103 protein-coding genes, 3 tRNA genes and 1 pseudogene (1 of these 107 running past the window's edge) are annotated in these 113,954 nt (G+C 72.9%); 42 read left to right on the top strand and 65 right to left on the bottom strand.

The window, feature by feature from the left end; translation table 11 throughout:
* Positions 1–85 precede the first annotated feature (85 nt).
* The 7 genes from pknB to O7600_RS18935 form a co-directional block, all read right to left on the bottom strand.
* Positions 86–1,912 (bottom strand): Stk1 family PASTA domain-containing Ser/Thr kinase, encoded by a 1,827-nt coding sequence (gene pknB, locus O7600_RS18965; protein ID WP_281589177.1) that lies wholly within the window; start codon positions 1,910–1,912, stop codon positions 86–88.
* Entirely contained in the window at positions 1,909–3,270 is a 1,362-nt protein-coding gene (locus O7600_RS18960; RefSeq protein WP_281589175.1) for a serine/threonine-protein kinase, read from the bottom strand. The genes pknB and O7600_RS18960 overlap by 4 nt, the downstream gene beginning before the upstream one ends.
* Position 3,271: 1 nt before the next feature.
* Positions 3,272–4,777: a penicillin-binding transpeptidase domain-containing protein gene (locus tag O7600_RS18955; protein ID WP_281589173.1), complete on the bottom strand. Its 1,506-nt coding sequence runs from the start codon at positions 4,775–4,777 to the stop codon at positions 3,272–3,274.
* Positions 4,774–6,153: an FtsW/RodA/SpoVE family cell cycle protein gene (locus O7600_RS18950; RefSeq protein WP_281594198.1), complete on the bottom strand. Its 1,380-nt coding sequence runs from the start codon at positions 6,151–6,153 to the stop codon at positions 4,774–4,776. Before O7600_RS18950 ends, O7600_RS18955 begins: the two co-directional genes overlap by 4 nt.
* A gap of 139 nt (positions 6,154–6,292) precedes the next feature.
* Positions 6,293–7,726, bottom strand: coding sequence for a PP2C family serine/threonine-protein phosphatase (locus tag O7600_RS18945; protein ID WP_281589171.1), 1,434 nt, complete (start codon positions 7,724–7,726; stop codon positions 6,293–6,295).
* Positions 7,723–8,214 (bottom strand): FHA domain-containing protein, encoded by a 492-nt coding sequence (locus O7600_RS18940; protein WP_281589170.1) that lies wholly within the window; start codon positions 8,212–8,214, stop codon positions 7,723–7,725. Before O7600_RS18940 ends, O7600_RS18945 begins: the two co-directional genes overlap by 4 nt.
* A gap of 6 nt (positions 8,215–8,220) precedes the next feature.
* Positions 8,221–9,009, bottom strand: a complete 789-nt coding sequence (locus O7600_RS18935) for a DUF3662 and FHA domain-containing protein (protein WP_026267912.1) — start codon at positions 9,007–9,009, stop codon at positions 8,221–8,223.
* 209 nt (positions 9,010–9,218) lie between these two features.
* Between O7600_RS18935 and O7600_RS18930 the strand changes: the two genes are divergently transcribed.
* The 4 genes from O7600_RS18930 to O7600_RS18915 all read left to right on the top strand — a co-directional run bounded on the left by O7600_RS18930 (position 9,219) and on the right by O7600_RS18915 (position 12,151).
* Positions 9,219–9,304, top strand: a tRNA-Leu gene (locus tag O7600_RS18930).
* A gap of 71 nt (positions 9,305–9,375) precedes the next feature.
* Positions 9,376–10,485 carry an NAD-dependent epimerase/dehydratase family protein gene (locus O7600_RS18925; RefSeq protein ID WP_172967882.1) on the top strand — a complete coding sequence of 370 codons (1,110 nt, stop codon included), beginning with the start codon at positions 9,376–9,378 and terminating at the stop codon, positions 10,483–10,485.
* Positions 10,467–11,288: a WecB/TagA/CpsF family glycosyltransferase gene (locus tag O7600_RS18920; RefSeq protein WP_281589166.1), complete on the top strand. Its 822-nt coding sequence runs from the start codon at positions 10,467–10,469 to the stop codon at positions 11,286–11,288. Before O7600_RS18925 ends, O7600_RS18920 begins: the two co-directional genes overlap by 19 nt.
* A 254-nt stretch (positions 11,289–11,542) precedes the next feature.
* Positions 11,543–12,151, top strand: coding sequence for a hypothetical protein (locus O7600_RS18915; protein WP_281589164.1), 609 nt, complete (start codon positions 11,543–11,545; stop codon positions 12,149–12,151).
* Here the strand turns inward: O7600_RS18915 and O7600_RS18910 are convergent.
* The 3 genes from O7600_RS18910 to O7600_RS18900 form a co-directional block, all read right to left on the bottom strand.
* Positions 12,119–12,511, bottom strand: a complete 393-nt coding sequence (locus tag O7600_RS18910) for a hypothetical protein (RefSeq protein WP_281589162.1) — start codon at positions 12,509–12,511, stop codon at positions 12,119–12,121. The two genes, O7600_RS18915 and O7600_RS18910, sit on opposite strands and share 33 nt — an antisense overlap.
* 148 nt (positions 12,512–12,659) lie before the next feature.
* Positions 12,660–12,881 (bottom strand): DUF397 domain-containing protein, encoded by a 222-nt coding sequence (locus O7600_RS18905; protein ID WP_099163142.1) that lies wholly within the window; start codon positions 12,879–12,881, stop codon positions 12,660–12,662.
* On the bottom strand, positions 12,851–13,732 hold the full coding sequence (locus O7600_RS18900; RefSeq protein WP_281589159.1) for a helix-turn-helix transcriptional regulator: 882 nt from the start codon (positions 13,730–13,732) through the stop codon (positions 12,851–12,853). The genes O7600_RS18905 and O7600_RS18900 overlap by 31 nt, the downstream gene beginning before the upstream one ends.
* A 620-nt stretch (positions 13,733–14,352) precedes the next feature.
* Between O7600_RS18900 and O7600_RS18895 the strand changes: the two genes are divergently transcribed.
* Together O7600_RS18895 and O7600_RS18890 are read left to right on the top strand one after the other, a co-directional pair.
* Positions 14,353–14,640, top strand: a complete 288-nt coding sequence (locus O7600_RS18895; protein WP_091566115.1) for a hypothetical protein — start codon at positions 14,353–14,355, stop codon at positions 14,638–14,640.
* Positions 14,641–14,739: 99 nt separating this feature from the next.
* A complete protein-coding gene (locus O7600_RS18890; RefSeq protein WP_281589156.1) occupies positions 14,740–15,189 on the top strand; it encodes a hypothetical protein in 450 nt (149 codons plus the stop codon).
* Positions 15,190–15,192: 3 nt separating this feature from the next.
* Here O7600_RS18890 and O7600_RS18885 read toward each other — a convergent pair whose 3' ends face one another.
* Entirely contained in the window at positions 15,193–16,050 is an 858-nt protein-coding gene (locus O7600_RS18885) for a PASTA domain-containing protein (protein WP_281589154.1), read from the bottom strand.
* 112 nt (positions 16,051–16,162) lie between these two features.
* Complete coding sequence (locus tag O7600_RS18880) at positions 16,163–16,834, bottom strand: PASTA domain-containing protein (protein WP_281589152.1); 672 nt, start codon at positions 16,832–16,834, stop codon at positions 16,163–16,165.
* 114 nt (positions 16,835–16,948) lie between these two features.
* On the opposite strand from O7600_RS18880, the pseudogene O7600_RS18875 reads away from it, so the two are divergent.
* Positions 16,949–17,824, top strand: a pseudogene (locus O7600_RS18875) (hypothetical protein); the annotation flags it as partial.
* Between the two features lie 732 nt (positions 17,825–18,556).
* Here the strand turns inward: O7600_RS18875 and O7600_RS18870 are convergent.
* The gene (locus O7600_RS18870; protein ID WP_091566131.1) at positions 18,557–20,035 is read right to left on the bottom strand and encodes a glutamate--cysteine ligase; all 1,479 of its coding nucleotides are present in this window, start codon (positions 20,033–20,035) and stop codon (positions 18,557–18,559) included.
* Between the two features lie 248 nt (positions 20,036–20,283).
* Positions 20,284–20,865 (bottom strand): YceI family protein, encoded by a 582-nt coding sequence (locus O7600_RS18865; protein ID WP_281589149.1) that lies wholly within the window; start codon positions 20,863–20,865, stop codon positions 20,284–20,286.
* A 101-nt stretch (positions 20,866–20,966) separates the two neighbouring features.
* Between O7600_RS18865 and O7600_RS18860 the strand changes: the two genes are divergently transcribed.
* Positions 20,967–21,461, top strand: coding sequence for a MarR family transcriptional regulator (locus O7600_RS18860; RefSeq protein WP_091566138.1), 495 nt, complete (start codon positions 20,967–20,969; stop codon positions 21,459–21,461).
* A gap of 204 nt (positions 21,462–21,665) precedes the next feature.
* On the opposite strand, the gene O7600_RS18855 is transcribed toward O7600_RS18860, so the two are convergent.
* The 4 genes from O7600_RS18855 to O7600_RS18840 all read right to left on the bottom strand — a co-directional run bounded on the left by O7600_RS18855 (position 21,666) and on the right by O7600_RS18840 (position 28,171).
* Positions 21,666–24,212 (bottom strand): helix-turn-helix domain-containing protein, encoded by a 2,547-nt coding sequence (locus O7600_RS18855; RefSeq protein WP_281589144.1) that lies wholly within the window; start codon positions 24,210–24,212, stop codon positions 21,666–21,668.
* Positions 24,213–24,314: 102 nt separating this feature from the next.
* A complete protein-coding gene (locus O7600_RS18850) occupies positions 24,315–25,463 on the bottom strand; it encodes an acyl-CoA dehydrogenase family protein (RefSeq protein WP_281589142.1) in 1,149 nt (382 codons plus the stop codon).
* A 114-nt stretch (positions 25,464–25,577) separates the two neighbouring features.
* Entirely contained in the window at positions 25,578–27,110 is a 1,533-nt protein-coding gene (locus O7600_RS18845) for an acyl-CoA carboxylase subunit beta (protein WP_281589140.1), read from the bottom strand.
* Positions 27,111–27,259: 149 nt separating this feature from the next.
* Positions 27,260–28,171 carry a hydroxymethylglutaryl-CoA lyase gene (locus O7600_RS18840; protein ID WP_281594197.1) on the bottom strand — a complete coding sequence of 304 codons (912 nt, stop codon included), beginning with the start codon at positions 28,169–28,171 and terminating at the stop codon, positions 27,260–27,262.
* A gap of 178 nt (positions 28,172–28,349) precedes the next feature.
* Between O7600_RS18840 and O7600_RS18835 the strand changes: the two genes are divergently transcribed.
* Both O7600_RS18835 and O7600_RS18830 read left to right on the top strand, forming a co-directional pair.
* Positions 28,350–28,730: a YciI family protein gene (locus O7600_RS18835; RefSeq protein ID WP_281589138.1), complete on the top strand. Its 381-nt coding sequence runs from the start codon at positions 28,350–28,352 to the stop codon at positions 28,728–28,730.
* Positions 28,731–28,744: 14 nt separating this feature from the next.
* Entirely contained in the window at positions 28,745–30,004 is a 1,260-nt protein-coding gene (locus O7600_RS18830; protein ID WP_281589136.1) for a DUF6596 domain-containing protein, read from the top strand.
* Positions 30,005–30,035: 31 nt separating this feature from the next.
* Here the strand turns inward: O7600_RS18830 and O7600_RS18825 are convergent, their stop codons facing one another.
* The 4 genes from O7600_RS18825 to O7600_RS18810 form a co-directional block, all read right to left on the bottom strand.
* Entirely contained in the window at positions 30,036–31,373 is a 1,338-nt protein-coding gene (locus O7600_RS18825; RefSeq protein WP_281589134.1) for a biotin carboxylase N-terminal domain-containing protein, read from the bottom strand.
* A 77-nt stretch (positions 31,374–31,450) separates the two neighbouring features.
* On the bottom strand, positions 31,451–32,065 hold the full coding sequence (locus O7600_RS18820; RefSeq protein WP_281589132.1) for a TetR/AcrR family transcriptional regulator: 615 nt from the start codon (positions 32,063–32,065) through the stop codon (positions 31,451–31,453).
* Between the two features lie 74 nt (positions 32,066–32,139).
* Positions 32,140–34,977, bottom strand: a complete 2,838-nt coding sequence (locus O7600_RS18815) for a hypothetical protein (protein WP_281589130.1) — start codon at positions 34,975–34,977, stop codon at positions 32,140–32,142.
* Between the two features lie 4 nt (positions 34,978–34,981).
* Positions 34,982–36,769, bottom strand: a complete 1,788-nt coding sequence (locus O7600_RS18810) for an HSP90 family protein (protein WP_281589128.1) — start codon at positions 36,767–36,769, stop codon at positions 34,982–34,984.
* A gap of 119 nt (positions 36,770–36,888) precedes the next feature.
* On the opposite strand from O7600_RS18810, the gene O7600_RS18805 reads away from it, so the two are divergent.
* Positions 36,889–38,226, top strand: coding sequence for an MFS transporter (locus O7600_RS18805; RefSeq protein WP_281589126.1), 1,338 nt, complete (start codon positions 36,889–36,891; stop codon positions 38,224–38,226).
* On the opposite strand, the gene O7600_RS18800 is transcribed toward O7600_RS18805, so the two are convergent.
* Positions 38,131–39,270, bottom strand: coding sequence for an FAD-dependent monooxygenase (locus tag O7600_RS18800; protein ID WP_281589125.1), 1,140 nt, complete (start codon positions 39,268–39,270; stop codon positions 38,131–38,133). The genes O7600_RS18805 and O7600_RS18800 overlap by 96 nt on opposite strands.
* 89 nt (positions 39,271–39,359) lie before the next feature.
* On the opposite strand from O7600_RS18800, the gene O7600_RS18795 reads away from it, so the two are divergent.
* Both O7600_RS18795 and O7600_RS18790 read left to right on the top strand, forming a co-directional pair.
* Positions 39,360–39,959, top strand: coding sequence for a TetR family transcriptional regulator (locus O7600_RS18795; RefSeq protein WP_348651347.1), 600 nt, complete (start codon positions 39,360–39,362; stop codon positions 39,957–39,959).
* A 536-nt stretch (positions 39,960–40,495) separates the two neighbouring features.
* The gene (locus O7600_RS18790) at positions 40,496–40,993 is read left to right on the top strand and encodes a hypothetical protein (protein WP_281589120.1); all 498 of its coding nucleotides are present in this window, start codon (positions 40,496–40,498) and stop codon (positions 40,991–40,993) included.
* Positions 40,994–41,036: 43 nt separating this feature from the next.
* On the opposite strand, the gene O7600_RS18785 is transcribed toward O7600_RS18790, so the two are convergent.
* From O7600_RS18785 to O7600_RS18775, 3 genes are read right to left on the bottom strand one after another with little or no spacing between them, the layout of a single operon-like run.
* Positions 41,037–41,939, bottom strand: coding sequence for a sulfurtransferase (locus O7600_RS18785; RefSeq protein WP_281589119.1), 903 nt, complete (start codon positions 41,937–41,939; stop codon positions 41,037–41,039).
* 40 nt (positions 41,940–41,979) lie between these two features.
* Positions 41,980–42,417: a hypothetical protein gene (locus O7600_RS18780; RefSeq protein WP_281589117.1), complete on the bottom strand. Its 438-nt coding sequence runs from the start codon at positions 42,415–42,417 to the stop codon at positions 41,980–41,982.
* 12 nt (positions 42,418–42,429) lie between these two features.
* Positions 42,430–43,200 carry an SGNH/GDSL hydrolase family protein gene (locus tag O7600_RS18775; protein ID WP_281589115.1) on the bottom strand — a complete coding sequence of 257 codons (771 nt, stop codon included), beginning with the start codon at positions 43,198–43,200 and terminating at the stop codon, positions 42,430–42,432.
* Between the two features lie 255 nt (positions 43,201–43,455).
* On the opposite strand from O7600_RS18775, the gene O7600_RS18770 reads away from it, so the two are divergent.
* On the top strand, positions 43,456–44,940 hold the full coding sequence (locus O7600_RS18770) for a hypothetical protein (protein WP_281589113.1): 1,485 nt from the start codon (positions 43,456–43,458) through the stop codon (positions 44,938–44,940).
* 19 nt (positions 44,941–44,959) lie between these two features.
* Entirely contained in the window at positions 44,960–46,357 is a 1,398-nt protein-coding gene (locus O7600_RS18765; protein WP_281589111.1) for a PQQ-like beta-propeller repeat protein, read from the top strand.
* Positions 46,358–47,265: 908 nt separating this feature from the next.
* Here the strand turns inward: O7600_RS18765 and O7600_RS18760 are convergent.
* From O7600_RS18760 to O7600_RS18750, 3 genes are all read right to left on the bottom strand, one after another.
* The gene (locus O7600_RS18760; protein ID WP_281589109.1) at positions 47,266–47,781 is read right to left on the bottom strand and encodes a putative immunity protein; all 516 of its coding nucleotides are present in this window, start codon (positions 47,779–47,781) and stop codon (positions 47,266–47,268) included.
* Positions 47,778–48,335: a putative immunity protein gene (locus O7600_RS18755; RefSeq protein WP_281589107.1), complete on the bottom strand. Its 558-nt coding sequence runs from the start codon at positions 48,333–48,335 to the stop codon at positions 47,778–47,780. Before O7600_RS18755 ends, O7600_RS18760 begins: the two co-directional genes overlap by 4 nt.
* Positions 48,336–48,419: 84 nt before the next feature.
* Entirely contained in the window at positions 48,420–48,740 is a 321-nt protein-coding gene (locus tag O7600_RS18750; RefSeq protein ID WP_281589105.1) for a hypothetical protein, read from the bottom strand.
* Positions 48,741–48,835: 95 nt separating this feature from the next.
* Here O7600_RS18750 and O7600_RS18745 point away from each other — a divergent pair, with 95 nt between their 5' ends.
* Both O7600_RS18745 and O7600_RS18740 read left to right on the top strand, forming a co-directional pair.
* Positions 48,836–49,639: a helix-turn-helix transcriptional regulator gene (locus O7600_RS18745; protein WP_281589103.1), complete on the top strand. Its 804-nt coding sequence runs from the start codon at positions 48,836–48,838 to the stop codon at positions 49,637–49,639.
* Complete coding sequence (locus tag O7600_RS18740) at positions 49,630–49,824, top strand: DUF397 domain-containing protein (protein ID WP_255292538.1); 195 nt, start codon at positions 49,630–49,632, stop codon at positions 49,822–49,824. Before O7600_RS18745 ends, O7600_RS18740 begins: the two co-directional genes overlap by 10 nt.
* On the opposite strand, the gene O7600_RS18735 is transcribed toward O7600_RS18740, so the two are convergent.
* A complete protein-coding gene (locus O7600_RS18735; protein WP_281589099.1) occupies positions 49,799–50,572 on the bottom strand; it encodes a class I SAM-dependent methyltransferase in 774 nt (257 codons plus the stop codon). The genes O7600_RS18740 and O7600_RS18735 overlap by 26 nt on opposite strands.
* 107 nt (positions 50,573–50,679) lie before the next feature.
* Here O7600_RS18735 and O7600_RS18730 point away from each other — a divergent pair, with 107 nt between their 5' ends.
* From O7600_RS18730 to O7600_RS18715, 4 genes are read left to right on the top strand one after another with little or no spacing between them, the layout of a single operon-like run.
* On the top strand, positions 50,680–51,027 hold the full coding sequence (locus tag O7600_RS18730) for a PadR family transcriptional regulator (protein WP_099163169.1): 348 nt from the start codon (positions 50,680–50,682) through the stop codon (positions 51,025–51,027).
* Positions 51,028–51,029: 2 nt separating this feature from the next.
* A complete protein-coding gene (locus O7600_RS18725) occupies positions 51,030–51,410 on the top strand; it encodes a DUF1048 domain-containing protein (RefSeq protein ID WP_099163170.1) in 381 nt (126 codons plus the stop codon).
* Positions 51,407–52,186: an ATP-binding cassette domain-containing protein gene (locus O7600_RS18720; protein ID WP_281589095.1), complete on the top strand. Its 780-nt coding sequence runs from the start codon at positions 51,407–51,409 to the stop codon at positions 52,184–52,186. Before O7600_RS18725 ends, O7600_RS18720 begins: the two co-directional genes overlap by 4 nt.
* Entirely contained in the window at positions 52,183–52,947 is a 765-nt protein-coding gene (locus O7600_RS18715; protein ID WP_281589093.1) for an ABC transporter permease, read from the top strand. The genes O7600_RS18720 and O7600_RS18715 overlap by 4 nt, the downstream gene beginning before the upstream one ends.
* A gap of 57 nt (positions 52,948–53,004) precedes the next feature.
* Here the strand turns inward: O7600_RS18715 and O7600_RS18710 are convergent, their stop codons facing one another.
* Positions 53,005–53,379 carry a VOC family protein gene (locus O7600_RS18710; protein WP_281589091.1) on the bottom strand — a complete coding sequence of 125 codons (375 nt, stop codon included), beginning with the start codon at positions 53,377–53,379 and terminating at the stop codon, positions 53,005–53,007.
* A gap of 84 nt (positions 53,380–53,463) precedes the next feature.
* On the opposite strand from O7600_RS18710, the gene O7600_RS18705 reads away from it, so the two are divergent.
* The 4 genes from O7600_RS18705 (at position 53,464) to O7600_RS18690 (ending at position 56,884) form a co-directional block, all read left to right on the top strand.
* Entirely contained in the window at positions 53,464–55,233 is a 1,770-nt protein-coding gene (locus O7600_RS18705) for a proline--tRNA ligase (protein ID WP_281589090.1), read from the top strand.
* 58 nt (positions 55,234–55,291) lie between these two features.
* Positions 55,292–55,711: a CBS domain-containing protein gene (locus O7600_RS18700; RefSeq protein WP_281589088.1), complete on the top strand. Its 420-nt coding sequence runs from the start codon at positions 55,292–55,294 to the stop codon at positions 55,709–55,711.
* 94 nt (positions 55,712–55,805) lie between these two features.
* Positions 55,806–56,231 carry a SufE family protein gene (locus tag O7600_RS18695; protein WP_281589086.1) on the top strand — a complete coding sequence of 142 codons (426 nt, stop codon included), beginning with the start codon at positions 55,806–55,808 and terminating at the stop codon, positions 56,229–56,231.
* 20 nt (positions 56,232–56,251) lie between these two features.
* Positions 56,252–56,884, top strand: a complete 633-nt coding sequence (locus tag O7600_RS18690; protein WP_281589084.1) for a DsbA family oxidoreductase — start codon at positions 56,252–56,254, stop codon at positions 56,882–56,884.
* A gap of 36 nt (positions 56,885–56,920) precedes the next feature.
* Here the strand turns inward: O7600_RS18690 and O7600_RS18685 are convergent, their stop codons facing one another.
* The 5 genes from O7600_RS18685 to O7600_RS18665 all read right to left on the bottom strand — a co-directional run bounded on the left by O7600_RS18685 (position 56,921) and on the right by O7600_RS18665 (position 61,249).
* Positions 56,921–57,469 (bottom strand): YbaK/EbsC family protein, encoded by a 549-nt coding sequence (locus tag O7600_RS18685; protein ID WP_281594196.1) that lies wholly within the window; start codon positions 57,467–57,469, stop codon positions 56,921–56,923.
* Positions 57,470–57,577: 108 nt separating this feature from the next.
* A complete protein-coding gene (locus O7600_RS18680; protein WP_091567555.1) occupies positions 57,578–57,775 on the bottom strand; it encodes a hypothetical protein in 198 nt (65 codons plus the stop codon).
* A 36-nt stretch (positions 57,776–57,811) separates the two neighbouring features.
* Complete coding sequence (locus O7600_RS18675) at positions 57,812–58,591, bottom strand: NAD(P)H-binding protein (protein ID WP_281589082.1); 780 nt, start codon at positions 58,589–58,591, stop codon at positions 57,812–57,814.
* A 965-nt stretch (positions 58,592–59,556) separates the two neighbouring features.
* Positions 59,557–60,933 carry an MFS transporter gene (locus O7600_RS18670; RefSeq protein WP_281589079.1) on the bottom strand — a complete coding sequence of 459 codons (1,377 nt, stop codon included), beginning with the start codon at positions 60,931–60,933 and terminating at the stop codon, positions 59,557–59,559.
* A gap of 55 nt (positions 60,934–60,988) precedes the next feature.
* Positions 60,989–61,249, bottom strand: coding sequence for a hypothetical protein (locus tag O7600_RS18665; RefSeq protein WP_091567565.1), 261 nt, complete (start codon positions 61,247–61,249; stop codon positions 60,989–60,991).
* 154 nt (positions 61,250–61,403) lie between these two features.
* Here O7600_RS18665 and O7600_RS18660 point away from each other — a divergent pair, with 154 nt between their 5' ends.
* Positions 61,404–65,873: an HAD-IC family P-type ATPase gene (locus O7600_RS18660; RefSeq protein WP_281589077.1), complete on the top strand. Its 4,470-nt coding sequence runs from the start codon at positions 61,404–61,406 to the stop codon at positions 65,871–65,873.
* 3 nt (positions 65,874–65,876) lie between these two features.
* Here the strand turns inward: O7600_RS18660 and O7600_RS18655 are convergent, their stop codons facing one another.
* Positions 65,877–66,824: an L-threonylcarbamoyladenylate synthase gene (locus O7600_RS18655; RefSeq protein WP_281594195.1), complete on the bottom strand. Its 948-nt coding sequence runs from the start codon at positions 66,822–66,824 to the stop codon at positions 65,877–65,879.
* 75 nt (positions 66,825–66,899) lie between these two features.
* Complete coding sequence (locus O7600_RS18650) at positions 66,900–67,481, bottom strand: helix-turn-helix domain-containing protein (RefSeq protein WP_281589075.1); 582 nt, start codon at positions 67,479–67,481, stop codon at positions 66,900–66,902.
* A gap of 64 nt (positions 67,482–67,545) precedes the next feature.
* Between O7600_RS18650 and O7600_RS18645 the strand changes: the two genes are divergently transcribed.
* Positions 67,546–68,136, top strand: a complete 591-nt coding sequence (locus tag O7600_RS18645) for a dienelactone hydrolase family protein (protein WP_281589073.1) — start codon at positions 67,546–67,548, stop codon at positions 68,134–68,136.
* Between the two features lie 4 nt (positions 68,137–68,140).
* Here O7600_RS18645 and O7600_RS18640 read toward each other — a convergent pair whose 3' ends face one another.
* From O7600_RS18640 to O7600_RS18625, 4 genes are all read right to left on the bottom strand, one after another.
* On the bottom strand, positions 68,141–68,815 hold the full coding sequence (locus tag O7600_RS18640; RefSeq protein ID WP_281589071.1) for a PH domain-containing protein: 675 nt from the start codon (positions 68,813–68,815) through the stop codon (positions 68,141–68,143).
* A gap of 29 nt (positions 68,816–68,844) precedes the next feature.
* Entirely contained in the window at positions 68,845–69,231 is a 387-nt protein-coding gene (locus O7600_RS18635) for a VOC family protein (protein ID WP_281589069.1), read from the bottom strand.
* Positions 69,228–69,566 (bottom strand): metalloregulator ArsR/SmtB family transcription factor, encoded by a 339-nt coding sequence (locus O7600_RS18630; RefSeq protein WP_281589067.1) that lies wholly within the window; start codon positions 69,564–69,566, stop codon positions 69,228–69,230. Before O7600_RS18630 ends, O7600_RS18635 begins: the two co-directional genes overlap by 4 nt.
* A 329-nt stretch (positions 69,567–69,895) precedes the next feature.
* On the bottom strand, positions 69,896–70,549 hold the full coding sequence (locus O7600_RS18625) for a Type 1 glutamine amidotransferase-like domain-containing protein (RefSeq protein WP_281589065.1): 654 nt from the start codon (positions 70,547–70,549) through the stop codon (positions 69,896–69,898).
* 537 nt (positions 70,550–71,086) lie between these two features.
* On the opposite strand from O7600_RS18625, the gene O7600_RS18620 reads away from it, so the two are divergent.
* Together O7600_RS18620 and O7600_RS18615 are read left to right on the top strand one after the other, a co-directional pair.
* Entirely contained in the window at positions 71,087–71,296 is a 210-nt protein-coding gene (locus tag O7600_RS18620; protein WP_281589063.1) for a hypothetical protein, read from the top strand.
* Positions 71,297–71,460: 164 nt separating this feature from the next.
* Entirely contained in the window at positions 71,461–71,832 is a 372-nt protein-coding gene (locus O7600_RS18615) for a tyrosine-type recombinase/integrase (protein WP_253866074.1), read from the top strand.
* Here O7600_RS18615 and O7600_RS18610 read toward each other — a convergent pair.
* From O7600_RS18610 to gyrB, 6 genes are all read right to left on the bottom strand, one after another.
* Positions 71,803–71,878 (bottom strand) — tRNA-Ala (locus O7600_RS18610). The two genes, O7600_RS18615 and O7600_RS18610, sit on opposite strands and share 30 nt — an antisense overlap.
* 29 nt (positions 71,879–71,907) lie before the next feature.
* Positions 71,908–72,036, bottom strand: a complete 129-nt coding sequence (locus O7600_RS18605) for a DLW-39 family protein (protein ID WP_013283222.1) — start codon at positions 72,034–72,036, stop codon at positions 71,908–71,910.
* A gap of 43 nt (positions 72,037–72,079) precedes the next feature.
* Positions 72,080–72,153: transfer RNA gene (locus O7600_RS18600), tRNA-Ile, on the bottom strand.
* 129 nt (positions 72,154–72,282) lie between these two features.
* Positions 72,283–73,215, bottom strand: coding sequence for a DUF3566 domain-containing protein (locus O7600_RS18595; protein ID WP_099163183.1), 933 nt, complete (start codon positions 73,213–73,215; stop codon positions 72,283–72,285).
* Between the two features lie 3 nt (positions 73,216–73,218).
* Entirely contained in the window at positions 73,219–76,998 is a 3,780-nt protein-coding gene (gene gyrA / locus O7600_RS18590; RefSeq protein ID WP_281589058.1) for an intein-containing DNA gyrase subunit A, read from the bottom strand.
* Positions 76,999–77,129: 131 nt separating this feature from the next.
* Positions 77,130–79,076, bottom strand: coding sequence for a DNA topoisomerase (ATP-hydrolyzing) subunit B (gene gyrB / locus O7600_RS18585; protein ID WP_281589056.1), 1,947 nt, complete (start codon positions 79,074–79,076; stop codon positions 77,130–77,132).
* Positions 79,077–79,622: 546 nt separating this feature from the next.
* Between gyrB and O7600_RS18580 the strand changes: the two genes are divergently transcribed.
* Positions 79,623–80,177: a hypothetical protein gene (locus O7600_RS18580; protein ID WP_091567607.1), complete on the top strand. Its 555-nt coding sequence runs from the start codon at positions 79,623–79,625 to the stop codon at positions 80,175–80,177.
* Between the two features lie 106 nt (positions 80,178–80,283).
* Here the strand turns inward: O7600_RS18580 and O7600_RS18575 are convergent, their stop codons facing one another.
* The 5 genes from O7600_RS18575 to dnaA all read right to left on the bottom strand — a co-directional run bounded on the left by O7600_RS18575 (position 80,284) and on the right by dnaA (position 86,793).
* Complete coding sequence (locus O7600_RS18575; RefSeq protein WP_281594194.1) at positions 80,284–80,853, bottom strand: DciA family protein; 570 nt, start codon at positions 80,851–80,853, stop codon at positions 80,284–80,286.
* 25 nt (positions 80,854–80,878) lie between these two features.
* A complete protein-coding gene (recF, locus tag O7600_RS18570; RefSeq protein ID WP_281589053.1) occupies positions 80,879–82,012 on the bottom strand; it encodes a DNA replication/repair protein RecF in 1,134 nt (377 codons plus the stop codon).
* A gap of 16 nt (positions 82,013–82,028) precedes the next feature.
* Positions 82,029–82,901, bottom strand: coding sequence for a phosphogluconate dehydrogenase (NAD(+)-dependent, decarboxylating) (gnd, locus tag O7600_RS18565; RefSeq protein ID WP_281589051.1), 873 nt, complete (start codon positions 82,899–82,901; stop codon positions 82,029–82,031).
* A gap of 40 nt (positions 82,902–82,941) precedes the next feature.
* Positions 82,942–84,075 (bottom strand): DNA polymerase III subunit beta, encoded by a 1,134-nt coding sequence (gene dnaN / locus O7600_RS18560; RefSeq protein WP_281589049.1) that lies wholly within the window; start codon positions 84,073–84,075, stop codon positions 82,942–82,944.
* Positions 84,076–84,984: 909 nt separating this feature from the next.
* Positions 84,985–86,793 (bottom strand): chromosomal replication initiator protein DnaA, encoded by a 1,809-nt coding sequence (dnaA, locus tag O7600_RS18555; protein ID WP_281589047.1) that lies wholly within the window; start codon positions 86,791–86,793, stop codon positions 84,985–84,987.
* A gap of 576 nt (positions 86,794–87,369) precedes the next feature.
* On the opposite strand from dnaA, the gene rpmH reads away from it, so the two are divergent.
* The 9 genes from rpmH to O7600_RS18510 all read left to right on the top strand — a co-directional run bounded on the left by rpmH (position 87,370) and on the right by O7600_RS18510 (position 96,255).
* Entirely contained in the window at positions 87,370–87,507 is a 138-nt protein-coding gene (rpmH, locus tag O7600_RS18550) for a 50S ribosomal protein L34 (RefSeq protein WP_117668129.1), read from the top strand.
* 34 nt (positions 87,508–87,541) lie between these two features.
* A complete protein-coding gene (rnpA, locus tag O7600_RS18545) occupies positions 87,542–87,955 on the top strand; it encodes a ribonuclease P protein component (protein WP_281589042.1) in 414 nt (137 codons plus the stop codon).
* Positions 87,956–87,996: 41 nt separating this feature from the next.
* The gene (gene yidD, locus O7600_RS18540; protein WP_091567651.1) at positions 87,997–88,236 is read left to right on the top strand and encodes a membrane protein insertion efficiency factor YidD; all 240 of its coding nucleotides are present in this window, start codon (positions 87,997–87,999) and stop codon (positions 88,234–88,236) included.
* Positions 88,237–88,239: 3 nt separating this feature from the next.
* Positions 88,240–89,223: a membrane protein insertase YidC gene (gene yidC / locus O7600_RS18535; RefSeq protein ID WP_281589040.1), complete on the top strand. Its 984-nt coding sequence runs from the start codon at positions 88,240–88,242 to the stop codon at positions 89,221–89,223.
* Between the two features lie 208 nt (positions 89,224–89,431).
* Positions 89,432–90,013 (top strand): R3H domain-containing nucleic acid-binding protein, encoded by a 582-nt coding sequence (locus O7600_RS18530; RefSeq protein ID WP_099163192.1) that lies wholly within the window; start codon positions 89,432–89,434, stop codon positions 90,011–90,013.
* A 322-nt stretch (positions 90,014–90,335) separates the two neighbouring features.
* A complete protein-coding gene (gene rsmG / locus O7600_RS18525; RefSeq protein WP_281594193.1) occupies positions 90,336–91,118 on the top strand; it encodes a 16S rRNA (guanine(527)-N(7))-methyltransferase RsmG in 783 nt (260 codons plus the stop codon).
* Between the two features lie 247 nt (positions 91,119–91,365).
* Positions 91,366–92,712, top strand: a complete 1,347-nt coding sequence (locus O7600_RS18520; protein WP_281589037.1) for an AAA family ATPase — start codon at positions 91,366–91,368, stop codon at positions 92,710–92,712.
* Between the two features lie 27 nt (positions 92,713–92,739).
* The gene (locus tag O7600_RS18515; RefSeq protein WP_281589035.1) at positions 92,740–93,774 is read left to right on the top strand and encodes a ParB/RepB/Spo0J family partition protein; all 1,035 of its coding nucleotides are present in this window, start codon (positions 92,740–92,742) and stop codon (positions 93,772–93,774) included.
* A 1,527-nt stretch (positions 93,775–95,301) separates the two neighbouring features.
* Positions 95,302–96,255: a hypothetical protein gene (locus O7600_RS18510; protein ID WP_281589033.1), complete on the top strand. Its 954-nt coding sequence runs from the start codon at positions 95,302–95,304 to the stop codon at positions 96,253–96,255.
* A 6-nt stretch (positions 96,256–96,261) separates the two neighbouring features.
* Here the strand turns inward: O7600_RS18510 and O7600_RS18505 are convergent, their stop codons facing one another.
* Together O7600_RS18505 and O7600_RS18500 are read right to left on the bottom strand one after the other, a co-directional pair.
* Positions 96,262–97,257 (bottom strand): D-alanine--D-alanine ligase, encoded by a 996-nt coding sequence (locus O7600_RS18505; RefSeq protein WP_281589031.1) that lies wholly within the window; start codon positions 97,255–97,257, stop codon positions 96,262–96,264.
* 7 nt (positions 97,258–97,264) lie between these two features.
* The gene (locus tag O7600_RS18500) at positions 97,265–98,578 is read right to left on the bottom strand and encodes a PLP-dependent aminotransferase family protein (RefSeq protein ID WP_281589029.1); all 1,314 of its coding nucleotides are present in this window, start codon (positions 98,576–98,578) and stop codon (positions 97,265–97,267) included.
* Between the two features lie 292 nt (positions 98,579–98,870).
* Here O7600_RS18500 and O7600_RS18495 point away from each other — a divergent pair, with 292 nt between their 5' ends.
* Positions 98,871–99,536 carry a GNAT family N-acetyltransferase gene (locus O7600_RS18495; RefSeq protein WP_091567690.1) on the top strand — a complete coding sequence of 222 codons (666 nt, stop codon included), beginning with the start codon at positions 98,871–98,873 and terminating at the stop codon, positions 99,534–99,536.
* Positions 99,537–99,541: 5 nt separating this feature from the next.
* On the opposite strand, the gene O7600_RS18490 is transcribed toward O7600_RS18495, so the two are convergent.
* The 7 genes from O7600_RS18490 to murJ form a co-directional block, all read right to left on the bottom strand.
* A complete protein-coding gene (locus tag O7600_RS18490; RefSeq protein WP_281589025.1) occupies positions 99,542–100,705 on the bottom strand; it encodes an N-acetylmuramoyl-L-alanine amidase in 1,164 nt (387 codons plus the stop codon).
* 165 nt (positions 100,706–100,870) lie between these two features.
* Positions 100,871–101,194: a thioredoxin gene (trxA, locus tag O7600_RS18485; RefSeq protein ID WP_091567699.1), complete on the bottom strand. Its 324-nt coding sequence runs from the start codon at positions 101,192–101,194 to the stop codon at positions 100,871–100,873.
* Positions 101,195–101,222: 28 nt separating this feature from the next.
* Positions 101,223–102,176 (bottom strand): thioredoxin-disulfide reductase, encoded by a 954-nt coding sequence (gene trxB / locus O7600_RS18480; RefSeq protein ID WP_091567702.1) that lies wholly within the window; start codon positions 102,174–102,176, stop codon positions 101,223–101,225.
* Between the two features lie 179 nt (positions 102,177–102,355).
* The gene (locus tag O7600_RS18475) at positions 102,356–103,333 is read right to left on the bottom strand and encodes a hypothetical protein (protein ID WP_281589020.1); all 978 of its coding nucleotides are present in this window, start codon (positions 103,331–103,333) and stop codon (positions 102,356–102,358) included.
* Positions 103,330–104,031, bottom strand: a complete 702-nt coding sequence (gene sigM, locus O7600_RS18470) for an RNA polymerase sigma factor SigM (RefSeq protein ID WP_281589019.1) — start codon at positions 104,029–104,031, stop codon at positions 103,330–103,332. Before sigM ends, O7600_RS18475 begins: the two co-directional genes overlap by 4 nt.
* Positions 104,032–104,074: 43 nt before the next feature.
* Positions 104,075–105,694: a protein kinase family protein gene (locus O7600_RS18465; protein ID WP_281589017.1), complete on the bottom strand. Its 1,620-nt coding sequence runs from the start codon at positions 105,692–105,694 to the stop codon at positions 104,075–104,077.
* Between the two features lie 413 nt (positions 105,695–106,107).
* A complete protein-coding gene (murJ, locus tag O7600_RS18460; protein ID WP_281589015.1) occupies positions 106,108–107,853 on the bottom strand; it encodes a murein biosynthesis integral membrane protein MurJ in 1,746 nt (581 codons plus the stop codon).
* 133 nt (positions 107,854–107,986) lie between these two features.
* Between murJ and O7600_RS18455 the strand changes: the two genes are divergently transcribed.
* Both O7600_RS18455 and O7600_RS18450 read left to right on the top strand, forming a co-directional pair.
* Complete coding sequence (locus O7600_RS18455) at positions 107,987–109,447, top strand: CCA tRNA nucleotidyltransferase (RefSeq protein WP_281589013.1); 1,461 nt, start codon at positions 107,987–107,989, stop codon at positions 109,445–109,447.
* A 180-nt stretch (positions 109,448–109,627) separates the two neighbouring features.
* Positions 109,628–111,664 (top strand): S8 family serine peptidase, encoded by a 2,037-nt coding sequence (locus O7600_RS18450; protein WP_281589011.1) that lies wholly within the window; start codon positions 109,628–109,630, stop codon positions 111,662–111,664.
* A 58-nt stretch (positions 111,665–111,722) separates the two neighbouring features.
* On the opposite strand, the gene O7600_RS18445 is transcribed toward O7600_RS18450, so the two are convergent.
* The 3 genes in view from O7600_RS18445 to O7600_RS18435 are tightly spaced (at most 42 nt apart) and all read right to left on the bottom strand, a layout consistent with a single transcriptional unit that may run on beyond the window.
* Complete coding sequence (locus tag O7600_RS18445; RefSeq protein ID WP_099163203.1) at positions 111,723–113,228, bottom strand: flotillin family protein; 1,506 nt, start codon at positions 113,226–113,228, stop codon at positions 111,723–111,725.
* 25 nt (positions 113,229–113,253) lie between these two features.
* Positions 113,254–113,796, bottom strand: a complete 543-nt coding sequence (locus tag O7600_RS18440) for a hypothetical protein (RefSeq protein WP_281589009.1) — start codon at positions 113,794–113,796, stop codon at positions 113,254–113,256.
* 42 nt (positions 113,797–113,838) lie between these two features.
* Positions 113,839–113,954: the 3' portion of a hypothetical protein gene (locus O7600_RS18435; RefSeq protein WP_281589007.1), read on the bottom strand. The gene runs 985 nt beyond the window's last position; the window shows 116 of its 1,101 coding nt (coding positions 986–1,101); its start codon lies off the right edge, out of view; the stop codon is at positions 113,839–113,841.

Genomic DNA, 113,954 nt, shown 5'->3' with positions numbered 1-113,954 from the left:
TGTTCCGCCCCGACTCAAGCGTCCGGAGAAGCAGTGTGGCGGTGTCCCGGTCGTCCGGGGCACCGCCACGTGTGCGCTGGCAGCGTCAGCCGTTGCTTCGCGTCGGCGGGACGGTCGGGAACGGGAAGCCGCCACCGCGGCCACCCGGCGTGCTGGGCGAACCGCTGGGGGTCGGGCTCGCCGGCGGGGACGGGCTCTCGCTCTCCTCCGGCGCGGCGATGTCGACGTAGATCGTCACCTGCTTGTCCCGGGCGAGGGGAGCGCCGCCCTTCGGACTCTGCTTGCTGACCTTGCCGACCTTGTCCGGCTCGGTGACCTCGTCGCCATCCAGGGTGCGCACCTTGTAGCCGGCGTTCTGCAACTGCCGGACGGCCTGGTCCTCGGAGAGCCCCACCACGTCGGGAACCTCGGTGATGTTGCCCCGGGACACCTGGAGCTTGACGGTCGAGGCCTTGGGAACCGTGCTGCCCTCGGCGGGGTCGACCTTGACGACGATGCCCTTCTGGGCGCTGCTGTCGATGTTCTCGGTCTCGACGTTCAGACCCAGGCCCTCCAACTGCGCCTGCACGTTGGCGACCTGGGACCCCTCCAGGTTCTTGGGGATGGTGGCCTGGCCGGGGCCGGTGCAGAGCTGGACCGAGACCGCGGTGTTCTTCTCCACCCGCAGGCCCGGGCCCGGGCTCTGGTTGACGACGGTGCCCGGCTTGCACTCCGTGTTCTGCACCGGGTCTCCGTTGACGTAGCGCAGCCCGGCCTGGGTGAGCGCCGCCTGCGCCTCGGCCTGCGTGCCGTCCACCAGCTTCGGCACGGAGACCTTCTCGGCCCCGGTCTGGTTGAGCCAGAGCGCGGTGCCCAGCGCGATCACCGCGAGCACACCGAGCGCGGCGAACGTGGCGATGACCCAGGAGGAGGACTTGCGCTTGCGCGGGTCCCCGACCCGGGCGGGCGCCTGCTGGCGCGTCTGCGGGCCCATCATCTGGGTCTGCTGCGCCTGGTGGTAGCCGCCTCCGGCGGCCGCCATCGGCATGGTCTCCTCGGACGGCATCACCGGGGTCGCCAGCACCGGCCGGCCGGCGGCGGCGCGGAGCAGGTCCGCCCGCATCTCGCCGGCGCTCTGGTAGCGGTTGAGCGGGTTCTTGGAGAGCGCCTTGAGCACGATGGCGTCGACCGCGGGGTTGACGTCCGGGTTGATCGTGCTGGGCGTCGGCGGCTGCTCCCGTACGTGCTGGTAGGCCACACTGACCGGGCTGTCGCCGACGAACGGCGGGTGCCCGCAGAGCAGCTCGAACAGCACGCACCCGGCGGCGTAGACGTCGGACCGGGCGTCGACCGCCTCGCCGCGCGCCTGCTCGGGGGACAGGTATTGGGCGGTGCCGATGACCGCGCTGGTCTGCGTCATCGTGGTCGCGCCGCTGGCCAGCGCGCGGGCGATGCCGAAGTCCATCACCTTGACCTGGCCGGTCTGGGTGAGCATCACGTTGCCGGGCTTGATGTCCCGGTGGATGATGCCGTGCCGGTGGCTGAACTCCAGGGCGGCGCACATGTCGGCGCAGATCTCCAGCGCCCGGCGCGGCTGGAGCCGCCCCTCGACGCCGAGGACCTCCTTGAGGGTCCGTCCGTTGACGAACTCCATCACGATGAACGGCAGCGTCTCGCCGGTCGGTGCGGTTTCCTCGCCGGTGTCGTAGACGGCGACGATGGCCGGGTGGTTGAGCGAGGCGGCGTTCTGCGCCTCCCGGCGGAACCGCATCTGGAACGTGGCATCGCGGGCCAGGTCGGCACGAAGCATCTTGATCGCGACGTCCCGCCCGAGCCGGAGATCGCGACCGCGGTGCACCTCCGCCATGCCGCCGTAGCCCAGCAGCTCGCCGACCTGGTACCTGCCACCGAGCAGGCGGGCCTGCGCTGTCATCGCGTCTCTCGTCCTTCGCTCGTCGTCGAACCGCCGCCGGCCGGCTGGAGGCGTACCTCACGACGGTACGACGTGCGGACCGGATAGTCGCCCCCGTACGCCCGCACCGCGCCGGACGTCACGGTCACACTCGCCGGCACCGGCGGGCCGGCGGCACCGGCCACGTATTTCCGGTACCAGAAAGAAATCACGCCCGAACAGAGGATGACCAGCACGGCCACCACGATCGCCGTGGTCCAGAGCCCGGAACGGGAACGGCGCGGGGGCGGCGGTGCGGCGGGCGGGCGGGCGTACCCCTGGGGGTGGTGTTGCGGTCGGGGCTGTGGGACGGGGGCCGCCCCGCGCGGCGCCACCGGTGGGCGGGCCTGCGGGGCGGGGTGCGCGACCATGGTCGGACGCGGCGCCACCGGTGGGCGGGCCGGGGCCACGGGCGGGCGGGGCTGCGGGCGCGGGGCGGCGGTCGGCACCTGGGCCCGCGCGACGGGCGCGGCGGGTGAGGCCGGCGCGCCGGAGATCGGGTGCCCGGCGCGCGCCTGCTGGGAGAGCGCGAGCTTGGCCTGTCGGGCGACGCTCGCCAGCGCGGCGGCGCTGGGCCAGCGGGCCGCCGGGTCCTTGGCCATCGACCGCTCGACGATCGCGCGCACCTGGGGCGGGATGTCGGCGGGGAGCGGCCGGGGTGCGTCGCGTACGTGCTTCATGGCGATCTCGAGCGGATTGTCCCCCTCGAAGGGGCGCCGACCGGCCAGGCACTGGTAGGCCACCACGCCGAGCGCGTACACGTCGGAGGCGGGGGTGGCGACCGCGCCGGTGGCCTGCTCCGGAGAGATGTACGAGGCGGTGCCGAGCACCGAGCCGGCGGCGGTGAGCTGCCCGACCAGCTCGGACCGCGCGATGCCGAAGTCGGTGAGCACCAGCGTGCCGTTCGGCCGCACCAGCAGGTTCCCGGGCTTCACGTCCCGGTGCACGATGCCCTTCTCGTGCGCCGCGTGCAGCGCGTCGGCGGCCTGGGCCAGCAACGCCATCGTGCGGGCCGGGGTGAGCCGGCCGACCCGGCTGAGCGTGGCGGAGAGCGCGTCGCCCTCCACGTATTCCATCACCAGGAAGGCGATCTGCTGGTCGCTGCCGAAGTCGTAGACGTCGACCACGCCCGGGTGGTTGATGGTGGCCATGGTCCGCGCCTCGCCACGGAACCGCTCGGCGAAGCCCGGCTCGTCGAGCAGCGCGGGGAGCAGGCTCTTGACCGCGACCGTACGGCCCAGCACCTGGTCGGTGCCGCGCCAGACGTCGCCCATGCCACCGCTGGCGATCCGCTCGTCCAGGCGGTAGCGGTTGCCGAGCTGCACACCCGGGCTGAGCACGTCAGCGCCTCCCGGAGTCGGCGATGGCCGCCGCCATGATCCGGCCGGCGATCCGGGCCGCCTCGGCGCTGCCGCCGCTGCCGGCCTGCTCCAGCTCGACGCAGACCGCGGAGAGCGGCGTGCCGTCCTTGGCCAGCGCGAAGCCGATGAACCAGCCGTGGTCCGGCGTCTCCGGGCCGGACTGGGCGGTGCCGGTCTTGCCGCCGACCACGTAGCCGTCGATGGCGGCCCGCTGGCCGGTGCCCTCCTTCACCACGTTCTGCATCATCGACCGCAGGTCCGCCGACACCTGGCTGCTGACCGGGCGGCGCAGCTCGCGCGGCTTGGCGGCGTCGTAGACGGTGGTGCGGTCCGGGCCGAGCAGCTGCTTGACCAGGTACGGGCGCATCTGGCTGCCGTCGTTGGCCACCGCGGCGGCGATCAGCGCGCCCTGCAACGGCGTCATCCGCACGTTGTTCTGGCCGATCGAGGACTGGGCCAGCGCGGCCGGGTCGGTGCTGCCGTCGGGGTTCTGCATGTCGCCGGTGCGGCTGGCCGCGACCGGGAGGCCGCCGTCGCCGTCCTGCCCGACCGCGAGGTCCTCCTGCTCGAAGCCGAACTGCCGGGCCTTCTCCTTGACCTTGTCCGCGCCGAGCCGGACGCCGAGCTGGGCGAAGCCGGTGTTGCAGGACTCGGTCACCGCCTCCCGCAGGGTCACCTGCGCCTCGGGGCAGATGGACTCGGCGGCGTTGCGGATCGGCACGCCCGCGCCCGGCGCGGTGTAGCTGCGTCCCGCGGGGATCTGGGTCTGCTGGCCGATGCCGTTCTCCAACGCCGCGGCGGCCATGACGATCTTGAAGGTGGAGCCGGGCGGCAGCACCTCGGACAGCGCCCGGTTGGCCAGTGGCCGGTCCTTGTCCTTCTCCAGCGCGTTGTAGGCCCGGTCGGCCTCCGTGCTGTCGTGGCTGGCCAGCGGGTTCGGGTCGAAGCTGGGCATGGAGACCAGCGCCTGCACCGCCCCGGTACGCGGGTCGATCGCGATCGCCGCGCCCTTGGTGGCACCCACCTGGTTGTCGTTGAGCTGCTTGTACGCCGTCTCCTGGGCCCGCTTGGAGAGGGTCAGCAGCACGTTGCCGCCACCGGTCTCGTCACCGGTGAACATGTCCTTGATCCGGTTGGCGATGAGCGCGTCGCTGGTGCCGGCGAGGAAGTCGTTCTCCACCCGCTCGATGCCGCTGGCGCCGCCGTTGACCGGCTTCCAGCCGAGCACGTGCGCGTACGTCTTCCCACCCGGATAGGTGCGCTGGAACTTCAGCTCACCGCCGGTCTCCTTGCTGACCGCGTACGCGGTGCCGCCGACCTCGATGTTGCCGCGCTTACGGTCGTACTCGGCGACCTGGACCCGACCGTTGTAGTCGCTGGTGCGGTATTCGTCGGCCTTGTAGGCCTGGATCCAGTTCAGGTTCGCGAAGAGCAGCCCGAACAGGACCATCACGACCACACCGACGCGGCGCAGGGGTGCGTTCACGGCCGGATCACCTCCGTCGGGGCGCCGTGCAGCTGCTCCGGCGGCCCGCCGGCGGGGCGCGCCGCCGGGCCACCCCCGCCGGTGACCGGCCGGCGGGCGCCGTCGGACACCCGCAGCAGCACCGCGATCAGCAGCCAGTTCGCCATCAGCGAGGAGCCACCGGCGGACAGGAACGGGGTGGTCTGGCCGGTCAGCGGGATGAGCTTGCTGATCCCGCCGACGATCACGAAGACCTGGAGACCCAGGGTGAACGCCAGGCCGCCGGCGAGCAGCTTGCCGAACGAGTCCCGCACCGCCAGCGCGGCGCGCAGGCCCCGCTCGACGATCAGCAGGTAGACCACCAGCAGCGCGGAGAGGCCGAACAGGCCGATCTCCTCACCGATGCCGGCGAAGATGAAGTCGGTCTGCACCTCGGGCAGCAGCGTCGGCTGGCCTCCACCCGGACCGGCGCCGAACAGGCCACCGGTGCCGAGCGTGAGCAGGCCCTGGACCAGCTGGTAGCCCCGGTCGTACGGCTCGGCGAACGGGTCGAGCCAGATCTGCGCCCGGTCGTAGAAGTTGGCGAACGGCCCGCCCACCGTGCTGCCCAGCACGTATGCCAGGTAGGCGCCGCCGAAGAACAGGATCAGACCGATGAGCAGCCAACTGACCCGCTCGGTGGCGATGTAGAGCGTCACCACGAACATGCCGAAGTAGAGCAGCGACGTGCCCAGGTCCTTCTCGAAGACCAGCACCAGGATGCTGACCAGCCAGACCACCAGGACCGGGCCGAGGTCGCGCCCACGCGGGAAGTCGATGCCGAGCACCCGCCGGCTGGCCAGCGAGAGCACCTCGCGCTTGCGCACCAGGTAGTAGGCGAAGAACGTGAGCAGGGCCAGCTTGGCGAACTCACCCGGCTGGATCTGGAACCCGCCGACCCGGATCCACAGCTTCGCGCCGTTGATCTCGGAGAACCGCCCCGGCAGCACTGCCGGGATCATCACCAGCACGATGCCGGCCAGGCCCAGGGTGTATGCGTAGCGCGAGAGCGAGCGGTGGTCGCGCAGGATCGCCAGCAGAGCGGCGGCGAGCACCACCGCGGCGAGCGTCCAGGCGAGCTGGCGGCCGCCGGTGCCGGCGAAGATGGCCAGGTCCGCCCGCTCCGCCGGGGCGGCCTGCGCCAGGTCGTACCGGCGCAGGAAGCCGACGCCGATGCCGTTGAGCAGCGCCACCGCCGGCAGCAGGGCCGGATCGGCGTACGGCGCCAGCCAGCGGATCACCAGGTGCAGCCCCAGGAAGACCAGTCCCAGCGCGGCGGCCGGGATCCAGAAGTCCGGGGTGACCGTGTCCAGCGCCTTCGCCTCGATCATCGCCGCGTACGCCGCCACCAGCACCATGGCGAGCAGGAGCAGGGACAGCTCGGCGTTACGCCGGGACCGGGCCAGGCGTACGCCGGACTGCTCGCCCGTCGAGGCGGGCGAGGCTGCCGGTACGGCGGCTGCGGTCACGGATGCGTCCTCAGGATCGAGCCGACACTCACTCCGGCGACCGGCAGCCGGCGGGGTCGGCCGGCGCGACGGTGTCGGAGGGTACGGCGTCGGGCGTGGTGGTCGACGTCGGCGTGGGCGTCGGCGTGCCGGCCGCCGGGGTCGGCGGGACGGCGCTGCCGGTGATGACCGGGGTCAGCGCTCCGGCCGTCGTCACCGGGGTCGGGCTGACCGAACCGGCCGTCGGAGCGGGCGGGCAGAGCGGCTTGAGGTTCGGGTTGGCCGGGTCGTCGCTGGTCAGCTCGGCCAGCCGGCGCTCGGCGTCCGGTTCGCTCTTGGCCTGGATGCCCTGCTTCACCCGCTCCTGCGCGGCCAACGTCAGGTCGTCGAGCCGCGCCGGGCTGCGCTCGTGCACGTTCGACAGGTCGAGCCCGGCGACCTGCCCGGGCACGCCGCGGAAGACCGCGAGCTGACCGTCGTCGGTGGCGCCGACGTAGAACTGCCGCTGGGTGTAGCTCCAGCCGCCGAAGACGCCGCCGGCGACGATGACCGCCAGCGCGAGCGCCATCGCGGCGGTGCGCAGCGGGTGCCGCCGGCGTCGCTCGGGCTCGTCGTCGCGAGTGTCGACCGGCTCCTCCGGAGCGGGCGGCCGGGGCGCGGACAACGCCGACGCGCGGGCCGCCGGGGTGGAGTCGTCGGCGGAGGTCGCCATGCCCCGGTCCCGGGCGGCGGCGCCGCCGACGATCGGGGACGCCTCGACGATGTCGCGGTCGGTGGCGTCGGCGATGATCACCGTGATGTTGTCCGGACCGCCGCCGCGCAGCGCGAGCTGCACCAGGCGTTCCACGCACTGCTGCGGGTCGGTGTACTCCCGCAGGGTGTCACCGATGGTGTCCGCGCTGACCACGCCGGAGAGCCCGTCGGAGCAGATCAGGTAGCGGTCGCCGGGCAGCACCTGGCGGACGCTGTACTCCGGGTCGATGTCGCGGCCGTCCAGCGCGCGGGTGAGCAGCGAGCGCTGGGGGTGGCTGCTCGCCTCCTCGGCGCTGATCCGGCCCTCGTCGACGAGCATCTGGACGTAGGTGTCGTCCTTGGTGATCTGCGCGAACTCACCGTTGCGCAGAAGGTAGGCCCGCGAGTCACCGATGTGGACCATGCCGAGCTTGCTGCCGGAGAAGAGGGTCGCGGTGAGCGTCGTGCCCATCCCCTCCAGCTGCGGGTTGGCGTCCACGGTGTCGCGGAGCTGCTGGTTGGCGGTGCCCACGGCGGAGCGGAGCGCGTCGACCAGGGCGTCACCGGGGACGTCCTCGTCGAGCGGCGCCATGGCACCGATGACGATGTTGCTGGCGACGTCACCGGCGGCCATGCCGCCCATGCCGTCGGCAACGGCGAGCAGCCGCGGTCCGGCGTAGACGGAATCCTGGTTGCCGTCTCGGATCAGACCGCGGTCGCTGTGGGCCGCGTAGCGCAGGGTCAGAGTCATGGCCGTAATTCGAGGGAAGTGCGGCCGATCCGGATCGGCACGCCGAGGGGGACGGGGGTTGGTCCGGTGACCTTAGCGCGATCCAGGTAGGTGCCGTTAGTCGATCCGAGGTCCTCGACGTACCACTGCCCGTCACGCGGCACGAGCCGGGCGTGTCGCGCCGAGGCGTAGTCGTCGGTGATCACCAGGGTGGAGTCCTCCGCCCGTCCGATGGTGATCTGGGCCTCGCCCAGGGTGATCCGGGTGCCGGCCAGCTGACCGGCGGTGACCACCAGCTGGTGGGCGGCCCGACCCCGCTTGGCCTTCGCCGGCTTTCCCGCCGGCGGCGCTGCGGTGGAGGCGCCGACCCCGCGCGGCGCGGCCACCAGTCGACCCGACCGGGCCCCCGCGAAGAGGTCCCGACGGATCACGCCGACCACCGTGAACACGAAGATCCACAGCAGGATGAGGAACCCGAACCGGGCGACGGTGATGACGAGCTCCGGCAACGGGGATCAGCCGTCCACGCGGAAGGTCAGCGTCGTCGTGCCGAGCTGGATCATGTCGCCCGGGTTGAGGGCGACCGCCGAGACGCGCTGGCCGTTGACCATCGTGCCGTTCGTGGAGCCCAGGTCCGTCAGCACGACCTGGCCTCCGTCGAAGTCGAGCCGGGCGTGGCGCCGGGAGATGCCGACGTCGGGCAGGCGCAGGTTGGCCTGGTCGCCCCGGCCGATCACGGTCGAGCCCATCTGCAACGGGTAGGTGCGGCCGTCGCCGGAGACCAGGCGGACGTTGCGGCCGCCGCCGTGGCCGGGCGGGGGACCGTAGCCGCCGCCCTGGTCGTACGCCGGGTAGGCCGGGCCGGCGTCGTAGCCGCCCGGGGCCGAGACCGGGGCGACGTCGCCGCCGGTGTAGACCTCGGCGGTGACCCGGAACATGCCGGTGTCCAGCCCCTCACCACGTTCGACCTCGACGATCACGTCGCCGTAGACCGTCCAGGCCTGCTCGCCGATGAACTCCGCCTGCGACTGGGCCAGCTCCTGGGCCAGCGCGGCGGCGTACGGCGCCAGCCGACTGTGGTCGTAGGGCGAGAGATCGATCACGTAGCGGTTGGGCACCAACGTGCGCCCACCGGCCAGGATCGCCTTGTGCGCCTCGGCCTCCCGCTGCATGGCGTTGAGGATCTCCACGGGGTGGACCACCCCTTTGAAGACCTTGGCGAAGGCCCCCTCGACCAGGCCTTCCAGACGCTTCTCGAAGCGTTGCAGCACGCTCACCGGCTCCTCCTCGGGTCCCGAGGCAATGATGGTATCCGGACACCGCCTCCGCAGCTCACACGCCGCTCGGCCGGCTGCCGTCGGCCCGTTCGTGACCAGGCCCGCGAGCGTGCTACAGTTTCGCCCGCCACGAGCGGTGATCGTTCGTGGCGTGACCAGTGGACAGCGTAATATGTCCCGGCACCCGCCGCAGATGGCGGGCGCGGGGTGCGATATGGTGTTGCGGGTCGTGCCACGGGGATGTGGCGGAATGGCAGACGCGCACGGTTCAGGTCCGTGTGTCCGAAAGGACGTGGGGGTTCAACTCCCCCCATCCCCACCAGAACGAGGGCTCCGCAGGATGCGGGGCCCTCGCGCCGTATCGGGGCGTACCGGACGTCACGCTATGCTCCGATGGTTTCCCTGCCTCCTATGGACCAGGAGTGGCGTGTGAGTGTCGCGTTGGTGACCGGTTCGGGCGGTCTGATCGGCTCCGAGGCGGCCCGGCACTTCGCCGGGCTGGGTCTCGACGTGGTCGGCATCGACAACGACATGCGGCGGTACTTCTTCGGTGAGGACGGCTCGACCGCCTGGAGCCTCGACCGCCTCGCCGCCGACCTCGGCACCGCGTACACCCACCACGCGGTGGACATCCGCGACCGGGACGGCCTGGAGCAGGTCTTCAAGCGGTACGGCCGGGACATCGCCGTGGTGATCCACAGCGCGGCGCAGCCGAGCCACGACTGGGCCGCGAAGGAGCCGTACACCGACTTCGACGTGAACGCCGGCGGCACGCTCAACGTGCTGGAGAACACCCGGCGGCACGCGATCGACGCGCCGTTCATCCACTGTTCCACCAACAAGGTCTACGGCGACCGGCCGAACTCGCTCCCGCTGGTCGAGCTGGAGACCCGCTACGAGCTGCCCGAGGACCACCACTGGTACGACGGCATCACCGAGGACATGTCGATCGACGAGTCGCTGCACTCGATCTTCGGCGCCTCGAAGGTGGCGGCGGACGTGATGGTCCAGGAGTACGGCCGGTACTTCGACATGAAGACCGCCTGTTTCCGGGGCGGGACGCTGACCGGGCCGGCGCACTCCGCGGCCGAGCTGCACGGCTTCCTGGCGTACCTGATGCGGTGCGTGATGGAGGGCCGGACCTACAACCTCTTCGGCTACAAGGGAAAGATGGTCCGGGACGCGATCCACTCCCGGGACGTGCTGACCGCGTTCGAGGCGTTCTTCCGCGAGCCGCGCTCCGCCCAGGTCTACAACCTCGGCGGCGGCCGGCACTCGAACACCTCGCACATCGAGGCGTTCCGGATCGCCCAGGAGATCACCGGCCGCGAGGCGCAGATCAACTACGTCGAGCAGGCCCGCACCGGCGACCACCAGTGGTACGTCAGCAGCATGGCCCGCTTCGAGGAGCACTACCCGGCCTGGAAGATCACCTACGACGTGCCGATGATCCTCCGGGAGATCTACGAGGCGAACGTCGACAAGTGGGTGCCGAAGCCATGACCGGCGACACCAAGCGCAACGTGCTCGGCGTCGGGGTCGACGCGACCGACTACGCCCGGGCCACCGAGGCGGTGGTCGCGGCCGCGCACGAGCGCCGCCCGATGGCGCTGACCGCGCTGGCCGTGCACGGCGTGATGACCGGGGTGCTCGACCCGGCGCACAACGCCCGGCTCAACTCGTTCGACGTGGTGACCCCCGATGGGCAGCCGGTGCGCTGGGCGCTCAACCTGCTGCACGGCGCCGGCCTCACCGACCGCGTCTACGGGCCGGAGCTGACGCTGCGCGTGCTGTCCCGGTTCGCCGACGAAGGGTTGCCCGTCTACCTCTACGGCTCCACCGAGGAGACGCTGGCCCGCCTGGTCCCGGCACTGGAGCGCCGGTTCCCGGCGCTGAAGATCGCCGGCGTGGAGCCGTCCAAGTTCCGCGCGGTCACGGCGGGCGAGGACGCCGAGATCGCCGACCGGATCCGGGCCAGCGGCGCCCGCCTCGTCCTGGTCGGGCTGGGCTGCCCCCGGCAGGAGGTCTTCGCGTACGCGATGCGGCCGCTGCTGGACATGCCGCTGATGGCGGTCGGCGCGGCGTTCGACTACCACGCCGGCCTGCTGCGCAATCCGCCCCCGTGGATGCAGCGCGCCGGGCTGGAGTGGTTCTGGCGGCTCGGCCTGGAGCCGAAGCGGCTGTGGCGCCGCTACGTCATCCTCAACCCGGCCTACCTGGCCCGGTTGGCGGCGCAGAAGACCGGCCTGTGGAAGGCCACCCCGCCGGCGCCGGCCACCGGCCGCCCCGCCACCTTCGACGTCTGACCCGACGACGTCCGGCGGCCACCCGTGAGGGGGACCGCCGGACGCCGGTGGGAGAGGTTGGCTGCGGTGGTGACGGTCGCCCGGGTGAGGCTCCGGGAGACCGGTCGACACGATGCTAGGTCGCCGGCACGACCACTGTGAACATTCCGGAACCGCCATAACGCCGGCGCGATGACCCCTACGGGAACGCGTACCGGGGGAACCGGGGGGCCGTCCCCGATTCGGCGGGCGTCGAACTGGGCAAGGCTGGGTCCATGGATGACCGTCTCGCCGTGCTGCTTCCCGTCGCCGCCGTCTGGCTGGCCGCCGGCCTGGTCGCCGAGGGCCTGCCCGGGCTGGACCGGGCCCGGGCGCTGCGTCGGCGTACCGGATGGTTGTCCGCCCTGGTGCTGACCGGCCTCGTGCTCACCGCGGCGGTCCTGGCCGCGGGCCTGCAGAGCGCCGGCGACACGGCGGTCGACCGGGCCGCCGCCGGTCTCGCCGTCGCTGCCGTCCCGGCGGCGGTCGTCGCGGCCTGCACGGTACGCCGGGTCCGGCGGGTGCGGGCCGGCGCGGGTGCCTTCGCGGCGGCGCCCGGGATCCCGGCCCCGCACGGTCTGCGGGCCGCCGCCGCGCACCCGCTGATCCCGCTGCCGTTGCAGGCGACCGCGCTCGCGGTGCTCGTCGCCGTGCTCCCGGCCGCCGGGGTCGACCTCTTCGCCGCACCGGGCCTGGCCGGCCCGGCGATCACGGTCGCCGTGCTCGCGGTGTCCGCGATCGGGGTACGGCACGCGTTGCGGCACAACCGGCTCGCCGAGCGGGCGTTGCCGCCCGCGCGGGCGACGGCGGTGTCAGCGCGTCCGGCCGGCGCCCTGCACGTATAGCAGTTCCAGGATCGCCCGGGTCGCCTCGAACCAGCGGTCCAGCCAGCCGGGCGGGGGGACGCTGCCCTTCGGGGGCAGCTCCATCAGCAGGCCGCGCAGGAGCGGGTGGTCCACCAGGGACTCCTGCTGCTCCATCGGCCAACCGCTGGGCGGGAAGGACGGCTCGGTGAGCGGGTTGGGGTCGAGCGACGGCAGGGAGAGTGGCCCGGCGGACTGCTCCGGCGCGGTGGCCATCTCCTCGCCCTCGGTGGAGACCACCTCGGTGAGGACGGTGTCCCGGCGCGCCCCGCGGTATTTGCCACCGAACCGCTCCGGCTTTCCCGGGCCGCTGGTGAGGTTCTCTGAACCGATCGTCGTCATCCGTCTCGCCTGCCTCGTTCGGTTGCCGATCCGTGCGGTTCAACGAGGCGGAACGGAACTGGCGACGGGTGGCCGGCACCGGCCGGCGCGCGAACGAAACGGTCCCGCCCGGCGACGCTGCCGGGCGGGACCACGCTTTCGGTGACGATCAGCTCCGGCCGAACGCACCGCCCCTGGCGCGGGCGACGAAGGCGTGCCAGTCGCCCGGGGCGAAGACCAGGGCCGGGCCGGCCTTGTCCTTCGAGTCCCGCACTCCGACCGCCCCGGTCACGTACGCGACCTCGACACAGTTGTCGCAGTTCGGCCCGCTCTTCGAGCTCTTGAACCACGTCGCCTGCGTCAGGTCCACGGGGAACTCCTTGGTCGCCATTTCCACAGTGGCTCCTCTGCCAGTTTCGCGATGTGTGCGATGGATTCCTCCGGGCGTATGGCCGCTGCTCGAATGTGATCGAAGATGAAGCTGTACTTCTGCAGTTCGTCGCTCTTCTCCAGGAAGAGCCCACCCGTGGCGTTCTCCGCGTACACGACATCGGGATCACTCGGTTCGGGGAAGCTGAGGATGGTGAAGGTGCCGTCCATGCCGGCGTGCGCGCCCACCTCGAAGGGCAGGACCTGCACCGTCACGTTCGGCAGCTGGGCCACCTCCACCAGCCGCTTGAGCTGGCCACGCATCACCGCGTCGCCGCCCACCGGCCGGCTCAGCACCGCCTCATCGAGCACCACCCACAGATCGACCGGATCGTCCTGGGTCAACAACGACTGACGGCCCAGTCGGACACGCACCCGTTGTTCGACCTGTTCGGCGGTGAAGTCCGGCCGGGCGGCGCGGATCATCGCCCCGGCGTACTCCTCGGTCTCCAGCAGCCCCGGCACGACCTGCTGCTCGTACGCGCGGATCGAGCTGGCCGCGGCCTCCAGGCCGACGTACGCCCCGACGAGCACGGTGCTGTAGGGATGCCACCAGCCCTTCTGCCGGGCCTCGCGGGCGATCTGCACCAGCTCGTCGCTCTCCGCGCCGACCACCCCGTAGATCCGGAGCATGTCCCGTACGTCGCGGGGCGTCGCGGTGGTGTGGCCGGTCTCGATCCGGGAGATCTTGGACGCCGAACACTCCAGTTGCTCGGCGACCACCTCGATGGTGATGCCGGCGGCCTCCCGCTGCCGGCGGAGTTCCGCACCCAGCCGGCGCCGGCGGATGGTCGGGCTGCGCCGTTCACTCATGACGCCGCCCACCGGCTCGCGGGACCAGGACTCACAGACACCCGGCTACCTCCGGTCGGTCGCGCCCCGGTTCGGCACCCGCCGTGGGCGCGACCCGGGGGCGGCGGGCGAGCGTTCGCGGCAGGGGTGGTGCCGGTCGTCGACCGGCCGCGACGGGCGAAACCGGCGTCCAGTGTGCCGTTTGGGTACCTGAGGGTTCAAGCGCCCCGTTCACGTGTCCCCCTCACCTATCGGCAAAAGTCGACGTGCAACTTGCATCCGGCAGGTCGCTGATGCACTCTGTCGGTATGGCACGGGTTACTCACCGTCTTCGCATGATCTCCGGGCGTGGTGACACCACGGTCCGTGGGACGGCCGGAGGGGAGCCGTCCCGCGCCGCGAGACCTGCCCCGGGGTGAAGACCCCGCCGCTGCACGCCGGCTCGGCTGCGGCGGCGGGAGCGGTAACCGGGAGCAGCCGGGTGATGGTCGGGTGGCGGTCCGCCACCGCGGGTACGGCCCGACCAGCACCGACCCACCGACCGCCGGTCCACCGAGGTAGACCCCCCGTCACCGGACCGCACCGACCCCGTTCCGTCTCGCCGGCCCGAAACCGCCGGCCGAACCTTCCCAGGAGCCCATGTGCTTCCCCGCTCCGGTGACGTACTGCACGTGACTCGCGCGGCGAGTGTCCAGTTCTTCCGACCGATCATGTTCCGGGTGATCCGGGTGCTCGACTGGCCGACCTACGACGGTTGGCTCTGGCTCGACGGCTACGAGTTGAACGCGGCGGGGGACGCGGTCAACCGACGGTCGATCTTCGTACTTCAGGAGGGGTTGCGGCAGGTCCAGGCCGCACCGGCCCCTCGTCAGCACACCGTACGGACGGCCCGACGTCCGGTGGTCCGGACTCCGGTCCGGGTGGGCTGACCTCACGATTCCCGGTCGGGAGGGCGTGCCGCCGCCATAGAATCGGTACGCCCACCCCGGCACCGTTCCACCCCGCGCGCCACGGACCCTGAACCTGGGATGGTCATGGTCAATCTGCCCGCCGCGCGGCGGCACCACCGGTCCCGTGTCGGCTATGCCTTCGGGCTCTTCCTCTTCCTCGGCCTCGCCACCGTGCTCGCGCTCGCGGTCCGCCATCCGGCCTTCTCCGCCACCCAGCAACTCGCCGAACCCGTGCCCGCCCCGGAGATCACCGTGGCCGGCGAGGGCGCGCGGTCGGTCGGCGAGCCGGTGGAGGCCGAGCCGTACGGGGACGAGCCGGACGAGGACGAGCGGGACGGGGCCGGGTCGGCGACGGCGGACGACACCGACGATGATCAGGCGGGCTCCGGGGCCGGGGAGGGCGCGCTCGCGGACCGCCCCACCGACTCGACCGACCTCAGCCGGTCACTGTTCTATTCCGGCCTGCTCGGGCTCGCCATCTCGCTCGCCGGGCTCGGCCTGGTGGGCACCCGACGCCGGCAGTGGTGACCGTCAGGGTGTGGTGGTGGTCGCCGGCGCGGAACTCGGCGTGGTCGCGCGGGTGGTGGGCGGGGCCGCCGCGGCCACCACGAGCGTGACCCGGTCGCCGTCGCCGACGGAGTAACCGGCCTCCGGGTCGGTGGCGATCACCGTGCCGGCCGGTCGGTCCGACGGCCGACGCTGCACCCGGTAGTCGACACCCAACCGGTCCAGCGCCGCCCGGGCGGCGGACTCGGGCAGCCCGACCAGCGGCGGCATCGGCACCTCGGCGGGCGGAGTCGTGGTCGGGGGCGTGCTCGGCGGGGAACTGCTCGGCGACGCGCTGGTCGGCGCGGCGCTGGTCCGCGCCGAGGTGCTGGGCACCGCCGACGGCGTCGGGCCCGGACCGTCGTTCCGCTCGGCGGCACGCAGCGCCAGCCACACGCCGGCCGCGATCAGACCGAGCAGGACCAGCGCCAGGATGCCCAGCAGGATCGGCATCCACCAGCGGCGTCCGGCCTGCTCGTCGCCGTACCACTCGGCGCCCGGCTCGGGGTAGCCGGCCGGTCGTGGCGGTGGCACGCCGGCGCGCCCGGACCAGGCCGCGCCGCCGACCGGTTCCTGGCGGGTGGTGGCGTCCAGCGGCCGGCGACCCCCGCCGGGCAGCGGCCGGGTGGCGTCCCCGTCCGCCCCGCCGGGCACCGCCCGCGTCGCGTCGGGATCGTCGCCGGCCGCGCCCGGGTTCCGGGGCATCGCGCGGGTGGCGTCGGCGTCCTCGCCGCCCGCTCCCCGCGGCATGGCGCGGGTGGCGTCGGCGTCGCCCCCGTGCGGGGGCAGCGCCCGGGTGGCGTCCGCGTCACCGGCGGGTGGATCCTGACGGTCGTCGCTCATGGCACACGTCCTTTCCCCACCGGGACGGGGGCACACGGCCCTCGATCGTCCACGGTAGCGGTCCGCGGCCATGCCGGCCCGCATCAGCGCGCCGTGCTGCCCGAGCCCGTCGTCAGGGAGTGGGCGACGGACTCGCGGTCGGCGCGTCCCCGCAGGTGAGCGCGATCTGGTCGTTCCACCGGGCGGCGCTGCCGGCGGCCGGTTCCTGCCCGGTGACCGGCCCCTGCCGGCCGCTGCGGTAGCGCGGATACAGCCCCGCCTCCACCAGGTCGTCCGCCGCGTCGGCGCAGGACAGGGCGCCGACCTCCGGCACGGTGACGGCCGGGGCCGGCCCGGCGACCCAGACGGTGACCGTGACGCCGCGCTTGACCGGCTCGCCGGGGCCCGGCGAGGTCCGCTCGACGGTACGACCGGAGCCGGCGCCGAACACCAGCCGCCAGCCGAGCCGGCGGTCGCGCAACTCCTGCCGGGCCCGCGCGAAGTCGGCGCCGACCAGATCCGGCACGGTGAGGCCGGACGGGGTACGCCGCGGACCGCTGGGGCGGTCGTCGGCGGGCCGGGGGGACGGTGCGCTCGGCGTCTCCGGTGGGGCGGACGTCGGCACGGCACCGGTCGGCGTGGACCCGGAGGAGGCGGCGGGCGGGTCCGGCTCACCGGCGAGCACCCAGCCGCCGCTGGCCCCGATCACCGCCAGCAGGACCACCGCCAGAGCGCCGCCGAGAAAGAGCCGGGTACGCCCCGGGCCGGTCCCGTCGTCGCGTACCGGCTGTCGATCGTCCGTCATCGCGTCCCCCGCCTCGTTCGTCGGCGACCGTAGCCGGTGTCGCCAAACCGTCCGCGACCGGTCGCCGGATCCCACGACTCGCCGGGGCGACCTCGGGACGCTACGCTGCCCCGCATGGCCAGACGGGGCTGGGGAGGATCGACCGCCGCCGCACTCGGCGTCGCCGCCGGTGCGGGCGCCGCGCAGCTCGGCTTCGGCTACGGGCTGGGCATCATCAACTGGGCGCCGACCGGCTCGGTGCGCGTCGAGGCGGCCTGGGTGGCGAGTCTCGCCTGGGCCACCTGGATCGCGGCGACCTCGGTCATCGCCGGCGCGGTCTGCGCCCAACGACTGCGGGGTGGCGGCGACGAACCGGTGGGCACCCTGCCCCGACTCGGTCTCGCGCTCGCCGCCGGCGCCGGCGCGCTGGTCACGGTGCTGCTGGTGGCGGTGCCGGCCCGGGCGGCCCGGGTGCCCGACACGTCCTCGCCGCAGACCGTCGCGGCGACGTACGCGGCCGTCGGTCTGGTGCTCGGGGTGCTGCTGGCGACCTGGGCGCTGCACACCCGCGCCGCCGCCACCAACCTGATCGCCACCACCGGTTGGCTCTGGCTGCTCGCCGTGGTGTCGGTGGTCGACGGCGTGCTGTCCGGCCGTGGCCTCAGCACCGCCCAGCTCGGCATCTGGCAGATCAGCGCGGACCGGGCCGAATTCTGGATCCGGGACTACTTCTACTGGCCCGGGGCCCTGCTCTCCCTGGGCTCCGCCCTGGTGATCGGTCTGCTGGCCGCCCGCCGCGCGGTCCGCGACCCGCAGGCTCGGGTCGGCGCGACGGCGTCCGGCGCGGCCGGCCCGCTGCTGGTCGCGCTGGCCTACCTGCTGGCCGTGCCGCGACTCGCCGGGATCGCCGCCGAGCAGCTGTCCGCCCACCTGATCGCCCCGTACGCGGTCATCGCCGGCCTGGCCGGCTCGGTCCTGGTGGCCGCGCTCGCCCAGCGGGCCGACCGCCGAGCCAACGATCGCCCGCCGGTGTCGGTGCCCCGCCAGCGCGCCGGGGAGCCGGATCCGGCGTCGACCCTCGCCGGGTATCCGCAGGCGGGGCGGACCGACGTCACCGGGTCGGAGTCCACGTCATCCGGTGGCGATGCCGAGTCGACCACCGGGTCCGACGTCGTCGGCGCCGAGCGGGCACCGGGCACGGAGGACAAGCCGGCGCGGAGGTTCTTCGGCCGCCGGGCGGGCCGGGCCACGCCGGACGCCGACGCCGCAACCGCGCCGGCACGGACGAGCGAGCCGGCATCCACCACTCCGGAGAAGGCGGCCGGTCGCCTCGACGAGCCGACCGGGGGAACGGGCCCGGACTCCGGTGCCGACCCGGACCCGACTCCGGGCACCGGCGCGGAGTCCACCCGGGTGGATCGGCCGCCCCCGGCGGCGGGCCGCACGAGTCGGTCGTCCGGCACGCGCGCCGGCTCGGGGGGCCGCTCCGCGCGGGCCGCCGCCGACCGTGCCGGCCGCGCCATACCGCCCCAGCGGCAGCCCGACGCCGCGCTACCGGCCACCGACGCCCCCGACGGCGGGAACGGCTCGGACGCGACCCCGCCCGCGCGCACCGACGAGCCGAAGACCCGCCGCAAGCCCTGACCACCCCGGTCCCGCCGCAACCTCCCCGACGTGGCGGGAACAGAGGCGGTCCGATGCCACCACCTCCCCGAAGTGGCGGCATCGACCGGGCGGGCTGGGTCAGTCGACCGGCCAGGTGTGGACCGGCTCGTTGCCGCGTTGCAACTCGGCGTAACGCTGGACCATGTGGTGCAGCGCGGCCTTCCGGTCCATGCCCTGGTGCCGCTCCGCCGCCCACACCGTCTCGGTCTGCCAGACCGCGCCGTTACGGCCGGTCCGGCAGCGACCCTCGATCACGCCGAGGAGGCGGTCCCGCTCGGCCGGGGCGACGCCGAACCGGTCCAGCCCCTGCGCCGCCACGGGCAGCAGCGTGTCGAGGACGAGCCGGGTGACCGGCACGTCGCCGACCCGGGGCCAGTGCAGCACCGCGTCCATCCCGCGCCGCGCGGCCGCGTGGAAGTTCTCCTCGGCGGAGCTGAACGTGAGCTGACTCCAGATCGGACGATCCGACTCGGCCAGGCCACGGGCGAGGCCGAAGTAGAACGCCGCGTTGGCGAGCATGTCCACCACGGTCGGGCCGGCCGGCAGTACCCGGTTCTCCACCCGCAGGTGGGGGCGGCCGTTCATGATGTCGTAGACCGGGCGGTTCCAGCGGTAGACGGTCCCGTTGTGCAGCCGCAGCTCGCCGAGCTGGGGCACGCCGCCGGCGTGCAGCACCTCGACCGGGTCCTCCTCCTCGCAGATCGGCAGCAGCGGCGGGAAGTAGCGGACGTTCTCCTCGAAGAGGTCGAAGATCGAGGTGATCCAGCGCTCCCCGAACCAGACCCGGGGGCGTACGCCCTGGGCCTTCAGCTCGTCCGGGCGGGTGTCGGTGGCCTGCTCGAAGAGGGCGATGCGGGTCTCCGCCCAGAGCTGCCGGCCGTAGAGGAAGGGCGAGTTGGCCCCCACCGCGACCTGCACGCCCGCGATCGCCTGGGACGCGTTCCAGTAGTCGGCGAAGCTGTCCGGCGCGACCTGGAGGTGGAACTGGAGGCTGGTGCAGGCGGCCTCCGGCGCGATCGAGTCGGTGTGCGTACGCAGCCGCTCGACACCGTTGATGTCCAGCTCGATGTCCTCACCGCGCGCGCCGACGATCTGGTCGTTGAGCACCCGGTAGCGCTCGTCCGTGGAGAGGTTGTCGGCGACCAGGTGGCGCTCGGTGAGGGTGGGCAGGATGCCGACCATCACGATGGTCGCGTCGGACTTGGCGGCCCGCTCGTCGGCGCGGCTGAGGCTGCTGCGCAGATCCTGCTCGTAGTCGGCGAAGCCGCCGCCCTCGATCAGCCGGGGTGAGGCGTTCAGTTCGAGGTTGAACTGTCCCAGCTCGGTCTGGAACAGCGGGTCGGCGATGTCGGCCAGGATCTGGTCGTTGCGCATGGCCGGCTCGGCGGCGGCGTCGACCAGGTTCAGCTCGATCTCCAGCCCGGTCATCGGGCGGTCCGCGTCGAAGCCGAAGTCGTCCAGCATCAGCGCGAACACGTCCAGACACCGCCGGACCTTCTGCCGGTAGCGGACCCGATCCTCCCGGGAGAAGGCGCCCTGCTCGACGTCCCTACCCATGTGTCCTCCCGGCGCCGGTGCGACGGAACCGTACCGTTCCGCAACGCATTGTGAACCATCCACGTGGTGTGCGTAAGTGCGTCCGGTCCGGTGGTGTCCGTCGCTCGGTCGCAGGTCTGCACCTGTACCCAGCGGAGACGTCGCGCAGCACCCGGGACCGAAGAACAACACGTGACAATTCGCACGACCCCGCGTACGCGAACGGGCCCGCACCGTGGAGACGGCGCGGGCCCGTGGGCCTGGTGGGCTCAGCCCTGGCGGACGGCCTCGCCCTCGATCTCGATCTTGACCTTGCGGCCGACCAGGACGCCGCCGGTCTCCAGCGCGACGTTCCAGGTCAGACCGAAGTCCTCCCGGTCGATCTCGGTGGACGCGGAGAAGCCGAAGATGTCCTGCCCGAACGGGCTGCGTCCGACGCCCTCGAACTCCACCTCCAGCTCGACCGGGCGGGTCACGCCCTTGATGGTCAGGTCACCGGAGAGCACGAACTCGTTGCCCGAGCGCGACGTCACGCCGGTGCTGCGGAACTCCAGCGTGGGAAACTGCTCGGCGTCGAGGAACTCCGGGCTGCGCAGGTGCGCGTCCCGGTCGGCCTGCGCGGTGTTGATGCTGGCGGCCTGGATGGTGGCGGTGACCGCGGACTCCAGCGGGTCGTCGGTGACCGTGATGGTGGCGGTGGCGTCGGCGAACTCACCGCGTACCTTGCTGACCATCATGTGCCGTGCGACGAAACCCACCCGCTTGTGCGCGGCGTCCAGGAGGTACGTGCCGGGGGCGGGGATGGTGAGGCCCTCCCAGTCGCGGGTAGTCGCCTCGGTGCTGCTGGTCATGATGCTCTCCTCCGGAGAAGATTGTTGAGTAGCCCAACGGCTGACTGAGCAACTATAGCTACGGCAATATTCCCTGTGTCAAGTGTTGCTAGGATGGTGGCGTGGACCAGAACGTGTTCGACGACCCCCGGATCACCGCCGTCGGCCTGCTCGTCGAGGCGCACGCCGGGCTGTCCGCCCGGTTCGCCGCCCAGTTCGAGGAGCACGGCCTGTCACCCGTCGAGTTCGAGGTGCTCACCCGCCTCGCCCGGTCGCCGCACAACCAGCTGCGGATGACCGACCTCGCGGCGCAGACCTCGCTCTCGACCAGCGGCGTGACCCGGGTGGTCGACCGGATGGAACGCGACGGCCTGATCTGCCGACGGGCCTGCCCGTCCGACCGGCGCAGTTCCTTCGCGGTGGTGACCGCCGCCGGCCTGAGCCGACTGGACGAGATCCTGCCCGGTCACCTGAAGATCATCGAGCAGTGGTTCACCGGCCAGCTCGACCCGGCCCAGCTGGACGGGCTCCTGGACGGCCTGCGCCGGGTTCGCGACGCGGTCCACCCGGGCGCCACCGCCGGCAGCACCGAGCCGGCCGGCACCCCCGCCTGCTGAGGCGTGCCTACCGGTCGGTCACCGGCAGAATGACCGGCAGAACCGTCCTGAGATCGGGACAAAGTCCAGCATAAGCCAGCGAAACGTCCAGCCCACACGGATAGGCTTCCGGCAGCGGGGGGCACCGGGGGGTGCTGGCGCGAGCGTGGAGCGAGGGGCAGCACCAGGGGGCTACTTCGCTCGCGCCACCCCCGCGCCCTCCGCTCAGCCCCGCCGCGCGCGATCCCGCTGCGCCACCAGGGAGTAGAGCAGTTCCTCCTCCCGGGGCAGCAGGCTGACCCCGGTGGCCTGCCGGGCGCGGTCCAGCCGGTCCAGCACGGCCACCTCACCGGTGCTGGCGGCCAACCCGACCAGCGCCTCGACCAGGTCCCGCCGGTCCGCACCGCCGGACGCCGCATCGGCCGCGGCGGCGAACCACTCCGCCGCCAGCTCACGATCCCCCCGGTGCAGCGCCACCTGACCCTCGATCAGTCCGCGGAGCGCATCCTCGGTGCGGACGTCCCGACCCGTGCCGGGCGGGTCCCAGCGCTCGGCGGCCGACGGCCGACGGGGCGCCGGCACCGGCCCGGCCGGCCACAGCTCCGACACCACGGCCGACGCGTCGTCGACGCGCCCCTGGAGCGCGAGCGCCAGCCCGACCGTGCCGACCACCCGACGACGCCGCCCGGGATCGCCCAGCTCCACCAGCGCCGCGGCGGCCCGCCGCCCCTGCTCGACCGCCTCCGCGTAGCGGCCCTCCCACCGGGTCAGCTCGGCCAGATCGGCCCGGGCCAGCAGGCGCAGGCGCTGGTCGCCGCACTGCGCGGCCAGCCGGTCCACGGTGGCCAGCCGCCGCCGGGCCCCGGCCAGCTGCCCCACCCGTACGTCGTGCCAGGTCAGGTGGTGCTGGGCAACGGCCATCTCGCGTGCCCGGCCGTGCCGGGTGGCCAACGACAGCGCGGCCTCGGCCTGCTCACGCGCCTCGTCGTGGGCGCCGAGACCGCGCAGCAGCGCGCAGAGCACCGACCGGGCGGACAGCTCCCCGGTCACGTCGCCGACCTCGGTGAAGGTGACCAGCGCCGCCCGCGCCGCCGGCAACTCCTCCGCCCCCGCGCCGTGCTCGACGGCCAGCCGGGCCGCACCGAGCAGCGCCCAGGCGCGCAGCACCGGCGGCACCCCGGCGGTACGCGGATCGTCCAGCAGCCGACGCAGCCACCGGCGGCCGGACACGTCCCGCCCCCGCAGCCGCCACCAGCGGGGCAGCGCGGCGGCCAACAGCAGCGCCGTCGCCGGGGCCCGCTCGCCCGCGTACGCCAGCGCGGCGGTGATGTCGCTCGTCGCCTCGTCGAGCAGGTGGACGCTGCCGGGCAGCTCCGCGCCGACCAGGCCGGGCGCGGTACGCCGGACCAGCCCGGCGACCACCGTCGCGTGCCGGAGCCGGATGTCGTCCGTCTCGCCCTCGGCGTCGGCCTGCTCGGCCGCGAAGTCACGCACCGCGTCCAGCAGCCGGAACCGGAACGGGCCCGTCCCCCGGACGCTGAGCAGGCCCAGCTCCCGCAGCCGGTCCAGCAGCGGCACCGCGTCCCACCGGTCGGCGCCGGTGGCGAGCAGTTCCTCGGCCAGCTCCACCGACCAGCGGTTGCGGAAGGCGGACAGGCGGCGCAACGCCGCCCGCTCGGCCGGGGCGAGCAGGTGGTAGCTGGTCGCCACCGCCTCGCGCAACGTCGCCGTGCCGGCGGCCGGCTGCCCGCCGGGCCGCACGTCGGCCAGGTCCAGGACGCGGTCGCCGTAGCGGTCGAGCAGCTCGGTGACGTCGAGGATGCGGCCGCGGGCCGCCATCAGCTCGACGGCCAGCGGCAGTCCACCGAGCCGGCGGACCAGCGCGGCCAGCGCCGGCAGCTCGGCCGGGGTGGGCGGCGCGTGCCGGGCCTGGGTGAGCCGGGCGGCGAAGAGCGCCGCGGCGGGCCACCGGTCCAGGTCGGTCCGCTCCGTCGGCCGCGCGCCCGGCGGTGGCACGTCCAGCGGCGCCACCGGCCGGACCAGCTCGCCGGGGAGTCCGACCGGCCGGCGACCGGTCGCCAGCACCCGCAGCGTCGGCGCGGCGGCGGTCAGCGACCGCAGTGCCTCGGCCACCGGCCCGGGCGCCCGCTCGACGGCGTCGACCAGCAGCAGCGCCGGGCGGCCGGCGAGCCGGCAGGAGAGGTCGGCCAGCCGGCTCACGCCGAAGACCGCCGCCGAGGCGGCCAGCACGTCGGCCGTGTCCGAGCCCTCGCCGACCAGCACCCCGACCACACCGGCGGGATGGCGGGCCGCCACCGCGTGGGCGACGGTCAGCGCGAGGGCGCTCTTGCCGACGCCGGCCAGCCCGACCAGGCTCACCACCGGATGCGCGCCGATCAGGTCGGACACCTCGGCCACGTCCCGGTCCCGCCCGAGCAGCGCCACCGGTTTCGGCAACGCGGTCGGCGTACCCGGGTCGTCGGCGGCCGGGACGCGCGGCGCCGGATCGGCCGGTGCGGGCCGGGCGGTGGTGACGAACTCCCGGCGGTCGTCTCCGGTCAGCCCGAGCGCGTCGGCCAGCAGCTCGACGGTGGTGCGTTGGGGTCGGGTCGCCCGCCCCCGTTCCAGATCACGGACCGTGCGCACGCCCACGCCGGCCCGGCCCGCCAGCTCGGCCTGGGTCAGGCCGGCGGCGAGCCGGTGCCCGCGTACCAGATCGGACAGCGGGGTCCGACCACCGGGGCTCCGCGAACGATCATGATCGGGAGTCATGGGCACGAAGAGTACGGATCGGGTCCGACGCTCCACAGCCCATCGTCAACCACCCGACCGTCCATCGCCGATATCCGACAGACGGCCGAAACGGGGCGTCGCTCACATACCGAGGTCGCGGGCGATGATCATGCGCTGCACCTCGCTGGTGCCCTCGCCGATCTCCAGGATCTTGGAGTCCCGCCAGAAGCGGGCCACCGGGTACTCGTTCATGAAGCCGTAGCCGCCGTGGATCTGGGTCGCCTCCCGGGCGTTGTCCACCGCGACGGTGCTGGCGTGCAGCTTGGCGATCGCCGCCTGCCGCTTGAACGGCTCACCGGCGAGCATCCGGGCGGCGGCGTCGTAGTAGGCCAGCCGCGCGGTGTGCGCCTTCATCTCCATGTCCGCGATCTTGAACTGGATGGCCTGGTAGTTGCCGATCGGCTGGCCGAACGCCTGGCGCTCCTTCGCGTACTTCACCGACTCGTCGACGCAGCCCTGGGCCAGCCCGACCGCCAGCGCGGCGATGGCGATCCGGCCCTCGTCCAGGATGCGCAGGAACTGCGCGAAACCCCGACCGCGCTCACCGAGCAGGTTGGCCGCCGGCACCCGGCAGTCGTCGAAGGTCAGCTCGTGGGTGTCCGAGGCGTTCCAGCCGACCTTGGAGTAACCGGGCGCGACCGTGAAGCCGGGCGTGCCGGACGGCACGATGATGGTGGACAGCTCCTTGCTGCCGTCCGGCTTCGTGCCGGTGACCGCGGTGACCGTGACCAGCGCGGTGATGTCGGTGCCGGAGTTGGTGATGAACGCCTTCGAACCGTTGATCACCCACTCGTCGCCGTCCAGCACCGCCCGGGTCCGGGTGCCGCCCGCGTCCGAGCCGGTGCCCGGCTCGGTGAGCCCGAAGCCGGCCAGCGCCTCACCGCTGAGCAGCTTCGGCAGCCATCGCGCCTTCTGCTCCTCGGTGCCGAACCGGTAGATCGGCATGGCGCCGAGCGAGACCGCCGCCTCCAGCGTGATCGCCACGCTGGAGTCGACCCGGGCCAGCTCCTCCAGCACCAGGCAGAGCGCGAAGTAGTCGCCACCCATGCCGCCGTGCTCCTCGGCGAAGGGAAGACCGAACAGGCCCATCTTGCCCATCTGCCGGACGATCTCGTACGGGAAGGTGTGCTGCTCGTAGTGCTCGCCGATCACCGGGGCGACCACCTCGCGGGCGAAGTCCCGGACGCTCTCCCGCAGCGCCTGCTGCTCCTCGTCGAGCCGGAAGTCCATGTCGATCCTCCTGGAAGGCGGGCCGCCGGGCGCTCGTGACGCCGGGAGCGGCTGAAGCGTTAGGAGGGGCCCCTTTCCATGCACCAGGCGTTAAGAGGGGGCCCTTCCTTACGGTCAGACGGGGGTGACGCCGTGTCTGCGGTGGGAGAAGTCGCGGTTCTTGGTGCGCGCGGCGGCGAACCGGCGCACCAGCTCGGCGCGCAGCTCGTGCGGCTCGACGATCGCGTCCACCACCAGCTCGCTGGCGAGCCGGACCACGTCGATGTCGCGCTCGTACTCCTCGCGCCTGGCGGCGACGAACGCGGCCCGCTCGGCCTCGTCCTCGATCGCGGCGATCTTGTTGGCGTAGACCGCGTTCACCGCGGCCTCCGCGCCCATCACCGCGATCTTCGCGGTGGGCAGCGCGATCGTGGCGTCGGGCTCGAAGCCGGGGCCGGCCATCGCGTAGAGACCCGCGCCGTACGCCTTGCGGACCACCACGCAGATCTTGGGTACGGTCGCCTCCGAGATCGCGGTGATCATCTTCGCGCCGTGCCGGATGATGCCCTGCTTCTCCACCGCGCTGCCGACCATGAAGCCGGGCACGTCGCTGAGGAACAGCAGCGGCACGTTGAACGCGTCGCAGAGCTGCACGAACCGGGTCGCCTTGTCGGCCGAGTCGACGAAGAGCACGCCGCCCTTGAACATCGAGTTGTTGCCGACGACGCCGACGACCTCGCCGTTCAGCCGGCCGAACCCGACGGTCAGCTCCCTGGCCCACAGCGCCTGGATCTCGAAGAAGCTGCCCTCGTCGAGCAGACCCTTGACGTAGCGGCGCATGTCGAACGCCTGCCGCTCGCTGGCCGGGACCAGCGCGGCCAGGTCGGCCTTCGCCGGCGCGTCCACGACCTCGGCGGCCGGCGGCTGCTGCTTCCAGTTCGACGGCAGGTAGGACAGGTAGGTCCGCACCACGTCGAGCGCGTCGTTCTCGGTCTTGCAGAGGAAGTGCCCGACGCCGGACTCGGTGCAGTGCACCTTGGCGCCGCCCATCGCCTCCAGCGTGGTCTTCTCACCGGTGACCATCTCGACCATCCGGTCGGAGCCGAGGTACATGCTGGCGTTGCCGTCCACCATGGCCACCACGTCGCAGAACGCCGGAATGTACGCCCCGCCCGCCGCGCTCGGCCCGAACAGCGCGCAGACCTGCGGGATCGAACCCGAGGCGCGGACCTGGTTCCAGAAGATCTTGCCGGCGCCGCGCCGGCCCGGGAACAGGTCGACCTGGTCGGTGATCCGGGCGCCGGCCGAGTCGACCAGGTAGACCATCGGCACACCGGTCGAGTAGGCCCGCTCGATGATCCGGATGATCTTCTCGACGGTGCGCGCGCCCCAGCTGCCGGCCTTGACCGTGGAGTCGTTCGCCATCAGGCAGACCTGCCGGCCGTCGATGGTCGCGGTGCCGGTCACCACGCCGTCGGCGGGCAGCCCGTCGGCCATCGCGTTGGCGTAGAGCCCGTCCTCGACGAAGGAGCCCTCGTCGACCAGGTAGGCCACGCGCTCGCGGGCGAACAGCTTGCCCTTGGCGGCGTTGGCCGCATGGTATTTGTCCGCACCGCCGGCGCGGGCGCGCTTGCGCAGCTGCTCCAGAGCCTCACCGTCGAGCGTCACGCCGACTCCCTTGCACCCCACCGACCTGAACGATCGTTAGGCTACCCCACCCCCGCCCCCTCCGGCGACCCACCACCCGCCGCACCCCCCGGCGGCCCCGGCCGTGTCGCTCGCTCCCGTCCACCCCCGGGATCAAGGAGGGGGCCGGGTCAGGACGGGAGGGGGGTGAGGCGGGTGCGAGGGCCGGCGCGGAGGACGCCCGACGGGAGCTTCTTGCCGACCAGGGTCTCGGCCAACTCCGCCGCCTCGATCAGGGCGTCCAGGTCGATGCCGGTGACGACGCCCATGTCGTGCAGCATGTGCACCGCCTCCTCGGTGGCCAGGTTGCCGCTGGCGCCCGGGGCGTACGGGCAGCCCCCGAGCCCGCCGACGCTGGCGTCGAACTCGGTGACACCCAGCTCCATGGCGGTCAGCATGTTGGCCAGGGCGGTGCCCCGGGTGTTGTGGAAGTGCAGCAGCACCGGCAGGTGGGCGTTGCGGTCGCGGACGGCGGTGACCAGCTCGCGGACGCGTCGGGGCGTACCCATGCCGGTGGTGTCGCCGAACGCGACGCGGTCCGCGCCGTCGCGGGCGACTCGGTCGACGATCGCGGCGACCCGCCGCGGATCGACGTCGCCCTCGTAGGGGCAGCCGAAGCTGGTCGCGACGATCACCTCGGCGGTGGCGCCCGCGCCGTGCAGCAGGTCGATCAGCTCGGCGATGTCGTCGAGCGACTCCTCGGTCGAGCGGTTGACGTTGCGCCGGTTGTGCGTGTCGCTGGCCGACACCACCACCTCGATCTCGGTGAAGCCGGCGGCCAGCGCCCGCTGCGCGCCCCGGGTGTTGGGCACCAGGGCCGAGTAGCGCACCCCGTCGACCTTCTCCGCCCGCTGCCACACCTCGTCGGCGTCGGCCATCTGCGGGATCGCCTTCGGGTGGACGAAGGAGACGGCCTCGATGCGCCGCACCCCGGTCCGGGACAGCGCGTCGAGCAGCCGCACCTTGGCGTCGGTGGGGATCGGCTCCTCGTTCTGGAGCCCGTCCCGGGGGCCTACCTCACGGATGCTGACGTGGTCCGGCAGTTCCGCCATTGGGGTCACCTCGCTGTGACGTCGTTCGTGGCTCGTCTCCCCGAAGTGTGACACCCCGGCGGGGGTCGCCCCGCCGGCGGATCCGTGATGGTGTCGTATCGGGCCACCGCCGTTCGTGGAGCTGGTGGGGCGGCCGATCGGGCCGCGGCCCGGGACCGAGGGGGACCACATGACGGAGTACCTGATCGCGTTCAACGACGAGTGGGTGCACGAACACACGGCGGACGAGATGCGCGAGAAGGACGTCGCGGTGCGGGCCGTGATCGACGAGATGCTGGCGGAGGACGTGCTGATCTTCGCCAACGGCGGGCTCGGCCGGTCCACCGTGGTGTGCGCGGTCGAGTCGGTCGACGGCAGGCCCGTCTTCACCGACGGCCCGTACGCCGAGACCAAGGAGCACCTCGGCGGGTTCGTCGTCGTGGACGTGGCGGACGACGAGGCGGCCCAGCACTGGGCCGGCCGGCTCGCGACAGTGCTCGGCTGGCCGCAGGAGGTGCACCGGTTCCACGGCCCCGGGCAGGCCCGGCGCGCCGCCTCCGGAAAGCGGTGAACGCACCCTCGGCGGTGACCGCCGAAGCGGCGCTCACCCGGGCCCACCGCGAGGAATGGGCGCGGGTGGTCGCCGACCTCACGCGTCGCTTCGGCGACCTGCACGTCGCCGAGGACGCGACGGCGGAGGCGTTCGCGGCGGCCGCGGCACGCTGGCCGCGCGAGGGCGTACCGCCCAGTCCCGGTGGCTGGCTCGCCACCACGGCGACCCGCAAGGCGATCGACTGGCTCCGTCGTGAATCGCAGCGCGACGCCAAGCACCGGGCGGCCCTGGTCATGTATGACGACACCCCTCCCCGACCGACCGGCCCGATCGCTGACGACCGGCTCCGGCTGGTCTTCGTCTGCTGCCACCCGGCCCTCGCCATGGAGGCCCGGGTGGCGCTCACCCTGCGCCTGGTCGGTGGCCTCACCGTCGCCGAGATCGCCCGCGCCTTCCTGGTCCGGGAGACCGCGATGGCGCGGCGGATCACCCGGGCCAAGGAGAAGATCAGAGCCGCCGGCATCCCGTACCGGGTGCCCTCGGCAGACGACATCCGCGAGCGGCTCGACGGCGTGCTCGCGGTGGTCCACCTCGTCTTCAACGAGGGCTACCTGGCCGGCGAGGGGGACGACCCGCTCCGCGTCGACCTCAGCGACCGGGCGATCCACCTCGGCCGGCTGCTCCGGACCCTGCTCCCGGACGACGGCGAGGTCGCCGGGCTGCTCGCCCTGATGCTCCTCGTCGACGCCCGGCGGCCCGCGCGGGTGTCCCGCACCGGAGAGCTGGTGACCCTCGCCGAGCAGGACCGTGGCGCGTGGGACCGGGCCCGCGCCGCCGAGGGCAGGGCCTTGATCCGGGAGCGGATCGGGGCGCTCGCCGCCGGCGGTGACCCACCCGGGCGCTACCAGCTCCAGTCCGCGATCAACGCGGTCCACATGGAGGCGACGTGCGCGGCGGACACCAACTGGTCCACGATCGTCGCCCTCTACGACCGCCTGGCGCTGCTCGACCCCTCGCCGGTCGTGCGGCTCAACCGCGCGGTAGCGGTCGCCGAGGTCGACGGCCCCGGCGCCGGGCTCGCCGAGATCGACCGGCTCGCCCCGGCCCTCGACGGCTACCACGCCCTGCACGCCGCCCGCGCCGACCTGCTGCGTCGGCTCGGACGCGACGACGCGCGGCCGGCGTACGATCGGGCGATCGGTCTCGCCGGCAACGCCGCGGAGCGCGCCTACCTGACCCGCCGCCGGGACCAGCTCGGCGGCGACCCCGTCCCGGTGCCGGACGGCCGGTAGCGACGGCACGGCCGTCCGGCACCAGCGCGGGTCAGCGCATGCGGCCGACGATGCCGGTGTCGTAGTCGCCGGAGAGGAACTCCGGGTTCTCCAGCAGTTCGGCGAAGAACGGCAGGTTGCACTTCGGGCCGACGATCTCGAACTGGGCGACCGCCGCGCGCGCCCGCTCGACCGCCTCCTGCCGGGTCGCGCCGCTGACGATCAGCTTGGCCAGCAGGCTGTCGTAGAACGGGGTGACGGTGTTGCCGGCGACGTAGCCGGAGTCGACCCGCACTCCGGCGCCGGACGGCTCGTTCCAGGTGGTGATCGCGCCGGGGCCGGGCAGGAAGCGCTTCGGGTCCTCGGCGTTGATCCGCAGCTCGATGGCGTGGCCGCGCGGGGTGAGCGCGTCCGGGTCGAACGTCGGTGCCAGGCCGGACGCCACCCGGAGCTGCTCCTCGACCAGGTCGACGCCGTAGACGTATTCGGTGACCGGGTGCTCGACCTGGAGCCGCGTGTTCATCTCCAGGAAGAAGAACTCCTGCGTGGACGGGTCGAGCAGGCATTCGACGGTGCCCGCGTTGCGGTAGTCGACCGCCTCGCCGGCCCGGACCGCGGCGGCCAGGAACCGCTCCCGCAGCTCGGGTGAGACCGCCGGGGACGGCGACTCCTCGACCAGCTTCTGGTTGCGCCGCTGCACTGAGCACTCCCGCTCGCCGAGCGCCACCACCCGGCCGTCGGCCAGGCCGAGGATCTGCACCTCGACGTGGCGCACCCGGGGGAAGTAGCGCTCGATCAGCACCGAACCGTCGCCGAACATCCGCTCGGCGAACGCGCGGACCTTGTCGTACTCGGTGCGCAGCGCGGCCTCGTCGGCGGCCACGCCCATGCCCATGCCGCCGCCGCCCGCGGCGGCCTTGACCATCACCGGGTAGCCGATCTCGGTGGCGGCCGCGACGGCCGCGTCCAGGTCGGCGGCCGGTTCGGTGGTGCCGGGCGCGACCGGGACACCGGCCGCCGCCATCAGGTTACGAGCGTTGATCTTGTCGCCCATCGCGGTGATCGCGTCCGCGCCGGGTCCGACCCAGATCAGGCCGGCCCCCTCGACGGTACGGGCGAAGTCGGCGTTCTCCGACAGGAAGCCGTAGCCGGGGTGGATCGCCTGCGCGCCGGTGCTCCGGGCCGCGTCGAGGATCGCCTCCACGTTGCGGTAGCTCAGCGCCGGGTTGGCCGGCCCGACACAGACCGCCTCGTCGGCCTCGGTGACGAACGGCAGGTCGGCGTCGGCCTCCGAGTGCACCGCGACGGCCCGGATCCCGAGCCGGCGGGCGGTGCGGATCACCCGCCGGGCGATCTCCCCACGGTTGGCGACCAACAACGATTCGATCATGTGCGGCACGGACGTGACCCCTTCTCGACGCAAAGCCGGGGTCCCTTCTTAACACGCGTTAAGGTGCGTGCGGCGTGTCAGGTCGGGTCGGTGGGCGCGAGCAGGGCCGCCAGGGTCGCGCCGCGCAGCAGCTCCGCCCGCCGCCGGCGGTCCACCTCGCCACCCAGGAACGGGGTGGAGTTCATCAGGCCGAACGCGGCGTGGGCGAGCACCCGGGCGGCGCCGTCCGGCAGACCGGGGTGCAGCGCGGTCAGCACGGTGACCCACTCCTCCACGTACATCCGCTGGAGGCGGCGGATGCGGCGGCGCGGCTCGTCCGGGAGGCGGTCGAGCTCGTGCAGGTGCAGCGCGATCACCGCCGGGTTGGCCAACGCGAACTCGACGTGGAAGTCGATCAGCGACTCCAGCGCGCCGCGCGCGTCGTCCGGGCGGCCGGCGGCCCGTTCCCGCCCGCCCGCGAGCAACCCCTCGCTCACCGGGATCAGCGCGGCGACGAGCATCGCCTCCTTGCCGGCGAAGTGGTGGTAGAGCGCCGGGCCGGTGACGCCGGCGGCCGCGCCGATGTCGTCCATCGACACGCCGTGGTAGCCGCGGGCCGCGAAGAGGCCGACCGCGATCTCCAGGATCTCGTCCCGCCGGGACCGACGCCGGGCCGCGCCCGCCGCACCCCGCGCCTGCTGTTCCACCGCCACCGGGCCAGCCTAGACCTCGCGTCCCGGGTGAGGCAGCCGTGGTTACCCGTCGGTCGCCTCACACCGGCACGCTCTCACTCCTCCCCGATGCCGTGCTCCGCCCGGATCTTCGCCGCCTCGGCCGGGCGGTCCTGGTCGTCCAGCGCCCGGGCGAGCAACCAGGCGGCCTGGGCGGCCGGACGGGAACCGGCGGGCAACCCGGCGAGCACCGGGCCCAGCAGACGTTCGGCCTGGTCGGGTCGACCGTCGCGCAGCAGCAGCTCACCGGTGAGGACCTCGACCTGCGCCGCCTCGCCGAACGCCTCGATCGACCGGAGCCGGTCGGGCACGCCGTCCACCCGGTCCAGCGCGGCGGTGATCCGCTCCTCGGCGATCAGCACCCGGGCCACCGCGTCGGCGGCCATCGCCCGCTCGTACGTCACCACGGGCGGCTCGTCGGGCAGCCCGGCGAGCGCCCCGACTGCCTCGTCCACCCGCTCGATCGCGGCCACCGCCGCCGGCAGGTCACCGGACCAGTGCAGGGCGAGCATCTCCCGCCGTCGGGCCCGCAACTCGTCCACCGGGTATCCGGCCAGCCGCCAGGCGGTCGCGGCCGCGGCGAACCGCTGCGCGGCCAGCGCGTCCCGGTCGGCGTCGTAGAGGATGCCGCCGGCCTCCTCCAGCACCTGCGCCCGCTGCGGGAGATTGTCCGGCCCGTCCAGGTTCTCGGCCAGCTGGTCGAGCAGCCCGAGCGCCAGGTCGGGCTCGCCGAGCCCTTCGTAGATCCCCGCCAGCAGGTGCCGGCAGCGGTCGGCCTCGGCCTGCGCGCCGGCCCGGTCGAGGCCGAGCACCGCCTCCTCCGCCACCTCGGCGGCCTCGGTCAGCCGACCGGCGGCCCGGTATGCCTCGGCCAGCTCCCAGCGCAGCAACGCGTCGCCCGGCAGCCCCTGCTCGACGCAGAGGGTGACCGCCTCGGCGAGATCCTCCACCGCCTCGGCGGGCCGCTCGCCGGCGAGCAGCGCCCGCCCCCGGGTGACCCGCAGCGGCAGCCGGGCGCCGGCCGGCGCGACCGCCAACGCCTCGTCGCACGCCGCCACCGCATCGGCCGGGTCCTCCGTCGCGCGGACGTACGCCAGGCAGGCGGCGGTCAGCATCTCGCCGTCACCCACCTCGCCGGCCAGCCGACGGGCCCGCACCGCCGCGTCGCGGAACTCGTCGGCCCGCTCCAACTGCTCCAGTACGTGCGTGCGGTGCAACGCCACCCGGCCGTCCAGCCACGGGTCGAGGCCGGCGTCGGCGTCGGCGCGGTCGAGCGCGTCCAACGCCTCCGCCCACCGCTCCCGGTGCACGTGGGCCAGCGCGAGCCGGTCCCAGGCGGCGGCGCGCTCGCGCGGCTCACCGTGCGCGGCCAGGTGCTCGGCCGCCTCCCGGGCCAGGGTCAGCCCCTCCTCGGCGCTCTCCTCGACAGTGCTGAGCAGCGCGCCGAGCCGACCGGCCACCACCTGGGCCCGGAGCGGGTCCGGCACCTCGCGCCAGGCGGCCAGCGCGGCGCGGTTGACCTCGATCGCCACCGGCACGCCGTCGTCGTCCTGGGACACCTCACCGGCCCGCAGTTCGAGCCGCCGGGCCCGGGTGGCGGCCGGCAGCTCGGTGTCGCCGAACCGCTCGTCGTAGGCGCGCAGCGCGGCGACCAGCCCGTCCCGCCGGTTGGTGCGCCAGCACTCCTCGGCCAGCGCCAGCAGCTCGTCGGGGTCGGCCTGGGCCGGCACGGTGACCGGTGCGGCGGTCACCGGCCCGCCGCCGGAGCGCGGGGCGGGCACCGGCGGGCGGCGCAGGCTCGCCGAGAGCGGGAGGTGCTCGCCGTCCGGCTCGGCCGCGATCCGTTGGGCGATCCGCTCGGACTGGTGGGTGGTGCCGTTGCGGGCGTCGAACCGCTCGGCCAGCGCGGTGGCCGAGTCGGCCAGCTCGTCGGCGAGCGCGCCCGCCGGCACGTCGGCGGCCGGCCGGTCACCGGCGGCCCGACGGTGCACGGTCAGCTCGGCCGGCACCTGCCGCAGGGCTGCCGCGGCGGCGGCCGCGAAGTGCATGCCGGCGGCCGGGGTGGGTGCCCGGTCCAGCCAGTCGAGGTGCCGTTCGACCAGCTCCAGCGCGCGTGCCCCGTTGCCGGTGACCGTGCAGAACTCGACGTGGTTCGCGATCTCCCACAGGTCGGCGAGGCGACCGCGCAACCGCCGGTACGCCTCCCGGTGCGCGTCCCGCGCCTGCTCCCGCCGACCGGTCTCGCGGTAGGAGGCGAGCAGCGCGGTGAGGATCCCCTGCGGCTGCTCGACGCAGTTCAGTCGGCCGGCGAGCACCGGCTCGGCGAGCGCCACCGCCTCGTCGTGCCGGCCGATGTCGGCCAGGTAGCCCACCTGCGTGGTCGGGTCGCAGCCGGCGCAGTCGGAGAGCGCGTCCCGGGGGGTGGTCATCCACAACCGGTACGCCTCGGCGGCCGCCGACTCGTCGCCCAGGTGGTCGGCGACCAGGAACCGGTGCTTGTGGACCGCCTGGAGCGAGTGCCCGGACTCCCGGTAACGCCGTTCCATGTCGTCGAGCACCGCGTACGTCCGGTCCAGCGGCAGCTCGGGGAACTTCAGCATGGCGTTGACCATGTACTTGAAGTACCAGAGGAGCTGGTGGGTGTAGCCCTGGTGGTAGGGCTGCGGGTCCCGGTCGAACTCGGCCAGGCACCAGGAGAACGTGACGAACGACTTCGCCGGCTCCCCACCGTGGACGTACGCCGGGGTCGCGGTGATCCGGGCGGCGAAGGCCAGGTGCCGGTCCTCGCCCGCGTCGGCCCGGCGCAGCAACTGCTCCAGCGCCGCGATCTGCCCCGGGCCGTACGGCATGGACTCGATCTCGCGCAGCATCCGCCAGAGGTCTTCGTCGGTCACGAGGTCACTCCTGTCCCGGTACGGCCCGGCCGAGCAGGCCGAGGAAGGAACTGTTCAGCAGCGCGGCGTCGGCCGCCCGGATCGGATGGTGGCCGAGCAGCAGGGCCTGCCCGTAGAGCGCCTCGACGGCCAGCCCGACCAGCTCCGGGTCGGTCAGCGTGGTGACCCGGCGGACCAGCGGGTTGCGGTGGTTGAGGACCAGCTGCGGCCGGTCCGGCGGGGCGGAGGCGGCCAGCGCGTCGAGCACCCCGCCCCACAGCTCGTCGGCCTTGTCGCGGCTGGCGGCGAGCTGGTCGTGGAAGGCGGCCGAGCGGGAGACCAGGTAGAGCGCCGGCAGCGAGACCGGGTCGTACGCCCGGACCACCACCTCGCAGCCGAGCCGTTCCAGGGCCCGCTGCGCCCCGGCGAGGAACGGACGCAGGGCCAGCTCGGTCGCCGGGTCGAGGATCTCGAACCGGGTGGTGAGGTCGCTCGGCTCCAACCGCTCGATCAGCACCGATCGGTCCACAGTGGGCAACCGCTCGATCAGCTCGGTGTCGTAGGTGTAGCCGCCGTTGACCACGGCCAGGTCCTGCGCGGCGGCCACGGCGGCGAGCTGGCGGAACTCGTCCAGGCTGGCGGCGTAGCGGATCAGGCCGTGCCGGCTGCGGAACTCGGCGAGCGTGAGCGTGCCGACGTTGGTGTCCATCGGCCACCACTGGTCGACCAGGCGCAGCATCTCGTCGTCGTGCAGCGCCAGCGCCTTGACCCCGAGGTGGTGCACCTGGAGGAACTCGGCGAGCCGGTGCGGGTCGTGCGTGGCGAGCCGGACCAGCCAACCGCGGATCTGGTCGCCGAGCGACTCCCGGACGGTGCCGAGCAGGGCGTCCTCGTAGAGCGCCTCGCGACTGGCGGTGGGGCGCAGCTCGCCGGCGTCGACCACGCAGTGGGCGAAGAACGCCCACTCGGGCAGCAGGCCGTCGGCGTGCTCGGCGAGCAGCATCCGCTTGAGGTAGACCCGGTGCCCGGTCCGCCCGGCCGGGTTCACCGGCGTGGGCAGGATGAAGGCCACGCCGGTGAGGCCGGCCTCGGGCACCGACAGCGGCACCACGTCGAACGGGACGAAGCCGAGCAGGTCACGGGCGTAGCGGGCCAGCCCGGCCCGGTCGACGGCCGCGCCGGGCGTGGTCGGCCAGGGCGGCGGGCCGGCGGTGGTCGGCGTGTCGCCGACCCGGACGTCCACCGGCAGCAGGCTGCCGTAGAGGCGGGCCAGTTCGGTGACGGTGGGGGTGCCGAACCACTGGTCGGCGTCGCGCCGGGGCACCAGCGTCACCGTGGTCCCGGGCTCGGTGCGGGCCTGCTCCGGCTCGGCGAGCCGCACCGCGTAGCGCCCGTCGGACCAGCCCGTCCAGAGCACGGTCGGCTGGTCGGCGTGCCGGGTGACCACCCGGATCTCGTCCGCGACCAGGAAGCAGGAGAGCAGGCCGATGCCGAACTGACCGAGGAACTCGTGCCGGGAGAAACCCAGCTCGTCCCGCTTGGAGCTGCGGCCGATGGTGGCGAGCAGCTCGTGCACCTGGGACTCGGTGAGGCCGATGCCCGTGTCGTGCACGCGCAGCGTCCCGTCGCCGGTCAGCTCCGGCGGTTCGATCCGCACCCGGGCCGGGGCGTCCGGCTCGGTGGACCGACGGGCGGTGATCGCGTCGACGGCGTTCTGGAGCAGCTCGCGCACGTAGACCCGCGGGCTGCCGTAGAGGTGATGACTGAGCAGGTCGACCACGCCACGGAGGTCGACCTGGAAGGTGCGGTCCAATCGCGCTCCCGGTGCCGGATTTCGGCGCTCACCGTACCGGCCGTGGCCGACAGTGTCCGCCCCCCTTTCCGTCGGTCGGCTTGACCCTCGACCCGGTGCAGGCCGCACCGTCCGTCGGCATGACCACCACCGCCCTGGGCCGGAGCTACCGGCTGCTCTGGTCCGCCGCCGTCTGCTCCCGGCTGGGCGACGCGCTGCGTACGCCGGCCCTGGCGCTGCTGGCCGCGACGCTCACCCGGGATCCCCGGGCGGTCGCCGCGGTGACCGTGGCCGGACAGCTTCCGCCGCTGCTCCTCGGCCTGCTCGGCGGCGTCTACGCGGACCGGTGGGACCGGCGGCGGACGATGGCCGTCGTGGACGGGGCCCGGGCCGTGGTGGTGGCGGCGCTGGCCTGGCTCGTGGCCACCGGGCAGGCCGGCATCACCACGCTGGCCGCCGCCGCGCTGCTGCTCGCCCTGCTGGGCACGCTCTTCGACGCGTCCGCGTTCGCCCTGCTGCCCGCCGTGGTCCGGCCGGCGGCGCTGGCCCGCGCCAACGCCCACCTCCAGGCCGGAACCACGGTGGCGGGCGGTTTCGTCGGCGCCCCCCTGGCCGGCGTCCTCTTCGCCACCGCCGCCGCCCTCCCGTTCACCGTGGACGCCCTCACCTTCGCCCTGGCCGCCGCCCTCGTCCTCGCGATCCCCCGCCGATCTTGCACTTTCGACCCGGGCGAAACCCCGGAAAGCGGACGGCTCGCGGGCCGCAACCGCAAGATCGGCGGAGTCGGGGTGTGGCGGGAGGGGTGGGAGGGGGTGCGGTGGGTCTGGGGGGATCGGGGGTTGCGGGGGCTGGCACTCGCGTCGGCGGGGTCGAATCTGGCGATCAGCGGGCTGGCGGCGGTGCTTGTGCTCTATGCGCTGGAGGTGCTGCGGGTGCCGGCGGCGGCGTACGGGCTGTTCTCGGCGGGCGTGATCGCCGGCGGGCTGGTCGGCGCGCTGCTCGCCGGCCGGCTGGCCGCCCGGTTCGGCACGCTGCCGGCGCTGCGCGGGGTGCTGCTCGGGCAGACGCTGGCGTTGACCGGGTTCGCGCTGGCCCGGCACCCGCTGACCGGTGGGCTGGCGCTGGCCGGCGTGGCCGCCGGCACCACGATCTGGAACAGCCTCTGGTCCGCGTACGGGCAGCGGCACGTCCCTCCGGGCCTGCTCGGCCGGGTCGGCGCGGCACAACGGACGCTCGGTCTGGCCGCCGCTCCGGTCGGCGCGGCGCTCGCCGGGTTCGCCGGCCGGGCGTACGGGCTGGCGCCGGTCGGCTGGGCCGCCGCGGCGGTGTTCGCGCTGGTGACGGTCGCCGCCTGGGTGACGTTGCGGGACGGCGGCGTCGGGTCACCCCCGGCCGGGCTCGAAGCCGGCCAGCCGGACGGCGAGCCGCTGCCGGGCCGGCGGGAGCGCGGAGACCACCCGGAGCAGCAGGTCCCGTAGCGGCCGGACGGCCGGCGGTGCGGCGGCGAGCCGGGTGAGCCCGGCGGCGAAGCCGAGCACCTCCTCGGCCCGGGGGCGGCGCTCGGCGGCGTACGCGTCGAGGGCCTCCGGGCCGGCGGCGAGCGCGTCGCCGAGCGCGACCGCGTCCCGCAGGCCGAGGTTCATCCCCTGCCCACCGGCGGGGCTGTGCACGTGCGCCGCGTCGCCGGCCAGCAGGACCGGGCCGGACCGGTAGGTGTCCGCGATCCGGTGGTGGATCCGGAACCGGGACGCCCAGGCCACGTCGGTGACCCGGTCCGGCCGGCCTGCCGGGCCCCGCTCGTCGAGCAGCGCCTGGAAGTGCCGCGCCTGCGGCTCGCGCGGTGCGTCGGTGACGGTGGCGACCAGCCGGACCGTGCCGTCGGGCAGCGGCGCCCAGATCAGCGGGCCCTGTCGGGACAGGAAGAGGGTGACCTGGTCGCGCGGGAGCGTGCTGTCCACCCGCACGTCGGCGAGCAGGAACGACTCGCCGGGGTCGGCCGGGCCGCCGAACCCGATGCCGGCCAGTTCGCGGACCCGGCTGTGCATGCCGTCCGCGCCGACGACCCAGCGGGCCCGGACCGTGCCGCCGTCGGCGAACCGCGCGGTGGCGCCGTCGTCGTCGAGGTCGAGGCCGGTCAGCTCGTACGGCCGCCGCACCCGCCCGCCGAGCGCGCTGAGCCGGTCGGTGAGCACCGCCTCGGTCTCGGCCTGCGAGATCAGCAGCGCGTACGGGTAGCGGGACGGCAACCGGTCGAAGGGGACGGCGGCCAGGACGCGGTCCCGGTCGCGGACGGTGAACCGGGTCGAGTGCAGCCCCCGGGCGGCCAGCGGGGCGGCCACCCCGATCCGGTCCAGCACCTCCAGCGTGCCGGCGTGGACGACGGCGGCGCGGGAGGTGACGGGCGGCTCGGCCAGCCGGTCGACCACGGTCGCGGTCATGCCGTGACCGGCCAGGGCCACCGCCACGGCGAGGCCGGTCGGCCCGGCTCCCACCACGAGGACGTCCGTGGACTCGGGCAGCATCGCTCCACCTCCGGCTGGGTCAACAACTGTTTGCCAACGCTTGTTGACCCAACACTAGCGTCGATGTCAACGCCTGTTGGCCTACAGTCGTGGACATGACCGACACGGCCCCCCGCACCCGCCGCTCGGACGCCACCCGGGCGGCCATCCTGCGCGCCGCCCGGGCCCGCTTCGCCGCCGACGGCTACGACCGCGCCACCATCCGCGCCATCGCCGCCGACGCCCGGATCGACCCGTCGATGGTCATGCGCTACTACGGCAGCAAGGAGGGGCTCTTCGCGGCGGCGGCCGAGTTCGACCTGCACCTGCCCGACCTGACCCGGGTGCCGCCGGACCGGCTCGGTGAGACGCTGACCCGGCACTTCGTGCGCCGCTGGGAGGCGGACGGGACACTGGTCGCCCTACTCCGGGCCGCCAGCACCAACCCCGGCGCGGCCGAACGGATGCGCGGCATCTTCGCCGACCAGCTCGCCACCGCCGTGGCCCGCTCCGGCGCCGACCCGGCCACCGCCGCCCGCCGGGCCGGACTGGTGGCCAGTCAGATCCTCGGCCTCGCCCTCACCCGGTACGTCGTCCGGCTGCCGCCCGTGGTCGACCTCGACCCGGAGGAGCTGGCCGCCTGGGTCGGCCCGACGATCCAGCGTTACCTGACCCAACCTTTCCCCCCGTCCCACGCGTCTGCGAGGTGACGGAGGGAGGAGCCGGATGGGGCGTGCCGCGGACGACGGGCTGCGAGAGTACACAGAAGGGCGAATCGATTAATTGGGGTGACGCCGCCCAGCAGGCGGCCTGGAGAGTTGCAAGCTTCTTGACCAGCTAGCTCGGGTTGGACAACTAGACAAAGGATCGGAAGCCCTTCAGCGAGCATTGCAGGAGGGCCCCCGACCTTGAAGGTTAAGCGAGCATGAAAGGTGGCAGTGATGGCGGAACTGACTTTTGTCAGAGGGGTAGATGCGATAGGCGGCAGCAGAAGGCTTCGCATGTACTTGGACGGCGAATTATTCACCAACCTGGGGCCAACGGATCGAATTCTGTTAGACGTTGCCGAGGGGAGACATGTTCTCCAAGCACGTCTTGACTGGCTCCGCAGCTCGCCACTTCCTCTAGACCTCAAGGCCGGAGATGCCGTCACGATTGAGGTAACTGCCGGAGGAAGAGCGGCGAGTTTCGTCGGGACCTTCATCCGGCCCCGGAGTGCGCTCGAATTGACCATCAAGCGCAGTTGATGCGTATGCAAGTGCTGACGTGCCGAGCGCGTGGCGACCTGGTCGTGCCCGAGCCGACCCGACCCGGCGACCTGCTCGCCCTCGGCGCGGAGGACGGCCTGTCCGTCCGCCGCTATCCCGGCACCGGCGGCGCACCGCAGCAGCACCAGGTGGGCACCGGCGACCTTCCGCCCGGCTACCGGCTGGACGAGGTCTACGGGCGGGGTTGGCAGCGCGGCGACCGGATCGCCCAGGCGGGCTGGACCACCACCGGCACCATGGGCGGGGCGGAGGGCGTGGCGGTGGTGGACGCCCGCACCGGGGCGGTGACCCGCCTGCTCGACCTGGGCCGCGAGGACCGGGCGAAGGCCTGCTGCGAGGTGCTCGGGTGGTCGGCCGACGGTGCGGTGCTGTTCCGCTCCGACCCCACCGGCCTGGCCCGCTGGCGGCCGGGGACCGGCGAGGTCGACCTGGTGGCCCGCGACGTGATCGGCCCGGTGTCGTTGCCCGCCCGCTGACCGGCCGGCCCTGCCGCGCGTTCGGGAGGGCCGGCCGGGACGGTCAGCGGGTCAGGCCGCCGGGCTGGTCGCCCTTGACCACTGGCGCCCGGACCAGGTTGCCCCACTCGGTCCAGGAGCCGTCGTAGTTGCGCACCTGCGGGAAACCGAGCAGGTGGTGCAGCACGAACCAGGTGTGGCTGGACCGCTCGCCGATCCGGCAGTAGGCCACCACGTCGTCGGACGGGCTCAACCCGAGCTGGTCGGCGTAGATCGCGCGCAGCTCGTCGGCCGACTTGAACGTGCCGTCGTCGTTCGCGGCGGACTTCCACGGCTTGCTCACCGCGCCCGGGATGTGCCCGCCGCGCAGCGCGCCCTCCTGCGGATAGTCGGGCATGTGCAGCATCTCGCCGGTGTACTCACCCGGCGACCGCACGTCGACCAGCGGCCGACCGGCCGCCACGTGCGCCATCACCTGCTCCCGGTAGGCCCGGATCGGCGCGTCGTCCCGCGCCGGCACCGGATAGTCGGCGCGCGGCCGGCTCACCTTCTCCCGGGTCAGCTCCCGCCCCTCGGCGGTCCACTTCTGCCGGCCGCCGTCGAGCAGCCGCACGTCGGCGTGGCCGAAGAGGGAGAAGACCCAGAGGGCGTACGCGGCCCACCAGTTGAAGTTGTCGCCGTAGAAGACCACGGTGTCGTCGCGCCCGATGCCCTTGGCCGCGCACAGCTCGGCGAAGGCCGCGGCGTCCAGGTAGTCGCGGGTGACCTGGTCGTTCAGTTCGGTGTGCCAGTCGACCTTGACGGCGCCGGGAATGTGGCCGGTGTCGTAGAGGAGCACGTCCTCGTCGGACTCGACCACCACGAGGCCCTCGTCGCCCAGGTGTTCGGCCAGCCACTCCGTGGTGACCAGGCGCTGCGGGTCGGCGTACGACTGGAGGCGGGGATGCGGATCGCTCGGCACAGGCATGATCCCCAAGGTACGCCGGATCAACGGGCGGCGGCGCCGGTCAGGCCCGGCGGTGCACCAGCCGGCCGGCGACCACGGTGGCCCGGCACGAGCCGTCCGCGTCGAACACGGCCAGATCGGCCCGGCCGCCGACCACCAGCGTGGCCGGTCGCGCCCCGGGCAGCACGGCCACCTCGTTGCGGACCGCGGCGGCCCGCAGCGCCGGGTCGGCGACGTGCGCGTCGAGCACCGCGGCGACGCCGAGGCGGAACAGCGCGTGCACCCGCTCACGGGGCGTCGGGGCCGGGGGCAGCGGCCCGTCGTGCACCAGCGCCGGCCCGAGCGTGCCGGCCCACCGCCGCACCCGCACCCCGGGGTACGCGCCGGACAATTCCTCCGGCGAGGCGACCGCCTCGACCCGGTCGCCGGCGACCAGGACCGCCAGCCCGGCGCGGGGCTCGTCGTCGAGGGTGAGCCGCAGCAGGTCGGCAGCGTGCACGGTGCGCACCGGTCAGTCGGCCTCGACCGGGCCGAGCATCGGCCGCTTGGCGGTGACGAAGTCGCCGGAGGACCGCCCGGTCAGGCGCCGCCGGATCCACGGGGCCAGGTGCTGGCCGGCCCAGCGCAGGTCGGCGGCGCGCGCGGCCAGCCACGGCGTGGGCGCCGGGTGCGGCGGCACCATCAGCCACTGCTCGTCGCAGCCGATGCCGAGCGCGTCGAGCACCTGGGCGGCGACCCGCCGGTGCCCGGCCGCGGACAGGTGCAGCCGGTCGGTGCTCCACAGCATCGGGTTGAGGTAGGCCTCGTCGGCGTAGAGGTCGACCAGGATGGCGCCGTGCCGCTCGGCGACCTCGCCGACCACCCGGTTGAGCAGGGTCACCCGGGGCGCCACCAGCCGCTGGCCGGGCAGCCGGGCCATCACGTCGGCGAACCGGAACAGCACCACGTCGCTGCCGCCGCCGCGCAGCCGCCCGACCACCGCGTCGAAGCGCGGCACGAACGAGTCCGGGTCGAAGTTGCGCCGCAGCACGTCGTTGCCACCGGCCGCGAAGCTGATCAGGTCGGGTTTCATGGCCAGCGCGGACGGCACCTGCTCGGCCACGACGTTCGGGAACAGCCGGCCCCGGATGGCCAGGTTGGCGTAGCCGAAGTCCGGCCCCGCCTCGGCGGCGAGCCGGGTGGCGACCAGGTCGGCCCAGCCCCGGTAGCTGCCGTCCGGATACGCGTCGTCCATGCCCTCGGTGAAGCTGTCGCCCACCGCCACAAAGCTGCGCCAGCGCACGGCGCCTCCCCCTCAGACGTCCCGGCAGAATCGCGTCGCTCAGTCTGTCACCGTCCGGGCCGGTCCCGACGCCCCTGGGGGCCGGACGTGGCGGACGTCTCGACGTCCTGTTCCCGACAGCCCGCCGGCCGGACAAAACCCCCGGCACGTCCGGGCGGGGCAGAATCCGTCGGCCGGACCGGGGATGATGTTCGCCGTCATCCGGTCGGGCGAGCCGCCCGGCCGGTCCCGCGTACGGCACGAGCGAGGAACCACATGACGCAGGGGCACCCACCGGCGGCAGGTTGGCCACCGCCCGGCAACGCTCATCCCCCGGCCGGCCCGCCGCCCGTACCCGGGCCGCCGTGGGCGCAGCCACCACCACCGCCGCCGCCGAAGTCCCGCCGAGGGCTCTGGATCGGGCTCGCGGCCGGCGCGCTCGCGCTGGCGGTCTGCGCTGGCACGCTGGTCGGCGTCGGGCTGGGCCTGCGCGGCGACGACGAGGAGGGCGCCGCGCCGAAGGCGGCCGCCGCGGCCAACGGCGTCACGGTCACCGACGCCGAGCTGGCCGCCCTGCTCGACCGGCACACCAGGGCGCTGGCCGACAAGGACCTGGACGGCTACCTGGCCGCGTTCGACCCGGCCCGCAAGGACCTGGTCGCCGGGCAGACGCAGCTCTTCCGCAACCTCGCCAAGCTGCCCCTGTCGGTGGCCCGCTACGAGACCGTCGAGCAGCAGGGCCGGGCCAGCGACGCGTTCGGGCAGGGCGTCACGTTCCAGCTCGACGTCTCCTTCGTGCACCAGTTCGACGGCTTCGACCTGGCGCCGGTGACCGAGTGGTACCGCTGGACGATCGTCCGCACCGGCAAGGACGCGCCGATCCGGGTCATCGCCGTCACCGGCGCGCCGGCCGCCGCCGGGGGCAGTTCGAAGACGGTCTACCACCCCGGCCCGTGGGACAAGTGGCGGGACATCCACGTCGAGCGGACGCCGCACGCCCTGATCGTCACCGACGCCGGCCGCGCCGCGGCGGCGAAGCGGCTCGCCCCGGCGGCCGAGGCCGCGATCGTCCACGACCTGGCCGTGTGGCGCGCCGGCGGGCTGCCCGGCCCGGTGCCGAAGGGCTTCGTCCTCGCGCTGGCCAAGGGCAAGGACGAGATGACCTCGCTCTACCGGGTCGGCAAGGAGAAGGCCACCGAGGCGGGATTCTCGCTGGGCATGGTGGCGGCCGAGCGCACGGACGGAACGTTCACCATCGGCGGCACCCGCGTGGTCGTCGACACCGACGAGGACTACTTCACCCGCTCCGGCGGCGGCAACGACGCCGGCATGGTGTTCCGGCACGAGGTGGCGCACTCGCTGATGACCCCCCGGACCGACCTGGCCGAGGTGGACGCGTTCGACCGGCTCGACGAGTGGGTGGTCGAGGGCTTCGCCGAGTACGTCGCCTTCCACGGCCGCCCGCTGGGCACGAGCGAGCGCACCGCGGCGGCGCGCCGGCTCGTCGCGGACGGGTGGAACGGCAGGCTGCCGGACAACGGCGGCTGGAACCAGCCGGATCGGGTGAGCTTCCACTACTGGCTCGGGCACGCGGCGATGAACCACCTGGCCGAGAAGTACGGCGAGGCGAAGCTGTTCCGCTTCGTCGACGCCGTCTACGCGGGCACCCCGACCGACCGCGCCGCCCGGGACGTGCTGGGCGTGTCGCTCGACGAGTTCCAGGCCGGTTGGGCCTCCTACGTCCGCGCCCAGGCGCGCTGAGCCGGATCGGAGACGACGGATGACCTACCAGCACCAGCAGCCGCCGCCCGCGTACCCGCCGACGGGCTGGCCCGGACCGGCCGGTCCGCCGCCCGCGGCGCCGAAGCGGCGCGGGCGTCTGGCGCTGCTCGTGGCCGGCGGTCTGGTGGCCGTGCTGGCGGTCGCCGGCGGCACCGCCTACGGCGTGTCCCGGCTGGTCGGCGGCGACGACGACGGACGGGAGCTGCGCACCGCCTGGGTGCTCGACTTCCCCGAGCGGCAGCGCAACGGCCTGAAGACGTTCGACGGGCAGGACATGTTCGGCGCCTGGCTGATCGGCGACGCGGTGGCGCGCGCCCAGCCCGACGGGGTCATCGCCTACCGGCTGAGCGACGGCGGGCAGGCGTGGGGCGTGCCGGCCCCGCCCGGCAGCTCGCTCTGCGGCGCCGCCCAGACCCTGGCCGAGGGGCGCGGCGTGGTGGCGCTCGGCTCCGCCGACTCGTGCGACACCCTCGTCGGCTTCGACGCCGCCGCCGGCACCCGGACCTGGCAGGTGAAGATCCCGGCCGAGCGTCTGAAGGGGCGGGGCCTGCTCACCGCGCCGGACCTGTCGGTCGCGGGCGGGCAGGTGGTGGTCCGTTCCGACCAGCGCGTCCTCGGCTACTCGCTGGCCGACGGCAAGCGGCTCTGGCAGACCGACGCCGACCGGCTGCTGCCCGGCCGGGACTGCCGGATCACCGACACACAGGCCGCCGGCACCCAGGCCGTGGTGACCGCCCGCTGCGACGGAGTCCGGGGCGCGCTGCTCGGCCTGGACCCGGCCACCGGCGCGGTGCGCTGGCGGCAGCAGTTGCCCGACGCGCAGCAGAGCGACGGTGTGCTCAGCGTCGACCCGCTGGTCAGCCTGCCCGGCCTGGAGGGCCGGACGTTCGTCGCGCGCGACGCCGCCGGCGCGGCGCGGGCCACGTTCGGCAACCCCGTCGGCGGTACGCGCTTCAGCGACCTGCCGGTCAACCGCTCGAACACGGTGGAGGGTCCGGCGGTCCGGCCGTACCTGGCCGACGCCGACACGCTCTACCTGCCGACCGAGGCGGCCAACGTGCCGGGCAAGATGCGCCAGGCCAACCAGGTGGTGGCGATCGCCCTGGCCACCGGGGAGCGGCGCTGGGTCTCGACCGGGCACACCGACAGCGAGGTGGAGCTGATCCGCCTCGACGAGCAGGGGGTGCTCGCCTGGGAGGTCGGTGACCACCGGGACCTCGCCCCGCGGCTGGTCCGGATCGACCTGGCGAGCGGAAAGGTCACGGTGCTCGCCGAGGGTCCCCGGTCGGCCGGCACCGAGGGCACCGACGCGAAGGTCCTGGAGCGGGACGGGACGGTGGTGCTCGTGCCGTGGAAGCACGTCAGCGCGGACGCGGCGGTCACCGTCCTGCGGTGAACGGCCGCGGGGCGGTACCCCAAGGATGGGCTGGCCTCCAGGGTCGACTTCTCTGGTCCACTAGCATGAACATTGATGGGAGCCGACGCAGTAACCCTTGACAGGCATTGATGCAGGATTTAGGGTAAATTCATCTTTATTTATCCCATAGGAGGATTCGTGCCCCATCTTCGCCGCAGATTAACGGCCTTAACGATGCTTTCGACACTCCTTGCAGGGGCAGCCTTAAGCCCAGCCACTCCGGCGGCAGCTGATCAGACAGACATACCGGAGTGTGGGTCACAGGTTACCTACGGCCCTTGGATTCCAGGCGGAGTGCTCACTCCTTCCGTAGTTTCGAGAACCGTGCATGTTACTGTTGCGCATTGCGGCATTGGTCGTTTTGTCAAAATCGCCGTCGACGACGTTCCAGATCGGTGCAAATTCCTTCTTAACCATGAGGTATTTGACTACGGCTGGCAAGAAGTCATCGATGGAATGCTTCACACTGGGGAGTACCAAGGGATAAAGTATCCCCCCAACTGCTAGTGCAGCTCGGAGCAGCTCTTTCAGCGCTCTAAATCGAGGTGTCCGGCCAATAGGGGCCACATCAGTTCAACACATGTGACGGGCCCCCGCGCGTACTGCACGGGGGCCCGTCACCGGGAAGGATGCTCCTATCGTTCGTCAAGGCGCCGAGTCGGTTGGGTGAGTAGTTGGTAGGTCTCTCGGGCGACGTAGCGTTTGGGGCATCGGATGATCTGGGGTTTGCTGAGTCCTTGCTTGGTTCTGCGGTCGTGGTGGTGGCGAGGGCGGGGGTCGGTGGCCAGGCGGGTGATGACGATGCACCAGAGGGCGCAGACGTCACCCCGCCGCCCGATGGTTGCCGATGTGGTCTGTCGCCTTTTCCACGGCCCGGCCGGGCGCCCTCAGCAGTCGAACACCGACCAGCAGATGTCGTTGCGCAACCGCTGGTCGTCCAGCACCAGTTCGCGGATCGCCGCCGGCAACCGGTCGCGCTGCCACCGGCACTCGGCCCGCCCCGCCGCCACGCTCCGGTCGGCCGGCGCCGCCGCCCGCACCGCCTTGATCGCGTACGCGGCCGCGCCGAGTTCGTGCGCCGCGACGTGGGCGACCACGGCGGCCTGGCCGGCGGCGTACGCGGCATGGCGCGCCGCCCCGCGCAGCGGCCGGGCCGCGCCCATCGCGTGCCCGCCCGCGGTGCGCGAGGCCGTCATCGTGACCTCGCCCCGCGCCCAGGCGCGGACCCGCTCGATCGCCTCGCGCGGGCGCGGGTCCTCGGGCCGCACCGCCTCGAAGAGCGGAAGGACGTGCTCCGCGCACACAGCGGCCCAGAGCGCGAGGAGGTGGTGGTCGGCGTCGGTGAGGGTCCCGCCCCGACGGATGGTCGTGAAGCGCGGGTCCCGCACCGTCGGCAGGATCACGACCGCCGCTCCGGCCCGGCGATCGGCGTGGCCCGCAGGGCCGCGTCCAGGGCGTTCGTCAACCTGGCGACCCGACTGCCGCCACCGCTGGTGGGCGGGTAGCGGCGGAGCACGTCGACCAGCGTCGGGGTGGCCCACCGTCGGGGCCGCTCCAGGAGCGCCTCGCCGACCGCCGGGGCGTCGCCCGCCGCCAACTCGCCGATCCGGGCGGCGCTCGCGGCGGCGCGCAGGATGTGGCCGACCTGGGTGACCCGGGCGATCGGGTGCAGGTAAGCGGCCGACGCGGCGTCCCCGGCGCACCGGGCGGCCAGGCGCGCGGCCTCGGACGGCGCGGACCGGGCGGCCCGGTGCGCGTCGACGGAGGTGACCCGCTGCCGGTTCGTCCGGTCGGCGCCGTCGACGAACGCGCGGGCGGCCTCGATCGCCGCGCGGGGACGCCTGTCGCCGGGTACGGCCCGTTCGTAGACCGGCAGGACGTCCTCCGCGTGCCGGGCCACGTAGCGGGTCACCTCACGCAGCTCGTCCATGGTCAGGTCGAAGTCTCCGGTTGCCATGCCCTTGAATCGTATCGTTGAACTTCGGTTGACGCTTCGCACCGACCTCGGCGCTAGGCGGCGTCGGAAAGCCTCAACCGGTGGTCAGCCCCGGACGCCCCGCCGGTACGGCCCCCAGCCGACGAACCGGTCGAACAGCTCGCGCGGGGTGGGCCCGTCGTGCGGGTTGAGCCGGAACAGGTCGTGGGTGGCCTCGTGGTAGAGCCCGGACAGGTAGACGGCCAGGTCGACGGGGTGGTCGGCGTACTCGACCTTGAGCAGCAGGCGCGCCTGGGCGCAGGGCCACGGCGCGCCGCACGCCCGGCACAGCCACAGCGGCCGGATCGGCAGGTGGGCCGGGTGGTCCGGCGGGTAGGGGCGGGGCCGGTCCGGGTGCGGCCCGAGCCGGGGTACGGGGAGGATCATGCGTGACAGTCTGCTGAGGACACCATTACGCTCGGAAGTCGTCGGCGCCGGCCCGGGAAGGGGTCGGGAAGCCGGCCGGTGAGCGAGGAGGACGGGTGGAGAACGAGCCGACCGCCGAGCTGATCCGCGCCCAACTGCGGCGGCTGCGACTCAAGGCCGAGCTAAGCCAGGAGGAGTTCGGGAGGCTTGTGCACTTCTCCAACTCGCAGGTGTCGGCGGTCGAGCTGGGCCAGCGACCGCTGGACCGGTTCTTCCTGAAGCGGGCCGACGAGGTACTGGGCACCGGCGGGTTGTTGACGTCGTTGCTCAAGCTCGCCGAGCGCGACGGCCAGCCGAGCTGGTTCCGCCCCTGGCTCGACGCCGAACGCCAGGCCCAGCAGTTGCGCACCTACCAACCGACTCTGGTGCCCGGGCTGCTTCAGACCGAGAACTATGCCCGCGCGATGATCCGCACGGATGATCTGATCAGCGACGACGAGGTCGAGCGGCGGCTCGGGGTGCGACTGGATCGGCAGTCGATCCTGTCGAGCGCCGACCATCCGAAATACATCGCCGTGGTCGAGGAGTCGGTCCTGCGCCGAGCGGACGAGGGCTACCGCGGACTGATGGCCGAGCAGATCGCGCACCTGATCGCGTGCGCCGAACGTCCGCACATCGACGTTCACATCGTGCCGACCCGCGTCACCGTGCACGTCGGCCTCGTCGGCCCGTTCGCACTCGCCCGGGGAGCGGACGGCGGGTGGGTCGGCCACCTGGAGAACCAGCTCGGCGGCGTGGTGGTCGACAACGACGAGGACGTGGCTATCCTGCTGTCCAGGTGGGAGAGCGTCCGCAGTGAGGCTCTTCCGCGCCAGCAGTCGGTCGAGCTGATGAAGGACGTGATGACCTCGTGGAGCTGACCGGCGCGACCTGGCGCAAGTCCACCCGAAGCGGCACCCAGGGCGACTGTGTCGAGGTGGCGGACAATCTTGTCGGGGTGGTCGGCGTGCGCGACAGCAAGGACCCGACCGGTCCCGTCCTCACCTTCAGTCCGGCCGCCTGGCGCGCCTTCGTCCGGGTCAGCGGGGGCCGCGCGTCGCGCTGATCAGCACCGTCTGCTTGCGTACCCGGAAGGCGCCCTCGGCCTCGATCCGGGCGCGGACCCGGTCCCGGACGGCCGACTCCTGCGCGGCGGTGAGCGGCCCGACCATGCTGGCGAGGTAGGCGAGGACCGGCTCCACGGTGGGCACCGCCAGCTCGTCCGGGTAGCGCTCGACCGTCACGTCGCCCAGGTGGGCGGCGATCCGGGCGGGCGCCTCCTCGGCGGTGGTGCCGTCCTGGTGGAACCCGGCGGCCACCTGGGCGCGGTCGACCGCCGGCCCGAGCGTGTCCAGCTCGGCGAGGTGGTCGCGACCGTTGAGCGCCACGGCCAGCCGGCCGCCCGGCCGCAGCACCCGGGCGAACTCGCGCAGCGCGGCGTCGGGGTCGTCGAGGTGGTAGAGCATGTGGTTGGCGATCACCGCGTCGAAGGCGGCGTCGGCGTAGGGCAGGCGGCCGGCGTCGCAGCGCTGCACCCGGGCCCCGGGCACCTCGCGCAGCCGGGCGCACATCGCGGGTGAGAAGTCGGTCAGGGTGAGCCGCAGCCCGACCGCGGGGCGCTCCACCCGCTGCCACAGCTCGCCCGTGCCGGCGCCCACCTCCAGCACCTCGCCGGCCAGCGGCAGCCGTTCACCGAGCCAGGAGTACCAGTCCTGCGGGTTCGTCCCGTACGCGTGCAGCGCGATGCGCGCGGTGAGGTTGCCGGTCGTCGTCGCGTACTGGCTCACGGCGCGAGCCGACGGTGTGGTGGTCACCCGTCGACGGTAGGACAGAACCTCGGTATTCAGCGTTGCTATCTACCGGTACCTAGTGCTACTTTCTAGCGGTAGTCAGCGTCACTTGGTAGCGAGGGGATGACGACGTGGGCAACCAGATGACCGAGATGCTCAAGGGCACGCTCGAAGGCATCGTGCTGGCGATCCTGGCCCGCCGGTCCGCGTACGGCTACGAGATCACCGCGTGGCTGCGCGACCGCGGATTCTCGGACATCGCGGAAGGCACGATCTACGCGCTGCTCGTCCGCGTCGAGCAACGCGGCTTCGTGGACGTGGAGAAGGTTCCCTCCGAGAAGGGGCCCCCGCGGAAGGTCTACTCGCTCAACGCGAAGGGGCGGGAGCAACTCGCCGAGTTCTGGGGGACGTGGAGCGTCCTCACGGAGCGCATCGAGCAACTTCGCGACACCGACAACGCACACGACGAAGGAGCATGACCATGGCCGCGAAGTGGATCGAGACGCTCGTCGGATCGCTCGACCAGAAGAAGCAGTACAAGCAGCACATGGCCCGGATGGAGGCCCTGCCGGAGCCGCACCGCGGCGCGGCCAAGGCCCTGCAGCGGTACTTCATGTACCAGGGCGGGATCGTCGACGGGAACACGCTCATCACGATGCTCGGCGACTTCGTCGACCTCTGGGAGCGCGCGGCGGCCGACGGCACGCCGGTCCGCGCGATCGTCGGCGACGACCCGGTCGAGTTCGCCGAGACGTTCCTGCGGGCGTACTCCGGCCGACAGTGGATCGACAAGGAGCGCGAGCGACTCCGGACGGCGATCGACGCCGCCGCCGGCGACACCAGCGAGGAGAAGGACGCATGACCACCGGAACGCGCGAACCCGCGATCAGCGTGCGGGGCGTCACCAAGTCCTACCGGGACCTGCACGTGCTGCGGGGCGTCGACTTCGACGTGGCGGCGGGGAGCATCTTCGCCCTGCTCGGCTCGAACGGCGCCGGGAAGACCACGCTGGTACGGATCCTCTCGACGCTGCTCAAGGCGGACGGCGGCACCGCGACCGTGCACGGCTTCGACGTCGCCTCGGCACCGCGCGAGGTACGCGAGTCGATCAGCCTGACCGGCCAGTTCGCCGCCGTCGACGAGGTGCTCACCGGCCGGGAGAACCTGGTCCTGGTCGCGAAGCTCCGCCACCTGAAGAACCCCGGTGCGGTCGCCGACGACATGCTCGCCCGTTTCTCGCTCACCGACGCCGGGAACCGCCGGGCGGGGACGTACTCGGGCGGCATGCGCCGGCGGCTCGACATCGCGATGAGCCTCGTCGGCAACCCGCCGGTCGTGTTCCTCGACGAGCCGACCACCGGCCTCGACCCGCAGGCCCGCATCGAGGTCTGGCGGACCGTGCGGCAGCTCGCCGAGGACGGCACCACCATCCTGCTGACCACCCAGTACCTGGACGAGGCCGAACACCTCGCCGACCGGATCGCGATCCTGCACGAGGGCACGATCATCCAGAACGGCACGCTCACCGAGCTGAAGCAGCTCATTCCGAGCGCCCGGGTCGAATACGTCGAGAAGCAGCCGACCCTCGAGGACGTCTTCCTCGCCCTCGTCGGCAACAGCGGAGGGGAACCCCGATGACCACCCACGTCCTCAGCGACACCGGCACCCTCACCGGCCGCTCCCTGCGGCACATCCTCCGCAGCCCGGACACCATCATCACCACGGCGGTCACCCCCGTCGCGCTGATGCTGCTCTTCGTGTACGTGCTCGGCGGCGCCATAGACATCGGATCCGGCGGTTCCTACATCAACTACATGCTGCCCGGCATCCTCCTCATCACGATCGCCTCCGGCATCGCCTACACGGCGTACCGGCTGTTCCTCGACATGCAGGGCGGCATCTTCGAGCGCTTCCAGTCGATGCCGATCCCGCGACCCTCGGTGCTCTGGGCGCACGTGCTGACCTCGCTCGTGGCCAACCTGGCCTCGCTCGTGATCGTCACCGGTGTCGCGCTGGCCATGGGGTTCCGCACCGGGGCGTCCGTGCTCGACTGGCTCGCCGTCACCGGCATCCTGATCCTGTTCACCCTCGCCCTCACCTGGATCGCCGTCATCGCCGGCCTGTCCGCCAAGACCGTCGACGGCGCGAGCGCGTTCAGCTACCCGCTGATCTTCCTGCCCTTCATCAGCTCGGCGTTCGTCCCCACCGACTCGATGCCCGGCCCGGTCGCGTGGTTCGCCGACAACCAGCCGGTGACGTCGATCGTGAACACCCTTCGCGCGCTGTTCGCGGAGCAGCCCGTCGGCACCGACATCTGGATCGCTCTCGCCTGGTGCGCCGGCCTGCTCGTCGCCGCCTACGCCGCCGCGACCGCGATCTACCGGAAAAAGGTCAGCTGACCAGTCGTACGGGAGGCAGCGCCGCATCCGTGGATGCGGCGCTGCGCCCGTCACCGCTCAGAGGTAGAGGCAGAACGGGTGCCCGGCCGGATCGAGGTGCACGCGCACGTCGTCCTGCGGCTGGAAGTCCGGCACGGTCGCGCCGAGCGACACCGCGTACGCCGACGCCGCGTCGAGGTCGTCGACCTTGATGTCCAGGTGCAGCATCATCGGCGGGTCACCCGGCCCGGCCGGCCAGACCGGACGCACGTATGCCGGCTCGTCCTGGAAGGCGAGGCCGGCGCCACCGCCCGACGGAGTGAGGACGACCCATTCCGGCTCGTCCTCACTCCGAGGCCAGCCGAGCAGCCGCTCGTAGAAGGCGGCGAGGTCCTGGGCGGACGGTGCGTCGAGCACCGTGGTGGTCAACGAGAACCGTGGTCGCTGTTCCATGTGGCCTTCCTACGCCGACGGTACGACGGTCACCGGAACCGGAAAGGGATCGCCGACCGGTGACCGTGGTCGTACGCTGCGCCAATGCTGCTGCGCATGTCGACCCTGCTGCTCCGGACCCTGCGCGAGGACCCGGCCGACGCCGAGGTGCCGAGCCACCGGCTGCTGCTCCGCGCCGGCTACGTGCGCCGGGCCGCGCCCGGCGGCTACACCTGGCTGCCGCTGGGCAAGCTGGTGCTGGACCGGATCACCGCGATCGTCCGGGACGAGATGACCGCGATCGGTGACCAGGAGGTGCACTTCCCGGCGCTGCTCCCGGCCGAGCCCTACCGCACCAGCGGCCGCTGGACGGAGTACGGGGATCTGCTCTTCACGCTCGCCGACCGGAAGGGCGCCGAGCACCTGCTCGCGCCGACCCACGAGGAGATGGCCGCGCTGCTGGTGAAGGACCTGTTCACCTCCTACCGGGACTTCCCGGTGACGCTGTTCCAGATCCAGACGAAGTTCCGGGACGAGGCCCGGCCCCGGGCCGGCGTGCTGCGCGGGCGCGAGTTCCTGATGAAGGACGCCTACTCCTTCGACCTGGACCCCGCCGGGCTCCAGGCGGCCTACGACCGACACCGGGAGGCCTACCGACGCGTCTTCGCCCGGCTCGGGCTGGACGTCACGGTGGTGGCCGCGACGTCCGGGGCGATGGGCGGCTCCGCGTCCGAGGAGTTCCTGGCCGCCACGCCGGTCGGTGAGGACACCTACGTCGGCTGCACGGCCTGCGACTACGCGGCCAACACCGAGGCCGTGGTGACCCGCGCCCCGGCGGCCGGCGACCCGGACGCGCACCGCGCCGCGGAGGTGCACGACACCCCGGAGACGCCGACCATCGCGTCCCTGGTCGACCTGGCGAACACCCGCGCGCTCGGCGGGCGCACCGGCTGGACCGCCGCCGACACGTTGAAGAACGTGGTGCTGACCGTCCGCCGGCCCGGCGCCGAAGAGGCCGAACTGCTGGTCGTCGGCCTTCCCGGCGACCGCGACGTCGACCTGAAGCGGGTCGAGGCGGTGCTGCACCCGGCCACCGTGGCGGTCTTCGACGACTGGTCCGCGCACCCGGAACTGGTCCGTGGCTACCTCGGGCCGCAGATCCTGGCCAAGCACGGCATCCGCTACCTGGTCGACCCCCGGGTGGTGACCGGCTCCACCTGGCTGACCGGGGCCAACGAGCCGGGACGGCACGCCACCGACGTGGTGTGCGGGCGTGACTTCGTCGCCGACGGCACGATCGAGGCGGCCGAGGTGCGCCCGGGTGACCCCTGCCCGGCCTGCCCGGACGGCGAGCTGACCATGCGGCGGGGCATCGAGGTGGGGCACATCTTCCAGCTCGGCCGGCGGTTCACCGACGCCTTCGCCGTCGACGTGCTCGGCCCCGACGGCAAGCCGGTACGGCCGACCATGGGCTGCTACGGCATCGGGGTGTCCCGGGCGGTCGCCGCCGTAGCCGAGCAGCACCACGACGACCGAGGGCTGGTCTGGCCGGCCGCGGTCGCGCCCTGCGACGTACACCTGGTGGCCGCCGGGAAGGGGCCGCAGCTCGACGCGGCGCTCGACCTCGGCGGGCGGCTGGCCGCCGACGGCCTGCGGGTGCTGGTCGACGACCGCACCCACGTCTCCGCCGGGGTGAAGTTCACCGACGCCGAGCTGATCGGCATCCCGCGCGCCGTCGTGGTCGGCCGCCGCCTCGCCGACGGGTACGTCGAGCTGCGCGACCGGGCCACCGGCGAGCGGACCGAGATGCCGGTGGAGGGGCTCGTCGAGCGTCTGCGCGACGAGGTTGGCGCGACGCGCCGCGACCGGGTGTAGCGAATGCGCCACCGGGTACCGCAGGAGGATCGACCGAGGCGTTTTTTCGGAGGCTCTCATGTACCGCGTCAGTGATGTGATGACCAGACAGGTGGTCTACCTGCCGGCGGAAACCCCGCTGGACGAGGCGGCCCGGGTGATGAAGGAGTCGGACATCGGCGACGTGGTGGTGACCGACGGGGCCACCCTCGCCGGCATGCTGACCGACCGGGACATCGTGGTCCGGGCGGTGGCCGAGCGCGCCGACCCGGGCACCACCACGATCGGGTCGATCATCACCCGTGAGGTCGTCATGATCGAGCAGCACTGCACGGCGAACGAGGCGGCGGCACTGATGCGCGAGCGCAACATTCGGCGGGTGCTGGTCTGTGACAGCGACCGGAAGCTGGTCGGCATCGTCTCCCTCGGCGACCTGGCCATGCAGCTCGACCCCCAGTCGGCACTCAGCGACATCAGCGAAGCAGCCCCGAACGTGTGAAAGGAGGGGCCCCTTCTTAACGCCTCCGGTAGAGGAGGGGCCCCCTCTTAACACCCCACCCGCTCGCGCCCGACGCGGCGGATAGCCTCGACCCATGCCCGAGATGCCGACCAAGCTGGCCGAGATCGTCGACGAGTTCGCCGCCGCACCGCGCGACGTCGTGCTGGAGATGCTGCTGGAGTTCGCCGACGTGATCCCGCCCCTGCCCGAGGGCGTGGACCGGGCCGAACTGGAGCAGGTCCCCGAGTGCCAGACCGCGTTCTTCCTGCGCGCCGAGGTCAACGCGGACAAGACGGTGAGCACGCTCTTCGACTGCCCGCCGGAGGCGCCCACCACGCGCGCCTTCGCCGGCATCCTCGCCGAAGGGCTGGCCGGGGCGAGCGCCGAGCAGGTGCTGGCCGTACCGGACGACCTCTACCAACGGATGGGCCTGGCCCAGGCGATCAGCCCGCTGCGCGTACGCGGCGGCACCGCCATCCTGGCCCGGCTCAAGCGCCAGGTGCGGGAACAGATTTCCTGACCGGCGGGTTGTCGCTGGTCATGGAGATCGAGATCTACGCCGACGTCGTCTGCCCGTGGTGCTGGATCGGCAAGCGCCGGCTCGAACGGGCCCTGGAGTCGTACGACGGCGAGGTGACCGTCCGGTACCGGCCGTTCCAGCTCGACCCGACGCCGGTCACCGAGCCGAAGCCGCTGCTCGACGCGCTGGGTGACAAGTTCGGCGGCCGGGACAAGGCCGAGGGCATGGCCGCCCACGTCTCCAAGGTCGCCGCCGGCGCCGGCCTCGATCTGCGGTTCGACCGCGCGATCGCGGCGAACACGTTCGACGCGCACCGGCTGGTCCGCTTCGCCACCGAGCACGGCCGCGCCGCCGAGACGGTCGAGCGGCTCTACCGGGCACACTTCTTCGACGGACTGGACGTCGGTTCGGTCGACACGCTGGTCACGCTGGCCGGCGAGGTCGGTCTGGACGAGACCGAGGCGCGGCGTTACCTCGAGTCCAACCTCGGCCGTCGCGAGGTGGCCGCCGACCTGAGCGGCGCACACCAGCTCGGCGTCTCCAGCGTGCCGACCTTCGTGCTCGCCGGGAAGTACTCGGTGACCGGCGCCCAGGAGCCGGAGACACTGCTCGCCGCGCTGCAAGAGGTGGCGCAGCGCGAAGCGGCCGCGTGATGTTTCACGTGGAACAAGATCGATGCGGATGAGCCCCTAGGCCGGCCTGGCCAGGTCCTCCACCACCCTCGCCCCGGGCAGCGCGCCGAGCGCCGGCCCGGGCAGGGCGATCTTGCTGTGCCGTACGCCCGACCCGATGATCACGTGGGGCCTGGCGATGACCCGCGAGTCGACCAGGATCGGCCACTCCTCGGGCAACCCGATCGGCGTGATCCCGCCGTACTCCATCCCGGTCAGCGCCACCGCCTCGGCCATCGGCGCGAAGCTCGCCTTGCGGACGTCGAGCAGCCGGCGCACCACGCCGTTGACGTCCGCCCGGGTGGTCGCGAGCACGATGCACGCGGCGTAGCGCGTCTCGCCGCCCCGCTTGCCGGCGACCACCACGCAGTTGGCCGACTCCTCCAGCCCCACCTCGTACGCCTCGCAGAAGGCCGCCGTGTCGGCCAGCTCGGCGTCGATCGGGGCGACCAGCACCTCGTCCACGTCCACCGGAGCCTCGTCCGGCCACCGCTCCACCGCCGCGGCGACCGGAGGAGCCAGCAGGTCAAGCCGCGCCCGGGCCGGCTCGGTCTTCAACGTCCCCATCACGGATGCGATCCTCGCACCCACGCCGGCCATCCGCTCGTCGGCCCGCCTGGTGGGCGAGACCCCGTCCGCTCCCGGATCCGTCGAGCCGGAGGCCCGGCCACGCGCTCAGTTGGGGTTGGTGAGGAACGCGTTCTCCTGGGCGAAGTCGCGGTTCTCGGTGGCGCCGAGCTGCCGCCGGCGCAGCACCTCGGGTCGGTTCGCCTCGGCGTCCTCGATGCCGTGCCGGACACCGACCCGGATCACGCCGTAGAGGAAGACGAAGCCGAAGACGTAGAGCACCACGGTGGCGACGAAGACCAGCATGCGGTCACGGTAGGTCGGACCGGAACCGACCAGGTCTCACCTTCCGCCAGTTCCCCCGTACGTGTCGGCGAGATGGTCGGCCCAGGTCCGGACACCGGTAGGAGTGGCGGACGTGGTGAGACCGCCGGCACGCAGTTCCCGGCCGAGCCGCCCGGGAATCCGCAGCGGAACCAACGGACGACGCGATCCGCGGGCGGCCAACCAGGCCCGGGCCGCCTCGTCGAAGCGAAGCACCTCCGGCCCACCGAAGTCCTCGGTGCGGTGGGACGGTCCGGCGAGCAGCAGCACCGCGAGTCGGTCCGCGACCTCACCGGGATCGACCGGCTGGGCGAGCACGGCCGGGTCCCCGAGCACCGGGCCGAGCCGGCTCGCGCCGCGCAGCAGGTCCGCCAGGAACCCGGGAAACTGGGTCGCCCGCAGCACGCTCCACGGCACCGGGCCGGCGGCGACCACCTGCTCGGCCGCGAGCTTGTGCCGGTAGTAGCCGAGCGGCACCCGGTCCACGCCGACGATCGAGACGTACACCAGGTGGCGCACCCCCGCGTGCCCGGCGGCCACGGTCAACCGTCGGGTGCCGAGCACGTCGATCTCGTGGGTACGCCGGTTCGGCGACGAGGCCAGGTGCAGCACGGCATCCATCCCGTCGACCGCCTCCGCGAGCCCCGCGCCGGTGCCGAGGTCGGCAGTCACCCACTCGACGCCGGCGCCGTCATGCGGCCGGCGGCTCACCGCCCGGACGAGAAAACCCTCGTCCCGCAGCCGCGGCACCGCCACCTGCCCGAGCCGTCCGGTCGCCCCGGTCACCAGCACCCGCATCGCCACTCCTTCTCGCCTTGGTCCACACCAGTCCATGCGACTCCACGCACGCCCGCGCGCTTCCCGTCCACGCGCCACGCAACGCTCTCCACGCCGCACCCACGCCCCACGCAACGCGTTCACGCCCCCGCGCAACGCGTTCACGCCCCACGCGACGCGTTCACGCCCCACGCGACGCGTTCACGCCCCACGCGACGCGTTCACGCCCCACGCGACGCGTTGACGCCCCCGCGCGCTGCGCAACCCGCCCACGCTTCGCACAACCGTTCACGCCCGCGCCCCGCGCAGCCCAACCACGCTGCGCGGAGCCCAACCACGCTGCGCGGAACCCGTTCACGCCCTCACTCCACGTAACTGTTCATGCCGCGTGACGGGCTGGCCGTGCGCGGCCGACCCACTTCGGCCCGGCGATGGGACGAGGCGGCGGCTCCGATCGTGACAGCCCGACGGACCACCGCCGCCCGGTCCGGGCAAACGGTGCCTCCCACCCGATCCTGCGCCACCGACGACCATCCTGGCCCGGATCGGTCCGCACGGCGCCCGCCTCACCGGCCGCTTCACTCCCCGGACCCTCCCCCTGTTGACCAAGGAGTTTCCGTCAAGCGAGGCCCGGCATCTGACGCAAACTCCTTGATCACCGGAGCGGAGCGTGGTTCCTCGGATAGGGGATATACCACTGGGTCATAAATATGACCTAGCGGTATAACGCCTACAGGTGGATGGCGTTTGTCAGGGGTCACGGAGCGTGTCCGCGCCGGAGCGGCGGAAAGGGTGGGCCACCTTTCGGGTTCCGGGCACTCCGAACTGGGAGTCGGCGGGGACCCCCGGGCACGGCAGGTTGAGAGCCCGGAGACGGCAGGGTCGGAACCCGGGCCGGGGGGCGGGAACCCGGGCCGGGGGGCGGGAACCCGGGCCGGGGGGCGGGAACCCGGGCCGGGGGGCGGGAACCCGCACGGGCGGGACGGTCAGGCGGTCGGGCGGGGGACGACCCGGCCGGCGAGCAGCAGGCCGAGCAGTCCGCAGCCGGCGGCGACGGCCAGCGTGCTCGCGTAGCTCGCCGGGCCGGGCGACGAGCCGGCGGCCAGCACCGCGCCGGTCAGCGCCAGCACGGTGGCCGCGGCCAGCGAGTCCCCCAGTTGCAGCGCCGAACTGTTCCGGCCCTGCTCGGCCGGGGCGGACAACTCCAGGGTGAGCACCGACAGCGAGGGATAGAGCAGGCCCATGCCGAGTCCGGCGACCGACCAGGCGAGCACCGCCGGCGCGACCGGCACCCCCGGCAGCAGGGCCAGGGTGACGCCGGCCGTGCCGACGGCGATGCAGGCCAGGCCGGCCCGGGGCAGGCTCGCCGCCGAGCGGGGCGCGGGGATCCGGCCCTGGATCCACGAACCCACCGACCAGGAGAGCGCGCCGACGGTCAGCACCAGCCCGGCTCCGGTGGGCGAGAACCCGCGCTCGCGGGAGAGCATCAGCGGGATCACGACCTCCGCGCCGGCGAACGCAGCCGAGGCCAACCCGCGCAGCCCGATCACCGTCGGCAGTCCACGCGCCGCCCGCAGGAAGCCCGCCGGCAGCAGGCGCGGCACGGAAACGAGCAGCCCGGCCAGTGCCGCCCCGACCAGGCCGGCCGCGAGCACGCCGCGCTGCTGCCCCCCGTGGTGCAGCAGCGCGGCGCTCGCCCCCGCCCCGCAGGCCCAGCCGATCCGCGCCAGCGCGCCGGCCGGCGGCCTGGTCGGCACCCGTGCGGCCAGTGCGCGCAGGCCCGGCTGAACCAGCAGCACCGCCGGCACCGCGATCGCCGGCACCGCGAGGAACACCCAGCGCCAGCCCAGGTGCTCGACGATCAGCCCGGCCACCGCCGGCCCGACCAGCGACGGCACCACCCAGGCCGCGGCGAAGGCGGCGAAGATACGCCGCCGCAACTGCTCCGGGTACGCCTGCCCGACGATCACGTAGAGCGCCACGGACAGCAGCCCGGAGCCGAAGCCCTGCACGATCCGCCCGGCGACGAGGGTCCCCATGGTGGACGCGGCGCCCGCCACCGCCAGCCCGGCGACGAACCAGGCCACCCCGTGCCACATCGCCGGGCGTGGCCCGCGCGCGTCGCACCAGATGCCGGAGACGACCATCGCCACCACGCCGGAGGCGAACGGACCACCGAACGCCAGCGCGTACAGTCCGAGCCCGTCCAGGCTGCGCGCCACGGTCGGCATCGCGGTGCCCACCGCGAGGGCCTCGAACGCGAGCAGCGACACCAGGGCGACGATGCCCACGGTCATGGCCCGCAGGCGCGGCGACCACAGGTCGAGCGGGTCGCTTGCCGGTGCGGCGGCGGCGGTCGTCATGGGCACCAGCCTGGGACCTCAACCCCGGTTGAGGTCAACTGTGTGCCCGGTCTCGTCAGGCGGTCTCCAGCGCCTCGCCCACGCCCTTCACCAGCCCGGAGAAGTGCTGGTCGGCCAGCACATGGCCGGCCGTGATCACCAACGCGAGCGGCCACTCGATGACCTGCAACGCGGCGAGCACGCCGATGCCCGCGTAGTAGGCCAGCTTGTCCGGCGGGGGCACGGCCACCTCGCCCAGCAGCGGAACCTCCACCCGGCGGCAGTAGGCCCGCACCATCTCCCGCGATCCGCTCAGGTGTCGTGTCAGCGTGCTCATCCCTGCCTCCCCGGTTGCGACGGCATCGACCCGACCGGCATTCCACCGCCCCCGGCGTCCATGCCCCGGGCAGCGGGGAAACTTCCCCCACCCGAGGGGCATAACGGACGCCGCGCCGGGAAGTCGGGCCGCCGAGACGAGACCGGGAGGCGACATGGCGTACGGGTTCGCCGGTCTCCTGCTGTCGCCGGCCGCCGTACCCGACGCCATGGCGCGGGTCGCGCGTACCGTCGGGTCGGCCCTGCCCGGCCCACCCGTGCCGCCGACCGTCGCGCAGGCCGCCGGGAGCGTGGGCACGGCGGCCAGCCGGTTGGCCCGCCTGGCCGGGCTGACCCGACGCCGCGTCTGGTCACGGGACGGCCGGCACCACATCGAGGTGCACGGCGTCTGTCAGGACGGCGGAGACCGGTTGGCCCGGCAGGTCGAGGCGGCGCTGGAGGCGGTGCCGGGGGTGACCTGGGCGCGGGTGAACGCGCCCTCCGGCCGGGTGGTGGTGGCGACCGGCGAACCGGCGCCGAAGCTGCGCGACCTGATCGCGACCGTGGCGCGCGCCGAGCGGGCGTGCCCCTACGAGCCGGACCCGGAGATCCCGCCGCCGCATCCGCCCGAGGAGGGCCCGCGAACCCCTCGTACGCTCGGCGCGCTCGCCTCCGACGCGCTCGGCCTGACCATCTCCGCGGCCACCCGGATCCTGCCGTTCACTCCGGTCCCCGGCGAGGTCGCGGGCCTGCTGACCGCTGTCGACCTGCACCCGAAGCTGCACGCGCTGGCCGGTCGGGGCCTGCGGGCCGACCCGCGCGCCGAGGTGCTCTTCCCGCTCGCCGAGGCGGTGGTGCAGGGTCTCACCGGCGGTTGGGCCGGCATCGTGCTCGACGGCGCGCAGCGGGTGGTGCAGTGGGGCGAGGCGCGGGCCCAACTCGCCGCGTGGAGCCGGGCCGAGCCGGCGCTGACCGGCGACCCGGAGCGGGCTGTCGCCCGGGTGCCCGACGGGGAACGACCCTGCCCGGTCCCGGACGGCCAGGCCGAGCGCTACATCAAGCGGATGCTGGCGGCCGGCGCGGTGGCCGGGGCCGCCGCGATCCCGGTGGCCGGCGGCAAACGGGCCGCCGCGCTGGCGCTCTCCTCGTTGCCGAAGGCCCCGGGCAGCGGCCGCGAGGGGTACGCGGCCCAGCTCGGCCGGATGCTCGCCCGGCGCGGCGTGATCGCCATGGACCGCAGCGTGCTGCGGGAGCTGGACCGGATCGACACCGTCGTGCTGGACGCGGCCGTCCTCGGCTCCGACCGTGGGGTGCTGGCCGACCTGGCGCCGCTGGCCGGCGCCGACACCGGGCAGGTCGCCGCCCGGGCGTTCGCGCTGTTCGACCCGGCCGAACCGGACGCCGTACGGGACGTCGACGACTGGCGGATCGGGCCGCTGGACCGGATCGACGCGGAGGACCCCGGGGACACCCCGGACAGTGGGTGGCTGCGCGCCGACGGGGGACGGCTGCTCGGGCTGGCCCGGGGCGGCCGGCTCGCCGCTGTGCTCCGGGTCGAGCCGGAACCCGCACCCGGGGTGGACGCGCTGGCGTCCGCCGCCCGCCAGGCCGGCCTACGCCTCGTGGTCGCCGGCGCCGAGGACGGCCGGTACGACTTCGCCGACCGCCGCGTACCGGGTGGGTCACGGCTGGCCGAAGCGGTCCGTGACCTGCAACGGGAGGGTGCCGTGGTGATGGTGGTCTCGGGCGAGCGGTCGGCTCTCGCGGCCGCCGACTGCGGGCTCGGCGTCGCCGCGCCGGACGACCTGCCCCCGTGGGGCGCGCACCTGCTCGTCGGCGACGACCTGCGCATCCCCGCCCTGCTGATCGACGCGGCCGGGGTCGCTCGCCGGATGACCGGGCAGAACCTCAGGATCGCCATGGCCGGCAGCGGACTCGGCGCGCTCGGCGCGTTCACCGCAGCCCCCCGGCAGCTGCCCGGTCGGACGATGGCGGCGGTGAACGGGGCCGCCGCGGCCGCCTTCGCGCACGGGGTCTTCCGGGCGCACCGCCTGCCGGACCGGACCGGCGCGCCGGTGCCCGTGCTCACCGCGTGGCACCTGATGCCGGTGGAGACGGTCCTCGACCAGCTCGGCACCCACCCGACCGGGCTGACCGACGAGGAGGCGACCCGCCGCCGCGGCCCGGCGGGCGGGGCCGGGAACGGACCGGCCGGCCTGCTCCGCGCGTTCGTCGACGAACTGTCCAACCCGCTCACCCCGGTGCTGGCCGCCGGGGCGGTGCTCTCCGCCGCGTTCGGCTCGCTCGTCGACGCGGCACTGGTCGGCGGCCTGGTGGGCGGCTCCGCGCTGGTCGGCGCCGTGCACCAGCGGAACACCGAACGGTCGCTGGCCGAGCTGCTGTCCCGCTCCGCGGTCACCGCCCGGGTGCTGCGGGACGGCGTGGAACGGGTGGTGCCCGCCGAGGAGCTGGTGCCCGGTGACGTGGTCAGCGTCAGCTCCGGGGATGCCGTACCGGCCGACTGCCGGGTGCTGACCAGCGACGGATTGGAGTCCGACGAGTCGTCACTGACCGGCGAGTCCCTGCCGGTGGCGAAGAGCCCGGAGCCGGTGGTCGCCGCCGCGATCGCGGAGCGGCACTCGATGCTCTTCGAGGGGACCACGGTCGCCGCCGGGCACGGCACCGCCGTGGTGGTGGCCACCGGCGCGGAGACCGAGGCCGGGCGGAGCATGGCGATGGCCCGGGAGGCCCCGCCGACCAGTGGGGTGGAGGCGCGGCTCGGCAGGTTGACCAGCAGCGCCGTGCCGCTGGCTGCCGGCTCGGCGATCGCGGTGGCCGGGGCGGGGCTGCTCCGGGGCGTACCCCTGGCCGAGACGGCGGCGACCGCCGCGAACCTGGCCGTGGCGTCGGTGCCGGAGGGGCTGCCGTTCCTGGTCAGCGCCGCGCAGCTGGCGGCGGCGCGACGGCTGGCCGAGCACGGCGCCCTGGTGCGTAACCCGCGCACCATCGAGGCGCTGGGCCGGGTGGACGTGCTCTGCTTCGACAAGACCGGCACCCTCACCGAGGGGAAGCTGCTGCTGGCCGGCGTGGGCACCGGCGACGACCGGTACGGCCCGGCGGACCGGCTCGACGAGCCGCTGCGGGCGACGCTGGCGGCCGCGCTGCGTGCCACCCCCTTCGCCGCCGACCCGGACGAGTTGCCGCAGCAGACCGACCGGGCGGTACGCCGGGGCGCGAACGCGGCCGGGGTGGCCGAGCAGACCGGCGCGGCGGGTTGGACCGCGACGGGCGGGCTGCCGTTCGAGCCGTCCCGGGGCTACAGCGCCACGGTCGGGCGGACCGCCGACGGCCTGCTGCTGAGTGTGAAGGGCGCGCCCGAGTCGGTGCTGCCGCGCTGCGCGTCGCGGCGTACCGCCGGAGGCGACCGCCCGTTGGACGCGGCCGGCCGGGACGAGGTGCAGGCCATGCTGGCCGCTCGGGCCGGCGCCGGGCACCGCATCCTCGCCGTCGCGGAGTGTCCCGTGGCCACCGACTCGGTCAGCGACGAGCAGGTCGACGGGCTGGTGTTCGTGGGCTTCCTGACGCTCGCCGACGGGGTGCGGGAGAGCGCCCGGCCGTCGGTGGAGCGGATCCGCGCGGCCGGCGTGCACACCGTCATGATCACCGGTGACCACCCGGCGACCGCCGAGGCGATCGCGGCCACCATCAGCCCGGACCACGGGCAGCAGCGGGTGGTGACCGCCACTGATCTGGACCGGCTCGACGACGCCGCGCTGGCGGAGCGGCTGATGGCCACGGACGTGGTGGCAAGGTGCACGCCCGCGCACAAGGTCCGCATCATCCAGGCGTTGCAGCGCCGGGGCCGCACGGTGGCGATGACCGGTGACGGCGCCAACGACGCTCCGGCGATCCGCCTCGCCGACGTGGGGATCGCCCTCGGTCAGCGGGGCACCCCGGCCGCCCGGGCGGCCGCCGACCTGGTGGTGACCGACGACCGGCTGGAGACGATCATCGCCACGCTGGTCGAGGGGCGGGCCATGTGGTCGTCGGTCCGCCACGCGCTCAGCATCCTGGTCGGCGGCAACCTCGGCGAGATCGCGTTCAGCGTGCTGACCGCCGCGTCGACCGGCCGGTCCGCCCTGACCGGACGCCAACTGCTGCTGGTCAACCTGCTCACCGACCTCGCGCCGGCGCTCGCCATCGCGGTCCGGCCGCCGGCCGACGACCGCGCCGACCATCTGCTGCGCGAGGGACCGGACTCCTCGCTCGGCGCCACCATGACCCGGGAGATCGGGCTCCGGGCGGCGGCGACCACGCTGGGCGCGACGGCGGGCTGGACGATCGCCCGGTGGACCGGCACCCGACGCCGGGCCGGCACCGTCGCGCTCGCCTCGCTGATCGGCACCCAGCTCGGCCAGACCGTGCTGGCCGGCGGCACCAGCCCGACCGTGCTGGCGGCCACCGCCGCGTCGGTCGGGGTGCTGGTCGTGGTGGTGCAGACGCCGGGCGTCAGCCAGTTCTTCGGGTGTACGCCGCTGGGCCCGGTGGGCTGGACCATCGCCACCGGCTCGGCGTTGGGCGCGACGTTCGCCAACGGCGCGCTGACCCGGCTGGTGGACCGCCTGCCGCAGCCCGGCTCGTCCTGACCCTCAGTGCCAGGTGGCGGCGGCCCGGCGCAGCCGGTCGTTGACGGCCCGCCCGACCCCTTCGTCGGGCACCGGCTCGGCCACGATCTCGGTCACCCCGGCCGCGTCGAGCCGGTGCAGCGCGTCGAAGAGCCGCGCCGCCGCCGCGGTGAGGTCGCCGTCCCGTGACAGCACCTCCACCGCCGCCCAGTCACCCTCCGCCGGTGGCTCCCGGAACGCCAGGAACCCGCGCCGGCCGCCGTCCCGCTCGCCCGCCGCGCCCAACCGCAACGGGGTACGCGGGGCGTAGTGCGCGGCCAGCGTCCCGGGCGCGACGGGCTGGCCGGAACTGCCGAGGCGGACGTCGACCGGGCCGACCGCCTCGACCAGCGCCTCGACCGGCAGCGCGCCCAGCCGCAGCACCACCGGCCGGTCGCCGCGCGCGTCCACGATGGTCGACTCGATCCCACACCGGGTGGGTCCGCCGTCGAGCACCACGTCCACGGCGCCGCCCAGCCCGGCCACGACGTGCTCGGCGCGGGTGGGGCTGAGCTGGCCGAACCGGTTGGCGCTCGGCGCGGCCACGGGCACGCCGGCGGCGGCGATCAGCGCCCGGGCGGCCGGTTCGTCGGGCACCCGCACGGCCATGGTCTCCAGGCCGGAGGTGACGATCGGCGGGATCGCCGCCGGTCGGTCCACGATGAGGGTGAGCGGGCCGGGCCAGAACCGGTCCGCCAGCGCGGCCACGGCCGCCGGCACCGCACCGACCAGGGCGGTCAGGTCGGCGGCGTCGGCCAGGTGGCTGATCAGCGGATCGAAGCTGGGCCGGGCCTTCGCCTCGAAGATCCGCGCGGCGGCGCGGGCGTCCAGCGCGTTCGCGCCCAGCCCGTAGACCGTCTCGGTGGGGAAGGCGACCAGCCCGCCGGCGCGCAGCACGGCGGCGGCCTCGTCGATGCCGCTGTCGGCCGGCAGGACGCGCGGGGTTCCGGTGCTCACGCTCCGACGCTAGCCTGCGCCGGAGGCCGACCCGGCGGGACCCCGGCCGGATCAGTCCCGCTCGTCGGCGGCGTCGGGGAGGCTGGGCGCGTCGGTGGGGTAGAGGCCGGCGGCGAAGCCGTACACCTGGTCGCCGGCGCGGGGGATCTGGGCGAATCTGCGGGCCAGCGCCTGCACCTCGGTCCAGAACTCGCGGACGTCCTCGATCGGGATGCGGGCGTGCACCAGCGTGCAGCGCAGCTCGTCGGCGGCGTGCGCGGCGGCCGCCTCGGCCGCGGCTTCGGCCAGGCCGTTGATCCGGGCGACGACCTGCTTGTCCTCGGCGCGGTGGAGAGCGCCGACGTAGAACGTGCGGGCGACCCGGCCGTAGAAGCGTTCCTCGATGGCCCGGACCCGGCGGGTGCGCACCACCCGCAGCAGTCCCGCGTCGAGCAGCTGGTTCACGTGGTAGGCCACGCTGCTCTTGGGCCGGTCCACGGCACGGGCCAGCTCGTTCACCGTGGCCGCGCGTTCCAGCAGCAGCTCCAGGAGGGTGCCACGCAGGGGGTCGGCGAGCGCGCGCAACTGCTCGGGGGCGGTGACCACGAGCAGGTCGTCGAGGTCGTAGTCCGGGATCCGCTGATTGACCGACATTTCTCGACCGTTCTAAGATTCTGGTTCGTTCGATGATTCTGGTCCGACAGTCAGGAGTCTAGGGATGGCCGAGATCCTCCTCTTCCACCACCTGCGGGGGCTCACCGACGGCGTCCGCGCCCTCGCCGACTCGCTCGGCGCCGCCGGGCACACCGTTCACGCCCCCGACCTCTTCGACGGCGAGCGGCCGGCCAGCCTCGAGGACGGCTCGGCGCTGATCAAGCGGATCGGTGGCGACGTCCTCGACCAGCGGGCCGACCGGATCGCCGCCGACCTGCGCCCCGACCTGGTCTACGCGGGCATCTCCTGGGGTGCCGCCATCGCCCAGCGGCTCGCCCAGACACGGCCCGGCGCACGGGCCGCCCTGCTCTACGAGGCATGCCTGCCGGTGACCGGCGAGTGGGCGATCGGCCCCTGGCCCGACGGCGTGGCCGTGCAGGTGCACGGCATGGAGCAGGACCCGTTCTTCGGTCTGGAGGGTGACGTCGACGCCGCTCGGGAACTGGTGTCGATCGTCGGCCCCGAGCGCGGCGAGTTGTTCGTCTACCCGGGCGACCGGCACCTGTTCACCGACCGCTCCCTCCCGTCGTACGACGCCGACGCGACCGCGCAGGTGGTGAGCCGCAGCCACGACCTCCTCGCCCGGCTCGGTTGACCACTCAGCCGGCGTCCCGCAGCCGCGCCACCGCGGCGGCGTACTCGGCGTCGGTGAGCGCACCCCGCTGGTGTTGGCGGGCCAGCACGTGGAGGTCCCGGCGCTGGTCGGCGCTCAGCGTGGGCGAACCGGCCGCCCCGGCCCCGGCCGGCGGGGACGGCCGCCCGAGCGGGGACGGCGGCCCCGCCCGTCGGGCGGCCCGGTGGTGCGCCCGCAGGGTGGTGAGCATCTCGTCGTAGTGCTCCGGCCAGGTCGCCAGTCGGCCCAACTCCGGGTTGAGTGAGAACAGCCGGAAGTGGCCGCGCTGCAACGGCGTCTGCACCGGCTCGCCGTCGACCCGGTCGATGACGATCGCCAGCCGACCCATGTCCAGCCCGGCCATCGAGCCCGTGCCGCTGCGGATCTCCGCCACCGACGCCCACGGCACCGTCGTCGTGCGGAACATCGCACGGGAGCGCACGCCGACGTCGCTCACGTAGACGCCCAGCATCGCCTGCCGGACCCCCACCACGAGGCCGAGCGCGAGCCAGGCCCCACCGAACACGGCCACCGGCGCCGGCACCACCGCGCGCAGGCCGCCGACCACGAGGAACGCCCCGACGCCGGCCGCCAGCAGCACACCGAGAAGCGCGCCGGCGGTCTCCAGGTCCAGTGAGTACGGCCGCTGCCACCGGGTCATGCCGTCAGCGTGACCGGCCGTGTCCACTCCTACTTGTACTGGGCGATCTGGATCAGGTTGCCGCAGGTGTCGTCGAACACGGCGGTGGCCACCGGGCCCATGTCGACCGGCTCCTGCGTGAACAACACACCGAGCCCGCGCAACCGGTCGTGCTCGGCGGCGACGTCGTCCACCGCGAACTGCGTGAGCGGGATGCCGTCGCCGGCCAGCGCCTCCTTGAACGCCTTGGCGGCCGGGTGCGCGTCGGGCTCCAACAGCAGCTCGACGCCGTCCGGGGCCTCGGGCGAGACGACCGTCAGCCAGCGGTGCTCCCCGGTCGGCACGTCGGTCTTCTTCACGAAGCCGAGCACCTCGGTGTAGAAGCGCAGCGCCTTCTCCTGGTCGTCGACGTACACGCTCGTCAGGTTGATCCTCATGGGGTCTCCTCGGTGGGTTCGGACCTGAGCCATCGCTCGGTGATGGACCGCAGCGGGCGGGTGTCGAGGTGGTGGAACTTGTAGCGACCCTGCCGCCGCGTGACGATCAGGCCGGCGGTCTCCAGGACGTCGAGGTGCTGCGAGATCGCCTGCCGGGACGAGCCGACCTGGTGCCGCGTCGCCAACCGACCGCAGATCTCGAACAGGGTCTGACCGTCGCGCTCGGTCAGCTCGTCGAGGATCAGGCGGCGGGTGCGATCGGCCAGCGCCTGGAAGAGATCGCCCACGTCCACCACAATAGGCAAGTCACCGCTTGCATACAACGAGGGCGACATGATCGTTCCGGTGGTCGACCTCGCCGCGGTCAGGCCGATCGCCGTCGACGGCGAGAGCTATCGCTGGTCGGTCCGCCGGAAGCCGACGTACGGCCAGGGTCTGGCCTGGTCACCGCTGAGCTTCGCCGTCGAGCGGACGGACCCACCTGGCTGCGCCACCCTCGTCGTCCGCCTGGCGTCCCCTCGACCGGACAACTGGATGAACGCCGCCGGCTCCACGGTGTTGCCCTCGACGGTCGCCGCCGCCGTACGCCAGGCGCTCGGACGCGGATGGCAGCCGACTCGTCCGGGATCGCCGTTCATGCTGGACCTCGGCGACGAGGAAGCGGCTACGCGGGGAACTGCCTCCAGTGCCCCTCGGAAACGACCTCGACGGTGCCGTCGGCCACCTTGATCGCCGTCTGGTCGTCGATGGCGTACGCCGACCCCCCGATCTCGGCCGCCCACTTCTCCGCACCAGCCATGGTGTTGTCCGGCTCAAGACCCAGGTGGGGGAAGATCGAGAAGTCGACGACCCCCAGCGTGCGGTCGTCGGGCGCTGCCTGCCACGCGACGAAGTCCGCGCCGACCCGGGGGGTCAGCACCATGCTCCCCGCGCTCAACCCCACCCAGACGGTGTCCCGCAGCGACGGCAGGAGATCGGCCAGCCCGGACTGCCGCATCCAGTGGCACAGGTACGTCGCATCACCGCCGCCCACGAGCATGACATCGGCCTCCCGAACCCAGGAGACCCACCGCTCGTCACCGATGCTGGGCAGTGCTGTCAGCTCAGGGACGCCCAGCGACTTCCAGCCCAGGTCGCACATGGGTAGGGGCGTCTGCCCTGTGATGAAGCGCCAGGCCGAGGCCGGCCCGCCCATGGGGTACGTCGCCGTGGGGATGCAGAGGGCACTGGAGTCGGCGATCGGCTTGCCCAGCAGGTCGACCAGCGCATCGCGAATGCTCGGGTTCATGACGCCCGCGGACGTGAGAAGAAGTTTCACGCTTGCCTCCTGTACGTAGCGGCCGTGTCCCTTGCCGGGAGATCAGGTGCTCCCGGGAGTACAGACCGGACACCGCAACGAAACTCATCGCCGTTGCGCCGCCGAGAAGCACCGAGTCGCCCAGGAACACCCGATGGACATGGCGTTGTACGTCCGGGGCAAGACGGCGATCGTCATCGACATCCTCAAGCGATGCGGGTCGCGCTGAACAGCGCGCCGCTGACGCCTCGCCCGCCCGCCTACCACCGACCCAGGCTCAGGCTGCCTCGGCCGTCGATCAACAGCTGGGCGAGGAGGGGGGGCGGCGGCATGAGCGGATACTGATTGGCCGCCGGCGGAACCAGAAGACGGGCAAGGGCGTCCAATCGGCTAACGGGGAGAGGCGGAGGCATGCGCTATAGACACATAGGGGCTGTTGCCCTACTGGCCACGATGGGGAGCGCCTGTGACAGTGATAGCGCCACGAATGCAGCGAACGCCTCGGAACCGTCGCCAACAACCTTGTCGTTGCCATGCGACGATACCGAGCAGACGCTGGTGATGTGGGACCTCGCAGGGCCGGGACAGCCCACCCCGATCCAGGCGGTCGCTCCCCATGCCGGTGCGCTCACCCTGGTTGAGCAGGAGAGCGCTGAGGGCATCACCGTGTTCGGCATTCGTGACGACGGCTCCGTGTTCCGCGCGTTCCAGGTGACGAAGCACGACGGCGGATGGTGGCCTGACGGGTATCGAGAGTGTTCAGGCTGACGCCTGAGCGACGAACATCTCAGAGGGCACGGGCGCTCATCGGCAGATCCGTGCGCCCACGCTCCGCCGACCGGCCGCTAGGCCATAGGTTCCCCTGTCGAACCTCACCTGGCGGAGATGTGTAGCGGATCAGTTGGCGGATCACAGCGGGCCTTGTCAGCTTGGTGTTCGCCAGCACGATCGGCACGCCGATGGAGCCGCGGAACGTCAACCGGCACTTCGAGCAGCTCCGCGCGGCGGCCGGTCTGGGCTGGCTGCACCTGCACGACCTGCGCCACGCCTTCGCCACATTCCTGCTCGACCGGGGCGAGGAGCTGCGCACGGTGATGGAGCTGCTCGGGGACTCCACGATCCGGACGACGGCCGACACCTACGGGCACGTCCTGCCGGCGCGGGCTCGTCAGGCTGCCTCGGCCATCGACCAGGTCCTCGGCGAGGAGGGACGGCGTGACCGCTTGGCTGTACGAATGGCTGCACTCGGGACCGAGATCAACCGGTGTTTGTGCTGGTGGAGCCCAGGGGACTCGAACCCCTAACCCCTGCCTTGCAAAGGCAGTGCTCTGCCAGTTGAGCTAGGGCCCCGTGTCGGGCGGCAACCGCCCGGTGTCAGCTCAGCGCAGGTCGGGCGCGGTGGTGGCCTCGTGCCACAGGGCGCGCTCATCGTTCGAGGCCTTGACCTTCTTGGCCACGACGGCGGCCACACCGACGATGCCGGCCAGGATCAGCAGCTTCTTGAACATGGGCTTGACCCCTCGCGCTCGACGACCGTCGGACGGTGTGCGGTGGGGCTAGCTGGAATCGAACCAGCGACCTCAGAGTTATCAGCTCTGCGCTCTAACCGACTGAGCTATAGCCCCGCGTAGCGACGAGCAAGGTTAACCCATCGCCTTCTTCGCCCCCAAATCGGGGGGCCCATGACGGAACCTACCCGGAGACACGACGCCGGGGCGACCGCTTTACGCGGCGGCGCCCCGGCGTCGTCCGGTTCAGTCCCGCTCGGCGAGCGTCAGCTCGATCCCGCCGACCAGGTCGGCGCAGACGTTGTAGACGAACGCGCTCAGCGTGGCCAGCGCGGTGAACAGCACGACGTTGACCAGGCCGATCAGCGCGGAGGTCAGGATCACGCCCTTGGCGGTGATCCGGAACCCGCCCCCGCCGCCCGAGCCGCCGCCGGCGTTGACCAGGTCGGTCAGGCTGTCGTTGACGCTCTTGAACACGCCCATCGCGTCGAGCGCCAGGTAGAGCACCGAGGTCGCCACGACCACGACGATGAAGAGCACGACCGAGACCGCGAACGCGAACTTCATCACGGACCAGGGGTCGATCCGCTTGAGGTTCAGCCGGGCCCGGCGCGGCCCGCGCGACGCGGCCGAACTGACCGAGGTACGCGCGGCGCGTACCGCCTCACCGACGCGCGCGGCACCGACGGCCGCCGCGCCGCTGATCCCCGGCGGCAGGCCACCGCCGTTGGCGGGGCGGCCCTGGGGCTGCTGGGCCTGGGTGCCGCCGGCGGGCCGGGCAGCGTCGGGCGCCGGCTTGGGCGCGGTGCCCAGACCGGCGCCGATGCGCGGCTGGGTGCCGGTCGTCCCGGGGGACGGCCGGGCGGCCGCCGTCGGCGTGGTCGGCGGTGTGCTCGTGGCGGGCTTCGCCGCGGCCGGGGCGGCCAGGCCGTCGGCCGAGGTGGGCGCGTCGACCTTGGTCTCGGTGGCGTCGCTTGTCCCCGAGTCCTCGCCGGGCTTGTCGGGAGGCGGGGCCATGCCGGGGGCCCGGGTGAACTTCGGGGCAGGCGCGTCGGCGGGGACCGTGGCCCGACCCACGGCCGCGCGGCCGGTCGCTGGTGTACCGCCCTGCGCGGCCTCCTCGTCGACCGGGGTGGCCGAGGTCCCCTTGTTCCCCGACTTCGCCTGTGTCTCCGTCATCAACTAGTCCTGTTCGTCAGGCTCGTCGGCATTGCGAGCAATCGCCACGATAGTCACGCCGTCCGGGAGGTCCATCAGCTTGACCCCCATTGTGTTCCGGTCACGCGTACGGCGTACAGGCTTCACCGGAGTCCGGATGACGCCGCCGTTGCTGGTGATGGCGAACAGCTCGTCCTCCGGATCGATCACGACCGCGCCGACCAGACCACCGCGTCGCTCGGTGATCTTCGCAGTCAGCACGCCCTTACCTCCCCGGCCCTGGACCGGGTATTCCTCGATCGGGGTACGTTTCGCGTAACCCCCGTTCGTCGCGACCAGAACGTCCAGACCCTCCCGGACCACCTCGACGGCGAGCAACTCGTCCTCGCCGCTGAAGCGCATGCCGATCACACCGGAGGTGGCCCGGCCCATCGGACGCAGCGCCTCGTCGGTGGCGTTGAAGCGGATCGCCTGCGCGTTCTTCGACACGAGCAGCAGGTCGTCCTCCGGAGCCACCAGGACCGCACCGACCAGCTCGTCCTCATCGCGCAGGTTGACCGCGATGATGCCGCCGGAACGGTTGGAGTCGAACTCCTCGAGCCGCGTCTTCTTCACCAGGCCGTTTCTCGTGGCCAGTACCAGGTAGGGCGCCACCTGGTAGTTCGGGATTTCGATGATCTGCGCGATCTGCTCGTCCGGTTGGAACGCGAGCAGGTTGGCCACGTGCTGGCCCTTGGCCACCCTACTGGCCTCGGGAAGCTCGTAAGCCTTCGCCCGGTAGACCCGACCCTTGTTCGTGAAGAACAGGATCCAGTCGTGGGTAGAGCATACGAAGAAGTGGCTCACAATGTCGTCCTGCCGGAGCGTCGCCCCGCTGACGCCCTTGCCCCCACGCCGCTGCGACCGGTAGAGGTCGACCTTCGTCCGCTTGGCGTACCCGGTGCGCGTGATCGTCACGACCACGTCCTCGCGGGCGATGAGGTCCTCCATCGAGACCTCGCCGTCGAACGGCACGATCTTGGTGCGGCGCTCGTCGCCCCACTTGGCGATGATCTCGCCCAGTTCCTCCGAGACGATCCGCCGCTGCCGCTCGGGCTTGGCCAGGATGTCCTTGAGGTCGGCGATCTCCAGCTCGAGCTTGGCCAGGTCATCCAGGATGCGCTGCCGCTCCAGGGCGGCCAGGCGACGCAGCTGCATGTCCAGGATCGCGGTCGCCTGGACCTCGTCGATGTCCAGCAGCCGGATCAGCCCCTGCCGGGCGTCCTCCACAGTGGGCGAACGCCGGATCAGGGCGATCACCTCGTCCAGCGCGTCCAGCGCCTTGGACAGACCGCGCAGGATGTGCGCGCGCTCCTCCGCCTTGCGCAGCCGGAACGCGGTCCGCCGGCGGATCACCTCGATCTGGTGCTCGACGTAGTAGCGGATGAACTGGGCCAGGTTGAGCGTGCGCGGCACGCCGTCGACCAGCGCCAGCATGTTGGCGCCGAACGTCTCCTGGAGCTGGGTGTGCTTGTAGAGGTTGTTCAGCACCACCTTGGCGACCGCGTCGCGCTTGAGCACCAGCACGATCCGCATGCCGGTACGTCCGGAGGACTCATCCCGGATGTCGGCGATGCCGGCGAGCTTGCCCTCCTTGATCAGCTCGGCGATGCGCTCGGCGAGGTTGTCCGGGTTGACCTGGTAGGGCAGCTCGCTGACCACCAGCGCCGGCCGGCCCCGCTTGTCCTCCTCGACCTCGACCACCGCGCGCATCCGGATCGAGCCACGCCCGGTCCGGTACGCGTCCTGGATGCCCGCCTGGCCGACGATCAGGCCGTGGGTCGGGAAGTCCGGGCCCTTGACGATCTCCAGCAGGGCTTCCAGCGTGGTCGCCTCGTCGGCCTCCGGGTGCTCCAGGCACCACTGCACGGCCGCGCCGATCTCGCGCAGGTTGTGCGGCGGAATCTTGGTGGCCATGCCGACCGCGATGCCCTCGGAACCGTTGATCAGCAGGTTCGGGATCCGCGACGGCAGGATGGTGGGCTCCTTGGCCCGGCCGTCGTAGTTGTCCTGCAGGTCGACGGTGTCCTCGTCGATGTCCCGCAGCATCTCCATGGCCAGCGGGTCGAGCTTGCACTCGGTGTTGTGGCTGACGAAACCGTCGGAGACGAACGAGTGGTCGTCGGTGTCCACCCGGATGCTGTAGACCGGCCGCACCCCGGCGTCGGTGATCCCGGTCACCTCGGCGTAGTAGAAGCGTCCGTCGACAAGCGGCTCGACCACGTCGAGGATGCCCGGCTCGGTGATCCGGGCCGCGATCGCGTCGCGGTCCCGCTCCCAGCGCTCGATCCGGTCGACGTTGTGCCGGCGCAGCCAGTCACGCTCGGTCCAGCGGCTCGCGCCGTGCTCACGGATGAAGTCGCCGACGAACGGCACGTGGTCGCCGGAGAGCGCGGTGCTGCTCGGGGGCACCTGGGCCAGCTCGGACTCCAGCTTGGCCTGCTTGCGGCCGAGGAAGCCGACGTGAGCGGCGAAGATCCGGGCGTCCCGCCGGTTGGTGACGACGACCTTGATCTCACCGTCGTCGTACCGGCACTGGCGGCTGACGACGCCGAACTCCAGCAGGAGCTGCTGCACCTCGCGGGCCAGGCGCTCGCTACGGGTCGAGTACGAGACCTGGATCGTGTGGCGCGGCAGTAGCGACGACGAGCCGTCGCCCTCGAACAGCGCCTGGAGGAAGGCCCGCTTGACCGCGGCCGGTCCGCGCCAGACGAACTCCGGCACGAACTTGGCGGCGCTGCGCGCGCCCACCATGTCGCCGAGCACGCTCGCCCGGAGTGCGGAGAGGTCCTGGACGTCGAGTTCGTGCAGCGTGCTGCCGGAGGCGATGACGCGCTCCGCGACGTAGCGAGGGCCGCCGACCGCGAGGTCGTAGGCCGCCACGACGCGGACGAAGAAGTCCCGGTCGACGTTGTTGAAACCGGCCCGCTGCTCCGACACCCAGCCCTCGGACACGAACGCGCCAGCCAGGACGGCCGCCTCGACGTGCTCCAGCATCGGGTAGCCGATCTCGTCCGGCACGCTGCGCTGGAGGACCACCCGGTCACCGGGCGAGATCTCGGCGAGCAGCTTCCACAGCAGCGTCGGCACGCCGGCCACGTTCACCAGGCAGAGCACCGGGTGGTTGTGGGTGCCGGTCAGCTCGTACCCCTCGCGGGTGCGCAGCCGCAGCGTGGGGTGCTCGCCGGAGTGGAAGAACTTGGAGGCGCGAACCAGGTCGCCGTTGCGGTCGCGGACCTTCAGGTCGACGTCGGTCTCGCTGCTCGGCGCGGCGTCCGGCACGACGTCGCCGATTCGCACCGTGCCGTCGACGGTACGGATCCGGGCGTCTGCGGTGAGGCAGTAGCGCATGGCGGCGGCCGGATCGTTGCCCGGCGAGCCGAAGTTGCCGTTGCCGTCGACCAGCGGGTAGCGCAGCGACCACGGCTGCGCCATCCGGACCAGCGCGTCGTAGATGGCCGAGTCACCGTGCGGGTGGAACTGGCCCATCACGTCGCCGACGACCCGGGAGCACTTCACGTAGCCGCGGTCCGGGCGGTAGCCGGAGTCGAACATGGCGTAGAGGATCTTGCGGTGGACCGGCTTGAGCCCGTCCCGGACGTCCGGCAGGGCCCGCCCGACGATGACGCTCATCGCGTAGTCGAGGTACGAGCGCTGCATCTCGACCTCGAGGCCGACCGGCTCGATCCGGTCGTGCTGGACGACCGCGGCCAGTGTCTCCGGGGTCTCCGGCTCGTTCGGGGTGGACTCGGGAGTATCGGTCACTGTTAACCCTTATCAGACTCTTCAGTCGTGGTCTCGCTGTGGATAACGGCTGTGGAAAGCGTTCAGGCTGTGGATAACTCTGTGGATCGCCGGGCCGACCGGTGGATCTCCGGCCGGCCCGGACAGGTCCGTCAGATGTCCAGGAACCGCACGTCCTTGGCGTTGCGCTGGATGAACGAGCGGCGCGCCTCGACGTCCTCACCCATGAGGACGCTGAACAGCTCGTCGGCGGTTGCGGCGTCGTCCAGCGTGACCTGGCGCAGGGTGCGGGTGGCCGGGTTCATCGTGGTCTCCCACAGCTCGGGGTAGTTCATCTCACCGAGACCCTTGAACCGCTGGATGTCGTCCGGCCGGGCGTTGGGCTTCTTCTGCTGGCGCAGCGCGATGAGCCCGTCCCGCTCCCGGTCGGAGTACGCGTACTGGGCGTCGTCGCCCTTCTTGTTCCACTTGATCTTGTAGAGCGGCGGGGCGGCCAGATAGACGTGCCCCAGCTCGACCAGCGGCCGCATGAACCGGAACAGCAGGGTGAGCAGCAGCGTCTGGATGTGCTGGCCGTCGACGTCGGCGTCGGCCATCAGCACGATCTTGTGGTAGCGCAGCTTCTCGATGTCGAAGTCGTCGTGGATGCCGGTGCCCAGCGCGGTGATCAGCGCCTGCACCTCGTTGTTCTTCAGCACCCGGTCGATCCGGGCCTTCTCCACGTTGAGGATCTTGCCACGGATCGGCAGGATCGCCTGGGTACGCGGGTCGCGACCCTGCTTGGCCGAACCGCCGGCCGAGTCGCCCTCGACGATGAAGACCTCGGACTCGCGCGGGTCGGTCGACTGGCAGTCGGCCAGCTTGCCCGGCATCGAGCCGGACTCCAGCAGCGACTTGCGGCGGGCCAGCTTGCGCGCCTGCTGGGCGGCGATGCGGGCCCGGGCGGCCTGGGACGCCTTCTGGATGATGGTCTTCGCCTCGGCCGGGTTGCGGTCGAACCAGTCGACCAGCGACTCGTTGCAGACCCGCTGCACGAAGCCCTTGACCGGGGTGTTGCCCAGCTTGGTCTTGGTCTGACCCTCGAACTGCGGGTCGGTGAGCTTGACCGAGATGATCGCGGCCAGGCCCTCGCGGATGTCTTCCCCGGAGAGCCGCTCGTCGCCCTTGAGCAGCTTCTTCTCGGCGCCGTAGCGGTTGACGACGCTGGTCAACGCGGCCCGGAAGCCCTCCTCGTGGGTGCCGCCCTCGTGGGTGTTGATGTTGTTGGCGAAGGTGTAGACCGACTCGCCGTACGACTCGTTCCACTGCATGGCGATCTCGACCGACATGCCCGTCTCCTCGGCGCCGAACTCGACCACCGTCTTGTGGATCGGGTTCTTCGAGGCGTTGAGGTGCCGGACGAAGTCGGCGATGCCGCCCTCGTAGTGGAAGGTGACCTCGCGGATCTTGCCTTCCTCGTCCTCCGGCACCCGCTCGTCGAGCAGGTGGATGGTGAGTCCGCGGGTGAGGAAGGCCATCTCCTGCAGTCGCCGGTAGATGGTGTGGAAGTCGAAGTCGACGGTCTCGAAGACGTCCGGGTCGGGCCAGAACGACACCGCGGACCCGGTCCGGTCGGTCGGCTCGCCCTTCTCCAGCGGCGTCGGCTTGGAGTGGTCGTAGCGCTGGCGCCAGACGAAGTTGTCCTTGTGGATCTCCACGGCCATCTTCGTGGAGAGGGCGTTCACCACCGAGACGCCGACGCCGTGCAGGCCGCCGGAAACCGCGTACGCCTTGCCGTCGAACTTGCCGCCGGCGTGCAGCACGGTCAGCGCGACCTCGACGCCCGGCTTCTTCAGCTTGGGGTGCAGGTCGACCGGGAAGCCACGGCCGTTGTCGGTGACCCGGACCCCCCCGTCGCCGAGCAGCACCACGTCGATGGTGTCGCAGTGCCCGGCCAGCGCCTCGTCCACCGCGTTGTCGACGACCTCCCACACCAGGTGGTGCAGACCGCGCTCGCCGGTGGACCCGATGTACATACCGGGCCGCTTCCGGACCGCTTCCAGGCCCTCCAGCACGGTGATGGACTCGGCGCCGTACTTCTTGTTGTCCTCCGCTGCCACCCTCGGCCACTTTCTCGCACCGGCCGCGCGTGGGCGCGGGGCGCGGGTTCGGCGGACAGGACGCGACGTCGGCGCGCACGGGCCGCCCCCGGGATCGCCAGGTCACGGATCGTGTACGCCGGTCGCCGCGGATGCCCGCGGATCGCGATCGGCTCGGACCCGATGCGGGACAATGATCAAGGGCCCTGGGGGCCCGTGTCCGTCGCTCCGTGCCGGGTCTTTCGTCTCGCCCCCAATCTTACTGTGCGGAGCCGACCAAACCGCCACTCGGCACCCTCTCCGAGGCGGCTGAGAATGCCGTAGCCGGACGAACCTCGCTGCCCGCGACTCCCCCTACACGCCACTGGGGCCGTGCCGCGCCATCGGCCGCCGCGACCCGTGGCCGCTCGCCGGCCCGGCCGACGACGGGCACCGACCGGGGGTCGCGGTGGAACTCGACGTGCCGTACCTTTTGCGGCGCCGCCGTTGCGGTCTTGATCTTTCGCGCCCGGACCGGGGACCATCGCCGGAGATGGTCCGACGACGCTTGGTGAGAGGTGACGCCAGATGGGGCTGGACAACGTCGCGGTGCACTGGCCGCGTACCGGCCGCTTCTACGACCCGGTCGCGCCGGCTGAGTTCGTGGACTTCGGCGAGATCGTGGACATGCCACGGATCTCCGCACCGACCGCCGCGCTCGCCGAGCTGATCGCGAAGACCGGCACCGTGCGGGCGACCGTGTACACGGAGCTGGTCGACCTGATCCTCGGGTTGGAGAATGTGCTCTACGCCACGGAGAACGCGGCCGAGGACGAGGATCCGGTGATCGACCCGGACGGGTGTTCCTGGATCGCCGAGGGCGTGGAGAAGTTCGTCGCCCGACACCGCCCGTACGGCGAGGCGGTCACGTTCGAGTCGGTCAGCGAGGTGTTGCGCGCGCTGCTCGGCGACGGTCGGCTCGCCGAGCAGCAGCTCCGCTGGCTGGACAGCCGGCTGGACCGGTTGCGGGACGAGAGCGGCGATCCGCCGCAGTGGAACTTCACCTGCGCCGAGCTGAGCGTGCTGGCCGCGTTCTACCGGCGGTGCGCCGAGCGCGGCTTCGCGGTCTACGCCGACGCCTGACCCGGGTTCCCCGCCCCGCCGGGCGCGGTGGTGGCCCAGTTGGCGGCGGCGCTCACCTCGGTGAGCGCGTCGTGCAACTGCCGCCGGTCGGCCAGCGGCAGGCCGGTCAGCCGTAGGTGTCGCGCGGTCCACGGCCGCGCACCCGGCGCGGCCCCCGCGACCAGGACGGCGCGGCCGGACCGTGGATGTGCAGCTTGCGCACCACGTTGTGACCGACCTCACGGGCGATCTGCTTGAGCAGCGAGCCGGCCAGCAGGCGCAGCTGGGTGGCCCACGCCGTCGAGCGGGCCTCCACGGTCAGCTCGCCGTTCTCCAGCTTCACCGGGCGGCTGTGCTGGGCGACCTCCGGCCCGACCACCTTCTCCCAGGCGCCGAAGACGGTCGCCTCGGCCGCCGGCTGCTGCCAGCCCCGCGCCTTGACCAGCTTGTCCAGCACCGCGCCGAGCGGCTGCGGGTCACGCGGGTCCGGGCCGGCACCGGAGTAGCCGCGCAGCCGCCGCTCGCCGTCGCCGCGCACCGCGGCACGCCGCCGGGGAGCCGCCGTCTGACGCCGGGCCTTCGCCGCGTCGAGCACCGCCCGGGCCAGCTCCGGCCCGCTCGCGCCCTCCGGCGGGCCCGCGGCCGGCTCGCCGTCCGCCGACTTCCCGGGGGTACGCGCGTCGCGTCCCGGCCCCAGCCGGGCCGGCGGGAGTCGCACCTCGTCATCCGACACGTCGCACCGTCCCCTCCGCAACCGCGTAGCGGGCTCCGCGCAGCGTCGCCGGCACGTCGTCGTCCACCGCACAGGTCACCAGGAGCTGGCCGGCGCCGCCGACCAGCTCGGCCAGCCGCTCCCGCCGGCCGGCGTCCAGCTCGGCGAAGACGTCGTCCAGCACCAGCACCGGCTCGATCCCGTCGGCCCGCAGCAGGTCGTAGCCGGCCAGCCGCAGCGCCAGCGCGTACGACCAGGACTCGCCGTGGCTCGCGTACCCCTTGGCCGGCAACGGGCCCAGCGTGAGGGCCAGGTCGTCGCGGTGCGGCCCGACCAGCGTGGTGCCGCGCTCGATCTCGGCGGACCGGTTCGCGGCGAGCGCGGCGGTGAGCGCCTCGGCCAGCGCCGCCCGGTCGGCCGCCGGCTCGGGCAGCTCGACCGACGGCCGGTACGCGATGCCGGCCGCGCCCCGGCCGGCGGCCACCGCGTCGTACGCCTTCGCCACGTGCGGGGTGAGCGCGGCGACCAGCTCCAGCCGGCCGGCGAGCAGGTCGGCCCCGTGCTGCGCCAGGTGGGCGTCCCACACGGCGAGGGTGGACAGGTCACCGCCGCGCGTACCGCCAGTCTTACGGGCCAGGTACGACGTCCGCAGCAGCGCGTTGCGTTGCTTGACCACCCGCTCGTAGTCGGCGCGCACGCCGGCGTAGCGGGGCTGGCGGGTGACCAGCAGGTCGTCCAGGTAGCGGCGGCGTTCGGCCGGGTCGCCGCGGACCAGTTCCAGGTCCTCCGGCGCGAAGAGCACCAGGCGCAACGCGCCCAGCACGTCCCGGGCGCGCCGGGCCGGGGACCGGCCGAGCCGGGCCCGGTTGGCCTTGCCCGGGACGATCTCCAGCTCGACCAGCAGCTCCCGGCCGTCGTGCACCACCGCGCAGCGGATCACCGCCGAGGTGGCGCCCATCCGCACCAGCGGGGCGTCCGTGGCGACCCGGTGCGAGTCCAGGGTCGCCACGTAGCCCAGCGCTTCGACCAGGTTGGTCTTGCCGACGCCGTTGGCGCCGACGAGCACGTTCGGACCCGGCTCCAGGTCGACGCCGACCCGCTCGTAGGAGCGGAAGTCGACCAGTTCGAGCCGGCGGACGTACACAGGCTGTGGACAGCGCTCAGCGCTTGCGGACGGCGTGGCCGCCGAACTGCTGGCGCAGCGCGGCGACGGCCTTCATGGCGGGCGAGTCGTCCTGCCGCGACGCGAACCGGGCGAACAGCGAGGCGGTGATGACGTTGAGCGGGACGGCCAGCCGGACCGCCTCGTCGACCGTCCACCGGCCCTCGCCGGTGTCCTCGGTGTAGCCGCTCAGCTCGGCCAGCTCCGGGTCCTCGTCCAGCGCCCGGTCGAGCAGGTCGAGCAGCCAGGACCGGACGACCGTGCCCTCCCGCCAGGACTTGAACACGCCGGGGACGTTGGTCACCAGCTCGGAGGCGGTGAGCAGCTCGTAGCCCTCGGCGTAGGCGTGCATCAGGCCGTACTCGATGCCGTTGTGCACCATCTTGGCGTAGTGGCCGGCGCCGACCGGACCGGCGTGCACGAAGCCGAACTCGCCCTCGGGCTTGAGCGCCTCGAAGATCGGCATGAGCCGCTCGACGTGCTCCTGGGCGCCGCCGACCATCAGGCCGTAGCCGTTCTGCCGGCCCCAGACGCCGCCGGAGACGCCGACGTCGACGTAGCCGATGCCCTGCTCGTTCAGCCGCTCGGCGCGCGGGGCGTCGTCGCTGAACCGGGAGTTGCCGCCGTCGATGATGATGTCGCCCTCGCCGAGCACGCCGGCGAGGTCGTCGATGGTGGCGTCGGTGACGCCGGCGGGGACCATGACCCAGATCGCGCGCGGCGAGTCGAGCTTCTCGGCCAGCTCCGCGAGACTCGCGGCGTCGCTGAGCTCCGGGTTACGGTCGAAACCGACCACCTCGTGCCCGGCGGCGCGCAGCCGCTCGCGCATGTTGCCGCCCATCCGGCCGAGTCCTACCAGGCCGAGCTGCATCTGCTCCTACCTCCGTACGTCAGGGTCGTGCTGCCTGCGATCAGCGGGACACGCGGATCGGCATGATGAGGTACCGGTACCCCGGGATGACCTCGCCATCCTCGCCGGCCGGGGAAATGACCGCGGGCTTGAACGCGTCGACGAACCGCAGCAGGGCGTGCTGGGCGCCCAGGTTGTTCAGGCCGTCGATCAGGTACTGCGGGTTGAAGCCGATGGTGAGCGGGTCGCCGCTGAAGGTGGCCTCCATGGCCTCGCTGGCCCGGGCCTCCTCGGTGCCGCCGGCCTCCACCACGAGCCCGTCCGAGCTGAAGCTCAGCAGCACCGGGGTGGTGCGCTCGGCGACCAGCGCCACCCGCTTGACCACCTCGATGAGGGTGGCGACCGGGACGCGGGCCTCGGCGTTGTGGTCGGCCGGGAAGAGCGACCGCACCGGCGGGTAGTTGGCGCCGTCGAGCAGCCGGCTGGTGGTCCGGCGGGTGCCGCCGGAGAAGCCGATCATGCCTTCGCCGGCGCCGCCGGCGGAGAGCGCCATGGTGACGTGCCCGCCGAGCGGGCCGAGCGCCTTGGCGGTGTCGTGCAGCGTGCGGGCCGGAACCAGCGCGTTGAGGCTGATCTCCGGGTCGTCCGGGTTCCACTCCATCTCGCGCAGCGCGAGGCGGTAGCGGTCGGTGGCGAGCATCGCCATGGTGCCACCGGACAGCTCGAGCCGGACGCCGGTCATCATCGGCAGCGTCTCGTCCCGGCCGGCGGCCACGGCGACCTGGGCCACCGCGGCGGCGAAGGCGGCGGCGTCGACGGTGCCGGCGCTCTCCGGCATCTCCGGCAGGGTCGGGTAGTCCTCCACCGGCATGGTCGGCAGGGTGAACCGGGCGCTGCCGCAGACCAGCTCCAGGTGGGCGCCGACGGCGGCGATGTCCACCGGCTTGGCCGGCAGGGCCTTGGTGATCTCGGCGAGCAGTCGACCGGAGACCAGGGCGGCGCCGTCCGCGTCACCCTGCACCTCGACGGTCACCTGGCTGGAGACCTCGTAGTCGAAGCCGGAGACCTGGAGGTTGCCGTCGGTCACCCGGAGCATCACCCCGGCCAGCACCGGTACGGAGGGTCGGTTGGGCAGGCTCTTGGCGGTCCACGCGACCGCCTCGGCGAGCGCGTCGCGCTCCACTCGGAACTTCATCAATGCCTCCGCGTCGACGTCAGCGACAACTCTCTCATGCCGACCGCTGCCACCCGTCCCGCCCGACCGTGCGGGTACCCATCGCACCTTAGGGCGCGTGGGCATCGGCTGTGCGCCCGACCCCGTGGATCCAGGTGCCCGGGCGACTGCCGGCGGCAGTGCTCCGGCCCGATCCACAGGAAGTCCAACGGTGATGATTGGTTTTTGTTGTTTAGAAGAGATAACTCATCGTCTTCATCGCACCTGTGCAAACTGTGGAGAACCCGCGTCCGCGCAGGTCAGACAGGTTATCCACCGGTGGTTTGGCTGTGGAGAACCAGGGGTACAACCCGTGTCCCGGTCCACAGCCGTCGCCAGCTCCCGGGTTTTCCACGGCTGTCCACCGGTTGTCCACCGGTAATCCACCGGGTTTCTCCCCAGTGCTGTGGACAGCGCCGACGGCGTCGACCGCGGTTGTCCCCAGAACCTTCAACAGGCCACCCACAGGCGGACCGTCGTCGGTGGACAACGGAGCCGTCGTCCCCAGGCATCCACAGCGTCGTCCCCAGGAGTTGTCCACAGTCTGTGGGTAACCGGCCGAATGCACAGGGTGGTTTTCCACCGCCTGTGACACAGGGGGTGTGGACAACGGGCACGAGCTGTGGACGAGCACGCTCCCGATCCTGACCCCTCCACAAGCTCGAGGGTCAACCCCCTGCCTTCCTCCCCCTCCGGCCCGCGCGTCGTCGGCACACGATCAAGGAGTTGACGTCACCGATCGCCCGCCTCCGGACGCGAACTCCTTGATCAGCCGGGGGTGGCGACCGGAGGGGGTGCGGGCCGGGGCGCGCGGTGGCGGTCCGGGGACGGAGAAGCCCGACCGGGGTGGCCGGTCGGGCTCGGGTGGTGCGGTGCGCGCGGGAGGGTGGGTCAGGTGTTCTGCTTGATGCGGTTGGTCAGCTCGGCGATCTGGTTGTAGAGCGAGCGTCGCTCCGCCATCTGCTGACGGATCTTGCGGTCGGCGTGCATCACCGTGGTGTGGTCTCGGCCACCGAACGCCTGGCCGATCCGGGGCAGCGACAGATCGGTCAGCTCCCGGCACAGGTACATGGCCACCTGCCGGGCGTTGACCAGCACCCGGGAGCGGGAGTGACCCCGCAGGTCCTCCAGGCTCACCCCGAAGTAGTCGGCGGTGGAGACCATGATCTGGTCGGCGGTGATCTCGGGGCCGGCGCCGTCCGGGATGAAGTCCCGCAGCACCTCCTCGGCCAGCGACAGCTCGACCGAGGAACGGGTGAGGCTGGCGAACGCGGTGACCCGGATCAGCGCCCCCTCCAGTTCCCGGATCGAGTTCGACACCCGGGACGCGATGAACTCCAGCACGTCCGGCGGGGCGTAGAGCCGCTCCTGAGCCGCCTTCTTCTGCAGGATCGCGATCCGGGTCTCCAGGTCCGGCGGCTGGATGTCGGCGAGCAGGCCCCACTCGAAGCGGGTCCGCAGCCGGTCCTCCAGCGTCGCCAGCTGCTTCGGCGAGCGGTCGGAGGTGATCACGATCTGCTTGTTGGCGTTGTGCAGCGTGTTGAAGGTGTGGAAGAACTCCTCCTGCGTCCGTTCCCGGTTCTCCAGGAACTGGATGTCGTCGATCAGAAGGATGTCCACGTCCCGGTAGCGACGCTGGAACGCGCTGGTCTTGTCGTCCCGCAACGAGTTGATGAAGTCGTTGGTGAACTCCTCGGTCGAGACGTACCGGACCGAGCGGGCGTTGCCCAACGTGGTGGCGTAGTGCCCGATGGCGTGCAGCAGGTGGGTCTTGCCCAGCCCCGAGCTGCCGTAGATGAACAGCGGGTTGTACGCCTTGGCCGGCGACTCGGCCACCGCCACGCTCGCCGCGTGGGCGAAGCGGTTGGACGAGCCGATGACGAACGTCTCGAACATGTACTTCGGATTGAGCCGGTTGCCGCCGCTGTCCCCGGCCCCGGGCAGCCGGCGGTCGGCCTGGCCGCCGGGACGGTGGTGGTCGGCGCCGCCGCGACCCGGGCCGCTGTCCGTCGCGCCGTCGCGGGGCAGGCCGCGCATGGGGGGAGGGTCGACCGGTCCCGCTGCCTCGCGGTAGCGGGGCTCGTACCCGCCGGCGTCGGGAGCGGCCGGCTCGATCCGGGGCCGCTCGTCGTAGGGGCGGCGTTCCGGCGCGGCCCGCATCGGCTCGGCGAACGCGGCGCCGAACAGGGTGTCCTGCCCGTCCCGGCCGGCCGGGATCAGCTGGGGCCGCCCGCCGTCGGCGGTCCGCTGCCGGGGGGCGGGCTCGTCCACCGGCTGCTCCGGCCGCGCCTCGGCGTACCCGGGCTCCTGGCGGGGCGCGGGATAGGCCGGTGCGGCCGGCTGGTCGAAGCCGGGAAGCAGGTCCGCGGGGCCGTCCGCTTCGGCGAGCGGCTCCGGAGCGCTGCGGTACACCGTGCCGGCCGGGCGTCCGGCCGGGTCCTCGGCGACCCGCACCGTGACGGCCACCTGGATCGGCCGGCCGAGCCGGCGGCTCAGGGCCTCCGTGATGGCGGGGCGGAGACGGGACTCGATCACGTCCCGGGTGAAGGCGTCCGGGACGGAGAGCAGGGCGGTGTCCTCGACGATCGCCCGGAGCCGGGTGAGTCGGAGGTACGCCCGCTGCTGCGCGGAGATGATCTCGTCGGCGAGTTCCTCGGTGGTCGCCGTCCACACCGCGGCGAGGTCGTTCGCTCCGGTCACCGTCGTGCCACCCCCTCGCCTGATCCTCACGCCCGCCCGGACGGCTGACCGGTCGTCATCCACAAGTTATCCACAGCCTGTGTGTACCGACCGATTGTGGCCGCCCACCGGACGCGGGTCGGACCTGCCCCCTGGTTCGCGGAGGCGCTGAAGCGGGTTCACCGTGCCGAACGATTCAACAGCTTGTCCGGTCTTGCCGGTCGGCGACAAACTCGGACCCCCGACGCCGACCGCAATCGCGCACGCTAACAGCGGGGACCCCACACCATCAACCGCCGACACCCTGGCGGCGTTGGCAACATCAGTGAAAACCGCCCCTTCGGTCGCCATCCCGGCGCAGGTCGGAGCCGGAGTGTGACGTTTGACGGTCATTGCGCCCCTGCGTAGGCTGGAGCGGCTGCTCTCTCGCCCTCTGCTAGGGTGATGGATGCTTGTTGTCCGTGGCTGTCGCCCCCGCACCGTCGGGGTTCGCGTCACCGGGCAGCGCCGATCGGAGGTCACCGCCGAGGTGATCTGGACCAGCACACGACCCCGGGCGATCCGCCGCGCGGGGCGTACGACAACGGAGAGCCTGACGTGAGCAAGCGCACCTACCAGCCGAACAACCGCCGGCGCGCGAAGACCCACGGCTTCCGGCTGCGCATGCGCACCCGTGCCGGCCGCGCCATCATCTCGACCCGTCGCTCTAAGGGCCGCACCCGCCTGTCGGCCTGAGGCCGACCGGTCCGGTCCGGGGACGTGGGCAGTCGTGCTGACCGCCGCGCAGCGACTGCGGCGCAGTAGCGACTTCGCCGCAGCGGTTCGCGGTGGCCGACGCGTCGGCCGTGGCGCCGTCGTGGTCCACCTGACCGTCCCCGAACCGACCGGCCCCACCGGGACCAACTCGCCGGAGCCGGCGCGGAGCAGCGGTGCGGAGAACTCCGCACCCCGCCGCGCCGGCTTCGTCGTGTCCAAGGCCGTCGGCGGCGCGGTGGTCCGCAACACGGTCCGCCGCCGTCTCCGGCACCTGGTCCGGGAACGCCTGGCCGAGCTCCCCGCCGGCACCACCCTGGTGGTACGCGCCCTGCCCCCGGCCGCCGACGCCACGTACGTCCGGCTCGGAGCCGACCTGGACGCCGCCATCGCCGCCGCGCGGGCGCCCCGGGGACGGCGGTCGCGGTGAACGGCGCGCCCCCGACCTCGCCGCCGACTACCGGTGCCCGCATGCTGCTGGCGCCCATCATCGCGTACCGTCGGTGGATAAGTCCGGCACTGCCGGCCCGCTGTCGGTTCTACCCGTCGTGCAGTGCCTACGCCGTGGAGGCGGTGTCCCGGCACGGTGCGCTGCGGGGGGCCTGGCTGACGGTCCGGCGGCTGTCGCGCTGCCACCCCTTTCACCCAGGTGGTCACGACCCGGTGCCGGAGCCGGGCGATCGCCGCCGTGCCGACGTGACTGGAGCCTGAGAATTGAGTCTCGACTGGATCTACTACGCGATCTCGTGGATCCTGCTGACCTGGCACTCGGCCTGGGACGCCATCGGGGTGCCCGTCGACGCGGTGATCGGCACGAACTGGGCCTGGATCCTCGCCATCATCTTCCTCGTGGTGACGGTCCGGGTGATCCTGTTCCCGGTCTTCGTCAAGCAGATCAAGTCGCAGCGTGCCATGCAGGCGCTCCAGCCCAAGGTGAAGGAGCTCCAGGAGAAGCACAAGGGTGACCGGGAGACGCTCCAGAAGGAGATGATGGAGCTCTATCGGAAGGAAAAGGCCAACCCCCTGATGGGCTGCCTTCCGATGTTCCTCCAGATCCCGGTCTTCCTGGGCCTGTTCCACACGCTGAAGCGGCTCAACCCCGACAACCCGGGCAAGACCCTCTACGGCTGGACCGTCGAGCAGTTCAACAGCGCGTCCAACGCGAGTCTCTTCACCGCCCCGATCTCCGGCAAGTTCGGCTCCACCGCCGAGGAGCTGTCCCGGCTGGGCGCGAACACCGGCACGGTCAAGGTGGTCGCCGGGATCCTGGTGCTCATCATGATCGCCACCACCTACCTGACCAGCCGGCAGATGATCCTCAAGACCGGCTGGGCCGAGGACCCGCAGCAGCGGATGGTGCAGCGGCTGATGCTCTACGGCATCCCGCTCTCCCTGCTGGTCTCGGGCGCGATCTTCCCGATCGGTGTGATCATCTACTGGGTCACCAACAACCTGTTCACGCTGGGCCAGCAGCAGTGGGTGCTGCGGAAGTTCCCGCCGCTGGTGCCGCCGAAGAAGAACGCCACCCCGGGCAAGAGCCCCGTCCAGCCGGCCAAGACCGGGCTGCTCGGCCGCAAGACCGCCCAGCCCGCGGTCAAGGCGCCGGCCGCCGCGCCGAAGGTGGCCGGCCCGAAGCCGGGCGCCAAGCCGGTCAACCCGAAGAAGGGCGCCGGCCGGCCGGCCAAGCGTCAGGGCTGAGCCCCGCCGGGCCACCGCCACCCGGCGGTGGCCCGTCCGGTTCCCGAGCTGCCACCGAGGGTCGGCGCCGGAACCGCCGCGCGCAGCGCGGCCACGGGCGAGACTGGCCCGTACAGACGTGCCCGTGGGCACCCGGCGAACCTCCCGCCGGCCCCCGGGAGACCAGCGGACCCCGACGGTCCGGCCGAGCGAGTACGGAGATGAGACCGTGACCGACACCAGCATCCCCAGCGCCGACCAGTCCCTGGACGAGGAGACCCCCACGGCCACCGCCACCGAGACCGAGGAGGGCACGGCCGAGGCCCGGGAGAAGAAGGCCCCGGCCGACAGCGACCTGTTCCGGCAGAGTGAGATCGCCGCCGACTACGTCGAGGGCCTGCTGGACATCCTCGACTACGACGGCGACATCGACGAACTGGTCTCCGGCGGCCGCCCGGTCGTCGAGGTGGTCGGTGGCCGCCTGCAGAACCTGGTCGGCCAGCGCGGCGCCACCCTGGAGGCGCTCCAGGAGCTGACCCGCCTGGCGGTGTTCCGGCAGACCGGTACGCCGAGCCGACTGCTGCTCGACGTCGGCGGCTACCGGGCCGCCCGGCGCAAGGAGTTGGCGGCGGTGGCCAAGAACGCGGTCGAGAAGGTCAAGGAGCACGGCGAACCGGTGCGCCTGGAGCCGATGTCCGCGTTCGAACGCAAGTGCGTGCACGACGTGGTCAACGCGATGACCGACGTGGAGAGCGAGTCCGAGGGTGTTGAGCCGAACCGGCGCATCGTCGTCCGCCCGGTGGCGGACTGAGGCAGTGGTCTCCGACGACACGACGGCTGACGCCGTGGCCGGCCCGGGCGGTACGCCGCCCGGGCCGTCCGCTGTGCGGCCCGACCCGAGCGCCGATCCGGTCTTCTCCGACGAGGACCGGTCGGCCGACCCGGCGTACCTTCCCGCCGCGTCGGTCGAGCCCGCCTTCTCCGGCGAGCCGGCGGCGACCGGCGACACCGTGGCGACCGATCCGGCGGCCGACGTGACGCCGGCCTTCTCCGGTGAACCACCGGTGGACGCGGCGTCCGACGCCCCGTCCGGCCCGGTCGGCCCGGTCTTCGCCGAACCGGCACCGTCCTCGGTGGACGGTTCGGACCCGCCTGTCGGGGAGGCGGCGCCCGATCCGGCCGAGGCGACCCTGCCACCCGAGCTGGCGGAGGCGGCCAGGACGCTCTTCGGTGAGCGGCTGGACCTCGCCGCGGCGTACGCCGAGCTGCTGGCCACGGAGGGCGTGGTGCGTGGACTGATCGGACCTCGCGAGGCGCCCCGGCTGTGGGACCGGCACCTGCTCAACTGCGCGGTCATGGCGGAGCGGATCCCGGAGGGGGCCAGCGTGATCGACGTCGGCTCCGGAGCGGGACTGCCCGGTCTGGTGCTGGCGATCGCGCGCCCCGATCTCACCGTCACCCTGGTCGAACCGCTCGCCCGGCGGGTGTCGTTCCTGATCGAGGCCGTGCAGCGGCTCGGCCTCACCCGGTCCGTTCGCGTCTTCCGGGGACGGGCCGAGGAGGCGGCAGCCGGGTCGCGGGACCGGGACCCGTTGGCCGCCGACATCGTCACCGCCCGTGCGGTCGCCGCGCTGGACCGGCTCGCCGCCTGGTGCCTGCCGTTGACGGTGCCGGGTGGTCGACTCCTGGCGCTCAAGGGCGCCTCGGCGGCGGACGAGATCGCCGAACACACCGACGCGGTGGTCCGCCTGGGTGGCGGGACACCCGAACTTCACCGGTGCGGCGCCGGGGTCATCGAGCCGGCGGCGACAGTGGTCGAGGTGGTCCGGGAGCGCGTGGTGAACCCGCCGCGCGCGAAGAAGCCGAAGCGGTCGCGCGGTGGCCGCAATCGCGGTGGTCGTAACCGGGATCGCTGACCCGGGCGGGCTTTCCCGGCACCCCACCCGGTCGTTGGACCGGGTGGGCGTGACCTGATCGATCGCAACCCGACGTGGACCCGCCGCGCCCGTCGGCCGTAGGCTGACCGCGCGTCGATAGTGTGGAGCGGCGGTGCCGGGCGGCGTCCGAACCCGACCGCTCCCACCGGGCCGATGACGTCGCGCGAAGCGCGAGGCCTGATTGACGGGGTGCGGACCGACCATCCGGAGCGGGTAGGGATGACAGGTGCATGACGACGGCAGGTACGACGATCCACGGCTGACCGGGCCCGACGGGCAACCCACCGGTGATCCCGTTTCACGTGAAACCAGCTACCAGGAGTGGGTGGTGAACGATCCCCACGACGCGGCACCGCATCACCCCGTCGACCCGACGCCGCGGCGGGACGCTCCCGCGGCGGGCGCCGTACGCCCGGTGTCGTCCGTTCCGGTCAACGTGCCGCCGGCCCGCGACCCGCTCGACCCGAGCGAGGGCCCGGTGAACGCGCCGACCCCACGTCCGGCGGTCGCGCGCGGGAACGCGGCGGTGTCGGGCCGGTTCGAGCCCCAACCGCCGGTGTCCGCCGTGCCACACCAGCCCACCCCTGACTCCGCCCCCGTGTCGGCCGATCCGGCCGACACGCCACCGGCGGCCGGGTACGGGGACGACACCGGGGCCACCACGTACGTTTCACGTGAAACCCCGACGCGCGAAGAGGATGACCCACCGTTGGCTATGGAGGCGATGCGCGCCGTGCAGATCCTGAATCCCAGTGGCGAGGTCACCATGCCGCGCCCCGACCGGACCCGGGTGATGTGCGTCGCCAACCAGAAGGGTGGCGTGGGTAAGACCACCACCACCGTGAACTTGGCGGTGGCGCTAGCGCTGCACGGCAACCGGGTGCTCGTGGTCGACCTCGACCCGCAGGGCAACGCGTCCACCGGGCTCAACGTGCCCCACCACACCGGCGTGCCGGACGTCTACGACTGCCTCATCGACAGCGTGCCGCTGGAGGAGGTGGCCCAGGCGGTGGAGGGCATCCCCAACCTGTGGTGCGTGCCCGCCACCATAGATCTGGCCGGGGCCGAGATCGAGCTGGTCTCGGTGGTCGCCCGGGAGTCCCGCCTGGCGCGGGCCATCGCCGCGTACCCCGGTCACTTCGACTACGTCTTCATCGACTGCCCGCCCTCGCTCGGCCTCCTGACGGTCAACGCGCTCGTGGCCGCGCAGGAGGTGCTGATCCCCATCCAGTGCGAGTACTACGCGCTGGAAGGGCTCAACCAGTTGATCAACAACATCAACCTGGTACGCCAGCACCTGAACCCGCAGCTGGAGGTCTCGACCATCCTGCTGACCATGTACGACCGGCGCACCCGGCTGGCCGACGCGGTGGAGCAGGACGTCCGGAACCACTTCGGGGACAAGGTGCTGCAGGCCGTCATCCCCCGGAACGTGCGGGTCTCCGAGGCGCCGAGCTACGGCCAGTCGGTGATGACCTACGATCCCGGTTCGCGGGGTGCCACGAGCTACTTCGAGGCCGCCCAGGAGATCGCCGAGCGAGGCGTCAAGGAGCCGGTGAGCCGGAATGCGTAGTGCGGAGATGTCGCTGGGAGGCGTCGCATGAAGAACCGTCCCCGCGGCGGTCTGGGCCGAGGGCTCGGCGCCCTCATCCCCACCGGGCCGGTGGCAGGAGCCGACCCGGAAGGTGGCGAGTCGACGGCGGCGGCCCCCGCGCCGGTGGCCTCCGCCAACGGCGCCACGGCAGCAGTGACCGGAGCGAGCGGCGGGACCGCGTCCCCCGCCGTCGCGCCGGAGCCTCAGCTGAGCCCGGTGCCGGGTGCCCGCTTCGCCGAGATCCCGGTCGACGCCATCGTGCCGAACCCGAAGCAGCCCCGACACGTCTTCGACGAGGACGCGCTGGAGGAGCTCAAGACCTCGATCCAGGAGGTCGGCTTCCTCCAGCCGATCGTCGTCCGGCAGCTCGACCCGGAGAAGTACGAACTCGTCATGGGCGAGCGGCGCTGGCGCGCCGCCCAGGCGGTCGGCCGGGAGAACATTCCGGCGATCGTCCGGGAGACCAAGGACGACGCGATGCTCCGGGACGCGCTCCTGGAGAACATCCACCGCGCCAACCTGAACCCGCTCGAAGAGGCGGCCGCGTACCAGCAACTGCTGGAGGAGTTCGGGGCCACCCACGAGGAGTTGGCCCGGCGGATCGGACGCAGCCGCCCGCAGATCTCCAACACCATCCGGCTGATGAACCTCCCGGCCGCCGTACAGCGCAGGGTCGCCGCGGGTGTGCTCTCTGCCGGCCACGCCCGAGCGTTGCTCAGCCTGGAGGACGCCGACGCCCAGGAGCATCTCGCCACCCGGATCGTCGCCGAGGGCATCTCCGTACGCGGCACCGAGGAACTGGTGGCGCTGGCGCTCGCGGACGGACCGGCGAAGGCACCCGCTGCGAAGCGGCGGACCAAGCCGCACGCTCCCGCGCTCTCCGATCTGGCCGACCGGCTCTCGGATCGGTTCGACACCCGGGTGAAGGTCGACATCGGCCGGAGCAAGGGCAAGATCACGATCGAGTTCGCAACCGTCGACGACCTGGAGCGGATCGTCGGCATCATCGGCGTCGGCGAGGAGGAGCAACCCGGCGACTGAGTTCCGGCCCTCGATCTTTCCCGGCCGCACCACCCGTCAGGGAGGTGCGGCCGGACTCGTTCCGTCCGGCGTCTCGTGCGTCTCCGCGTTGCGGGGTCCTCGCCGGCGAGCCGGTATCCGCGACCGGCGGCCAGGGTGAACGGCGGCTCTGGTCCCCTCGCCGCCGGCCGGTTTCACGTGAAACGGCCAACCCGGGCTCGAACCAGGGAGAGGGGTTTGTCGGCGGGGCGCGACGGTCAGCCGACGATAGTGGTGTCCGTGACGGCGTCCGACGGTCCGAGGCCACCGACGGGAGTAGGCCGGCACTGCGCCCGGGCGGTTGACAGGGGGTCGCGGCCGGGGCATGGTTCGCCGCTCGCGGACCGTCCTGGATCGCCTGGCCTTCGGGGGCCGGGTGGTTGGCGCGGCTCGGGCGATCGCGGCTCCCGGCCCCGACCGTCGCCGGCCACCACGTCCGTGACGTCGCCGAGCGGTCGGGCCGACATCTGGCGGTCCACCGTGCGTCGAGCTGTCCTGTGTCAGGCGGCCGGCCGGCGGCTCATCGGCCGGGGTGTCGCGTAAAGGCCGGGCCGCCGGGCCCGATCGTCGACCGACCGCCGCTCCGCCCAGGACCCCACACCTCCTGCGGAGCCAGACCGGTGAGGGCGGACGGCCAGCCCTCCCGGCACGGAGGCCGTTCCGCCGTCACCGCTCGCCGTCCGCCGTCACTTCTTCCCGTCCGACGTCGGCGTCACTGCTCGCCGTCCGCAGTCCGCCGTCACGCGCGTGCTCTCGATCGGGCGGGCGGACGGCGTCGCTCCGGCACCCTCGGGAATAACGAACCGCCAACGGCAGAGAGCTAGCCGACGTCGTCAGCGCTCGCCCGCCCCTCGCCCTCATTCCAGAGATTGCGTCGCCCGACCTCCGCCGCCGCCTTGGCGCGCCCAGGCCCCTGAGTCGTCACCAGGCAGGCGAGATCGCCGAGCCGGGGTCCCAGGAGGCACCCGCCCCGGAATGGCCTTCCTGGGCCCCTGAGGCCGCCGTTTCACGTGAAACAAGAGAGGAGCCCGGACCCAACGCTTCTCCTGCCCGTGCCGACCCTGACCGGGCCGCCGCACCGGGTCTGAGATCGGATCGGGCCGGCAGCCGCTTCGCCTAGCCACTCCATGGCTCGGTTTCACGTGAAACGAACGCCGCGTCAGCCGGCGGCCGACGACGAAGCGCCCGGAGTCCCGGGCGCGCGACGACCGCCTGCTGTCCGGACCGACAACGCCGGCACGGATCGATGCGTCGCTCGTTGAGAAGGGTGGGCCGAGGATCCGAAGGATCTCTCTTGGTTATCCACAGGCTTTGTCCACAGGCTGGCCCCGTTTCACGTGAAACACGGCGCGAAAACCGTTGCTGAGCTGTGGATGACGGTCCGTACAGGTGATCTCGGCGCCCTGTGGACAACGTGGTGGACAAGCGCTGCGGATCGTCGCCCGTCCACCGATGACCCGGGGGGAACGGGTAGGGACAGGCGTCGCCAACTCGGTTAGGGTCAGCGTCGTGCAGGACACCCCTCCCTCAGTCCCGGACTTCACCCAGTGGCCCTCCTTCCCCTTCGAGGGCGATCTCCGCGTCAAGCAGATCGACGATCCCGTCGCGGTCGAACCTCCCCGCCGGGGAGAGGCGGACCGCGAGTGCACCGCCTGCAACGCGCCCGACGAGGCGTACATCTGGGTCGGCGAACGGTGGCGGGTGCGCGCCATGGACCGGCCGACCGGGCTGCCGATGGTGCTGATCCTGGAGTCCCGCTCCCACCTCGATCTCGGTGACCTGCCGAACCTCCTCGCCGCCGAGCTGGGCGTGATGACCGTCCGTCTGGAGCGGGCCGTCCGCTCGCTGGACGGGGTCGCCCGGGTGCACGTCAACCGGTGGGGCGACGGCTCGGCGCACCTGCACATGTGGTTCCTGGCCCGGCCGTACGGGCGACTGCAACTGCGGGGCACGTTCCTGTCGCTCTGGGACTCGATCCTGCCGCCGATCTCCGAGGAGCAATGGCGGGAGAACCTCGCCATGGTCGCCGCGTGGCTCGCCGAGTTCGGTGGCCGTCCGCTCGCCGAGCCGCCCCGCATCCGGTGGGAGGCGCCGTCCACCCTCTCGCCGTCGCCCACGAGCGTGGCCGAGGAGCCCGAGGAGGAGTCCGCGTCGGTGATCGAGGCGGCGGACGAGATCCCCGAGTCGGAGGCCGCGGAGCAGACCGACGAGGCGGATGCCGCGGAAGACCTGGAGATGCGCAGCGGGCACCCCGCCGATGCCGCCGACGATGAGCACGCCGCCGGTGATCCGGTGGGCGAGGCGAGCGGAAGCGTCAAGGCCGGAACCGCCGGCAGCGCGGACTCGGGCGGCGAGCCGGAGTGCGAGGGCGGCGAGCCGTCGGCCGGCAGCGCCGTGACGGACGAGGACGGCCGGTCCTCCGGGAACGGCGGGCGGGCGGCGTCGGCGCGTACCGCCGGCTGACTCCGGTCAGCGGCGGCGGCCGGCGGCCCGGGTCACCAGCGTGCCGAGCACCCGGCCGAAGTCGAGCCCGGCCGCCTGGATGGCGAGCGGCAGCAGCGAGGTTTCGGTCATGCCCGGCGACACGTTGACCTCCAGCACGTGCGGCCGGCCCTCCGCGTCGACGATCAGGTCGACCCGGGACAGGTCGCGCAGGCCGAGGGCGGTGTGCGCGGCGAGCGCCACCTCGGTCACCTGAGCGGTGGTCGCGGCGTCGAGCCGGGCGGGAGCGTGCCACGTGGTGCGCCCCGCCGTGTAGCGGGCGGCGTAGTCGTAGACGCCGTTGCGCGGCACGATCTCCACCGGCGGCAGGGCTCGCGGGCCTTCGCCCAGGTCGAGCACGGAGACCGCGACGTCCATCCCGGGCACGTAGCGCTCCACCAGCGCCGTCTGGTCGTAGGCGAAGCAGCCGACCATCGCGGCCGGCAGCGACGCGGCCTCCCGGACCACGGCGGCACCCAGGCCCGACCCGCCCTGCGCCGGCTTGACCATCAGCGGCAGCCCGAGACGGTCGACGATCCGGTCCAGCACCGCCACCGCACCCAGCTCGGAGAAACGGTCATGCGGCAGGGCCACCCAGTCGGGGGTGGGGATGCCCGCCTCCCGCAGCACCGCCTTGGCCGACGGCTTGTCCCAGGCGAGCCGGGAGGAGCGGGCGTCGCAGCCGACGTAGGGCACGTCGCAGAGGTCGAGGACGCCGCGCAGCGAGCCGTCCTCGCCGGTCGCGCCGTGCAGGGCGATCACCACCGCGTCCGGCGGGTCGGCGGTCAGAGCGGGGAGCAGCGCGACGTCGGCGTCCCGGAGGTCCGCCTCCACGCCGACCGCACGCAGCGCGTCGAGCACCCGGCGGCCCGACCGCAACGAGACGTCCCGTTCGTAGGAGAGTCCGCCGGCGAGCACCAGCACGCGCAGCTCGTCGGAGGTGGGTCCGGTCACGGGAGTCGGTGCGGCAGGGCTGTCGGCCATGCGGGAATCATGCCAAGTCGGGGCCGGGCGCGTCCGAGCCGCCCCGGCGTCGGCGCGGGCCGGCGTCGCCGACCGCACCGAAGACCTTCCGCATCGCGATCTCCTGCTCCATCACGCCGGACAGCCGGCGGACACCTTCCCGGATCCGCTCCGGGGACGGGAAGGAGAAGTTGAGCCGCATGTTCCCGGCGCCCGTGCCGTCCGCGTAGAAGCCGGTTCCCGGCACGTACGCGACGCGGGCGGCCACGGCACGCGGCATCATCGCCTTGGAGTCGAGGCCCTCGGGCAGGGTCGCCCAGACGAACAGGCCGCCGGCCGGCGTGGTCCAGGTGGTGCCCTCGGGCATCAGGTCGGTCATCGCGTCGAGCAGCGCGTCCCGGCGCTCGCGGTAGATCTCGCGGTAGACCTTGAGCTGCTGCCGCCACGGCATCGTGCCCAGGTAGGTCGAGACGGCCGACTGCGCGTAGGCGCTGGGGCAGAGGATCTGCGCCTCGCTGGCGATGACCAGCTTGTCGCGGACCGCGTGCGGGGCCAGGATCCAGCCCACCCGCAGGCCGGGCGCGAACGTCTTGGAGAACGTGCTCAGGTAGAAGACCCCGTCGCGTCGCCGGGCCCGCAGCGGCCTGGGCGCCTCACCCTCGAACCCGAGCTGACCGTACGGGTCGTCCTCCACCACGAGCAGCCCGGCGCGCTCACAGATGTCGAGCACCCGCTCGCGCCGCTCCTCGCTCAGCGTCACGCCGGCGGGGTTCTGGTAGGTCGGGATGGTGTAGAGGAACTTCACCCGCCGGCCGGCCCGGGCCAGGTCGGCGATGGCCACCTCCAGTGCCTCCGGGATGAGCCCCTCGTCGTCCATCGGCACGTGGGCCACCTGGGCCTGCGCGGCCTGGAACACCCCGAGCGCGCCGACGTACGTCGGGCCCTCGGCGAGCACCACGTCACCCGGGTCCAGGAAGAGGCGGGCCACCAGGTCGAGCGCCTGCTGGCCGCCGACGGTCACCACCACGTCCTCCGGGGAGGCGCCGCACGACGCGTCGATCCCGGACAGGGACATCACCTCGCAGATCCGCTCGCGCAGCTCCGGGGTGCCCTGACCGATGCCGTACTGGAGGGTGGTGGCGCCGTGCTCCGCGCCGAGCCGGCCGAGCATCTCGCCGACCGCGTCCAGCGGCAGCGCCGCGATGTAGGGAGCCCCACCGGCGAGCGAGACGACCTCCGGGCGGCTGGCGACCGCGAAGAGTGCCCGGATCTCCGACGCGGTCATCCCCCGGACGCGCCGGGCGTACCGGTCGGTGTAGTCGTCGAGCGTCGTGCCGGTCATGACATCACCTCGATCGGGTGTCGGCGGGGCTGCCGCCCGGTGTGGTACCCGCGATGCCGGCATCCATTGGCGGCGCACGCGGCCGGTTGGTCGATCGTAGTCCCTGGTGACCGTCACGGGACCCACCGTGTGGACACGTCCACATCCCGGACCGGCGGTCCGCCGCCCGGGTGGGGGTTCGCGCGTCCTCTCCCGCACCGGCGGGCGGCGGCGTACGATCGCTCGTCGGGGGCAGGAGGGCTGCGGGACACCGCGCAGGCCGACGCTCCGAGACTGTTGGTGGGGTGCGCACATGTCGCGACGTCTGGTCAGCCTGACCCTGGACACCCTGGAGGACCTTCCCCGATCCTGCCGGCGGTGCGTCTACTGGGAGCTGGATCCGGTTTCCGCCGAACGGGCGTGCGCGGCCGGCGACCCGGGCCTGGAGAAGGAGGCGTGGGTCTCCCAGACGCTGCTCGAGTGGGGCTCCTGCGGCAAGCTGGTCTACGTCGACGGCATGCCGGCCGGTTTCGTCATGTACGCCCCACCGGCGTACGTCCCACGCTCGATGGCCTTTCCCACCTCGCCGGTCTCGGCGGACGCGGCGCTGTTGATGACGGCGCACGTGGTGCCCGCCTTCGCCGACGGCGGCCTGGGCCGGATGCTCGTCCAAGGCGTGGCCCGCGACCTGACCAAGCGTGGCATCAAGGCGATCGAGGCGTTCGGTGACGCCAAGTTCGGCGACGACGCGGACAGCCCGACCCGGGCCTGCCTCGCGCCGGTCGACTTCTTCCTCTCGGTGGGCTTCAAGACCGTCCGCCCGCACCCGCGCTACCCGCGGCTGCGGCTGGAACTGCGCACGGCGCTGAGCTGGAAGTCCGACGTCGAGTACGCGCTGGAGAAGCTGCTCGGCTCGATGAGCCCGGAGACGCTGCTGCGCCCGGTGCGGCCGGCGCCGGCCACCCGCTCGACGAGCTGACCGCCTCAGTCGACCACGGTGCCGGCGGCCACGATCGCCCGCAGCTCGCTCACGTCGATCGAGCCGGTCGGCACGTCCCGCTCGATCGGCAGGTACATCCGCTGCACCCCGGCCACGATCGCCTCGACGACCCGGTCCCGGAACCGGGGGTCGACCAGCCGGCCCAGGTCGTCCGGGGAGGTCAGGTAGCCCACCTCGACGCGGACCGCCGGCATCCGGGTGAGGCGCAGCAGCTCCCACGCCTTCGCGTGGGTGCGGCAGTCGCGCAGCCCGGTGCGGGCCACGATCTCCCGCTGGACCAGCCCGGCCAGGCGTTCCCCGGTGGCCGAGGTGACGCCGTTGTCGGTGCCGTAGTGGTAGGTCGCCACGCCGTCGGCCTCCGGGTTGGCGTGCCCGTCGGCGTGCAGCGAGATGAACACGTCGGCGCCGAGCGAGTTGGCCAGCTGGGCCCGGTCCGCGTCGGGCAGGCAGGTCGCCGGCGACGGGCCGCGGGTCAACTGCACCCGTACGCCGGCGGCGGCGAGCCGCCCCTCCAGGCGACTCGCCAGGTCGTGCACCAGGTCCGCCTCGGTCCAGCGCAGCGTGCCGTCCGGCACCACCACACCGGGGTCGGTGCCGCCGTGTCCCGGGTCGATCACCACGGTCCGGCCGACCAGGGTCGGGCCGGCCTGGCGGATGGCGTCGGACTCGCGCAGCCACTGCGGGCGCCCACCGACGACCTTGCGGCCGAGGCGGCGCAGCGCGTTGACGGTGTGCGGGCCGCAGGAGCCGTCCGGCTTGAGCCCCATCTCGCGCTGGAACTGGGCCACCGCCCGGGAGGTGCGGATGCCGTAGATGGCGTCGGCCCGGCCGACGTCGTACCCCATCTCCAGCAGACGTTCCTGAAGCGCCCGGACGTCCTCGCCGGTGAGCGGCTCGGGCACGGCGTGGTAGAGGGCGCGGGCGCCGAACCGCCAGCGGGCCGCGTCCAGCGCCCGCCAGGTCTCCGCGCCGACCCGCCCGTCGACGCTGAGGCCGCGGGACTGCTGGAAGGCACGGACGGCGCGTTCCGTCGTGGTGTCGTAGTCGTCGTGGCCCGGGCCGTCGGCCGGGAGCAGTTCCAGGCCGGCGAGGACGGTGCGGATCTCGGCCACCGCGGGTCCCCGGTCACCGGGTCGGATCGGACGCACGACGACCCCCTCTGCACGGACGTTGGCGGACCGGGAACTCCGACGGACGCTTACGGAGCGTACCGTGAGCCGTTACCGTGCGGGTTCGTGTTCGCGCAGGTCAGGAAAGGCGGAAGCCCCGCCACCCGGGTGGGGGGACGGGGCTTCCGACGGTGTGGGTCCGGGTCAGAGCGCCGACTCGATGAGTCGGACCAGCTCGCCCTTGGGCTTGGCGCCGGCGATCGACTGGACCGGCTCGCCGTTCTTGAAGATGGTCAGCGTCGGCACGGACATCACCCGGTAGGTGCGCGCCGTCTCGGGGTTCTCGTCGATGTTGAGCTTGACGATGGTGACCTGGTCAGCCATCTCGCCCGCGATCTCCTCCAGCAGCGGCGAGACCTTGCGGCACGGACCGCACCACTCCGCCCAGAAGTCGACCAGAACCGGCTTGTCGGACTTCAGCACGTCGCTCGCGAAGCTCGCGTCCGTGACCGCCTTGGTGGCTCCCACTATGAACCCCTCCTCCTCGTGAAAATTCTCAGCCCTGCAGGGTGGCGATGAAGCGCTCGGCGTCCAGCGCGGCGGCGCACCCGGTGCCGGCGGCCGTGATGGCCTGCCGGTAGGTGTGGTCGACCAGGTCGCCGGCGGCGAACACGCCCGGCACGTTCGTGCGGGTGCTCGGCGCCTGGACCTTCACGTAACCCTCGTCGTCCATCTCGACCTGGCCGCGGAACAGCTCGCTGCGCGGGTCGTGGCCGATCGCCACGAAGACGCCGGTGACGTCGAGCACCTTGCTCTCGCCGGTGTGCACGTTGCGCACCCGGACGCCGCTGACCTTGCCGTCCTCGCCGAGGATCTCCTCGACGGTGGTGTTCCACTCGACCTTGATCTTCTCGTTGCCCAGCGCCCGCTCGGCCATGATCTTGCTGGCGCGGAACGAGTCGCGGCGGTGCAGGATCGTCACCGACTCGGCGAAGCGGGTGAGGAAGCTCGCCTCCTCCATGGCCGAGTCGCCGCCGCCGACCACCACGATGTGCTGGTTGCGGAAGAAGAAGCCGTCGCAGGTGGCACAGGACGACACACCGTGGCCCAGGTATTCCTGCTCGCCCGGCACGCCCAGCGGACGCCACGCCGAGCCCGTGGAGAGGATGACGGCCCGGGCCCGGTAGGCGGTCTCGCCCACCCAGACGGTGCTCACCGCGTCGGAGCCGATCTCGCCGGTGTCCTTCAGCTCGACCCGGGTCACGTCGTCGGTGAGGAACTCCGCGCCGAACCGCTCGGCCTGCTTGCGCATGTTGTCCATCAGCTCGGGGCCGAGGATGCCGTCCGCGAAGCCGGGGAAGTTCTCCACCTCGGTGGTGGTCATCAGCGCGCCACCGGACTGCACGCCCTCGATCACCAGCGGCTTGAGGTTGGCACGCGCGGCGTAGACCGCCGCGGTGTAACCGGCCGGCCCGGAGCCGATGATGATCAGGTTGCGGACCTCGTCCACTGCCGTCTCCCGATGTGTGTGTTCGCCACCGGTGCGCACCGATGTCGATCCCTAGTGCCGACGGCTCTCCGAGGCGCCGGCGCCTGACTTGCAGAACGCCATCGTACGAAGCGGGGATTCCCGAGCCGGTCATCCGGTGGGTCACGTCACGTGGCGGGACAGGCTCGGTGACCGCGGTTTCACCCTACCCGCGTACGGAACCGGGTGTCCGCGCCGGACCCGGGTACGCCGCATTCCGGGCCGCTCACCCACCCCCATCGGGTGCCGTCGGCGTCCGAGAACGTCACCACCAGCGCCGGTGCGCCCTGGAACCGGGCGTAGTCGACCAGGTCGACGGTGAGGGGCGTGGCGCCGTGCTCGGCGCCGATCGCGGTCAGGCAGGCGGCCAGCGCCTCGGGCCGTTCCAGCCGGTCCAGCCCGCCGACGGCACCGAGGCGGTTCTTCTCGGCGGAGAACGGGGTCTCCCGGCCGCCGTCCGGCGCACCCGACGGCCCGGCCATGTCGGGCCGCATCGACTTCGCCGACGGGCCGGCTGCGGCGGCGGCCCGACTGCCGGCGAGGCGCTCCGGGGTCCAGTCCGTGCCGCTGCGCAGCGCCGGCCCGGTGGTCCGGTAGGGCGCGGCGGCCATCGGTGCCGCCTCCCCGGCCGCCCGGTCGGCCGTGCCGCCGGAGCTGTCGCCGCCGACGTCCGCCAGCCGGCCCACACCCAGGCCCACCGCCGCGACCGAGGCCGCGGCCAGCGCCACCGGACCGGCCAGTCGGGCCCAGCGCCGGGAACGCCGGCCCGGACCGGTGCTCCGCCCGGGACGCTCCGCCGCGCCCGGTGGGCGGGTCGCCCGGCCCGGCTGTGCCGGTACGACGTCCCGCAGCGCGCGGTCGGGGTCGGTGGCCGGTGCCGGTCCGGCGCCGGCGAGCGCGGCGGTGATCCGGTCCGCCACCGCCACCGGCATCTCCGGCGCGGTCTCGGCGGCCCAGTCGGCCAGGTCGGCGTGCACCAGGTCGACCGCCTGGGTCAGGCTCGCGTACGAGTCGCGCCACGCCGGGTCCCGCTCGACCAGCCGGGCGACGGTCGCCTGCTCGGGGGTGCCGTCCAGCGCCCCGCCGAGGTAGTCGGCGAGCAGGTCGTGGTCGACCTCGCTGAACTCCCGGGACGTCACGGCTCCTCCTGGCTGACCGAGTGCCGGGACGCTCCCGACGAGAATCCGACGCCCTCCGACGGCCGGCGGTTCCCCGCCGTGACCCGGGGCACGTCCACGGCGTCGTCCGAGCCGGTGCGCAGGTGCCCGAGAAGCACGGCGAGTCGGGCCCGACCCCGGGCGCAGCGGCTCTTCACCGTTCCCTCGGCGACGTCGAGCATCCGGGCCGCCTCGGCCACCGGGTAGCCCTGCACGTCCACCAGGACCAGCGCGGCCCGCTGTTCCACCGGCAGCGCCGCGAGCGCCTGCCGGACCACCAGCGCGGTCTCGTGGTCCCGGGCGGGCGCGGCCGGCTCGATCCCACCGGTGTGCCGGCCCGGTTCGCCGTCGGTGTGCACCCCGTCGGGCAGCGGGACGGTGGCGTGGGTCTGACGCCGACGCATCCGGTCCAGGCAGGCGTTCACCACGATCCGGTGCAGCCAGGTGGTGACCGCCGAGTCGCCCCGGAAGCGGGCCGCGGCACGGTGGGCCGACAGCATGGCGTCCTGGAGCGCGTCGGCCGCGTCCTCGCGGTCGCCGATGGTCCGCAGGGCCACCGCCCAGAGCCGGTCCCGGTGCCGGTGGAACAGCTCGGTGAAGGCGTCCCGGTCGCCCGCGACGTGGGCCCGGAGCAGTTCCAGGTCGGACCTGCCCGGCTCGCCGCCGCCGGAGCCCGCCATCACCGCGTCCGGCGGAGGTGGCGCGACGGGTACGGCGGACGGATCACGAGCCCTGGACCGTGATCTCCTGGACGCCGAGCTTCCACCCGGGGCCGTCGTCCTTCTTCGGCAGCTCCGTGATCCAGAAGAGGAGGTACTGGTACTTCTTGTCCGGCTCGAAGCCGTCGAACGTCATCGTGGTGCCGGTGTGGTCCTCGAAGGGCTGCCCGATCACGGTCGGGTACGCCGCGACGAGGTCCTTGTCGCCCTTGGAGGTGGACGGGAACTCACCGTTGGTGCCGGCGCGCAGCTCGGCCGACGCGCCGGTGGACGACAGGCTGGCCTGGAGCGACTTGACCGTGTGCGGGGCACCGAGGTCGATCCAGATTCCCATGCCGTCCTTGAGGCCGCCGAACTTGCCGTTGTTCTTGTAGGTCTGGGTCTCCCAGCCCTCGTCGTCGCTGCCGTCCATCACCTTCTCGGCGTCGCGCACCTCGGCGCGGTCGTTGCTGTCCGGGTCGATCACCCGGACGTCCTGGATGGTGAGCTTGCGGACCGGCGGAGCGGCCTCGCTGCTGCTGCCGCCGCCGGCGGGCGCGCTGCTGGACGGCTGGGCCACCGGCTCCTTGTCGCCGTCGTCCCCGCCACCGAGGGCGTTGACGCCGATGAGCAGCCCGATCAGGGCGACCGCCAGGAGGCCGGCGATGCCCAGGGCCACCCGGCGTCCGCCGGCGGCGGCCAGCGGCGACGGCTCCTCGCCGGGGTCGGCGGTGAAGCGCAGCGGACCGGCCTGCTCCAGGAACTGCTCGTCGGCCGGAATGTCCAGCCGGCTCAGCTCGGCCGCCAGCACGTCCGACGAGGGCGGGGCGATCTCCGGGTCGAGCAGGTCCATGGTGAGGTCGTCGAGGTAGGCCGGCACGCCGGCGCGGACCTGCCGGGGCGCGGCGATGACGCCGCCGGCGTCCCGGACGGCGTCCGGCAGGGCGGCTCGGCCGTGCCCGGCGGTGGCGCCGTGCAGCGGGGCCTCGCCGTGCGGCCAGTGCCCGGTGAGGGCGAAGTAGAGCACTCCGCCGACGGCCCGCAGGTCGCTCTCCTGGCTGTCCGCCCCGTCGGTGCGCGCGTCGGCCAGGACCACCCGGCCGTCGTCGCTGATCATCACGGTGCCGGGGTGGAGGTTGCCGTGCACCATGCCGGTGGCGTGGACGGCGGCGAGGGCGCTGGCGACGGCGTTGCCGATCGCGGTGGCCCGGGTCGGGTCCATCGGGCCGTCGGCGGCGACCATCTCGCGCAGCGACTGCCCGTCCACCCACTCGCGGACCACGTACGCCCGGTCGTCCTCGTCGATCGCGTCGTAGACGCCGACCAGGTTGGGGTGGATGACCCGGCTCGCCGCGACCGCGGCCTGGAGCATCTCGGTGGCGGAGTCGCCACCCGGGTAGCGGAGGACCACCGCGACGGGACGGCGCAGGATGACGTCGACCCCGCGCCAGACCAGCCGGCCCGCGCTGTCGTTGTTGATGTGCTCGACCAGCTCGTAGCGCTCGGCGAGGAGCTCACCGACCGAGGGAGCACCGAAGGTCACGACCGCAGGAGAGGTTTCCTCCGCTTCCTGACCCTCGCCGACCTGGGTCACCCGTCCTCCCTCGGTGATCGTGTCGATCGATGGACCCGTGTTGCTGGGCATGTGTTTCCCGCTCTGGCCTCGGTGGAACCGGCACGCCGGCGTCGACGCCCACGTCGGCACCTGCCGTACCCGTCGAGAGCGACCTTACCCGGGATGCCCGGTTCTCCGACATGTCATCTTCCCGCTGCGGCCGGTGGGAAGCCAGTCACCGCGGTTCCGAACAGGTCGGAACACCCGCGCCGGCGCCCGACCCGGACACGCACCGCCAATCTAGAGGTTGACGGCAAGTAGCCGACGCAGGGGCCGCACCGGTGTGGCGGCCGGTCAGTTTCCCGGCTCCGGCCTGGGCACCCTCGTCCGTACGGTTGGTTGTCCACAGGCCGAGAGGCCCACTGGACGGCGGAATTCCGAGTTATCCACAGCCGTATCCCCAGGCTGGTGATCCTCGTTCACCGTCGGTCACCGGCGGCGGGTCAGCGCCCGAGCCGCCGGCGGACCATCCCGACCACCTCGGTGATCTCGCCGATCCGCAGCAGCATGGCCAGCCCGAGGTAGGTCGCGCCGATCGCCGCGCCGCCGATCGCCAACTGGACCGCGGCGGCGGCCCAGCTCAGGTCCGCCGGGTCGCCGGGGAGCACCGCCACCACGAGCACGCCGACCAGCGCGGCGCCCAGTGCGGCCACCACCACCCGGCCCAGCGTCCGCATGATCCGGCCCAGCCCGATCCGGCCCACCCGGGGCCGCAGCAGCATCGCCGAGATGATCGCCGCGGCCAGGTACGACACCGCGTTGCCGAGCATCATCCCGGCCGCCGCGAACGTGTTCGAGAAAAGCAGGAAGAGGCCGACCTGGAGCAGGACGCGCAGGATCACCACCGGGATGTTGACCAGGGCCGGGGTGCGGGTGTCCGGCAGCGCGTAGAAGGCGAACGTGAAGAGCTGGCTGACCGCGAACGGCACCAGGCCGAGCGCCGCCACCAGCAGCACGGTCGAGGTGGCCACCGCGTTGTCGCCGGTGAACGCGCCGTAGCGGAACACCACCACGGAGATCGGCGCGGCCAGCACCGCGTAGCAGACCGCGATGGGTGCGAGCACCGCGGTGACCATCCGGGTGCCCCGGGACAGGTCGGCGGTGACGTCGCCGAACCGGTTCTCGGCGGCGGCCGCGCTCATCCGGGGCATCAGCGCGGTGATGATCGAGACCGCGATGATGCCGTGCGCCATCATCAGCAGCAGGAAGACGTTGTTGTAGATCAGCAGGCCGGCGTTGTCGCCGCCGGCGGCGCGGGTGAGCAGGTTGACCACCACGAAGAGGCCGAGCTGGTTGACCCCGACGTAGCAGAACATCCAGCCGCCCAGCCGGGCCAGCTCGCTCAGGCCGAGGGCGCGGAAGTCGAACCGCCACTTCCACCGGAAGCCGACCTTGCGCAGCGCCGGCAGTAGGCCGGCGGTCTGCACCGCGACGCCGAGCAGCGTGCCGCCGCCGATGAGCAGGATGCGGTCCCAGCCCATCTCGCCGGGCTTGATGATCTTGGCGCCGAAGACCGCGATGTAGAGCGCGCAGACGCCGATGACCACGAGGTTGTTCAGGATCGGCGCCCACATCGGGGCGGCGAAGTGCCCGCGCGTGTTCAGCACCGCGGCGATCAGCGCGCTCACGCCGGTGAAGAACAGCATCGGCAGCATCAGGTAGGACAGGCCGGTGACGAGGCCCTGATAGTCCTGGTCCTTGCCGCCCGCGTAGATGGCGGTCAACACCGACGCCCCCGCCATGGCGATCAGCGCGACGGCGGCCAGCGCCAGCACGGCCAGCGTGAGCAGCCGCTGCGAGTATGCCTCGCCCCGGTCCGGGTCCGACTTGCGCCGCCGGACCAGCACCGGGATCAGCACGCTGGTGAGCACGCCGCCGAGCAGGAACTCGTAGACCTGGTTCGGCAGGAAGATGGCGGTGGTGAACGCGTCGCCGACGAGCGCGCCGCCCAGCGCCGCGCCGATCATGAGGTTGCGGATGAAGCCCGTGCCCCGGCTGACCAGGCTGCCGATCGCCATCACCGCGCTGTTCGCGGCGGCGCTGGTCTCGCCGACGACCTCCTGCGGCGGCGCGACCGACTCCACGCCGGGCTGGTTCAGCGGCTCCGCCGAGATGAAGGTCGCGCCGTCGTCCGGCGGCAGGCCGCCGTCGTGCGCGTTCGCGCTGCGGTAGAGCCCGCCGCCGCTCATCTCCACAGCCTCCAAGGGGTACGCCGGAACCGGGCCCCGCCGGCCCCGCACAACCGGAACCTTAGTCAACCTCGACCCGTTACCCGCGCCCGGCGCGGTCGATCCACCCCCGGCCCGATAGGCTGGCGCTCCCATGTCCGAAGCCTCCGCCTCCGCTGCCGCCGACCGCCGTGAGCTGACCACCGCACAGCGCAACGCCGTCGCCGAGCTGCTCCGCGTCTCCCCGGTCGCCGACGAGCTGGGTCGGCGGTTCGCCCGGGCCGGTCACGAACTGCACCTGGTGGGCGGATCGGTGCGGGACGCGCTGCTCGGCCGCCTCGGCAACGACCTCGACTTCTGCACCGACGCGCACCCGGACGACACCGTCCGGATCATCCGGGGCTGGGCCGAGTCGATCTGGGAGACCGGGCGGGAGTTCGGCACCATCGCCTGCCAGCGCGACGGCCTCAACCTGGAGATCACCACGTTCCGCGCGGAGGTCTACGACCAGGTCAGCCGCAATCCGGTGGTGCAGTACGGCACCAGCCTGACCGAGGACCTGAAGCGCCGCGACTTCACCGTGAACGCGATGGCCGTGAGCCTGCCGGACCACCGGTTCACCGACCCGTACGGCGGCCTGGCCGACCTGGCCGCCAAGATCATCCGTACCCCCGGCACGCCGCAGGAGTCGTTCCGGGACGACCCGCTGCGGATGCTGCGGGCGGCCCGGTTCGCCGCCCAGCTGCGTTTCGCCGTCCATCCGGACGTCCGCGCGGCGATGACCCGGATGGCGACGGACCTGGACCGGATCACCGCCGAGCGGATCCGGGACGAGTTCACCAAGCTGCTCTGCGGCGCCGACCCGATCACCGGGCTGCGGCTGCTGGTCGACACCGGCCTGGCCGAGCGCTTCCTGCCAGAGCTGACCGGCCTGAAGCTCACCATCGACGAACACGCCCAGCACAAGGACGTCTACGAACACACGCTCACCGTGGTCAGCAACGCGATGTCGCTGGAGGAGAACGGCTGCGACTTCGTGCTGCGGATGGCCGCGCTGATGCACGACGTCGGCAAGCCGGCCACCAAGGCGGTCGGCCCGGACGGCCGGGTCAGCTTCCACCACCACGAGGTGGTCGGCGCCCGGCTGACCAAGGCCCGGATGAAGGCGATGCGCTACTCCAAGGAGATCACCTCCCAGGTGGTCAAGCTGGTCGGGCTGCACCTGCGCTTCTACGGCTACGGCCGGGGCGAGTGGACCGACTCGGCGGTGCGCCGCTACGTCACCGACGCCGGTGACCTGCTGTCCCGGCTGCACAAGCTCACCCGGTCCGACTGCACCACCCGAAACCGGCGTAAGGCGGCCCAGCTCGCGGCCGACTACGACGCGCTGGAGGAGCGGATCGCCCGGATCGCCGCCGAGGAGGACCTGGCCCGGGTCCGGCCCGACCTGGACGGCAACGCGATCATGGAGTTGCTCGGCGTGCCGCCCGGGCCGGTGGTCGGCCGGGCCTGGCAGCACCTGAAGGAGCTGCGCCTGGAGCGCGGTCCGCTGGACCGCGACGAGGCGGAGGCGGAGTTGCTGCGCTGGGGGCGCGCCGAGGGCATCGTCGGCTGATCCTGCGCCGGAAAAACGACGACGATACGCCGGCGTGTCGACCGAACGGTTGAAGCGTTCCGGTCGATGTCTCCCGCATGATGTTGGTCATCACCAGCCCCCCGGATCGACGGGTGTGGCTGTCCTGATCACATCCGCCCGTCCGATCCGGACGGTCGCTGGACACGGGGAGACAATTCGGTGTCACATTCCGGCGCGCTGCGCCGCTCCGCGCTGGTGGGGCTCGCCCTCACCTCCGCCACCTCAATCATCTGCGCGGCCACCGGCGGCGCCGCCTCGGCCGACCCGGGCGACGCCAAGCGGGCCCCGGTCCGGGGCGCCGACCTGCCCGGGGCCGTTCCCGGCCGCTACATCGTCGTCCTCAAGGACGGCAAGGCCACCCCGGCCAAGGTGAAGTCCGCCGCGTCGGCGCTCGCCGGTGAGCACGGCGGCTCCGTCCGCCGGGTCTTCGGCAAGGCGCTGCACGGCTATTCCGCCAGCATGGACCGTCGGCAGGCCGAGCGCCTCGCCGCCGACCCGGACGTCGCGTACGTGCAGCAGGTCCAGCGCTACACGGCCACCGACACCCAGACCACCCCGCCGTGGGGCCTGGACCGGCTCGACCAGACCAGGACCAGAACGGACGGCGAGTACACCTACTCGTCGACCGGCGCCGGGGTGACCGCGTACGTCATCGACACCGGCATCGACATCGACCACGAGGACTTCGGCGGCCGGGCCAGCAACGGCTACGACGCCGTCGACCAGGACGATGTCGCGCAGGACTGCGACGGCCACGGCACGCACGTGGCCGGCACCCTCGGCGGCGCCACCTACGGCGTGGCCAAGAAGGTCAAGCTGGTCGCGGTCCGGGTGCTCGACTGCGAGGGCAACGGCACCACCGAGGGCGTGATCGCCGGCATCGACTGGGTCACCGGCCACGCCAGCGGACCGTCCGTGGCCAACATGAGCCTCGGTGGTGAGAACGACCCGGCGCTCAACGACGCGGTGGCGCGTTCCATCGCCTCCGGCATCACCTACGCGGTCGCGGCCGGCAACAGCTGGACCGACGCCTGCGGCTCCTCGCCGGCGAACGTGCCGGCCGCCATCACGGTCGGCGCCACCGACCGGCTGGACATGCGGGCCTGGTTCTCCAACTACGGCAGCTGCCTGGACACGTTCGCGCCGGGCGCCGGCATCGTCTCGGCGAAGGCCGGCACCACCTCCGGCTCCACCTCGATGAGCGGCACCTCGATGGCCTCCCCGCACGTGGCGGGCGCCGCCGCGCTGCTGCTGGAGGAGCACCCGACCTGGACGCCGCAGCAGGTGCGCAACTCCGTCGTCAGCACCGGTGTCGACGGCGCGGTGCACGACACCATGGGCTCCGCCGACCGGCTCCTGCACATCGGCGCCCCGGTGGTCGCACGCGAGTCGTACGGCTTGAAGGCCCGGGGCAACGGCCGTTACGTGACCGCCGAGAGCGGCGGCAACCGGCCGTTGGTCGCTCGCGGCGTCGAGGTCGGCGCCTGGGAGAAGTACGACGTGGTGGACGCCGGCAGCGGCTACGTCGGTCTGCGGGCGGTGACGAACAACCTGTTCGTGACCGCGGAGAGCGGCGGCAACCGGCCGCTGATCGCCCGGTCCGCGTCGATCGGCGACTGGGAGAAGTTCCAGATCGTCACCAACACCGACGGCACCGTCAGCCTGAAGGCCGTGACCAACGGCAAGTACGTCACCGCCTCGAACGCCACCACCCCGCTGATCGCCAGCAAGACCACCATCGGCACGGCGGAGAAGTTCGACTTCGACGCGGCCGCCCCGGTCGTCGGCATCAAGGCGGTGGCCAACGGCAAGTACGTGACCGCCGAGAACAGTGGCAAGCAGCCGCTGATCGCCCGGTCCGCGACGGTCGGTGCCTGGGAGAAGTACGAGGTCGTCAGCCTGGGCGACGGCTTCTTCGCCCTGCGCGCGCTGATCAACAACCAGTTCGTCACCGCGGACGCCGGCGGAAACCGGGCCCTGATCGCCAAGGCCACCGTCGTCGGCGCCTGGGAGGCCTTCGACTTCCTCGACTACAACGGCGACGGCTCGGTCTACGTGCGGGCCAACGCCAACGGCAACGCGGTCACCGCGGGCAGCACCGGCACCAGCCAGCTCATCGCCAGCCGCGTCATCGACTGGGAGAGCGAGACCCTCGGTCTGAGCGCCGGCGAGCAGTTCGTCTTCAGCGCACTCTGACCCGTACCGCCACGGCGCCCGCCGGCTCCCCTCGGGGAACCGGCGGGCGCCGTCGTCGTCAGGGGTTGACGGTGCTGCCGTCCACGGTGCTCTTGCCGTTGGTGTGCGCGCTGCCCAGCCGGGCCAGCAGCCCGGCCAGGTCGATGCCGGTCAGATCGCTGCCGAGCTGGAGACCCTGGGCGACGTTGCCGGCCACCGACTTGGTCAGCGACGACGCGCCGTCGGTGGAGATGACGGTCATCTTGTCGATCGCGCCGATCGGGGCGCTCGCCGCGCCGACCACCTCGGGCAGCACCTTGACCAACAGGTCCAGGACCGCGGCCTCGCCGTACGCGGCGAACGCCTCGGCCTTGCGGGCCATCGCGTCGGCCTCCGCCTGGCCCCGGGCGAGGATGGCCGCGGCCTCGGCCTGGCCCTCCCGCTCGACCGCCTCGGCGATCGCGGACCGCCGGCGCTGCTCCGCCTCACCCTCCTTGGCGCCCTCGATTGCGTTCGCCTCGGCCAGCGCGGCGCGGCGGGCCCGCTCACCCTCACCGGTGAGCCGGGACTGCTCGGCGACGGCCTGCGCGGCGGCGATGGTGGCCTGCCGCTCGGCGTCGGCGCGCAGCACCGCCGCGTTGCGGGCCGCCTCGGCCTCCTGCTCCACCTTGTACCGCTGCGCGTCGGCCGGCTTGCGCACCTCCGTGTCGAGCTGGCGCTGCTTCAGCTCGGCGTTGCGCTCGGCCACCTTCTGCTGCTCGGAGAGGATCGCCTGGTCCCGCTCCGCCTGGGCGAGTGGGCCGGCCGCTGCCGACCTGGCCTTCGCCGCGTCGATCTCGGCCTGGATGCCGGCCTGCTTGAGCGACAGGTTCCGGTTCGCCTCGGCGATCGCCTCCTCCGCGAGCAGCCGCTCCTGCTCGGCGGCCTGCCGGGCCCGGGCCTCGGCGATGGCCGCGTCCTTGAGCACCCGAGCGGCCTCCGGGCGGCCCAGGTCGGCCAGATAGGAGCCCTCGGCCAGAATGTCCTGAAGCTGGAACGTGTCCAGCACCAGGCCCTGGTTGGTCATCGAGTGCTCGGCCTCCTCGGCGACCGCGCTGGCGAACGCGGCCCGGTCCCGGATGACCTCCTCGACGGTGAGTCGGCCGACGATCGAGCGCAGCGCGCCGGCCAGCACCTCGCGGGTGAAGTTGTCGATCTCGTCCTGCTGGTGCAGGAACCGCTGCGCGGCGGCCCGGATCGCGTCCTCGGTGCCGCCGACCTTGACGATCGCGACGCCGTGCAGGTCGGCGCGGATGCCCTGCTTGCTCACCGCGCCCCGGATGCCGACGTCGATCCGCCGGCTGGACAGGTCGAGGGACTGCAGCTTCTGCACCACCGGCAGCACGAAGACCGAGGCGCCGAGCACGACCTTCTGCCCGGACATGTCGGTGGAGCGCTGGCCGTCGGCGGTCTGGGTGGTCCGGCCCTTGCGACCGGTGACGATGAAGGCCTCGTTCGGCCCGGCCACCTTGATCCGGGAGAGCACGAAGAGGACGAGCAGGACGGCGAGGAGGACCGCGCCGCCGATGGCGACGAGCAGGGGCATGGGGGTTCCCGTCTGTGCTGAGGGATCAGTAGGTCTCGACGTGCACGCTGGTCTCGCTGAGCGCTTCGACCACGAAGATGCGGGCGCCGATCGGGATCGGCCGGTCGGCCCGGGCGTTGAGCTTCACCGGCTGGCCGGCGAGGCGTACCCGGACCTCGCCGTAACCGCCGGTGGGGATCGGCGTGACCACCAGGCCGATCGCGCCGGCCAGGTGGTCGCGGGTGGGGGTGGGATCGGTGCGCATGGTGCGGGCCGCGCGGCTCAACCGGGCCGCCAGCCAGGCGGTGGGCACGGCGGCGAGCGCGCCGCCGGCCGCCGCCACCGCGACCGTCCCGGAGGTACGCCCCCCGAGCAGCTCGTTGACGATCGCGGCGCCGAACCCGAACGCTCCGGTGAACCCGGCGACCGCCTCCAGCGACACCGGGCCGTCGACGTCCGGGTGGCCCAGGTGCAGCACTCCCGAGCCGAGCAGGGCCAGCGTCAGCACGCCGACCCCGGCTCCGCCGATGATCAGGAAGATGAGCGTTCCCGTGGCCACGACCTGCACGGTATCGACGTCGCGCAACATCGACTGCGTGCAGCGAACGCCCAGCTTCCGCCGAGCCACCGCTCAGCGCGGCGCGATCGTCACATCGGCGAGGCGGAACTCCTCCGGCAGCGGCTGGCGGACCAACTCCCGCCCGGTGGTGTCGGAGTACACGAAGTCGCGCGAGCCGTTCGGCCGCC

The sequence above is a fragment of the Micromonospora sp. WMMA1998 genome, assembly GCF_027497375.1.
GTDB classification, from domain to species: domain Bacteria; phylum Actinomycetota; class Actinomycetes; order Mycobacteriales; family Micromonosporaceae; genus Micromonospora; species Micromonospora sediminicola.
Note: the sequence above shows the minus strand (reverse complement) of the source record. Positions and strands in the feature narration are given on the sequence as shown.

Excerpts from the sequence above, each read along its gene's own strand:
- O7600_RS18690 (WP_281589084.1), top strand. The coding sequence starts at position 56,252 with ATGGAGATCGAGATCTACGCCGACGTCGTCTGCCCGTGGTGCTGGATC.
- O7600_RS18865 (WP_281589149.1), bottom strand. The coding sequence starts at position 20,865 with ATGACCAGCAGCACCGAGGCGACTACCCGCGACTGGGAGGGCCTCACC.
- yidD (WP_091567651.1), top strand. The coding sequence starts at position 87,997 with ATGCTGCTGGCGCCCATCATCGCGTACCGTCGGTGGATAAGTCCGGCA.
- O7600_RS18750 (WP_281589105.1), bottom strand. The coding sequence starts at position 48,740 with ATGATCCTCCCCGTACCCCGGCTCGGGCCGCACCCGGACCGGCCCCGC.
- O7600_RS18700 (WP_281589088.1), top strand. The coding sequence starts at position 55,292 with ATGTACCGCGTCAGTGATGTGATGACCAGACAGGTGGTCTACCTGCCG.
- O7600_RS18710 (WP_281589091.1), bottom strand. The coding sequence starts at position 53,379 with ATGGAACAGCGACCACGGTTCTCGTTGACCACCACGGTGCTCGACGCA.
- pknB (WP_281589177.1), bottom strand. The coding sequence starts at position 1,912 with ATGACAGCGCAGGCCCGCCTGCTCGGTGGCAGGTACCAGGTCGGCGAG.
- O7600_RS18455 (WP_281589013.1), top strand. The coding sequence starts at position 107,987 with ATGTCCGAAGCCTCCGCCTCCGCTGCCGCCGACCGCCGTGAGCTGACC.
- O7600_RS18580 (WP_091567607.1), top strand. The coding sequence starts at position 79,623 with ATGGGGCTGGACAACGTCGCGGTGCACTGGCCGCGTACCGGCCGCTTC.
- O7600_RS18885 (WP_281589154.1), bottom strand. The coding sequence starts at position 16,050 with ATGAGCGACGACCGTCAGGATCCACCCGCCGGTGACGCGGACGCCACC.
- O7600_RS18440 (WP_281589009.1), bottom strand. The coding sequence starts at position 113,796 with ATGTTGCGCGACGTCGATACCGTGCAGGTCGTGGCCACGGGAACGCTC.
- O7600_RS18685 (WP_281594196.1), bottom strand. The coding sequence starts at position 57,469 with ATGGGGACGTTGAAGACCGAGCCGGCCCGGGCGCGGCTTGACCTGCTG.
- murJ (WP_281589015.1), bottom strand. The coding sequence starts at position 107,853 with ATGAGCGGCGGCGGGCTCTACCGCAGCGCGAACGCGCACGACGGCGGC.
- O7600_RS18785 (WP_281589119.1), bottom strand. The coding sequence starts at position 41,939 with ATGCCTGTGCCGAGCGATCCGCATCCCCGCCTCCAGTCGTACGCCGAC.
- O7600_RS18755 (WP_281589107.1), bottom strand. The coding sequence starts at position 48,335 with ATGGCAACCGGAGACTTCGACCTGACCATGGACGAGCTGCGTGAGGTG.
- O7600_RS18950 (WP_281594198.1), bottom strand. The coding sequence starts at position 6,153 with ATGGTGCTGGTGGCGGCGTACGCGGCGATGATCGAGGCGAAGGCGCTG.
- O7600_RS18880 (WP_281589152.1), bottom strand. The coding sequence starts at position 16,834 with ATGACGGACGATCGACAGCCGGTACGCGACGACGGGACCGGCCCGGGG.
- O7600_RS18605 (WP_013283222.1), bottom strand. The coding sequence starts at position 72,036 with ATGTTCAAGAAGCTGCTGATCCTGGCCGGCATCGTCGGTGTGGCCGCC.
- dnaN (WP_281589049.1), bottom strand. The coding sequence starts at position 84,075 with ATGAAGTTCCGAGTGGAGCGCGACGCGCTCGCCGAGGCGGTCGCGTGG.
- O7600_RS18500 (WP_281589029.1), bottom strand. The coding sequence starts at position 98,578 with ATGACCGGCACGACGCTCGACGACTACACCGACCGGTACGCCCGGCGC.
- O7600_RS18705 (WP_281589090.1), top strand. The coding sequence starts at position 53,464 with ATGCTGCTGCGCATGTCGACCCTGCTGCTCCGGACCCTGCGCGAGGAC.
- O7600_RS18790 (WP_281589120.1), top strand. The coding sequence starts at position 40,496 with ATGCGTATGCAAGTGCTGACGTGCCGAGCGCGTGGCGACCTGGTCGTG.
- O7600_RS18915 (WP_281589164.1), top strand. The coding sequence starts at position 11,543 with ATGGATGACCGTCTCGCCGTGCTGCTTCCCGTCGCCGCCGTCTGGCTG.
- O7600_RS18855 (WP_281589144.1), bottom strand. The coding sequence starts at position 24,212 with ATGACTCCCGATCATGATCGTTCGCGGAGCCCCGGTGGTCGGACCCCG.
- O7600_RS18890 (WP_281589156.1), top strand. The coding sequence starts at position 14,740 with ATGGTCATGGTCAATCTGCCCGCCGCGCGGCGGCACCACCGGTCCCGT.
- O7600_RS18630 (WP_281589067.1), bottom strand. The coding sequence starts at position 69,566 with ATGTCGCCCTCGTTGTATGCAAGCGGTGACTTGCCTATTGTGGTGGAC.
- sigM (WP_281589019.1), bottom strand. The coding sequence starts at position 104,031 with ATGGCGGGCTCCGGCGGCGGCGAGCCGGGCAGGTCCGACCTGGAACTG.
- O7600_RS18720 (WP_281589095.1), top strand. The coding sequence starts at position 51,407 with ATGACCACCGGAACGCGCGAACCCGCGATCAGCGTGCGGGGCGTCACC.
- O7600_RS18715 (WP_281589093.1), top strand. The coding sequence starts at position 52,183 with ATGACCACCCACGTCCTCAGCGACACCGGCACCCTCACCGGCCGCTCC.
- O7600_RS18725 (WP_099163170.1), top strand. The coding sequence starts at position 51,030 with ATGGCCGCGAAGTGGATCGAGACGCTCGTCGGATCGCTCGACCAGAAG.
- O7600_RS18675 (WP_281589082.1), bottom strand. The coding sequence starts at position 58,591 with ATGCGGGTGCTGGTGACCGGGGCGACCGGACGGCTCGGGCAGGTGGCG.
- O7600_RS18640 (WP_281589071.1), bottom strand. The coding sequence starts at position 68,815 with ATGACCCGGTGGCAGCGGCCGTACTCACTGGACCTGGAGACCGCCGGC.
- O7600_RS18650 (WP_281589075.1), bottom strand. The coding sequence starts at position 67,481 with ATGTCGGTCAATCAGCGGATCCCGGACTACGACCTCGACGACCTGCTC.
- O7600_RS18900 (WP_281589159.1), bottom strand. The coding sequence starts at position 13,732 with ATGAGTGAACGGCGCAGCCCGACCATCCGCCGGCGCCGGCTGGGTGCG.
- O7600_RS18825 (WP_281589134.1), bottom strand. The coding sequence starts at position 31,373 with ATGATCGAATCGTTGTTGGTCGCCAACCGTGGGGAGATCGCCCGGCGG.
- O7600_RS18805 (WP_281589126.1), top strand. The coding sequence starts at position 36,889 with ATGACCACCACCGCCCTGGGCCGGAGCTACCGGCTGCTCTGGTCCGCC.
- O7600_RS18835 (WP_281589138.1), top strand. The coding sequence starts at position 28,350 with ATGACGGAGTACCTGATCGCGTTCAACGACGAGTGGGTGCACGAACAC.
- O7600_RS18505 (WP_281589031.1), bottom strand. The coding sequence starts at position 97,257 with ATGGCCGACAGCCCTGCCGCACCGACTCCCGTGACCGGACCCACCTCC.
- O7600_RS18465 (WP_281589017.1), bottom strand. The coding sequence starts at position 105,694 with ATGCCCAGCAACACGGGTCCATCGATCGACACGATCACCGAGGGAGGA.
- O7600_RS18870 (WP_091566131.1), bottom strand. The coding sequence starts at position 20,035 with ATGGGTAGGGACGTCGAGCAGGGCGCCTTCTCCCGGGAGGATCGGGTC.
- O7600_RS18660 (WP_281589077.1), top strand. The coding sequence starts at position 61,404 with ATGGCGTACGGGTTCGCCGGTCTCCTGCTGTCGCCGGCCGCCGTACCC.
- O7600_RS18695 (WP_281589086.1), top strand. The coding sequence starts at position 55,806 with ATGCCCGAGATGCCGACCAAGCTGGCCGAGATCGTCGACGAGTTCGCC.
- O7600_RS18445 (WP_099163203.1), bottom strand. The coding sequence starts at position 113,228 with ATGCCCCTGCTCGTCGCCATCGGCGGCGCGGTCCTCCTCGCCGTCCTG.
- O7600_RS18765 (WP_281589111.1), top strand. The coding sequence starts at position 44,960 with ATGACCTACCAGCACCAGCAGCCGCCGCCCGCGTACCCGCCGACGGGC.
- gnd (WP_281589051.1), bottom strand. The coding sequence starts at position 82,901 with ATGCAGCTCGGCCTGGTAGGACTCGGCCGGATGGGCGGCAACATGCGC.
- O7600_RS18945 (WP_281589171.1), bottom strand. The coding sequence starts at position 7,726 with ATGACTCTGACCCTGCGCTACGCGGCCCACAGCGACCGCGGTCTGATC.
- O7600_RS18515 (WP_281589035.1), top strand. The coding sequence starts at position 92,740 with ATGAAGAACCGTCCCCGCGGCGGTCTGGGCCGAGGGCTCGGCGCCCTC.
- O7600_RS18495 (WP_091567690.1), top strand. The coding sequence starts at position 98,871 with ATGTCGCGACGTCTGGTCAGCCTGACCCTGGACACCCTGGAGGACCTT.
- O7600_RS18670 (WP_281589079.1), bottom strand. The coding sequence starts at position 60,933 with ATGACGACCGCCGCCGCCGCACCGGCAAGCGACCCGCTCGACCTGTGG.
- O7600_RS18645 (WP_281589073.1), top strand. The coding sequence starts at position 67,546 with ATGGCCGAGATCCTCCTCTTCCACCACCTGCGGGGGCTCACCGACGGC.
- O7600_RS18665 (WP_091567565.1), bottom strand. The coding sequence starts at position 61,249 with ATGAGCACGCTGACACGACACCTGAGCGGATCGCGGGAGATGGTGCGG.
- O7600_RS18800 (WP_281589125.1), bottom strand. The coding sequence starts at position 39,270 with ATGCTGCCCGAGTCCACGGACGTCCTCGTGGTGGGAGCCGGGCCGACC.
- O7600_RS18850 (WP_281589142.1), bottom strand. The coding sequence starts at position 25,463 with ATGGACTTCCGGCTCGACGAGGAGCAGCAGGCGCTGCGGGAGAGCGTC.
- O7600_RS18635 (WP_281589069.1), bottom strand. The coding sequence starts at position 69,231 with ATGAGGATCAACCTGACGAGCGTGTACGTCGACGACCAGGAGAAGGCG.
- O7600_RS18770 (WP_281589113.1), top strand. The coding sequence starts at position 43,456 with ATGACGCAGGGGCACCCACCGGCGGCAGGTTGGCCACCGCCCGGCAAC.
- O7600_RS18905 (WP_099163142.1), bottom strand. The coding sequence starts at position 12,881 with ATGGCGACCAAGGAGTTCCCCGTGGACCTGACGCAGGCGACGTGGTTC.
- O7600_RS18595 (WP_099163183.1), bottom strand. The coding sequence starts at position 73,215 with ATGACGGAGACACAGGCGAAGTCGGGGAACAAGGGGACCTCGGCCACC.
- O7600_RS18925 (WP_172967882.1), top strand. The coding sequence starts at position 9,376 with ATGGTTTCCCTGCCTCCTATGGACCAGGAGTGGCGTGTGAGTGTCGCG.
- O7600_RS18680 (WP_091567555.1), bottom strand. The coding sequence starts at position 57,775 with ATGCTGGTCTTCGTCGCCACCGTGGTGCTCTACGTCTTCGGCTTCGTC.
- O7600_RS18910 (WP_281589162.1), bottom strand. The coding sequence starts at position 12,511 with ATGACGACGATCGGTTCAGAGAACCTCACCAGCGGCCCGGGAAAGCCG.